Consider the following 111917-nt stretch of genomic DNA (forward strand, 5'->3'; position numbering starts at 1 on the left):
CTGATCAGCGACAATCTGGCTCCGCTTGTCTCGGGCAAGGTGGCCGAGACGCTGCCCATTCCGCGCGGCAAGGCCGATCACCTGGCCATGCATGGCGGCACGATCGTTCTCCTCGAGGCGATGATCATCGGGCTGGCGAAGCGGGCCAGCGAAGCCGCCTTTGACAGCCTCGAACGGTTGAGCTCGCTGCGCGGCTCGATCGACAAGGCGTGGATCAAACGAGGCGTCAAAAAGAATAAATCAAAAAACTCCGGGAAATGACATAAAATGTTCAAGTAACATTCGTATGATATGATGGGTGTTACTTTGCCAATGGCAATTTACTGGAGATAACCATGAAAACCGGCACAATATTCTGCTTTGCAATTGGCTTGAGCACGCTCGCCTTGACGATGCCTGTTTCGGCATCCGACCTGGTGCTTTACGACGCACTCGATTTCGCCGGCCCGGTGGCCAAGGCCTTCCAGGCCAAGACCGGCCTTACGGTCGACGTCGTCGAGCCCGGCAGCACCGGCGAGACGCTGGGCAAGATCGCCGCGGAAGGCAACAACCCGCAGTTCGACATCGTCTGGCTCGACGGCTCGGCGGTGATGGAGCGCATGGCGGCCGACCACGTGCTGCAGGCCATTCCCGCCGCCGCCTACGACAAGGTGGCGTTCACCGATCTCGGCAAGTCGCTGATCCCGCAAAGCCGCGCTTTCCTGCCGACCGGCACCAGCACCACCGCCATCGAGGTCAACACCAAGAAGGTGCCGGCCGACAAGATGCCCAAATCCTGGGCCGACCTTCAGTCCTTCGCAGGCGGCGTCGCGGCCAAGGATCCGAACCTGTCGGGACCGGCCTATCAATGGCTGGCCGGCTTCTTCCAGACCAACGGCCTCGATGCCGGCAAGGCGCTGCTGGCCAAGACGCTGACCAACAAGGCGCTGTCGGGCCTGTCGAGCGGCGGCAAGGTGAACAAGGCCGTGCTGACCGGCGATGCCTCGGTCGGCATCAACCAGGACAGCGCCATCTTTTCGAAGATCGCGGCCGGCGAGCCCGTCGTCGCGGTCTATCCGAGCGAGGGTTCGGTGTCGCTGCCGCAAGGCCTCGGCATCAGCGCCAAGACCCAGCATATGGACGCGGCCGAGAAATTCATCGACTTCGTCACCAGCGCCGAGGGCCAGGCCGCCATGCAGAACGGCGATGACACGGACTTCTTCTTCATTCCGGTCATCAAGGGCGTCAACGCCAAGCCCGGCCGCGAAACCAACATCACCTACACGCATCTCGACGACGCCATGGCCTCTGCCCATGAGGCCGAATGGAAGCAGTGGTACAAGGATAATTTCGTCCAGTGATCCGGCTGTCTGAGCCCAACTTGTTCTGGCAATGACAATGATCCAGCATACAGGCGCCGCGGTATCAGCCCGTCGCGCCGGCACCAGCAGCCTGCCGCGAGGCGGGCTGACGGTGCTTGTTCGCGGCGGCGGGTCATTTGCCGTCTACGCCGTGTTTGCCCTGCTGATCGGATTGCCGCTTGCCCTGGTGCTGGTCCAGGCGGTCATGCCGGACCTGTTCGCCGCGCAGAATCCCGACAACAGCTTGAGCCTCGAGCCCTTGTCCCGCGTGTTCAATTCGCCTTATCTCGCCAGGTCGGTCCTGCACTCGCTCGAACTCGGCATGCTGGTCGCTTGCACCACGACGGTCCTGGGCGGAGCCTTCGCCGTCCTTGTCCAGCGCTGCGACATCCCGTTGCGTGCCGCGATTTCGGCGGTGCCGTGGCTGGTTTTCCTGACGCCATCCTATCTCAAGGCGCTCGCCTGGGTGCTGCTGATGTCGCCTGGCGGCTATCTGGCGCAATTCGGTTTGCTGCCGTCCTGGCTGGGCGCTTCGTTTTTCGGGCTGACCGGGCTGGTGTTCGTCCACACGCTCAGCCTGTTCCCGCTGGCGGCCTTCATCATCGGCAGCGCGCTTGCCGGACTGGGCAGCGAGTTGGAGGATGCAGCCCGGCTCTCCGGCGCCGCACCGCTGCGGATCTGGCTGCGCATCAACGGCCCCTTGCTGGCGCCGGCCATCGCCCTGAGCTTCATCGCCACCTTCGCCGAGGTGCTGTCCGATTTCGGCCTCGCCTCGACCATCGCCAGAATGTCCGATTTCGGTGTCCTGACCTACGGCATCTACGCCGCTGCCAGCGATTATCCCGTCGACTTTCCCGCCGCCGGCGCCCAGGCTCTCGTGCTGCTCAGCCTTGTCCTGCTGGTCGTTGTGGGAGACCGGCTGCTGCGCCGCCGCGCCGACCCGCGCCTGATTTCCGGCCGCGCCAGGCCGGCCCGGCTCTACACTCTCGGCCCATGGCGATGGCCCGCCATCGCGGCGGCCCTTGCCATTGCCTTCCTGGCGCTCGCCTTGCCGCTTGCTGCGATCGCGGCGCGCGCGCTGACGCAGACGCTTGGCCATGGGCTGATCTGGAGCAACTTCACCACGGTCAATGTGGCGGCAGCACTCAGTCCGGACACCGCGGCCAATGACGGGCTGTTGCGCAGCCTCTTCTATGCCGGACTGACGGCGGTCATCGCCAGCGCGCTCGCCTTGCTTTTGTCGGCACAACTCGACCGCGCGAGCCCTGTGCTCCGCACAGCCGTCATCGGCCTGTCCCTGGGCGCGGTGGCGATACCGGGCATCGTGCTTGGCTTCGGCTATATCCTGGTCTGGAATCGCCTGCCGGGATTCCGCGACTGGCCATTCCCCCATTATGGCGATGGGTCGCTGCTGGTCATGGGCTATGTCGCCGCCGCCCTTCCCTATTGCCTGGTGGTGATCCTTTCGGCGATCGGCCAGCTGGCGCCGAGCCTGACGGACGCGGCGCGCCTGCATGGCGTCGGGACAATCCGAAGACTGCTTTCGATCACCTTGCCGCTGGTCCTGCTCAGCGTGGTAACGGCCTTCCTGCTGACGTTCATCCGCACCGTCTTCGAACTGCCGATCTCGCAGATGCTCATTCCCCAGAGCGGGCCGCCGGCGCCGACGCTGATCCTGAAACTGTTCAGCCATGACCGTGATGGGCTGGCATCGGCCATCGCGTTGGTCGCCATGGCGGCCGCCGGCATCGGCGCGGCGCTGGTCTGGTACCCGCTTCGGCGATTCGTCAAACCGCGTCGCGGCGCAGGGGCTGCCGATGCGGGCAGCAATCACATCGCCAGCGCGGAAACCCTGTCATGACTGCTTCCCTGCATTGTGCCGGCATCTGCAAGTCGCTCGGCGGACGTCCCATCCTGACCGACCTCGACCTCAGGATCGATGCCGGCGAGGTGGTGTCGCTTCTCGGCGCCAGCGGGTCGGGCAAGACAACGCTCCTGCGTATCATTGCCGGACTGGTCGAGCCCGAAAGAGGGCTGATCACATTGGACGGGCGTGTGGTGTGGAGCGAGACCTCGGTCATCCCGGCCGAAAGGCGGCGGATCGGCATGGTCTTCCAGGACTATGCGCTGTGGCCGCACATGACGGTCGCCAACAATCTGGCCTTCGGGCTCAAGGCACAACGGCTTTCGGATCGCGACATCGCCCAGCGGCTCGCCCACGCGCTCGACGTCACCCGCCTTGCCCCCTACCGCGATCGCTATCCCACAGAACTCTCTGGCGGCCAGCAGCAGCGCGTCGCCATCGCGCGCTGCCTCGCCGCGCGTCCCGCGCTGATGCTGTTCGACGAGCCGCTGAGCAACCTCGACGCGGCCCTCAGGGAGGACATGCGCATCGAAATGATGGAGCTGGTGCGCCGCGAGGCCATCACCGTCGTCTATGTGACGCATGACCAGGCGGAGGCGATGGCGGTCTCCGACCGCATCGCCATCATGCGGGCAGGCGAGATCGTCCAGTTCGACACGCCGCGCGCGATCTACGAAGCACCCGCCGACTCCTTCGTGGCCAGCTTCATCGGCGGCTTTTCGGTCGTTCACGGTCAGGTCCGCGACGAACGCTTCAAGATCGCCGAGACCGATGCCGAAGCCGTGCGTACGCCTGGCGCCCGCTCCGGCGCCGGAATGCTGGTCATCCGCCCCGAAGACGCGCGGCCGGCCGACGCCTATCCCGACAGCCGGCTGCAGGGCAAGGTTCTGTCGAGCGCCTTCCAGGGCCGATGCTGGCGGCTGGCGGTTGACCTCGGCCCGCAGCGCGTGCGGCTCGACTGGCCCGAAGCGCCGCCGATTGGCGCTTCGCTCATCTTTTCACTGCCACCGGAGCGCTGTGTGGTGCTGACCGCATAAGTGATCTGGATACGATCCCGAAGCTAGAAATGACCGGCCAAAAAGATCATGGTCGAGCAAGACAACGCAGGAAGCCTTGATGCAGACGCTGACACCCATACTCTCGACAGTCACGGCGGCATTTCTCGCCTCCTTCGTCGAGGTCGTCGAAGCCTTCACCATCGTGCTTGCGGTCGGCGTGACGCGCAGCTGGCGCCCGGCATTGACCGGTGCCGCCCTGGCGCTGGCTGTGCTGGCGGCCCTGGTGCTGACGTTCGGACCGCTGCTGGCGCTGGTGCCCATCACCACACTGCAGTTCGTCGTCGGCGTCCTGCTCATCCTGTTCGGCATGCGCTGGCTGCGAAAGGCCATCCTGCGCAGCGTCGGCGTCATCGCCCTGCATGACGAGGCGGCGGCCTTCTCCAAGGAGACCGCCGTCCTGCACCAGCAGGCCAACGACCGCCGTGCCGACTACCTCGCCGGACTGGCCTCGTTCAAGGCGGTGCTGCTCGAGGGTGTCGAGGTGGTGTTCATCGTCATTGCCGTCGGCGCGGCTCACGGGCAAACGCTTTACGCCAGCCTGGGCGCGCTGGCGGCCTTCGTCCTGGTGATGCTTGTCGGCCTGGCGGTCCACAGGCCGCTGGCGCGTGTGCCGGAGAATGCGCTGAAATTCGTGGTCGGGCTGATGCTGACCAGCTTCGGCATCTTCTGGACCGGCGAGGGCATCGGTGCCGACTGGCCGGGCGCCGATCTCGCCCTGCTCGCCATCTTCGCCATCGTCGCGCTGGCGTCCTTTGCCATGGTGCGCTGGCTGCGCAGCACCTATCCCGCGGCCGCTGGAGGGCTCGCCCGATGAATGCCATTCGTCTTGTCGCCAGGGAATTCTTCGGCATGTTCGTCGATGACGGCAATCTGGCGCTGCTGGCGCTGGTGCTGGTGGCCGCCGTCGTGGCGGCGGTGAAGCTGCTGGCATTGCCGCCGCTCATCGGCGGCGCGCTGCTGCTGGTCGGCTGTCTCGCCATCCTGTTGCAAAGCGTTCGCCGCGCGGCACGCCAGACCGGTCGATAACGGCGGCGACCATGCGGCTCGATGCCTTGCAGGCATCAGCCGCTCACGTGATCAAGATGATCGGCAGCCGTGCCCAACAGGCGCGCCGCGAGAGGCTCGTCTCCGCAGGCACGGGCATTGAGGCGATGGAAAAGGTCGCCTGAACGCTCATGGACAGACCAATAACATTATAATAGCATACCATTATAACTCGCAGAGGAACGCTGCGTCCCCGGTTTGCAAGGGATGTCGGCGGGCGAGATCGATCTGTTTCAAATCCTTGGGCGGCGAGTGCGCCCCGCTCGAACGATATCTACGCAAGGCGCCAGAAAAATGCATGGGAGGAAAACATGCGGACTTTCCTGAGAGGGGCCGGTGCCTTGCTGGCCGGCATCGTGCTGGCGATTGCGGCGCTGTTGCCGTCGATCGCTTCGGCGCAGTCGGTCGAGGATATTATCGCGCGCGGCAAACTGGTCGTCGCCATCGACACCACGACACCGCCCTACGGCTTTCTCGACGCCAATCTGAAGCCAACCGGCTTCGACGTCGAGGTCGCCAACAAGATGGGCGAGGCGCTCGGCGTGCCGGTTGAATTCGTCACCGTCACCTCACCCGGCCGCATCCCGGCCTTGCTGACCAAGCAGGTCGACGCGGTGATCTCGATCTTCTCGATCACCCCGGCGCGCGCCATACAGATCGACTATTCGATCCCCTATGCCGGCCAGTCGGCGGTGGTGATCGCCCCGAAAAGCACCAGCATCAAGGGTGTCGCCGATCTGGTCGGCAAAAAGGTCGGCCTGACGCGCGGCACCGGCGAGGACGGATTGCTGACCAAGGCCGCCGAAGCCAATCCCGGCATCGAGATCCTGCGCTTCGACGACTATTCCTCGCTGCTGCAAGCGATGGTGTCGGGCCAGATCGATGCCATGGGCGGTGGCGACTATGGCGAAATCTATCTGAAGAAGGCGCAGAATGGTGACGCCTTCGAGCAGAAATACGTGCTGAAGACCTTCTATTTCGGCATCGGGGTCGCCAAGGGCAACGACAATCTGCGGCAGTGGATCAACACCTGGCTGTTCACCATGAAGACGGACGGCACGCTCGACGCGCTATCCATGAAATACCGCAACCAGCCGCTGCCGATCTTGCCGGTTTTCTGATTTACACATCCGCAGTCGGGCGGGGCCAAGTCGGCCCCGCTTCCTTGACCTCGTGACGGGATGCTCATGCAAACCGCCCTGCAATTCGGCCCGATCCTTGTCCATCTCGACCTGCTGCTGCGCGGCCTGGAAAAAACCATCCAGCTGGCGGCGCTGTCGATCCTGTTCGGCACCGCCATCGGCGTGCTCGGTGCCGTCGGCCGCAGCTTCGGGCCGCGCTTTGTGTCGTGGCTCATCGCTGCCTATGTCGAGCTGATCCGCAACACGCCGCTTCTGATCCAACTCTATTTCGTCTTCTTCTCGCTGCCGCTGTTCGGCTTCAAGCTGTCGAGCAACACGGCCGCCGTCGTGGCGCTGTCGATCCATCTCGGCGCCTATGCGACCGAAATATTGCGCGCCGGCATCGAGGCCATCCCCGAGGGGCAGATCGAGGCGGCCAAGTCGCTCGGCCTCAGCCGCTACCGCATCATCCGCCATGTCGTGCTGGTGCCGGCGGCGCGCGCGGTCTACCCGTCGTTGTCGGCGCAGTTCATCCTGCAGATCATGGGGACGTCGATTGTCGGTGCGATCGCGGCGGAAGAGCTGACGGCGGTCGCCAACAATCTGGTCATGCAGACTTTTCGCAGCTTCGAGGTCTACATCATCATCGCCATCATCTATTTCGTGCTGGTGCAGGCCGCCAGCCTGCTCTTCGCCGGCATCGGCAAGCTCATGTTCCGCTGGAAGGTCTGAATCATGAGCCTGCGTGACTTCGGCCCCAATGAACTGATGTTCCTTCTGCTCGCGACGCGCTGGACGATCCTTCTGGCGCTGATCGCCTTTGCCGGCGGCGGCCTGATCGGCCTCGTGGTCGCCGCGATCCGGGTGGCGCCGGCGCGGCCGCTGCGCTGGCTGGCTGCCGGCTACATCCAGTTCTTCATGGGCACGCCGATCCTGATCCAGCTGTTCATGGCCTATTACGGGTCTTCGTTCCTCGGCTACAGGCCGGACCCGTGGGCAGCCGCGGCGGTGACGTTCTCGCTCAATGGCGGCGCCTTCTTCGGCGAGATCTTTCGCGGCGCCATCGAGGCCATCCCCAAGGGGCAATGGGAAGCGGCGACGGCGCTCGGCTTCCGCTTTGTCAGGACATTGCGGCTGGTGATCATTCCCCAGGCAATACGGCTGATGTTGCCGCCGACGGTCGGCTTCATGGTGCAGATCGTCAAGACGACGTCGATCGCCTCGCTGATCGGGCTGACCGAGCTCGCCCGCGCCGCCACGCAGGTCAACACCGTGACTTTCCAGCCGGTATTGGTGTTCGGCACGGTGTCGATCATCTACTTCGCGCTGTGCTGGCCGCTATCGCTCTATGCGAGCTATCTCGAGCGTCGTTTCGCTACCGGAATGACAAGGAAGGCCGAGACACCGCTGGTGATGTCGGCAGCTTGAATGTGGACGTCAGCCCTTGAAGGCCGGCAGTGTCAGGCCCTTGACGCCGACATCGAGCGCGAACAATCCGCCCGGGTTCTTCTGGCCTATGAAGTGGCTGTCGGGGCGTTTCAGCACGGCTGAGGTGACATAGAGGATGTCGAGGTCCTTGCCGCCGAACTCGCAGCAGGTCGGCAGGTCGGTCGGCAGCAGCACCGTCTGCATCAGCCGGCCGTCGGGGTCGTAGCGGCAGATCTTGCTGGTCACCGGAATGGTCACCCAGTAGCAGCCTTCGGCGTCGACCGTGGCGCCGTCGGCGACGCCACCGGTCACCGTCATGTCGATGAAGGTGCGGCGGTTCTCGATGTCGCCGGTGGCGGGATCGAAATCATAGGCCCACACCGCGCCGGCATGGCTGTCGGAGAAATACATGGTCTTCGAATCCGGGCTCCAGGCAAGCCCGTTGGAGCAGCCGATGCCGTCGATCATCTTGTGCACGGAGAGGTCTGGATCGAGCCTGTAGAGCGCGCCGATGAATTCGATCGGCTGGCCCGGCACCTCGAACATCGAGCCCGACCAGAAGCGGCCCTGGCGGTCCGGCTTGCCGTCATTGAAGCGGGTCTTCGGCATATGGGATTCCGGATCGACGATCGCTTCGAACGTGCCGGCCACCGGGTCGAAGAAATGAAAACCGTCGGTCATGGTCAGCACTAGGCCGCCCTTCTCGCGCAGGCCGAGGCAGCCGAGATATTCCGGAGTCTCGAAGGTCTCGTCCTTGCCGGTCGATGGATCGTAGCGATGGATCAGCTTCTTCCAGATGTCGATCCACCACAGCACGCCCGCCTGGGGGTCCCAGAGCGTCCCTTCGCCGAGCTCGGCCCTGGCGTCGACGACACAAGAAATTTCGACCATGGTCAGCCCTCTTTTCTGCGCAGCCGGCCGCCGAGACCGGAGAAGGTTTCGCTGCCGATCGACACGGTGAGCAGGATCACCGCGCCGTATACGATGAGCAGCGCGCCGCTCGACAGGTTCAGCGCCGGCAGCAGCCCGGTGAGGATGGTGAGCACCATGGCGCCGGCGACGGTGCCGAGATAGTGACCGCTGCCACCGAGGATCGAGGCGCCGCCGATGGCGACCGCGGCTATGGACGTGAACAGATAGGCGTCACCCATGCCGAGATAGGCCTGGCCGGAATAACCGGTCAAAAGCATGCCGGCGAAGGCGGCGGTGAGGCCTGAGATGACATAGGTGAGGATGGTGGTGCGCGCCGTCGGCACGCCGGAGAATTCCGCGACCGTGGCGCTGGTGCCCAAGGCATAGAGATGGCGGCCGAACGCCGCCTTGGAGAGCAGCAGCGTCGCAACCAGCGTCAATGCCAGCCAGATCAATGCAATGACCGGAAAGCCGCCGATGCGGCCGACCGAGAGGAACTGGATCAGGGCTGGCGCCGAGGGTGTTGGCGAACCGCCGGTCAGCACCAGGATCAGGCCTTGCAGGATGACGTTGGTGGCCAGCGTCATGATGATCGGCGGCACGCCGAACTGGGCGACGCCGAGGCCGTTTATCAAGCCGATGAACGCGCCGCCGCCAAGCAGCAGCGGCATCACCCAGACCAGCGGCAGGTCCTGGCCGCCGCATAGCAGCGCCATGATGATGGCGGCCGAGTTGAGCACCCAGGGTACCGACAGGTCGATGCCGCCGCCGATGATGACGAAGGTCTGGCCGAGCGCGACGATGCCGACGAAGGCGGCAAGCACGACAGTCGAGCGCATGTTGGAGATCGACAGGAAGCCCGGCGAAAACAGCGCCGTGACCAGGAGCAGCACGACCATGCCGGCATAAGCGAGCACGATCAGGCGGTTACGGGCAAGGAAAGCGCTCATTGGACGCGGCTCCTCGCGGCTTTTTCGGCGACGGAACTGGCGAGCACCGAGAGCAGCAGGATGACGCCCGACGCGACCGGTTGCCAGTAGCTCGACACATGCAGGACGAAGACCAGATTGCCGATCAGGGTCAGCACGAAGGCGCCGATCAGCGTGCCGGCGAGATGCCCCCGGCCGCCGAACAGGCTGACGCCGCCGATGACCGCCGCCGCCACCGACGGCAGGATGTAGTCCTTGCCGATGGTCGGCGAGCCGGCACCGGTCTGCGTCACCAGGAACAGCGCCGCGCCGGCCGCGAACAGGCCCGACAGGCCATAGGTGACGAGGTTGACCCTTGTGATCGAGACGCCTGACAAGAAGGCCGATTTCTCGTTGGATCCGGTCGCCTGGATGGCGATGCCGACGCGCGTCGCGCGAAACCACCACCAGAACACGAGCAGCGCCAATAGCATCCAGACAGGGCTTGTCAGGCCGATGAGCTGTGCGGACGCGAAGCCGACCCACCACGAGGGAATGCTGCCGCCATCGGTCGGCAGTACGATCATGGCGACGCCGTTGAGGATCGACCAGGTGGCGAGTGTCACCAGGAAGGGCTGCAGCCTGAGCAGCGAGATCAGCAGGCCGTTGAGCGCGCCGATGACGAAGCCGAGCGCCAGGATGATCAGCGCCCAAAGTGCCGTGGTCGACGGATCGTCGGTGAAGCGCGTTGCCGCGATCACCGTGCCGAGGCTGATCATGCCGCCGATCGACAGATCGATGCCACCACGCACCAGCACGATGGTCTGGCCGGTGGCCGCGAGCATCAGCGTCATTGCCGCCGCCGTGTCGAGGTTGAGCTCATCTAGCGAAAAGACACCCGACTGCAGGCTGCCGTAAATGCCGACAATCAAGGCCAGCATCAGGCAGGCGACCAGGAACGGCGCGCGGTCGAGCAACCGGCCGCGCCAGTCGATGCCGGGCCTGGCAGGTTTGATCTCAGCTGGCCTTTGCGCCATCTCCATAGGGTGCTCCGCGGACATCACCATGCCTCAGGCCGCCCTGGTTTCAAGCATGGCGGCGCGCAAAATCTGCTCTTCCGAGATCTGGTCCCCCTCCAGCGTCGCGGCGATGCGACCGTTGCGCATGACTAGCACGCGGTCGGCGACATGGACGAGTTCCGGCATGTCGCTGGAATGGAACAGGATCGCGTAGCCCTTGGCCGCGAGGTCGCGCATCAGCTGGAAGATCTCGCCCTTGGTGCCGACATCGACGCCGCGCGTCGGATCGTAAAGCAACAGCACGCGCGCCTGCGTGAGCAGCATCTTGCCGAAGATCACCTTCTGCTGGTTGCCGCCGGACAAGGTGCCGGCAAGCTGCTCCGGCGTGCCAGCCTTGATGCGCAGGAAATCGACCATTTCCTTGACCAGGGCGGCTTCCTTTTGCCGGCTGAGCAAGCCGTTCTCGGTAAAGCGCCTGATCACAGACAGTGTCAGATTTTCGCGAACGCTCTTGGTCAGGAGCAGGCCCTGCCCGCGCCGGTCCTCCGGCACCAGCGCGATGCCGTCCTTGCCGGTCAGCGCCTGGCGTGGATTGCCAATCGAGGCGGGCTTGCCCCAAAGCTCGACCGTGCCGCTCGCTCTTGAGGCTCCGAACAGTGCCTGGAACAGCTCGCGTTGCCCGTGGCCCTGCAAGCCACCCACGCCGAGGACTTCGCCCTCACGCAATGCGAAATCGACTCCGGAAAGCCGCCCGCCACTGGAGAAATTCCCGACCTTCAGCGCAATACGGTCGGTGGCGGTGGCAATGCGCTCGGGATAGAGCCGGTCGAGATGCCGGCCGATCATCTGGGTGACGATCTCGTTGTCGGAGACGGCATTGGCCTCATGCGCGGCCACGGTGCTGCCATTGCGGAAGATGGTCAGCCGGTCGGCGATGGCGCGCACCTCGGCCATGCGATGCGAAATGAAGATGACCAGCCGGCCTTCGGCGGCCAGTTGCCGGGTGAGCTTCAGCAGCCATTCGGCTTCACGAGCCGGCAAGGCCGAGGTCGCCTCGTCGAGGATCAGGATGCGCGGGGCCTTGGCCAGGCCCTTGGCGATCTCGACGATCTGCCGTTCGGCCAGCGTCAGCCGCCGCAATTCCTGGTCGGGGCGGAGCGCCGGGAAGTTGTATTTTTCCAGCAGTGCCAGCGTCTTGCGGCGCATCTCCGCGCGGTTGACCGTGCGGAGCAGCGTCCTTGGCTCGTGGCGGAACCAGATGTTCTGTTCCACGCTGAGATCGGGGATCAGCGACAATTCCTGGAAGACGGCGGCAATGCCAAGCGCCTGCGCGGCATCCGGATCGGCGGGACGATAATCCTGGCCATCGACCAGGATCGAGCCGCCATCGTGCCGTACGGCGCCCGACAGGATCTGGATGAAGGTGCTTTTGCCCGCGCCATTCTCGCCGAGCAGCGCGTGCACCTCGCCCGCGCGGGCGCTGAATGTCGCCTCGCTCAGCGCGACGATGCCGCCATAGCGTTTGGACAGGCCGTTGACGGTGACGAGGTCCATGAATGCGCCTTCGAAAAGCTCTCCCGACATCTTGCGATGCCGGGAGACAGGGTCGTGGTCACGGGATGTTACTTGGTGCCGGCAGCTTCCGCAGCGGTGATCTCGACCCAGTCGGGCGTGATCGGCAACGTCAGGCCGGGCGCCTGGTCGGGGAACGCATTTTCGCCAATCGCGATCTTGATCATCTTGGTGCCCGGATAGAGCTTGGACTCGAAGGGATCGGTGGTGACGAAGTCGCCCTTGACCGAGACGGAGCGCTCGGCCGGCTTCTTGCCGGTGTCGAGAATATCGACCGCCAGTTTGATCGCTTCCGACGATAGATAGGCCGGGTTGGAGCCGAGGATGCACTTGGCGCCTTGCGTCTGCGCGCAGGTGACGGCGGCGACATTGTAGGAGAAGCCGACGACCGGGACGATCGGCCGCCCCGCATCCTTCAACGCCTGGATGGCGCCGGAGCCATAGCCTTGCGTCATGATGCCGTCGATCTTCGGATTGGCGGCAAGCAGGGCCGCGACACCGGACTGTTCCGGCCCAAGCGCATAATTGCCGTTGTAATAGCCGACGACCTTGATATCGGGATATTTGGCCAGAACCTTCTCATAGCCCTGCTGCAGCTGCGCCGAGATAGGCGCACCGGCGAGACCGCGGTCGAGGATGATGTTGCCCTTGCCGCCAAGCTGCGTTGCCATCCACTCGGCCATGACCGAAGGGATGCGGTCCCAGTCGGAAGCGACCGCGAGCGCGCAGGGCTCGGTGACCACCTGGTCGAAGGAGATGACGACGATGCCGGCGTCGCAGGCCTTCTTGATGGTCGGGTTCAAGGCCGAGTCCGAACCTGCGTCTACGAGGATAGCATCCGGCTTCTGGCGGATGATGTTGTTCAGCGAATTGATCTGCGCCTGAACGGTGTTCTCGACATTCTCGATCTTGAGGTCGACGCGACCCTTGAGCGGCCCCTTGTTGACCGACACGGTGGCGACACGCTCCATCTGCTGGCGCCAATCATTGCCGACGAAATTGTTCGAGAGATAGATGGTGTAGGGCTTCTTGTCCTCGGCGTGGCCGGCCTGTGTGCCCGCAGCCATCATGGTGACGGCAAGCGCTGCAAGGCCGATGTTACGGCTTGGTGATTTCATGATTTTCTCCTCCCATTTTTCGTTGCGAAATCGCGACGCCTGAAGTGGCGCCTTGCATCCACCAAATCAGGTTCCCGAAGCCTCCTTGGGCGTGATCTCGACCCAGCTCGGCGACACCGGCAGGGAAAGTCCCGGCGCCAGATCCGGAAATACGGTCTTGCCTAGCTCGATCTTCACCGCCGAGGAATTCGGGGCGTATTTGGCATCGACCATATCCGTGGTCAGGCCGGGTGAGTTGAACAGTACGGTGGTGTCGGCCGGCTTCTTGCCGGTGTCGAGAATGTCGACCGCGAGCTTGATCGCCTCGGCCGACAGCGAGGGCGGATTGGCACCCAGCCAGCATTTGGCGCCCTTGGTCTGCGCGCACGTCACGCCGGTACCGTTGAAGGCGGCGGCGACGATCGGCACCATCGGCCGGTCGGCATTCTGCAGCGCCTTGATCGCACCGGTGCCGTAGCCCTGCGAGAAGATGCCGTCGACTTCCGGATGGGCGGCGAGCAGGCTGGCGACGCCCTCCTGTTCGGGCCCCGCGGCATAATTGCCGTTGAAATAGCCGACGATCTCGATGCCGGGATACTTCTTCAGCACCGCACCAAAATTCTTCTCGAACTGTTCCGAGATCGGCGCGCCGGCGAGGCCGCGATCCATGAGAACCTTGCCCTTGCCGCCGAGGATGGAGGCCATCCATTCGGCCTGGTTGTTGGCCATGATATCGAAATCGGAATGCAGCTTGTAAGCGCATTCGGCCGAAACGGTCTGGTCGAAGCTGACGACGATGATGCCGGCGTCGCAGGCCTTCTTGATGGTCGGATTGAGCGCCTCGGCCGAGGACGCATCGATGAGGATGGCGGCTGGTTTCTGGCGGATAATGTTGTTCAGCGAATTGATCTGCGCCTGAACGGTGTTCTCGGCGTTTTCGATCTTGAGGTCGACGCGGCCCTTCAACGGCCCCTTGTCGACGGCGACATTGGCGACGCGCTCCATCTGCTGGCGCCAGTCATTGCCAACGAAATTGTTCGAGAGATAGATGACGTAAGGCTTTTGGGTTGCGGTATGGCCGGGCATAGCGCCCATCGAGACTGCGAACCCGGCCAGCGCCACGAAGCAGGCGCTCAAGCTCCTCAATTTCATGGTCTTCCTCCCAGTGTTTCCTGTCCAGCCGGTGATGGACTGCGCCATCTTGATCGGATGAAGATGAAAAATTGATACCGGTACCAATTGCGAATGTCAATTTGACCGGACTTCCCCGAGGCTGCGTCCGCGAGCCGAATTCGCCAGATTTCCTCCCTTGCGACTTCTCCCGTGGCCGGCACTTCAGCCTAGCTATCATGCTATTATAATTTTATGAGCCTGTCTATGCGACCTCGGCAGAAAATACGGCCTCCGGCGCGCTTCAGGACAGGTCGTTGGGCGCGTCGTAGGTGATGCTGAAAATGTCGGCGGGATGGCGGGCAACGGAGAATTCGATGCTGCGCTGGTCCGCCGACTGGTAGAGCATCTCCACCGTCAGCACCGGGCTGCCGAGCGTGATGCCGAGGTCGGCGGCAACCACCTCGTCGGCGATCTCGGCGCGCACCGTGACATGCGCCACGTCGAGCCGCAGGCCGAGATGTTTCTGCACCGAACGGAAGATCAGCACGTCGGAAAAGTCTTCCCGCTTCAGGCGCGCGCCGATGTCGGGCGGGAAATAGGTGGTGATCTGCGCCTTGCGCTGTTCGCCGATCGACAGCACGCTGCGCAGGCAGTAGCCCGCCTCGTCCTTGCCCATGCCGAAATGGCGCTGGAGCACGGGGGAAACCTCCTTGCGATAGGATTTCACCGTCAGTTGAGCATCCTTGGTGAAGGCCGCCATGTCGGCAAAGTTCTTGAACTTCCAGCTCAGATTGACCGACGGATTGCGGGCCGCGACCACGGCTGGCTTGGCTGAGCGTTTCCGGATCAGTCCGTCGGCCTCGAGATCGCGCAGCGCCTGGCGAACCGTGATCAGGCTGACGCCGAAATGCTCGGCAATGGTCGCTTCCTTCGGCAGTTCGCCACCGACCGGGAAGGTGCCGTTGCCGATCGGTTCGCGCAATATGTCGGCAAGCTGGCGGTAAAGCGGCCCATTGGCGCGGCCGAGTGTCCGCCTGGGAAGACTGTCGATGGTGGGAGCGGAATGATCCATGAGCCTCGTCGCGCCTAGAGCGTTTCACCGTTTCACGGAAACGGCGAACCGCTCTATCTCTTGTTTGACGCAATTCCGGACGGAAAACCGCTTCGCACTTTTCCTGGAATTGCTCTAATGTCGAAGCTTTTATAATAGCTTCCTCACCCGGAGGCTAGGCAAGGCTGTTGACGATCAACCGTCTCAGACGAAGAGCCGAAGCGGCTGTTCGATCGCCGATTTCAAGGTCGCGAGCCACGTGGATGCAGTGGCCTCATCAACGCTTGCCGCATCCACCGTCAGCAGGCATTCGGCATGATCGCTCGCCGCCGTGCTGAGCGAGACGGTGAGGCGCATGGCGCGGCCGGCCAGGAGCGGTATCATCACCGGCCGGACGTCGCTCGCCGGGAGCAACCGCAAGGACAGAGCCGCCGCTTTGTCCGCGTCGTCACGGCTGCCGGCCAAGGCGGCGAGCCGCGTCGCGCGCAGCGATGACAGCGGCATCTCGGGGGCCACGGGGAATACCGCCTGCCGGCCAGCCAACTCCAGCGCCACGGCCGTATCGCCGACACCGCGGGCGTCCGGTATTTCAAGAAATGCTCGACCGGCGGCGCGCAGCAGCACGTCGTCGACATCGAATGCCCGTCCCGAATTCCCAAGTGCCGCCAGCAGGTCTTGCAGGGCGCCGAGTGCAATGGAGGTTGCGAAAGCGGCGATGCGGAGCGCGGCGATTGGAGGCGCTGCCACGGGCGCGGCGACCTCGGGCGAAGCGGCCTGTGCGTCAGCCGAAACAAAGCGCAAAACGTCGGCGGCCAGGATGCGCCCGCCCGGGCCGCTGCCGCGGAGCGTTTCCAGCGACAGGCTTCGCTCGCGCGCCAGCCGGCGGGCATAGGGCGAAACAGCCAGACGTCCGGATTGCGCCACCGCGATGTTCATTTCAGATACTCTGAATTCACGCAGTTGGTCAGCCGTCCCTCGCCGAGATAGGCGTGCACCACCTCGATCGATTTCAGCCGAAGGTCGCGCATCGATGCCGGACTGTAGAAGGCGGCATGCGGAGTGACGACGAGGCGATTGGCGATCCACGCTTCGCGGCGACGCCAGGCCGCCAGCAGCGGATGGTCGAGATCGCCGGGTTCGTTCGGCAAGACGTCCAGTCCCGCGCCGGCGACGGCGCCCTTGCGCATGGCGGCTTCCAGCGCGTCGAGATCGACGATCGGGCCGCGCGCCGTGTTGACCAGGACAAGACCGGGCTTGGCGGCGGCGAAGGCGGCCGCGCCGAGCAGCTTGCGGGTTTCCTCGCTCAGCGGCGCGTGGACGCTCACCACATCCGCGCGCGCCATCAGTTCGGCCAGCGAATGGACCCGCTCGTAACCGGTCGAGAGGTCCACGCCGGACAGAAGATGCGGATCGTAGAACACAACCTTCATGTCGAAGGCCGCGGCGCGGCGCGCGGTGGCGAGCCCGATGCGGCCGAGACCGGCGATGCCGAAGGTGGCAGCCTTGTGCCGGCGCACCAGCGGCGCCTTGGAGAAATGCCAGCCTTCGGCGCCATTGCCGGCAAGCTCGGCGCCATAGGCAGAGGTACCGCGCGTCAGCGCCAGCATCAGGCCAATGGCGTGGTCGGCGACTTCGGTCGTGCCATAGTCCGGCACATTGCAGGCCGGAATCTTGCGCGCGCCCCAACCCACCGTGTCGATGTTGTCGAAGCCGACGCCGGATCGCACCGCGATGCGCGCCCTGGGAAAGGCCGATGGCGCGGCGGCGACATTGTGGATCGGCGAATAGTTGATGACCGCGTCGACCGTCTGGCAGACGGCCGGATCCAGCGTGGCCGCCTTGTCGTTGGTCGAGCGGGCGAGGATGAACTCGATGTCGGGATAATGCTCGCGCTCGAGTTCGGCTTCGTCGGCGGCTTGCCAGTTGGCGCACAGGATCTTCATGCTTGCCCTTCGGATTTCATGTCTGGGTAGAGGTTTATTTCTTGATGCCACCGATGCGGCCGCCCATCGGCACCACGGCGCCGACCGGCTGATCGATCGCGGCAAGCGTTCCGCTAATCGGCGCCTCGATCTCGACCACGGCCTTGTCCGTCTCGATCTCGGCGATCAGTTCGCCCTCCTTGACCGTTTCGCCAACCGCCTTCAGCCATTTGATGACCGTGCCCTCGCTGACGGTGAGGTCGCCGAACGGCATCGTTATCGGTTCATCGCCGCCGGGGGCAGCGGGCGTCGGGGTCGGTAGCGCGGGCGATGCGGCCTTGACCGGGGCAGGCGCGGATCTGGCCGGCGCAGTGCTCTTCAAGCCGACAGTGTACCAATGATCGGGCACCGGCGGATTGCCTGCGATGACATCACGTGCGCCCTGGACGATGCGGGCGCTGTCGACCAGCATGGCGCGCTCCAGCACCGGGGCGAAGGGGTGCGAGGTCGGCGCGGTGTGCAGCCGTCCCGGCGGGGCGTCGAGTTCGTCGAAGGCCAATTCGTTGATCGCCTGGGCGATCTCGCCGCCAAGGCCGCACATGGCCCAGGCTTCGTCGACGATGAGCAGGCGATGGGTCTTCCTGACGCTGGCGACGATCGCGTCGATATCGAGCGGCATGATGGTGCGCGGGTCGATCACTTCGGCCTCTATGCCTTCGGCGGCCAGCGCTTCCGCCGCCTCGAGCGCGCGCTGCACCATCTGGCCGGCGGCAACGATGGTGATGTCGGTGCCGGCCCGGGCGATGCGCGCGACGCCGAACGGGACAAAGTGCTCGCCGACCGGCACCTCGCCCTTTGAGGCGAACAGCGCCTTGGGCTCCAGCATGATGACCGGGTCGCCGGCCCTGAGCGCCGTCTTCATCAGACCCTTGGCGTCGGCCGGTGTCGAGGGCACGCAGACGATGAGGCCCGGCATATGGGCGAAGACCGGATGGTAGATGCCGCTGTGATGCGGGCCGGAACTGCGTAGCGCGCCCGCGCCGACGCGCACCACCATCGGCGCGCTCATCACGCCGCTGGTCATGTAGCGCAGCTTCGCCGCCTGCAGGAAAATCTGGCCGGCGGTCTCGAAAGCGAAGTCGGCGAACATCAGGTCCGACACGGTACGCGCGCCGGTGGCCGAGGCGCCGACGGCGGCGGCGGTGAAACCCTGTTCGGAGATCGGCGTGTCGACCATGCGATCGGCGCCGAATTCCTGCCAGAGGTTTTTGGTGTGGGCAAAACTGCCGCCACGCTCGCCGGTGCCTTCGCCGAAATAGAGGATCGCCGGATCGGCGCGCATTTCCTCGGCGATGCCGTCGCGCACCGCTTCCAGCCAGCCTTGCGTGCGGGTCTCGCCGACGGCGCGCCAGGCCAAGGCGGCGGGCGGGTTGATCGGATCGGCAAAGACATGCAGGCGCACCGTCGCCGGATCGGGCTCGGGCGAATTGCGGGCGAAGTTCAGCGCCTCTTCGACCACCTTCTCGATCCGCGCTTCGATGGCCGCGAGCGCCTCGGCATCGGCGATGCCGTAGTCCTCAACCAGTTTCTTGCGGAACATGTCGATCGGATCGCGCTTGATCCAGGCGTCGAGTTCCTCCTGCGTGCGATAAGTGCCGATGACCGGATCGCCTTCGTGATGACCGACCGTGCGGTAGGTCTTGGCCTCGATCAGCGTCGGGCCCTTGCCGGAACGGGCGCGCTCGGTGGCCTCCTTCATCGCCAGCCAGACGGCGAAGACATCATTGCCGTCGACAGCCACACCGGGCATGCCATAGGAAGCGGCCTTGGTGGCGATCTCGGGATTGAGCGTGATCGAGTTGAGCGGCGTCGCCGTGGCGTAGAGATTGTTCTCGCAGATGAAGACAGCCGGCGCCCGCTGCACGGCAGCAAAATTGAGCGCCTCGTGGAAACCGCCATGGTTGGCGGCGCCGTCGCCGAAGAAGGCGACGCCGATATCGTCGCGGCCCTGCTGGCGGGCGCTCATGCCGATGCCGACGGCATGGCCGATGCCGGCGGCGACGATGCCGTTGGTGCCGAACAGGCCGACCGAACGGTCGTAGAGATGCATTGTGCCGCCGCGGCCACCGCAAATGCCGTCGGCTTTGCCGAACAGTTCGGCCATGACGCGGCCGGGATCGGCGCCCTTGGCCAGGGCATGACCATGGCCGCGATGGGTCGATGTGACCCAGTCGGTTGGCCTGAGATGGGCGCAGACGCCGACGCCGGTCGCCTCCTCGCCGATGTAGAGATGCAGGAAGCCAGGTGTTTCGCCCTTGCGGCAAGCGATCTGGGCGATGCTTTCGAAACGGCGCAACAGCACCATGCGTTCGAACAGATCGAGCAGGATCTTCCGGTCGGGGAGGTTTGGCGCACCTCTCGACTCCTCGCGTGCGCGCGCCGCAGACATTGCCACCAAAGCCTCCCTGAATCCATCTGACGCCGGGCGGCAGAGCGCCGGCAGCGGGCTTGTTTGCCGCCCGCTTCTGCGCATCATAGATTATAATAGCATAATGTCTACTGGCTCCAGGCAGAGTCGTGCGGAGCGCTAGATTCTCGTCATGCGCACCGTGGCGTCCGGACGCTGGAACAGCTCCGGGCGCAGGCTGAGACCGAGCCCAGGCCCATCGAGCGGCGCGACATGGCCGTCCTTGACCGGCGGAATGTCGGCGACGATTTCGGTGTACCAGCCGGTGAAATAGGCGCGCACCGCCTCCTGGTAGTTGACGTTCGGCAAGGTGGCCGACAGCGCGCAGCTGGCGGCATAGACGATCGGCCCGGTGCAATCGTGCAAGGTGACGGGCAGTTCACTGGCTTCGGCCATGTTGGCGATCTTGCGCGCTTCGGAGAGGCCGCCGCACCAGGCGAGGTCGATCATGATCACGCTGGCCGCGCGCTTGTCGATCAGCTGCTTGAACACCTGCCGCGAGGCGAGCCGCTCGCTGGCGGCAATGGGAATTGAGGTGTGGCGGGCAAGCTCGGCCATGGCGTCGAGTTCGTTGTAGCGGATCGGTTCCTCCAGCCAGGCGACATCATACGCTTTCAGCGCCTCCGCGATGCGCAGCACGGGCGGCAGGGTCCACAGCCCGTGCAGCTCGACCATGATTTCCATGTCGCGGCCGACAGCGTCGCGGATCTTCTGGAACGGCTCCAGCGCCTTGTCGAGATCGGCAAGCGAAATGCGGGTGCCGTTCGATGCCTCCGCCGCGATGTCGAACGGCCATATCTTCATCGCGCCAATGCCTTCGGATTTCAGGCTCCTGGCGAGATCGCCGGCATTGTAGCGCCAGGCGAGCAGGTCCTCGTACGGGCCCTCGTTCGAATCGCCTGATTTGAGCGACCAGTCCTCGCCGCGCTCGAACAGGGCGTTCTTCTTCGTGGCGCGGACATGTTTGTAGCCGGCGCAAGTGTTGTAGATGGGCACGCTTCTGTGGGTGCGGCCGCCAAGCAGCCGCCAGACCGGTTCGCCGAGCGCCTGGCCATAAATGTCCCAGAGCGCTATGTTGACGGCGGAATTGCCGCGCACCTCGGCCCCGGAATCCCGCGCGCCGACATAGACGCTGCCAAGCGTGCGGTCATGCAACTCGATGTCGCGCGGGTCCTTGCCCAGCAGATAGGCGGCGACATTGTCGTGGATGTAGGACGCGACCGGTCCCGGCGCCCAGAAGGTTTCTCCGGTGCCGATGAGACCGGCATCGGTGTGGACGCGCAGCCAGAACAGGAATGGAAACTCGGCCAGCTGCAGCGTTTCGAGCGCGACGACTTTCATGTTTTCCTCCCATTGCAGCGGACCATGCGGTTGACGGGACAATAGCACATCGCCGTTGACAGCCATTTATGGTACCGGTATCAATTCCGTCAAGATGGCCACCGGGAGGGCGTTCGCTTGCCTGCCAAAGATCAAGACACGACGCGGCGGAGAGCACTGGTCACCGGTGCCGCGGGCGGCCTGGGCCGGGAGGTGGCGATCCAGTTGGCCCGGCGAAACTGTGTCGTCGCGGTCACCGACATCAATGGCGAGGGACTGGCCGAGACCATCAGGCGGATCGGCGACACAGGCTCTGAAAGCGAAAGCATCGTCAGCGATTTCACCAGGGAAGGCGCACCGGAGGCCGCGGTCGAAAAGGTGGTCGCGCGCTGGGGCGGCATCGACATCCTCGTCAACAATGCCGGCTATGGCGTGATCGAGCCATTCCTCGATGCCACCTTCAAGGCCTGGACGCGCACGCTGGCGCTCAACGTCACGGCACTTGCCATGGCCTGCAAGGCGGCGGGGCGGGTGATGCGCGAGCAGCGCTCGGGGCGCATCATCAACATCACCTCGCCAGGCTCGCGCATGGCGCTGCCCGATTACACGGCCTACACGGCGAGCAAGGCCGGCGTCGATTCCATCACCCGGGCCGCGGCCGTAGCGCTGGCCCCCTATGGCGTGCTGGTCAACAGCCTGGCGCCGGGCATGATGGACACCGAGATGCAGCGCTCGACCGAGGTCGATCTCGCCCGCGCCAATGGCCGCAACGATCTGCAGGCCTTCCTCGACGAGCGCACCCGCCGCATCCCGCTCGGCCGCCGCGCCGAAATCTCCGAGGTCGCTGAAGCCGTCGTCTGGCTCTGCCTCGATTCGCCCCGATACATGACCGCCGAGCGGCTCAACATGTCGGGCGGGCTCGACAAGGACTGATCCCATGCTGCGAAACTCCCCTCCCGGCAGCGCCGATATCGGCGCGCTCGAACGCAAGGCGACACGGCTGCGCCGCCACATGCTGGCCATGGCGCGCGGCCAGGGCCAGGGCTATATCGGACAAGGCCTCGGCATCGCCGATGTGCTGGCCGCGCTGTATTTCCACGAACTGCGCTACGATCCGCACAATCTGGCGTGGCCCGACCGCGATCGCTTCCTGCTCTCGACCGGGCATTATTCCATCGCGCTGTGGGCAGCACTGGCCGAGGCCGGCATCATTCCGGTCGACGAATTGACCACCTATGGCGCCGACAACAGCCGGCTGGAAATGTCGACGCTCGACACCACGCCCGGTGTCGAAGTGATCGGCGGCTCGCTCGGCCACGGCCTGGGGCAGGGCGTAGGCCAGGCGCTGGGCCTGCGCGTGGACCGTTCCGACGCACGCGTCTTCGTCGAACTGTCCGATGGCGAGATGCAAGAAGGCTCGACCTGGGAAGCGGCGATGTCGGCCAGCCATTTCAGGCTCGACGGGCTGGTGGCGCTGGTCGACTGCAACGGCATCCAGGCCGACGGCCCGGTGGTGCTCGACATGGAGCCGGTGGCCGACAAATGGCGCGCCTTCGGCTGGCAGACATCGGAGATCGACGGCAACGACATGAGGATGATAGTCGGTGCGCTGGCGGATGCGAGGAACCGCAACGGCAAGCCGAAGGCGATCGTGCTGCGCACGCTTCCGGGCAAGGGCGTGCCGCGCATCGAAACCTCCGAGAAATCGCACTTGTTCCGCATCGACGTGGCGCAATGGGACGGCATCATCGCCGAGTTCGAAAAGACCGTGGGGGCGGCCCAATGAGCGGCGCGGCGACGGAGGCCGGACGTACGCTGGCCATGGGCCAGGATGAAGCGGTCGGCGGTGGCCGGCAGAGTGTCGAGGCACCGTTCGGCAAGGCGTTGGCGCGGCTTGGCCAGAGCCGTCCAGACATTGTCGGACTGACCGCCGATCTCGGCAAATACACGGATATCTTGCCGTTTCGCGACGCCTTCCCGGATCGCTTCTTCAATGTCGGCATGGCCGAGCAGAACCTGGTCGCGGTGGCTGCAGGACTGGCGCGCACCGGCAAGGTGCCGTTCGCCACCACCTATGGCGTCTTCGCGACGCGGCGCGCCTATGATTTCGTCGCCATCGCGCTCGCCCACTCCAACCTCGACGTCAAGATCGTCGCCGGCCTGCCGGGACTGACCACCGGCTATGGCGGCACGCATCAGGCGATCGAGGACCTGGCCTTGATGCGTATGATCCCCGGCCTGACCATCATCGACCCCTGCGACGCGACCGAGATCGAAGCAGCGACCGAGGCGATCGCGGAGCATAGGGGTCCGGTTTACATGCGGCTGTTGCGTGGCAGCGTGCCGGTAGTGTTCGAGCCCGGCTACATCTTCGAGATCGGCAAGGCGCGCCGCCTTCGCCAAGGTTCCGATGTCGGCATCATCTCGACCGGCTTCATGACCGAGCGGGCGCTGGATGCGGCGGATGCGTTGGGTAAACAAGGCATCACGGCCGGCGTGCTGCACGTGCCGACGATCAAGCCGTTCGACGCCGGGGCGGTGGCCGAATTTGCCGCTGGTTTCAACCATATCGTCACGGCGGAAAACCATGTCGTGGTCGGCGGGCTGGCGAGCCTTGTCGTCGAGACCTTGTTCGATGCCGGCATTGCGAAGAAAGTGACGCGCATCGGCCTGCCCGACCGCTATATCGAATGCGGCGCGGTGCCGACCTTGCAGGCGAAATACGGGCTGACGACCGAGGCCATCGTCACAACAATTGCCGTGTTGAACTAGGACTGCCGCATGAAGATCACCGACATCGAGACCTTTGCCGTCGGCGCCGGCTGGAAGAACTGGCTCTTCGTCAAGGTGCACACGGACAAGGGCATCCATGGCATCGGCGAAGGCACGTTGAACGGCTTCATCAAGACCACCGAAGCCGGTGTGCACGAACTCAAGCACCTCGCCATCGGCCAGGATCCGCGCCGCATCAACGCGCTGGCCAAGCGCATGCTGGACAGCGTCTCGCTAGACGGCGGCCATATCCACCGCACGGTGATCGCGGCGGTCGAGGTCGCCTGCTGGGACATTCTGGGCAAGAGCCTCGGCGTGCCGATCCACCAGTTGCTCGGCGGCCAGGTGCGCGACAGCGTGCTCGGCTACGCCAATGGCTGGTACCGCACCGAGCGCACGCCGGAGGCCTTTCTGGAAGCCGCCAAGGCGGTTCTGGCCAAGGGCTTCAAAGCGTTCAAGCTCGACCCGTTCGGCACCGCGCAGGGCTTTATCTCGCGTGAGGAACTGGATCTCTCCTACGCGATCTGCCGAACCTTGCGTGACAAGCTACCGAAGGACACGCTGATACTGATCGACGTGCATGCCCGCTTCACCGAGATCGCGGCGCTGCAGGCGGCACAGAAGTTCGCTGACCTCGACATCTACTGGTGGGAGGAGCCGACCTCGCGCGACCGGCAGGAGACCGTGCACGAAGTGGCGCATCGCTCGCCGATCCCGGTTGCGACCGGCGAGATGTACGACACGGTCGGGCAGTTCTACACGCTGGCCGCCGGCGGCGGCGTCAACATCTTCCAGCCCGAACCGATGTCGCTCGGCGGCATCGCGCCGTCCATGCAGGTGGCCAATCTGGCGCTCGCGCATGGTAGCCACATCGCGCCGCACCAGAGCGGCGGACCGGTGGCGACGGCGGTGTGCCTGCAGCTGGCGGCGGCGGTGCCGAACTTCCTCATCCAGGAGCATTTCGACGCCTTCAACGACCCGTGGACGCGCGACCTCGTGACCTGGCATCCGACCGTCAAACCGGACAATGGCCATCTGTCGCTGCCGGACGCGCCGGGGCTCGGCATCGATCTCAACATCGAGGCGATCAAGGATCACCCCTACGATCCCAACGCCTATCTCAACGTCCATGCGGAAGGCTGGGAAAAGCGCCTCGGGCGGCGTGAAGAGGCGGGCAAGCGTGGCCGTTAGGTTGGCAAAGCCCTCCGTCCATTCGTCATTCTAGGGCGGAGCAAGGAGCGAAGCGACGCGGCGCAGACCCTAGAATCCATGCCGGGACTCCCGAGCGTCACAGCGGTCCAGAATTCTGCTCCGCTGCACCCGTCAGGAAGGTCGCGGCATGGATCCTAGGGTCTCCACGACGCCGCTGTGCGGCTGCTCCGCCCTAGTATGACGAAGCTGGGGCCTCGGTCGCCAAGGATAGAACCTCAAGCACTCTCGCGGTCGACGATCTCGAAGCCGAGGCTGGTGATGGTCGGCACCTTGGTGTCGCCGCCGAGCCTCGCCAGCAATTGCCGCACCGCGCGGCGGCCCATCTCGTAGCGGTTGACCTTCACCGTGGTCAGCGGCGGATAAAGCTGCGCGGCCAGATCCATGTCGCCATAGCCGGCGATCGCGATCCTGCCCGGCACCGCCCAGCGGCGGCGGTGGCATTCCTGGACGGCGCCGACGGCCAGCGTGTCGCTGGAAAAGAAGATGGCATCGATATCCTTGTGCCTGGAGGTCAGCGTCACCAGCGCCTCGGCACCGCCCTGAGCGGTGATCGGCACTTCGACCTCCATGTCGCCATGGTTCTTGAAACCCAGTTCGGTGAGTGCGGCGTGATAGCCGGTGCGGCGCTGCTGCAAACGGTCATTGCCATGGATCGGCGTCGAGACGAAGCCGATGCGCTTGTAGCCCTTGGCCGCCAGATGCATGGTCATGGCATAGGCGGTCTCGAAGTTGGAGACGCCGACCACCATGTCTATCGGCTTGCGGCCCTTGATCTCGGATATTTCGACCACCGGTGCGCCGCTGCTCTTCAGAAGCGCCCGTGCCGCCTCGCTTTGCACGAAGCTCTGCAGGATCATGCCGACCGGTCGCCAGCCGAGCAGATTGCGGATCGATTTTTCCTCCGCCTCCTGCGTGAATTCACCCTGCACCAGAAGCATCGAATAGCCGCTCTCATGGCATTCGTCGGACATGCCTTGCACCTGTTCGGCGATGCCCGAATTGATCAGCGGCGGCACCACCGTGCCGATCATGCGGCCATTGCCGCGCATGCTTGAGGCCAGCCGGTTGGGCACGAAGCCGGCCTGCTCGATCGCTTCGAGCACTCTGATGCGCGTCTCCGGCGACACCATGTCGGGATTGGACAGCGCGCGCGACACCGTCATCGGCGCGACGCCGACACGCTTGGCGATCTCGCGGACGCCAAGGCGTTGCGGCTTCTTCTCGCCCGCCGGCGGCTTGTCGACCATCACCATGCTCCAAAAGAGCGCGACCCACCAAGGCAATGTCCTATGGATCACACCGTAAGCGCCTTTCATAGCGGGTGTGGTGGACGGTTTCCAGCGGCGGGTCCGGCGGGGATGGCAAGCATCGACGGTTCAGAAATTGCGCCCATAGCCAGCCGTCCACCCACCGTCGACGCCCAGCATCTGGCCCGTCGTGTAGGTGTTGAGCGGATCGCAGAAGAACAACACGGCCGCGACCGCTTCCTCGATGCGGCCGGCGCGGCCGACCGGTGTGTGGCTGAGCATCGCCTTGTCGCCCGAGACCATGGTTTCACCCTCGACCGCGCCGAAGCCGACGGCATTGACCAGCACCTTCGGCCCGAATTCCATGGCCAGCGTACGCATGCCGGCCAGAATCGAGGCATTCTCCATGGAGAAGCGCGGATGGCGACGCATCGGCATGCCGGCGGTGGCCGAGATCAGGAAGACAATGCGCCCGCGGCCGTGCTCGGTCATGGCCACGGCCGCCTTGCGGGCATCGGCATACAAGGTGGGGGGATCTTCGGCCGTCGTTCCCGGACGCAGCGGGCATGAAACAAGAAGGATGTCGGGGGGCAGCATGCCAGCGGGCCGTGCCCGCACCCCTTCGACAATGCGGCCGCCATTGGCACGCAAGGCGGCAAGTGCGGCTTCGACGAGCGGATTGCCTGGGCCTTCCAGCGCTATCGTCGCGCCGGCGAGATCGATTTCCATCGCGTCCCTCACATCATGTATCCCGCCGTCCAGCCGCCATCGACGGCCAGGACCTGGCCGTTGATGTAGCTGGCGGCAGGCGAGGCCAGGAACAGCACCGCCTCGGCGATCTCTTGCGGTTCAGCCGGACGGCCGAGCGGGACATGGGCGAGGAATTCCTGCGTGCGGCCGGCGAACTTGCCGTCGTCGCCGTAAAACAGCTTGGCCGTCAGCGCCGTCATCACCGACCCCGGGGCGATGGCGTTGGTCAGGATGCCCCTGGCACCAAGTTCGATCGCCATAGAACGTGTCAGATGGATGATGCCGGCCTTGGCGGCGACGAACGGGCTCTGCAGGCGCATGGCGGCAAGGCCGACGACCGAGGCGATATTGACGATGCGCCCGCCGTTGCCGGCGGCGAGCATGGGCGCGAGTGCCGCCCGGCTCATGATATAGAGGCCGTCAAGGTCGATGCCAGTGATGCGGTCCCATTCCTCGGGCGGGAATTCGTCCAGGGTGACGCGGTGCGCCAGCGTGTTGACGCCGGCATTGTTGATGAGGATGTCGAGGCGGCCGTAGCGCTGCATGATCGCGGCGATCGCACTGTCGACCGAGGCGGCATCACGGATGTCGGTGGCGCAGGCCATGGCGTTGCTCAGACCGGCCGCGACCTGGCTTGCGCCTTCGCCGTTGATGTCGGCGACGACGACGGCGGCGCCATTGTCGGACAGGCGTCCGGCGATGGAACTGCCGATGGCCCCCGCGGCCCCGGTGACCAGCGCTACCTTGCCTCGCAAATCGCAGCGCATGTCCCGTCCACCCCCGAGCAATATCGGGTTATGCTATTATAATATTCGCAGGGTGTGGACAAGCAGTTGAGTCATGGCAAGTGCTTATTCCGCCGGCGCACCGGCGACATTCTTGCGAGCGGCATCCACCATCAGCCGCCGGGCGCGGAACACGCCCCATTGCTGGTCGACCAGCACGCCGATGAGGATGACCCCGCCCATCACCGCGAAGTTGAGGGAAGACGGGATGCCGAGCAGATTGACAAGGTTCTGCAGCTCCTGCAGCAGCACAGTGCCCAGCACGACGCCGATCAGCGAGCCTTCGCCGCCGCGCAACGAGAAACCGCCAAGCACAGCCGCGGCAATGGCGTAGAGTTCGTAGAACTGGCCATGGCTGGCGGGTGAAATCGAGCGCGTGTACATGGCGAAGTAGATCGCCGACAAGGCGGTCAGCACGCCACAGATGACATAGGCGGCCATGACGATCCGGCCGGTGCGGATGCCTGAGTATTTCGCCGCCTCCTCGTTCTTGCCGATGGCATAGAGATAGCGGCCGAACACCGAGCGGTGCAGCACCACCCACATGACGATGGCGATGATAATCAGGGCGAAGAAGGAGTTCGGCACGCCCCAGGAGCGGCCGGCGGTGAGAAATTCGAGGTCAGGAAAATTCTGGCCGAAGGCGAAGCCGGCCGTGCCGTCGGCGGTGTAGAAGCGCGCGACGCCGCGATAGATCAGCAGGCCGCACAGCGTCACGACAAAGGGTTGCAATTTCAGCCGCGTGATCAGCCAGCCATGCGCCAGTCCGATGATCGCGCCAAGCACGAGGATGAGCACGAAGGCAACAGGCCATCCCATGCCGCGCACGGCGATGAAGTCGATGAACAGCGTGCCCAGCAGCGCGACCAGCGAGCCGACCGACAGTTCGATGCCGCCGGTGATGATGACGAAGGCCTGGCCGATCGAGAGGATACCGAACAGGCCGATCAGGTTCGAGGTGTTGGCAAGGTTGATCGGCAACAGGAAGCGCGGATTGATGATGGCGACGATCGCCCCGACCACCAGGATCAGGATCAGCAGGCCGAGATCTTTCTTGCTCATCGTCGTCTCCGCTTACGGCCAAAGCGCGTCGTGCGCTCCGGCTCCTTGGTCTATGCATGTCGTTGTCGCGAACCCGAGGTCACTTCTGCGCGACAGCATTAGTTTGCCGGCTTGCCCACAGCCAGCAGCAGCACGTTTTCCTGGCTGAACCGGTCCTTGTCGAGAATGCCCGAGATCTGGCCCTCATGCATGACGGCGATGCGGTCGGACACGCCGATCACCTCTTCCATGTCGCTGGAGATCATCAGCACGGCGACGCCGGCGTCGGCGAGCGCTCGCATCAGCCCGTAGATTTCCGCCTTCGCGCCGATGTCGATGCCGCGCGTCGGCTCATCGAGGATCATCACCTTCGGGTTCATGGCCAGCCACTTGCCGAGCACGACCTTCTGCTGGTTGCCGCCCGACAGCGTGCCGGTGCGTGTCTGCACCGACGGCGCCTTGATGCCGAGATCCTTCTTCTGCTTCTCGGCGGTAGCGTTCTCCGCACTGGCCGACACCAGCGAGCGCCGGGCATGCGCCGGCAGATTGGGCAGTGAGATGTTCTGCGCGATCGACAGGTCGAGCAGGATGCCGGTCAGCTTGCGGTCTTCCGGCACCAGGAAGATGCCGTGCGCGACGGCGTCGGCCGCGGAGCCGAGCACAAGCGGCTTTCCGTCGAGCTCCAACGCGCCGCCAAGGCTGCCGTCAATGCCGAAGAACACGCGTGCCAGCTCGGTGCGGCCGGAGCCGACCAGGCCGGCAAGGCCGAGGATCTCGCCGCGCCTGACATCGAGGTCGACCGGCCGGCCGGGATAGGTGGGCGTGCGGACGGCTTTGGCAGCAAGGGCGACGGCGCCGGGGGCACGCGCGGCCTCGGAGGCTTTCTCGCGCTCCTTCAGCATGCGCCCGATCATCAGCTTGACCATCTGGTCGTGGTTGATGTCGCGCTTGCCCAGAGTGCCGGCCAGCATGCCGTCGCGCAGCACGACGACGCGGTCGGCGACGCGCTCGACCTCGTGCAGGCGGTGCGAGATGAAGATGACGCTGATGCCATCGGCCTTCAGCGCCTTGATGACGTCGAGCAATTTGTCGGTTTCGGCTATCGGCAGGCTCGATGTCGGCTCGTCGAGGATGACCAGCCTTGCCTTGATCGAGAGCGCCTTGGCGATCTCGACCATCTGCTGTTGCGCAAGCGACAGGTCGGCGACCTGCGTGTCGGCGGAAAAATTGGCGCCGACGCGCTTCAGCAGCGGCGCCACCATTTCCCGCAGCTTGGAGCGGTCGACAAGCTTGAGCGGTCCGGCGCGTAGCGGTTCGCGGCCAAAGAAGATGTTGGCGGCGACATCGAGGTTTTCGAACAGGTTGAGTTCCTGGTGGACGAAGGCGATGCCCGAGTCAAGGCTGCCTTCGACGCTGAGCCCCTTGTGGGCGGTGCCATCGACCGTGATGGTGCCGGTGTCCGGCGTGGTGACGCCGCCGAGGATCTTCATCAGGGTCGACTTGCCGGCGCCGTTCTCGCCGACGAGGCCGATAACCTCGCCCGGCCTGACCTCCATCGAGAAGCCATCGAGCGCGACGACGCCCGGATAGGTCTTGCGCACGTTCTCGAGACTGAGGAACGGGGTGATTGCCGCGATGGATGTGTCGGAATAATTCATCATGCCTGACAGCGATTGGCGGGCCGACCTCTCAGCAGACTGACGATCCCGGCCGGGTTCGTCAATGCGGACAGCCGGCTCAAGCGAAGTTGAGCCGGCCGAACTGCTTTTTGGTCTTAGTTTCCAGCCATCGCCTTGAGATTGGCGGCATAGGCGTCGACATCATCCTTGCCGATGATCTTGGTCGGGATGATGATCAGCGCATTGGCCGGGATGCCCGACTTGTCGCCCTTGAGATAGGCCGCCATCAGCTTCATGCCCTGATAGGCCCATTCGAAGGGCTGCTGCACGACGGTGGCGGCAATGGTGCCTTCCTTGACGCCGCCCAGCGTGATCGGATCATCATCGAAACCGACGACCGTGATCTGGCCGAGCTTGCCGGCGTCGCGCAGCGCTTCGTAGATGCGCGGCGTGTTGTAGGAATAGAAGCCGACCATGCAGGTGACGTCGGGGCTGGCAACCAGCGCGTCCTCGACATTCTTCTTGGCGCGGGCCTGGTCGATATCGTCGCCACGCACGTCGTCAAGCGTGATCTTGGTGCCGGCCAGCCCATCCTTGAAGCCCTGGATGCGCTCCTTGGCATTGTCGGCGCCGAGCAGGCCGACGAAGCCGAGGCATTTGCCGCCATTGGGCATCGCCTTCTTGGCGATATCGGCGGCCTGCTTGCCGGCGTCGACGTTGGACGAGCCGATATAGGCGACACGCTTGGTCTGCGGAGCGTCGCTGTCGGTGGTGAACAGCGCTGTTTGCGAGGCGATCTTGTTCAAGCCATCGGTCGAGGTCTTGGGGTCAACCGCCGAAACCATGATGCCCTTGACGCCGGCCGTCACCAGATCGTCCATCAGGCGCTGCTGGATGGCGACCGAGGACTGCTCGGGATATTTGAGCTCAAGCGTGTAGTCGGGCAGTTCGCCTTGCGCCTTCTTGACGCCGGCTTCGGCCGCTTTCCAGAAATCGGAAGCGCCGTTGACGACGAAGGCCAGCGTCGGCTTGTCGTCGGCGCGCGCGATGGCTGTCGCCGTCAGGCCGACAACCAGGGCCGCGGCGGCCACGGATGCATTGCGTATCAAGGATTTCATGTTCAACCTCCCGTTTTGGTCCAGCCATCCGGCTGACCGGTCTTGCTCACTAGAATTGCCTTGCTCACCTGAATTTGCCGTTTGCGGCTCGGACGCCCCTCCTCCTCAGGGGTTCCCGGCACTGAAAGAATGGCGTCGTTCCAGCCACGGCCACGGACTTTAGAGACTCATCCATCATTCGTAAATAGTCCGATTTGTCTGACATATCACATGTCCGAGACAGAGCTTGCGGAGGCAATATCAGCTCGCCATCGGGCCAGTCACGCACGCTTTCCCGCCGCGCCGGAACCCAACGGGGCCGGACGCGACGGATTGACGTTACAGCGCATTTTTGTATTAGTAAACACTATTAGTTTCGGGCCAACATTCGGACATGCCGAGGCGACATCGCAGACGACGCGCCGCGAACCGATGTCTGGGCGACATGACGGCAAAAGCCTTGCAACCTTTGCCTTCCCTGATAGCCGAAACCTGATGACCGATGGACCACGAGGCTACTAATAGATATAAACAACGCAACGATTTCTATAAATCGGCGCCGCAGCGCCATCTTGTCGGCCCGGCAGGCTGCCGCTAGACAGGACGGGGGATCGGGGACACCAATGCAATGAGCGAGACGACGGATCCGGCCGGCGAGACGGCGAGACGCCGCAAGGCGCCGGCAAAGCCCAAGGGGCGGGTCACCATGACCGACATCGCCAGGGCCGCAGGCTGTTCGCAGGCGACCGTTTCCTTCGTGCTCAACAATTCACCCGGCATCAGGCTGTCGCAGCAGACCCGCGAGCGGGTGATCGAGGCCGCCCGGGCGCTGGGCTACAGCGCTCCCGCTTTCTCGGCGCTGCGCAAGCCTGTTGCCGCCTTCGATGGGCTTGACGGGGTGATCGGCTTTGCCGTCGACCAGCTCGCCACCAGCCCGGAGGCGGTGGTCGCCATCGAGGGCGCGCGCCAGGCCTCGTGGAATGCCGGCAACGTGCTCTTGGTGGCGCAGACCATGGGCGACGCCGTGATGGAGCCGCGCGCCATACAGGCGCTGACCAGACGGGGCATTTCGGCGCTGATCTACATGACCATCTTCACCCGCGAGATCACGGCGCCCGACTTCCTCTACAGCCTCGACATTCCTGTGATCCTGCTGAATTGCTACACGTCGGACTATGCCTTCCCCGCCGTGGTGCCTTCCGAGATCGCCGGCGGCCAGAGCTCGACCCGGCATCTGATCAGCCACGGCCACCGCCGCATCGCCACCATCACCGGTGAGCCGTGGATGCAGGCCGCACAGGACCGGCTGAAGGGCTACCGCCGCGCGCTCGCCACCGCCGACATCCCGTTCGACCCGGAGTTGGTGGTCGAGGGCGACTGGTCGGCAAGCGCCGGTTATGCCGCGACGGTGAAGCTTTTGGCGCTGAAGGAGCGTCCAACCGCCATCTTCTGCCAGAACGACCGCACCGCGATCGGCTGCTACGAGGCACTCAAGGAAGCCGGCCTGCACATTCCGCAGGACATCTCCGTTGTCGGTTACGACGACGAGGAAATCGCCCGGCACCTCTTTCCGCCGCTGACCACCTCGATCCTGCCGCACATGGCGATGGGCCAATGGGCGATCGAACAGCTCGAGGCACCCTTGCCGCCCGGGCAGGGGCGCTATCCCATCACCAAGCTGGAGTGTCCGCTAGTGGAACGGGAGAGCGTACGGGCCGTCGCGAGTAGTTAACGCCAGGCAACCGGCTCAGTGGCGCTGCGACCGGCGCAGATATCTCTCCAGCCACAGGCTGTAGCGTGAGCCGCCGAAGCACAGCACGAAGTAGATCAGCGCGGCGAACAGATACGCCTCGTCATAATAGCCCAGCCATTGCGGGTCGGTGGCCGAGGCGCGCGCGGCGTTGAGCAAATCGAAGATGCCGATGACGGCGAGCAGCGATGTTGCCAGCAGGAAGCCGATCGCCAGGTTGACCATGCCGGGAATGACCAGGCGCAGCGCCTGCGGCAGCACCACGAGCTGCATCGTGCGCCAGTAGCCGAGGCCAAGCGCGGTCGCCGCTTCGTACTGGCCTGGCGGAATCGCCTGCAGGCCGCCGCGAATGACTTCGGCGATATAGGCCGACCAGAACAGCGTGATCATGATCATGGCGCGCACGTTCTTGTCGATCAGTTGCCCATTGGGAATGGCCATCGGCAGGATGAGCATCGCCACGTAGAGGATGGCCACCATCGGCGTGCCGCGCATCACTTCGATGAAGACGATCGCCAGCATGCGCAGGCCACCCATCCCGGAACGCCGAGCCAGCGCCAGCAGGATGGCGAGCGGCGTCGCCAGGCCGAAACAGACCGACCACACGAACAGCGTCACCGCCAATCCGCCCCACTGGTTCGATGGGACAGCGGGTGGAACCAGAGAGCCGGACATCAGCATCCAACTGGCGGCAATCACGACGAACCAGGCGGCGAGCAATCCCTTGCGCCAGAAGCGCGGCTGCGCGGTGACGACCAGCAGCCCCAGCAGCAGCACCATGACGATCAGCGGGCGCCATTGCAGCGCCGGCGGGTAGAAGGCGAACAGGATGAAGCGGAATTTTGCCTCGACGAACGCCCAGCAGGCGCCAGACGCCGCCGCGCAATCGGCCGATGTTCCCGTCCATGTCGCGTCAAATATGCCCCAGCGCAGCAGCGGCGGTATGATCCAGGCCAGCAGTGCGACCGTGACCACGGTGATCAGCGAATTCAGCGGCGTGCCGAAAAGCCCGACCTTCAATGTCCGCAGCGTCGCCGACGATCGCCATGTTCTCAGGTCAAGAGCGTCGGAGAGGCTCATATCCTTGCTCCCCTGAGCGCGACACGCTTGTTGTAGAGGTTCATGGCCGCCGAGACGGAGAGGTTGATCGCCAGATAGATGACGATCAGCAGGGTCAGCGCTTCCAGCGACTGTCCGGTCGTGTTGGCGGTGGTGTTGATGATGCTGACCAGATCAGGGTAGCCGATGGCGACGGCAAGGCTGGAATCCTTGGTCAGGTCGAGGTAGCTGGATGTGGTCAGCGGCGTGATGACGCGCAAAGCCTGCGGCAACACGACAAGGCGCATGATCTGACTGTTGTGCAGGCCAAGCGCCCTCGAGGCCTCCCACTGGCCGCGATCGACGGACTGGATGCCGGCGCGCACGATCTCGGCGATGGCGGCTGAGAATTTCACCACCAGGCCGGTCAGCAGTGCGGCGAATTCGGGTGTCAGATCGTAACCGCCACGGATGTTGAAGCCGGCCAGCGCCGGTATCTCCCAGGCCGCGCCGGCGCCGGTCAGCGGGAAGGCAAGCACAACGGCGCCCAACAGCAGCGCCGTTGCAAGGCCCCACCGCCTGGCGGACAGCCTGCCGCCGCGCCATGCCCATAGAATGAAGATCAGATAGGCAGCCGCGAGGGCCCCAAGCAGCCAGAGCGTCGGTGCCGACACATTGTGGAAGCCGAGCGCCGGCACGAAGACGCCGCGGTTGGTGAGAAAGAAGCTGCCGAACGCCGAAAGCGCCTGCCGTGGCGAGGGAAAGGATTTTGCCAGCGAAATCCAGAAGAACAGCTGCAGTAGAAGCGGCGTGTTGCGGACGATCTCGACATACCAGCGCACCAGCCCCGCCAGCAGAAGATTGCCGGAGAGACCGGCAACGCCGAGGGCGACGCCGAGGATCGTGGCCAGGACGCAGCCAAGCGCCGCCGCTTTGATCGTGTTCAAAAGCCCGGCCAGGATAGCGCGCGCATAGGGATCGCCAGCCTTGAAGGCAATCGGCGCCTCGCCGATCTCGAAACTCGCCGGCCGGCTGAGGAAGTCGAAGCCCGGCGTGATGCCGATGCGCGCCATCGTCTCGGCGGCGTTGTGGCCAAGCAGCCAGAACAGCGCGACGACCGCGGTGATGACGGCGACCTGCGTCAGCGGATAGCTGCCCCACCACAGGGATATCCTGCGCAAAATGCCGGGTCCGCCAAGACCCGGCACGGTTTCGTCAATCAAGGACATTGGTTGGCGAAGGTCTTAGCGGAACGGCGGCGAGTAGAGCAGGCCACCATTGGTCCACAGGCTGTTGTAACCACGCTCCCAGCCGAGCGGCTTCAGATTGCGGTCGTAGATTTCGCCGTAATTGCCGACGGTCTTGATGATGTTGTAGGCCCATTTCGGATCGAGGCCGATCGCTTGCGCGAGTGACGGATCGACGCCGAGGAAGCGCTGGATGGCCGGATCCGGCGACTTGAGGAAGTCGTCGATGTTCTTGCTGGTGATGCCCCATTCCTCGGCCTGGATGGTGGCGTTGACCGTCCAGTTGACGATTTCCAGCCAGCGGTCGTCGCCGCTGGCGATCGCCGGTGCGAGCGGCTCCTTCGACAGACGCTCGGGCAGGATGATGTAGTCGTCAGGTTTCTTCAGCTGCGTGCGCTTGCCGACGAGGTCGGACGAGTCCTGCGTGATGGCGTCGACACGGCCCGACTCCAGCGCGTTGATGAACTCGCTGGTGTCCTCGATCGTCACCGGCGTGAACTTCTTGCCGGTCTTGCGGAAGAAATCGGCGATGTTCAACTCGCCGGTCGTGCCGCTCTGGACGCCGATCGTGGCGCCGTCGAGGTCGGCGGCCTTGGTCACGCCAAGGTCCTTGCGCACCAGGATGCCTTGCCCGTCATAGAAGACGGTCGGGCCGAAATGGAAGCCGAGCTGGAAGGCGCGCGTGATCGTCACCGTCACGCCCGACAGCAGGATGTCGAATTCGCCGGACTGAAGCGCCGGCAGGCGCTGCTGCGGCGAGGAGTTGGTGAACTCCACCTTCTCCGGATCGCCGAAGACGGTGATCGCCAGGGCGCGGCCGTAGTCGGCGAAGAATCCCTGCCAACGGCCATTGCTGTCCGGCGAGAAGAAGCCGGGTGTGGTGCCGACGCCGACCTTGATGGAGCCCCGCGCCTTGATCTTGTCGAGGGTCGGGCCGGCATAGGTGGATGTCGAGAACAGTCCCACCGCCACCATGAGCGTTGTTGCCAGTGCCGTCCTCCAACGGGCACCGGACCGCGTTGTTGTCGTCATGTATGTCACTCCTGCGATTTTGTTGCCATCAGCCGCTGGCGGAACGTCCCCCGCCTTGTTCGACTGGCTCGAAGTTAACTCTATAATTTTTGTAGACTAAGGAACGGCAATCCAATTTTTTGCCTGCCGGGAAAGCAGTTTGCTTCGAAAATAGACATTGGCGGCGAATGCGAACCGGCTGCCTGCGAATGGATCATCGCGGGAAAGACTCGTTCCGGCGGCACGGAGTCCCGGCCTCGAACCGCTTATTTTCCCTGTCCCGGATTCTGCATGAAGCTGCCCAGCAGAAGCGCGAGACTGGAGACGATTGCTCCGGCCCACAGCAGTTCCGGCGAGTAGCGCTTGATGCCGAGGAAGTGCCAGCTCTTGCACAGCGACATGGCGAGCGAACAGCGGTCCGACGTCTGCAGCAGGCATGGCAGCGTGCGTTCGACCGGAAAGCCGGTGTTCGACATGACCTGCGCATAGACGATCGCCCACCAGACAAGGGCGACGAGCGTCAGCGCAATCCCCACCGCCTCCAGCCAGCGCAGCGGAAACAGTTTTCGGACCGAAGCATTCTCGCTCATGCGGAGAACCCGAGTATCTCGAGGATGTGCTGGCGCTGGGCGACGATGCGCGGATCGTCGCGCCGCCGCGGATAGGGCAGGTCGACCACAACCTCTGCCTTGATGCGCGCCGGGCGCTCGGTCAGCACAATGACGCGCTCGCAGAGCAGCAACGCCTCCTCGACATCGTGGGTGACGAGAATGACCGTGTAGCCGGCTTCGCGCCAGAGCGACAAAAGCTCTTCCTGCATGGTCAGCCGGGTGAGCGAATCCAGCCGTCCCAACGGCTCGTCGAGCAGCAGCAGGCGCGGGTCGTTGACCAGGGCACGCGCCAGTGCGGCGCGTTGCGCCATGCCGCCGGACAGTTGATGCGGAAAGGCCGATGCGAAGGCGTCCAGCTTGACCAGGCGAAGCGCGTCGTCGATCCGCTTCTGGCTGTCGGCCAGCGCGCCGCGCGCTTCCGGCCCGATGGCGACATTGTCGCGGACAGTCCGCCACGGAAACAAGGTCGGATCCTGGAACACGAGCACGCGCGACGGGTCCGGCCGGGCGACGATTGTCGCGTCTGCCAGCACGTCGCCGCTTGTCGGTTTTTCCAGCCCTGCCGCCAGCCGCAGCAAGGTCGACTTGCCGCAGCCGGATGGGCCCAGAAGCGCCACGAATTCACCCGGCGCCACGGCCAGGTCGATCTGCCGCAGCACCGGCAAGGGCTGTCCGTCGAGATCGTATTGATGCGAGACGCCCCGAAAATCGACGGCGAGACCGGCGGCGTTTTCGGATGCGGCGCGAAGTCCTGCGGCGGCTACCATTGCACCACCCCCTTCTGCCAGCCGAGCAGCCGGTCGCGGACGACGAACAGCAGCTTGACCAGGCCCGAGCAGAGCAACGCCATGATGATCAGCATGGCATAGACATTGGCATAGGCCGAATAGGCGGTCTGGAACTGCAGGTACCAGCCCAGGCCGTATTTGGCGCCGAGCATTTCGGCCACCACCAGAACGGCGAACGAATAATAGAGCCCCATGAACAGGCCGACAAAGACATGCGGCAAAGCGGCGGGTATCGCCACGCGCAGCACGAGATAGCGGGTGCTGGCGCCCAGCGTGCGCGCCACGTCGTAGAAGGAACGGCTGACCGAGTTGACACCGGAGGCGGTCAGGATCGCGACCGGTATTCCGGATGCAAGGGCGACCAGGAACAGGCTGGCCTGGAACGTCGTCGGGAACAGGAAGAACGTCGCCGGGATCCAGGCGCTTGCCGGCACCGGACCGATCAGCTTCAGGATGGGCATGCCCCAGTAGGCAAAGCGCTTCGACCAGCCGAGCGCCACGCCGCCGATGAAACCGAGGACGATGCCGCTGAAGAAGCCGATCGTCCACAGCCGCGCGGTATAGGCGATGCAGATGAGGATGCGCTGCCAGTCGACGATATAGACATGCAGCAGACCATGCGGCGGCGAGAAGAACGGCTTCGGCAGCCAGCCGAGCTTGGCCGTGATCAGCTCCCAGACCGCGAACCATAGGCCGAGCGCGATCAGCCAGGGGCCATAGTGGATCAATCCCCGACCGAAGCCGCCGAGCTTTTCGACGCCGAAGGCGAGGCCAGCCAGCACGACCGCCCCCGCGGCCAGCAGCCCGACAAAGACGTCGCGGCTGCCCCACGGCACGACGTCAGGGAATGCCACCGTCACAATGGCGGCGAGCAGCCAGGCCGCGGCCGCGTAGAGCCCATGTTTCCACACGGGACCGGCAAAGGCGGACGAAACGCCTTTGCCGGTTGCGTCCTTGTCGGCCGCTGCACTCATCACCCAGGTTCCGTCAGGCGAGAATGTCGACCGTCACCCGCTGGGCGAGTTCCGCCGGATCGGTGGTTGGATCGAGCACCTTGATCAGCGCCAGATCGGCGGCGGCATTCTTGACCTGACCCTGCAGGTCCTTGCCGACCGGGTGGTTGTGCAGCACCCAGGAGGCAATCTCGTCGCGGATATCCTCGAAGGGGAAACCGGGGTTGAGATTGTCGACGAACCACTTGGCGACTTCGTCCGGATGCGCCGCGGCGTATTCGTGGATCTCGATATCGGCCTCGGCCAGCCGCCGGATGGCGTCCTTGTTGGCATCGAGGAAGGCCGAATTGACACCGAGCACGCAACAGACCGCGCCCTCGAAGGCTCCGGTTTGCGTGTTGGCGACCTCCACCAGATCGAACTTCTTCTTGTGGGCATAGGCCCATGGATCGAGATGCGCCAGCGCGTCGGCCTGGCCCTTGCCCACCGTCTCGCCGACGAGGTCGAACGGCACGTTGGTCCAGTTGACGTCGTTGTTGGGGTCGAGGCCGGCCTTGGCGAGCGCGACCTGGAAGGAATGCTTCGGCGGGCTGGCGACATCATAGGAGACGATGGTCTTGCCCTTAAGGCCTTCGAGCGTGGTGACGCCCGAAGCCTTCGATGCCAGCAGCCTGGTGCAGCCGCCATGCGAGCCGACGAAGAGCTTGACGTCCAGCCCCTGCTCCAGCGGCTTGACCCAGTCATAGAGCAGGCCAGCGCCGGCATCGGTCTTGTTGGTGGCGATCGACTGGATCAGCGTCTGGCCACTGGCGCCCTGGTAGTAAAGATCGATATCGAGATCATGCTTGGCGTAGATGCCCTTCGACAGAGCAAACGCGATCGGCGAATGACAGGCCGCGAATTCGGTCCATGACAGCCGCACCTTGGTTGGATTGCCGGCGATGGCGTAGCTCGTCGGCCTGGCGAGCAAGCCGACAGCGGCGGCGCCGACGCCAAGCGCGCCAGCGGCGCGCAGCACGCCGCGCCGCGAAATCCTTGATGTGGTTTTCCTGTCTGTGGTCATAGTCCCCTCCTGTGATCGGATGAATGTGAAGCCGGCAAAATTCCTAGGCAGCCTTCAACTCGCGATCGCCGGCGACCTGGTCGAGCGCCTGTTCGAGGTCGCGGATGATGTCGTCGGGATGTTCGATGCCGATGGAGAGCCTGACGTAGCCGGGGGTCACGCCGGTCGCGAGCTGCTCTTCCGGCGACAGCTGCGAGTGGGTGGTGGTCGACGGATGGATGGCCAGGGAGCGCGCGTCGCCGATGTTGGCGACGTGGTAGAGCAGCTTCAATCCGTTGATGAAGGAGCGTCCCGCCTCGCGGCCGTCCTTCAGTTCGAAGCCGACCAACGCGCCGTAGCTGCCTTGCCGGAAATAGGCATCGGCGCGCCGCTTGCTCTCGCCTGTCTGGTAGCGCGGGAAGATGACATTGCCGACTTTCGGATGTCCGCGCAGATATTCGGCCACCTTTATGGCGTTCTCATTGTGCTGGCGGATGCGCAGCGGCAGAGTCTCCAGGCCCTGCAATAGCTGGAAGGCATTGAACGGGCTGATCGCGGCGCCGACGTCGCGCAGGAGAACGGTGCGGATGCGCAGCACATATGCCACCGGACCGAGCGGCTTGGCCGCCTCGACCCAGACCTTGCCGTGATAGCTCGGATCGGGCTGGTTCAGAGTCGGGAAGCGCTCGGCATGGTCTTCCCAGGGGAAGTTGCCGCCATCGATGACGATGCCGCCGATCGAGGTGCCATGGCCGCCAATGTATTTCGTCGCCGAATAGACGACGACCGCGGCGCCATGATCGAATGGCCGGATGCTGAGGGGTGCCGCGGTGTTGTCGACGATCAGCGGCACGCCGAGCGAGCGGCCGATGTCGGCCACTTCCTTGATCGGGAAGACCTGCAGCTTCGGGTTGGGCAGCGACTCCGCATAGTAGGCGCGGGTGCGTCCGTCGGTGGCGCGGCGGAAGTTCTCGGGATCGGACGGATCGACGAAGCGGACCTCGACGCCCAGATGCTTCAGCGTGGCCGCAAACAGCGCCCAGGTGCCGCCATAGAGATCGGTGGCCGAGACGATGTTGTCACCCGCGCCGGCAAGGTTCAGAACCGAATAGGCCGAGGCCGCCTGGCCGGAGGAGAGCAGCAGGGCCGCAGCACCGCCTTCCAGCGCCGCGATGCGGGTCTCCAAAGCGTCCTGCGTCGGGTTCGAAACCCGCGTGTAGATGTGGCCGATCTCGTCGAGCGCGAACAGCCGGTCGGCATGGCTGGTGTCCTGGAACTGATAGGACGTGGTCTGGTAGATGGGCACCGCAACCGCACCGTTGGTGGGATCGGCGCGCCATGAACCGCCGTGGAGGGCGAGGGTCTCGGGAGAGAGATTTTCGAGCGTCATGGGCGTTCCTCCTGTGTTGTTGGCGCCGTCAGGCAAAGGGCGCGACTTCGGCGCGAGCCTGGATGGCAATGAGATCGGCATGGTGGCGGCGTGCGACATCGGGATGCGAGCGCAGCCGGCTTTTCAGCGCGTTCTGCCCGGAGTTGCGGTAGAGCGGATTCTGGGGGTCACGGGTAACGCCGCTCGCCTGCGCCTTGAGGTGCGGCGCCAGGTCAAGCAGCGGGATCTCGGCATCGAAGGGAGCACCAAGGAAGAAGGCGACCGACAGCCGGTCGGTGCCAGCCGGCGGCGTCACGACCCGGTGAACGGTGGCCTTCAGATAGCCATCCGTCGCCATTTCCAGCAACTCGCCAATGTTGACGACAAAGGTGCCGGCGCGCGGCTCGGCGTCGATCCAGCCGCCTTCGGCGGCTTCGACTTGCAGGCCTTTCTGCTTTTCCTGCAGCAGAAGCGTCAGGAAGCCGCTGTCCTTGTGGGCGCCGACGCCCTGCTCGCTTTCGGTCGAGTCCCGGCCGGGATAGCGGATGATCTTGATGAGGTGGTTCGGCGTGCCGGCGTAGATGGTTTCGAACGCGTTCTCGTCCTGCTCCAGGACAATGGCGAATGCCTTCAGCAGGCGCGTCGACAGGTCGGTGAGGCGGTCCTGCCACTCGATCAGCAGCGGCTTGAGCTCCGGCAAGGCGCTTGGCCATTGGTTCGGCCCCTGCAGGCGCGTCCAGGCCGGCAGGTTGCCATCGCGCTCCAGCGCCGGCGCTTCCGAGCCGATGTCGACCTGTTCGCGCCAGTCCCTCTGGCCCTTGGTCAGTTCCTGGCCGACGCGGTTGTAGCCGCGGAAATGCGGCGAGTTCACCATTTCGATCTGGAGCTTGTCTTCGTCCGGCAAGGCAAAGAAACGCCTGGACGCACCAAGTACATCGTCGATCAGCGATTGCGCGATGCCATGTCCAGTCAGGTAGAAGAAGCCGACATCGCGTGCCGCGCGCCGCAGCCCCTCGATGAATTCCTTTCGGGAAGCCGGGTCGGCTTCGTATCGAGAAAAATCCAGCACCGGGATAGTTCTCTTGTCGGCAGTACTGCTCATTTCGACCCTCTCATTTGGTGATCGAAGCGTCGCACCGCGGACCGCCGAAACAAAGAAAACGCCATCCCTTTCCGAGACAGGTGGGGAAATTGACGTATCGTTCCCGTGGGGCCGGCGGCCAATTTTTGTTAATTCTATAAAAATAGTAGATTTTGATTTGCGGCCGGTGTGGGGCCTATTCCTCTCAGATCCACACAGTCGAGTGCCCTGGTCAGGGCTATCTGCCGCCGCCAGGGCGCGCAGAGATCGCGATACGTGTTGGCCAGCCTACGAACCACGAGAAACAGATCGCGTGCCTTCTGCTTGTCCGTTGCATCGGCACGCAGAACCGGGACAGCCTCGATCAGGCGACGCGCGTACGGGGCACCATCATTCCAGCACATGGCCGGGGCAGTATGCGGCTGGCCAATTGTCGTCCATACTCCAGCCATGACGCGTCCAGGCTTGCGCTGTGTGCGGGTGTGTGCGGCTTTGCTGGCCGCGACCTGCCCGCGCGCCATGGCCGATGGCACAAAAATCTTCGAAGCCGGCGCCTACTCATTCTCGGATGAACTGGGCGGTTTCAGGATCCTCTCGGCCACGGGCGCCGGAACGCGCACCGATCCGATCGTGGTGACCGAGGAACTGGAGACCGCCGACCCGGTGACGCTGACCATCCGCGCCGTAAGGCCGATCCAACCGTTCGGAACGACGGGCAACTACGCCACCGGCTATCTGCCGCTGAAGATCGTCACCCGCAACAACAGCGGCGATGCCTGGATCGAATTCGGCTTCGAGCTGCAATCGATCATGAACAGGCCGAGCGACTATGGCGACGGGTTGTCCTTCGACCAGGCGCAGCGCGAGGACAAGGTGATCAAGTCCGACAGCTTCGCCGAATTCAAACGCGACTTCGAACCCTATGACCGGCTGCTGTTCCGCAAAGGCAAGGTCGACCCGCTCGAAACCGCCTCGTTCTCGTTCTTGGTGACGGATTTCTCGCCGAAGGACCGGTTTTATCTGGTGGAGGAGCCGCGTGTGCCTTCGTCCTGAGGCGATGGGCCATATCGGCCGCTCGGAAGCGCTTGGACGCAATTCCCTGGGGAAAGCGTTACGCGCTTTTCCCGCAATTGCTCAAGCCTAGCCTGTGAGCCGGGAGTTCGCGCATTCAGGCAAGCTCGCCAAGATGCCGACGAACCCATTTGACCTCTTCCGATGCCGTGCGCCGGAAGTGGCGTTTGAAGTCCCGACTGAACTGGGCGGGACTGGTGTAGCCAACCGATGCCGCGACCTCCGCGATCGTCTTGTCCTTGCGCGCGATCATCCGCCGCGCCTCGTGGAGACGCATTGCCTTCACGTACTGTATCGGACTGCTGCCCGTCAGGGCCTTGAAGTGGACGTGGTAGGAGGGGACGCTCATGCCTGCTTCATGTGCCAGCCCGGCGACCGAAATCCGCGAACTGTAGGTTTCGCGTAACCGGGCGAGGCTTTGCACGATCCGCCCGGAGGTGCCTGCCTGCTGCAAGGCCGCGATCATCGCACCGCCTTGTGAGCCGACGAGTACCCGGTAGTGCAGCTCGCGCATGACGCCTGGCCCCAGAACGGCAAGCTCGACAGGATCGCGCAACACCCGCAGCAGGCGCAGCACCACATCCTCGATACTCGGCTCCATTCTGCTCGATACCAGACCTCTCACCTTGCAGGCTGCCGGTTCGGAACGCCTCCCCCCTACTTCCGAGGCGATCTCGGCAGCCAGGCGCATGTTGAACTCGACATAGACCGCGAGCAGGGGTCGTTCGGCGCTGGCCACCGATTCCATCCGAAACGGAACGGGCACCGACACGGCCAGATAGTGCTCCTCGTCGTAGAGATAGACCTCGCCCTCCAGCATGCCCCGCTTGCGGCCCTGCAACACGAATACGGCTCCTGGCTTGTAGAGCACGGGGATGTCGTGAAGGACCGCCTCGGTCCTGAGGACGCGGACACCGTCAAGCCCTGTCGGATTGTACCCGGGGCGGGGGGCAAGAAGTCCGGCCAGTTCGACCAGCTCGCGGCGTACCGACCTCACGCTCTTCAATCTGATAGGAACTGGCAAGGTATTCATAGGTATCGCAATCGATTCCCGCCTTTCAGGAGATTATCCGTCAAAAGATCGATCAATCAAGACGAGAAAGCCAGATTATGTCTCAAAAGACCTTCTTCATCACCGGCGCGAACTCCGGCTTCGGCTTGGCGATCGCGGCGGCCGCGAGCAGCAAGGGCCACAGGGTCATCGGCACCGTTCGCTCGGAACGGTCGCGTGCAGCTCTTGCGGAACGCTTGCCAGCGGTGGAATCCATCCTGTGCGACGTGACGGAGTTCGACCGGATAGCCGAGGTCGTGCGACAGGCCGAAGAGGATCATGGGCCGGTCGACGTCCTGATCAACAATGCCGGCTACGGCCACGAGGGCATCCTCGAGGAGTCGCCTCTCGAAGAGATGCGGCGTCAGTTCGACGTGAACGTCTTCGGCGCCGTCGCGGTCGCCAAAGCCTTCCTGCCGCGGTTTCGCGAAAGGCGCAGCGGCTTCATCGTGAACGTGACCTCGATGGGCGGCATGATCACCATGCCCGGCATCGCCTATTACTGCGGAAGCAAGTTTGCCCTCCAGGGCATTTCGGAAGTCATGCGCGCGGAGATGGCGCCGTTCGGCGTCCACGTGACGGCCCTGTGCCCCGGCTCCTTCCGGACGGACTGGGCCGGACGCTCGATGGTCAGGACCGGGCGATCGATAGCCGACTACGACGCGCTGTTCGATCCGATCCGCCAGGCAAGGCAGGCCAAAAGCGGCAGGCAACCTGGCGATCCCGACAAGCTTGCGGCGGCCGTGCTGGATCTGGTCGGGTCCGACAGCCCTCCACCACAACTCCTGCTCGGCAGCGATGCCCTTGGACTTGTGTCAGAGAGGGTGGAGCGCCTTAAGCTTGAGATCGAAGCATGGAAATCCGCCAGCATCTCGACCGATGGCTGATAGCGTCGGCGTAGGGAACAATTCGCGCTTGCTTATAGCAATGATGTCGCGTTCCACGCCCAGGACGCGGCGTGCCCCGGGATCGGCCACCACATTCGTGAACGCTTGCAGTTGCCTTTCTCTACCGCCCGGCCAACACGCGCCATCAAACGCGTGGCGTGAAGCAACGGGCGCCCGGCGCTGACCGCGCCCGACCTCCCGACCCGAGCGGCGGATCGATGCGACAACGTGTTCCGCCGCTTCGGCCATGCCGCCCGGCCGCGGCGATACCCGGGCACGATCCCCCCTCGTCTCACAGCACGGATGAATACCGAAATGCTCCCGCCTGTCCGCCGGTTGGCTGACGAACGGCGGGACGCATCGTACGGTCAGATGTAATTATCAAACGTTGACATGCTAATTACGTTACAATAACGATTGCCATGGCCAGACCGCTGAAGCTTTGGCCGCAGCATTCAACAGAAGCTAAAAAATGGGGACGTTGAAAATGACCAGTATGAGGCTATTTGGACTCGCGATCGGCGCGATCCTGATTGGATGCGCCGGCCAGGCATCGGCTCAAGGCAGTGACCTGGAGCTGAACAGTCCGGGCGCGCTTAGCGTTTGCGTGACCGACGCCAACGCTCCGATGTCTTCGGTGATCGACGGGAAGATGCAGGGTTACGAAGTGTCCTTCACAACGGACATCGCGCGGCGCCTGAACCTGACGCCCGACTATCGCATCACCGTTTTCGAAGGCATCTTTGCCGCCGTCGCCAACCATGTCTGCGACATCTCGGCCGGCTCCCATTCCATCACGCTTCCGCGCCTGAAGATCGTCAATTTCAGCAGCCCGCATTTCGTCGGCTCCTACACCATCCTGACGTCGCAGGATTCCGGCATCAAGGACGAGGCGGGACTGGCCGGGAAGCGGCTCGGCGTCGTCGCCGCGAGTATCCAGGAAACCTACGCCAACGAGACCTACAAGAGCACGCAGATCGTGCCGTTCCCGGACTCCGCCGCGTTGCAGATATCGCTGCAGTCCGGTCAGATCGACGCCGCGTTCTTCGACGGCGGGCTGGCAGCCATCTACGTCAAGACATCGCCGCGCCCGCTTTCCGTCGTCGTATCCATCCCCAACACCGATCAGCCCGCCGGTATCGGCGTTGCTAAGGACCGGCCGAATCTTCTCGCGGCAGTCAACAAGGCCGTCGCCGACATGATCGCCGACGGCACCTATGGCAAGATCTACCAGGAGTGGATCGGCGCCGATGTGCCGAAATTGCCCGGCCCGGATTTCGTCCCTACCCGCTGACCTGATGGACGACGCGGCCGCGGCACGCAAAGCCGGGCCGCGCCGACCACGAAAATCGACCGTAGAGGCGGAACAATGTCGGGAATCTTCGATACATTCTTCAACCTGTCCTACATGCTGCAGGTGGTTCCAGACATCATCCGCGTCGGCTACTACAACACCATCACCATAGCGATCTATTCGACGATCCTCGGCATCGTCATCGGTGCCCCGCTGTCGCTCATGGCGATCTCGAAGGTCACGGCCGTGCGTATCGCTGCCAAGGCCTATATCGACATTTTTCGCGGCCTGCCGGCTATCGTCACCATCTTCCTGGTCGGACAGGGGGTCCCCTTCGCGGGTTTCCGGCCGTTCGGACAGAACCCCTATCCCTACGGCATCATCGCCATCAGCATTGTCGCCAGCGCATACATTGCCGAGATCCTGCGTTCCGGCATCCAGAGCGTCGACAAGGGCCAGACCGAAGCGGCCCGTTCGCTCGGGCTCGACAAGCACCGGACGATGTACCGGGTGGTCTTTCCGCAAGGCATCCGGCGGGTCATCCCGGCGCTGACCAACCAGTTCATCAACATCATCAAGGATTCGAGCCTGATCTTCGTGCTCGGGCTGACGGTGGGCGAGCGGGAGCTCTACCGAATCGGGCAGGACATCGCGCAGCGTACGGGGAACCTGTCGCCGCTGGTGGCTGTCGGCATCGCCTATCTGGTCATCACCGTGCCGATGACCCACCTCGTCAACTATCTCGACAGGCGACTGCGAAACGGCGAGCCTATGCTTCCGCCGGCACTGACATCGAGGTTTGCCAGGATGCGCACGGCGCCGGCCGCCGCTCCCGCCGAGGAGCGGGTCGAGAGGCAGCAACCCGGCCGGACGGGAATCTCGGCTAACGCACCAACGCCGATAGCTGGAGAGACGGTGGTCGACGCGAAGGGACTGACGCTGAATTTCGGTCATTTCCGCGCGCTAGACGAGGTCAGTTTCGAAGTCAGGGCCGGCGAGGTGATCTGCGTGATCGGACCATCGGGGTCCGGCAAATCCACGCTTCTGCGCTGCATCAACGGCCTGCAATCCGTCGACCGGGGCAGTCTCAAAATGTTCGGCCAGCCGTTCCCAACCAGGGAAGGCCCGTTGAACGCCCTGCGCGCCGACGTCGGCATGGTCTTCCAGAACTTCAACCTGTTCCCGCACATGACGGCGCTGCGCAATGTGACGTTCGCGCTGGAATCGGTCCGTCACCTGGATCGAAATGAAGCCAGGCGCGTGGCGATCGCATCGCTGCGCGGCGTCGGCCTTGGTGACAAGCTCAACTCGCTGCCGTCCAGGCTATCCGGCGGCCAGCAGCAACGCGTTGCCATCGCCCGCTCGCTGGCAATGAACCCGAAGATCATGCTGTTCGACGAGGCGACTTCGGCGCTGGATCCGGAACTGGTCAAGGGCGTGCTCGAAATCATGGAGGGTCTCGCGCGGCGTTCAGCTTCCGATGGCTGCCCCATGACCATGGTGGCGGTCACACATGAAATGGGCTTTGCCCGCCGGGTCGCGGACAGGGTCGTGTTCATGGACCAGGGTCGGATTGTCGAGCAAGGCACGCCAGCAGAGCTTTTCGACAAGCCAAAATCCGATCGGCTGAAACTGTTCCTGGACCAGATCCTGTGACTTTGCCGTTCGCGGCCGCGCGTCGCGTTGTGGGGCAGTGGGTCCTGAATAGCGGCGCAAATCGTCCAACTTCCCTTATCAGCGGCACCTGCCGCGCATTCAGAAACGGCAACGGCAATGACATCAACGCAATCCAAACAGGTCGACGTCGCGATTGTCGGAGGCGGCATCATCGGCTGTGCCATCGCCTGGTATCTGAACCGCAGGGGATTGAGCGTCGGGGTCTATGAGAAAGGCCGGATCGCCGGCGAGCAATCGGGGAAGAATTCCGGTTTCGTACGCAAACAAGGCCGTGACCGGCGCGAGATGCTGCTGATCAAACGCAGCCTTGACCTGTGGGGGCGCATCGACGCTGAGATCGGCGATGTTACCGGCTTCAAGGCAAGCGGAAACCTTGCCCTGGCGTCCGACGAGGCGAAACTCGAGGGCATGAACGCCTGGCTCGCCATCGCACGCGAATTCGACGTCGACAGCAAGGTGGCGTCACCTTCGCAACTGAAGGACATCAGCCCCACCTTGCGGGGAAGTTTCCTCGGCGGCCTGCACACGCCGAGCGACGGCCGGGCCGAACCGAACCTGGCCGCGCCGGCAATCGCCCGTGCGTTGGCTCGCGAGGGTGCGGACGTGAGGCAGAACTGCATGGTCGAAGGTCTCCTCATGAAGGGAGGAAAGGTCACCGGGATCGTGACCGAACATGGCGAGGTCCACGCCAAGACCGTCGTCGTCGCGGCTGGATTGTGGAGCGGCGTCTTCCTGCGCCGGTACGGCGTTTCCCTGCCGCAGGTCGATCTGCGCGTCTCGGTCGGCCGGACTGCGCCGTTCGCGCACGGCGTAGCCTTGCCGACCATCTTCGATCAGGCTCTCGTGCGGCCCCGATACGACGGCGGGCTGACCATCGCGCCCGGCCTGCAAGGCCCACTCGACTATGACACCGCGTTTCGCAGCCTGCGTCACGCGCCGCGCTATATCCGAACGCTTTTCGCGAGCCGGGAAGGAACACGCGTCAACTTCGGGAGGCACCTGCGTGATGATCACCGGCTGGTAAGCGCGTATCTGTCCGGGACCAGCAATCGCTACGCGGATCTGCGCGTGCCGAATGTGCCCGCGAACGACGCGGTGCTGGCGAAGAGCCGCGCGGCCGCGCGCGCCGCCTTCGGCATTGGCGACGAGATGAAACTCATCGAAACGTGGGCCTGCCGGATCGACATCACGCCCGACGGCGTGCCTGTCCTCGATCGCCTGGACGCACTGGGCAACCTGGTGGTTGCCACCGGAATGAGCGGCCATGGCTTCGGCATATCCCTTGGCGTCGGCGATACGCTCGCCGAATTGATCGACACCGGCAGCACGACGATACCGCTGGAGCCGTTCCGGCTCGCACGGTTCCGCGAGCGCTATTTCGCTGCCCCGCAGAACGTCCTGTGAGCCGCCATTACCTCTGGAGAACGACATGATCCTGGATCACTTCGCCTGGTCTTCGCCTTCGCTGGACAAGGCGATCGCCGATGTGGAGGAATGGAGCGGCATACGCGCCGCGCCCGGCGGCTCGCACCCCGGAATGGGCACACGCAATGCTCTCCTGTCCCTGCGTGACGGCCTGTATCTTGCCATCGATGCGCCCGATCCAGGACAGCAACTCGTGGCCAACAATGGCGCGAGAATGGCTGCTCAGCCCGGCTACAACATGGATCTGTTCGCGGTCGCCACCGACGACATCCAGGCAGCGCAAAGTATCCTCGAGCGGTTCGGCCTCGCGGCGGAGCTTCGGACGGGCAGCCGCAAAACCCTGCGCGGCGAAATCCTGAAATGGCGTCACCTTGCCGTCGAGCCGTCCCGCTTCGGCAATGCGCTGCCCCACATCTCGCAATGGGAGACCGCCAACCATCCATCGCTCGAGGCGCCGATCGGCTGTACCCTCGAACGTTTCGAGGTTGCCCATCCCCTGACGGAATCCGTTCGCGAACTCTATGCCGCGCTCGATCTGACGATCGATGTTGTGCGGGCGGAGCGTCCGTCGCTGCGTGTTTCCTTGCGTGGACGGCACGGCGCGTTCGATCTGCCGTCATATTCCGCCTGACACGCCAGGCTCGCTCGCCCTGTCGGGAAACGCAGGATGGCCTGCGCATAGGCCGCGAGCGAGGCCATATCGCCGGATTGCGTCGTCGCGTATATCGCGGATCATGGCGAGGTCGCGATTCGTCGGATCGCCGCATGAATGGTGTATGCCGGCTTATCCTGGCATTTCGAAAGAATGGACAATGATTCCCTCCGAAGTTATCCGTGATCTATCGGTGGTGGCGGAGATTGCGAACAGTGCCGGCAAGACGCCGGAAGGTTTGAGCGTTTCCTGGATCAACGATTTGATCGATCGCTACGGGATGACCTATCCGCGCGCCATCACCGAGCGCGACCGGGACAGGCTGCATGAGATCGCCAAGGAATTCCGCGTCATCTTCTCGATGCCGCAGGACGAGCTTGCCAACTTCTCCAACGCCGTGCTCGAGAAGACACGATTTTCGCCCCGCATCATGAACCATGGCGGGTTTGGGTGGCACATCCACTATTACGACGACGATTTCTCCTTCGATGAGCGCATCCGCTCCAACACCGCCATGTCGATCATGTCGCTGATCATCCATGGCGAAGCTGGACGGCTGAAGACCTGCAAGGCCGAGACCTGCGGCAACGTCTTTGTCGACACGACACGCAATGCCTCGAAGGTCTATTGCGACGTCAAGACCTGCGGCAACCGCGCCCATGTCGCCAATTTTCGTGCCAAGGCGCAAAATTCGACGCCCTTCTAGTTCCTTGGGAAACGGGCGCGGCGCCGGTCGTCAAAGCGCAGCGCATGGTTTTCGAAATCCTGTCATCGCGCGCGTTCCCTGTAGCGCATACGCACCCTGGGAACCTCGCCAAGGTTCAGTCGAGCCGAAAGCCGAAATGCCTCGAATACGAGATAGCGGCTGGGTAATGAGCGGGGCTTTTAGGGCGGGCATCACTCCAGACCTGCATCGGCAACCCTGCAACGTACGAATGCGTCTCCGCTCGCCTACGCCTTTTTCAGGAACTCTGTCCGCAGAACCAGGTTCTTGACCTTCTCGGCCCGACACTCGACCTCGTCCTCGTTGCCCGTGAGATGGATGTTCTTGATCAGCGTTCCGCGTTTCAGGGTGACCGACGTTCCCTTGACCTTGAGATCCTTGATGAGCGTGACGGAATCTCCTTCGCTCAGCGGAGTGCCGTTGCTGTCCTTGACGTTCATGATTTCGCTTCCTGCCTTTGTGCATTCAATCCGTTGAGGAGATCGGCGAGTTCCTCGGCGTCGTGCTGGTTCATTCCAACGATGGTTCGGCTGCCCATCTCGGCGGGCCGTCCGGTCCAAGCATCGTTGACGGTCCAGGTGCCGGTCGGCTCCTGAAAAGGTTCGTAGCGTTGAGTCATGCGGATACGATAATTGCCGAGCTCCGCCGTGCCAAGGGCCGATTAATATTTTTTCGCTTTGTATTGATGTTTAATACGTCAATGATAACATTATGAGTGTCATTTCTCATATTCAGACGCTGATGCCCCAATGATCACTGCCTCCCAGCTTCGTGCTGCCCGCGCCCTTCTCAACATCGACCAGAAAACCCTGGCGGAAATGGCGAGCGTCTCGCTGCCGACGATCCAGCGAATGGAAGCCAGCCAGGGCAATGTGCGAGGCGTTGTCGATAGCTTGATGAAAGTGATCAACGCGCTGAACCGCGCCGGCGTCGAGCTTCTTAGCGAACATGTGCGTAGCGACGATGGCGGCCGTGGTGTCAGGTTCCGCCATCCGGACACGCTGCCGGGCAAGCCAAACTAGACCCTGCAGAGCACAGCGTCGAGGCCACGCATTCACCCCTTTTGTCTTCCCTTCTCCAGAAACACTCAATGAGCCTTTCCCGGCACATCAGCTTGCGGTCCTGCTTTTGCGCATGGAAAGACAAGGTTCGCTCATGATCCTGTATCTGCGTCGGTTGACCGGAAAGGAACGAAGCGAAAGAACCGATCGGCATCTCGCCCGTTTCCTGACGTTCATCGCGGGAGCCGCCAACGCTGGCGGCTTCCTGGCGGTTCAGCAGTACACGTCCCACATGTCCGGCATCGTTTCGTCGATGGCGGACCATCTGGCGCTCGGCGATGTCGGACTGGCGCTTTCCGGCTTGGGCGCCTTGCTGTCGTTTGTCACAGGCGCGGCCTGTTCGGCAATCCTGGTCAACTGGGGAAGGCGGCAGGGCCTACAGGGCGAGTACGCATTCCCGCTTGTCCTGGAAGCGATCCTGCTGATCTGTTTCGGTCTGCTCGGCGGCCATCTTGCGCGTCATGAAGCGCTGTTTGTGCCAATGACGGTGATGCTGCTTTGTTTCATCATGGGATTGCAGAACGCCATCATCACCAAGCTATCGGAAGCCAGAATCCGGACTACGCATGTCACGGGCCTGGTGACGGATATGGGCATCGAACTCGGCAAGCTGCTTTACTGGAACATCTCAGGCAATGACTCGGACAGACTGTTCGTGAAAGCAGACCGGAGAAAGCTGAGACTGCTTGCGTCGCTCGTGGCATTGTTCTTCATCGGCGGCGTCATCGGCGCTGTGGGTTTCAAACATATCGGCTTTGCGGCGACATTGTTTCTCGCCGCCATTCTCCTTGTGCTGGCTTCCATGCCGGTCCTTGAAGATGTGTCCATCCGCATGAAGCGGCTCTGGCAGTAGCTCGACAGGGCTTCGCCGCAATTCCATGGGGAGAGCGCTACGCGCCTCCCCGGGAAACCGTTCACACTTTTCCTGGAATTGCTCTAGGCAGATCGTCGCGGCACATGCCAAGGCCTGAACGCCAGGAGACCAAGCTCCTGTTCGATCTCCTCGGCTCCCACTGACGGCGGCATCATCAGCACCGGCTGGACGAGATCCCGCACCTTGCCTGCCATGACGAGTGCGTTGCGATCCTGAGCGCCGCGGATATCGAGCAGTCTCACATCCGCCCAGATATTGGCGAGCTTTGCAGCAACGCGATCCGGCATGATGTCGAGGTCATGACAGGCATGAACGTTGCCGATCAGAATACCGGAAGAATTCTTGAGACGCGTCTGCGCCAAGCCGAAGAAAGTCTCGGCGCACAAGTGATCCGGGATGCGCCGCCCGGAATATGCGTCCAGAACGATAGCGTCGTAGCGGTGACGGCCGGCGCGCAAAAAATCCCGCCCGTCGGAGATGCAGCAGTGAACTCCAGGAGGTAACCCAAAGTATTTCCGGGCGATCTGGAAAGCCTTTGGATTGATGTCGACGACCGTAACACGCACACCAACCCTGTCCAGCATCGTACCCAGGCTGCCACCGCCACAACCGATCATCAGGACATCGGACACCCGCGCCTGCGCGAGGAGACCAAAGATGGCGTGTATATAGGGCACGACGCTGACGCCATTCGGATCGCACTCGCTTTGATAGCAGCCACCTTGGCGATAAATGAACGAACCGGAGTCCTTGGCCCGCAGAACCTCGATGTTGCCGAAATCGGTATGATATTTCGCAACCCGGATCATGACCTTGTCATCACAGCCAATTCCTAAATCCGCCGCTCGGCTGGTTTTCCGTCCGTTGGCCCCTTCATGCGGAGCCTAGAGGTTCACCCGTAGGCTCAGCGCCTCCCAACTCATGTCTCCCGGTTTTCTACAACCTCAAGACAGATGCGTCACGCATCATTATTTGAATACGCTGCATTTTAATATATGCTGCAGCGGTTAGAGATAATACGTCAAAGCTGATCGAAAAAGGGGATGCGACCGTGATAACTGCTCCACAGTTGCGTGCCGCGAGGGCGCTCCTTGGCATCGACCAGCGCAGGCTTGCCGAATTGTCCGGCCTTTCGGTGCCGACAATTCAACGTATGGAAGCCAGCGAGTCGATCATCCGGGGCAATGTGGATTCCCTGATGAAGCTGATCGGCGCGCTTGACCTCGCCGGCGTCGAGTTGATTTCTGAAGGCGCCTCCAGCCAAATCGGCGGGCGCGGCGTGCGGCTGAAGGCAGATTTTGATCCCGCCAGAATTCTGGGCGGGGTCGATACGGACGCCAAGGTCTTTGTGAGGAGTGTGGCGTGATTTCGGGGGCCGCGGTCCTCCTGTGGGGCGTTGCCGCGCTCCTGGGAACCGCGGTGCTTGCGATTGCGTCAAGCCGCGCATCGGGCTCGGGAACCCGCCTGGTCTACAGCCTGACGCTAGGCATATCGGCGGCCGTGCTCCTGGTTCTCGCGAGCCGTATCGCCGATGATCCCGTAACCCCGTCGACTGCCGCGCTGCCGCTTGGGCTGCCATGGATTGGCGCTCATTTCCGTCTGGACGCGCTCTCGACCTTTTTCCTCGTCGTCGTCAATTTCGGCGGCGCCATGGCCAGTCTTTACGGCCTCGGCTACGGCAGGCATGAGTCCGCGCCGCATCGGGTGCTGCCGTTCTTCCCCGCCTTCCTCGCCGGGATGAATATGGTCGTGCTGGCGGACGACGCCTTCACCTTCCTGCTTTCCTGGGAATTCATGTCGCTCGCTTCCTGGGCGCTCGTGATGGCGCACCATCGCGAGCAGGACAATGCGAGAGCGGGCTACATCTATCTCGTAATGGCGAGCTTCGGCACGCTCGCGCTGTTGCTCGCGTTCGGCCTGCTGGCCGGGCCGAGCGGAAACTACACGTTCGAAGCGATGCGTGCGGCTACCTCCACCCCGCTCGTCGCCGCTTTGGTCCTAGCCCTGATGCTGCTGGGCGCCGGCTCCAAGGCTGGCCTGGTGCCGCTGCACGTATGGCTGCCACTCGCTCACCCGGCCGCGCCAAGCCACGTCTCGGCTCTGATGAGCGGCGTCATGACCAAGGTCGCCATCTACGGCTTCATACGTGTCATTTTCGACCTGCTCGGCGAGCCGGCATGGTGGTCGGGCGTCGTGGTGCTTTTCCTGGGCGGCCTGACGGCCGTTCTCGGCATTCTTTACGCCTTGATGGAGAAGGACCTGAAGCGGCTTCTTGCCTATAGCACCATCGAAAACGTCGGCGTCATCTTCGTCAGCCTTGGCCTTGCCCTGGCCTTCGAGGCGAACGCCATGCCGTCGGCCGCGGCGCTGGCGCTCACCGCCGCGCTGTTTCACGTCCTCAACCATTCCTTTTTCAAGAGCCTGCTGTTTTTCGGCGCGGGCGCCGTGCTGACGGCAACCGGAGAGCGGGACATGGAGAAACTGGGCGGTCTTATCCACCGTATGCCGTTGACCAGTTTTGCCTTTCTCGTCGGCTGCGTGGCGATCTCGGCGCTTCCGCCCCTCAACGGCTTCGTCTCCGAATGGCTGGCCTTCCAGGCCATATTGCAAAGTCCCGATCTCCCACAATGGGGACTGAAGGTCATGGTGCCCGCCGTTGGCGGTTTACTGGCGCTGTCGGCGGCCTTGGCCGCTGCCTGCTTCGTGAAGGCGTTCGGGATTACATTCCTCGGCCGGCCACGCTCGGCCGCGGTGGAACCGGCGCACGAGGTCGACCGCTATTCGCTAGCGGCAATGTTCACCCTGGCGGCTCTTTGTCTCCTGGCCGGCATTGTGCCGGGCCTTGTCATCGACGGCCTCTCATCGGTGACACTTCCGCTACTTGGCAGCCGGATGCCTGTGCAGATGGCTGAGCCATGGCTGTCGATCGTGCCGATCGCGGCGAGCCGCAGTTCCTACAACGGCCTGCTGGTGTTCCTGTTCATCGCGGTCTCCGCATCGTTCGCGGCATTCGTCATTCACCGCTTCGCCTCGCATGCGCTCCGCCGCGGCCCGGCCTGGGGTTGCGGCTTCCCTGACGTAACGCCTGCCGCGCAGTACACATCGGTAAGCTTTGCACAGCCCATTCGACGCGTCTTCGGCACGTTCGCATTCCGCGCGCGGGAAAAAGTCGAAGTGCCGGCGCCTGGCGAAACCGGCCCGGCTCGTTTGACCGTCGAAATCCACGATGTGATCTGGGAAACGTTCTACCTGCGCATCGGCAGGGCCATCGACTTTGCGACCGACCACCTGAACCATCTGCAGTTCCTGACGATCAGGCGCTACCTGACCCTTGTATTTCTCTTTCTCATCGTCCTGCTTCTGGTGCTCGCACTATGGCCCTGATCCTTGAGTTGGCCGTTCAGGGCGCGCAGATGATGCTGGTGCTGTTGCTGGCGCCGCTCCTGACCGGGTTCGTGCGCAAGGTGAAGGCACGACTCTTGCGCCGCCAGGGTCCATCGCTGATCCAGCCCTACCGCGATCTCCTGCGGCTGATGCGAAAGGAAGTCGTTCTGGCGGACAACGCATCCTGGCTGTTTCGCGTGACACCCTATCTGATCTTTGCCGCCACCTGGGTCGCGGCCGCGCTTATCCCGACATTCGCAACCGGGCTCACTTTCAGTTGGACCGCGGATCTCATAGCTATCGTCGCGCTGCTGGGAAGCGCCCGCTTCTTCCTGGCGCTGGCAGGGATGGATGTCGGCACGAGCTTCGGCGGCATAGGCTCGAGCCGCGAGGTGATGATCGCTTCGCTGGCCGAGCCCGCCATGCTGCTCATCGTGTTCAGCCTGGCGCTGGTCGCCGGAGCGACACAGTTGTCCACGGTCGCCGCTTTCATGGGCTCGCCGCAGGTCGGCCTGCGGGTATCGCTCGGAATGTCGCTCATCGCTCTCGTGATGGTGGCGGTCGCCGAAAACGCCCGCATACCAGTGGACAATCCATCGACCCACCTGGAGCTCACCATGGTCCACGAGGCGATGGTCCTGGAGTATTCCGGCCGTCATCTGGCGATGATCGAGTTCGCGGCCTTCCTCAAACTCCTGCTCTATGTATCGCTGATCTCCTGCGTCTTCCTCCCCTGGGGGCTGGCTGGTGTCGGGGCCGGGCCGAAATCACTTGCCCTGGGTGCCGTGACCTATCTTGGCAAACTTGCCTTGTGCGGCATTCTCCTCGCCGTGTTTGAGACCGCGATCGCCAAGATGCGCGTTTTCCGCGTCCCGGATTTTCTGGGCGCGGCACTCATGCTGGCGTTGCTCGGCACGCTCTTGCTGTTCGTCTCGCGGAGCCTCTGATGAACGGCCTCACCTTCGACATCGCCCATCTGCTTGCCGGCGGCCTGGTGCTGGTCAGCTTCATGATGCTGTACCAGGATCGCCTCTTCGCCCTGATCAACGTTTTTGCACTTCATGCGATCGTGCTCGCCCTGTCCGTGGCCTGGCAGGCCTACATTCAGGACGCCCATCACCTCTATGTCACGGCGGCGATCGCCCTGATCTTCAAGGCGATCATCATTCCTGTCGGCCTGCACCGCATCATCCAGCGGCTCGGCATCCATCGCGACATCGAGACCGCCGTCGGGATCGGTCCAACCATGCTTGCCGGGATAGGCCTGGTGACCCTTTCCATGGTGCTGATGCTGCGGGTCACTCCCGACGCCGACCCCCTCGCCCGCGAGGATCTTGCCTTCGCGCTGTCCATCATACTGCTTGGGCTCCTGGTGATGGTCACCCGCCGGAACGCGGTCAGCCAGGTTGTCGGATTCATGTCGCTCGAGAATGGCCTGGTGCTGGCCGCCACGGGCGCCAAGGGCATGCCGCTGGTTGTCGAAATCAGTGTCGCCTTCTCGATTCTGATCGCCTTCATCGTCATCGGCGTCTTCCTGTTCCGCATACGCGAGAGATTCGACTCGGTCGATGTCGGCGCGCTCGACGACTACAGGGGGGAACACCGTTGACCGCGTTTTCCCTCGATGCAGTGGCCGCCGTCTTGCTGATACCGGTCGGCGCGGCCGCGCTCCTGGCGACCCTGCCGAACTATCGGATAACGGCTGGCCTCAATGTCGCCGCGAGCCTGCTTACCTTGATCGCCGCGGCGTCGCTTCTCTTCACGGATCGGCCGCAGCCCGGTCAGTATCTGCTCGTCGACGATCTCAATATCGTTTTCATCGTGCTCAACACGTTCGTCGGCTTCACGACCAGTGTGTTCAGCGCCTCCTACATCGCGCACGAACTGGATACGGGGCGGCTGACGGCGACGAATTTGCGATTTTATCACGCAATGTACCAGATCATGATGTTCGGCATGAATCTGGCATTCGTGTCGAACAATATCGGCTTGATGTGGGTGGCGGTGGAACTTGCCACGCTGACCACTGTGCTCATGGTCGGCATCTACCGCACGCACGAGGCGCTGGAGGCGGCCTGGAAGTATTTCATACTCGGCAGCGTCGGCATCGCGCTTGCCCTCTTCGGCACCATCCTCGTCTACATGGCCGCGCAGCCGATTGTCGGCGAAGGCACGAACGCCATGGTCTGGACAGTGCTTATCGAGCACGCGGCGCGCTTCGACCCGGCGTTGCTGAACGTCGCCTTCGTCTTCCTGCTGCTCGGCTATGGGACGAAGGTTGGCCTTGCGCCTTTGCATGCCTGGCTGCCCGACGCGCACGCGGAAGGCCCGACGCCGATTTCAGCGGTGTTGTCGGGGCTGCTCCTCAACGTCGCGCTCTATGCGGTGCTGCGCTTCAAGCTGCTGCTCGCGGCCAGCCCGGACGCGATCGCGCCTGGGCCATTGATGATCACGATGGGGCTCACCTCCCTCATCTTCGCGGCCTTCATGCTCTACCGCCGCCGCGACATCAAACGTCTGTTCGCGTACTCCTCCATCGAGCACATGGGCATCATCGTGTTCGCTTTCGGCATGGGTGGCCCGCTCGCCAATTTTGCCGGGCTGCTGCACATGGTCATGCACAGCCTGACGAAGTCGGCGATCTTCTTCACGGTCGGCCACATCGCCCAGGTCAAGGGAACACAGAACATCGCCGAGATCCGGGGGCTGACGGAAACGCATCCGGGGCTTGGCTGGGCGCTCGTCATCGGCGTCGTTGCCATTGCCGGCCTGCCTCCGCTCGGCATCTTCATGAGCGAATTCCTGGTCGTGAGTTCGACATTTGCAAGGCACCCCCTTTTGGCGATTCCTCTGGTATTCGGGATTCTGCTCGCTTTCGGCGCCCTGCTGCTTCGGTTGACCGGCGTCGCTTTCGGCGAACCGCGAGGCAGCACCGCGCCCGCCGAGGCGTCCTACGTTCCGATGTATTCCCACCTGGCGCTTGTGTTTGCCGCCGGCATCTATCTGCCACCACCGCTGGTCATATGGTTCCAGCATGTCGCCAACCTTCTGGGATGAAGCGGACGGGAGAAAGAACATGCCCGCACTGACCGAGCTCATCCTTGCCGGCAAGGGCGTCGACAACCATCTCCCGTGGTCGCGCGCGGTGGTGACTTCGAAAGAATGGAGCTTTGCCGCCGAGCAACTGGCCGAAGGGCACTGGAGCCTGCTCGGTCTTTGGGGCGAGCCAGGCGCCGTCCACATGGCACTGCTCGACGAGGCCGGCGGGGACATCGGCGTTGTCAGCCTGCCGTGTCCGGATGGCCGCTACCCGTCGGTCGGCCTGCTGCATCCGCCAGCACTGCGCCTTGAACGTGCGGCCGCGGACCTGTTCGGTCTCTTGCCGCAGGACGCGCCCGATACGCGACGGTGGCTTGATCATGGCCACTGGGGCATCAGCTTTCCGCTGAGTGCCCGCGTTCGGACCTCTGTTGCGGCGGCGCTCCCCTACCAATTCCTGCCTGCCGAGGGGGAAAGCCTGCATCAGATCCCGGTCGGGCCCGTGCATGCCGGCATCATCGAGCCAGGGCATTTTCGATTTACAGCGAGCGGCGAAACGGTCGTCCGGCTGGAGGAACGCCTGGGGTACACGCACAAGGGCATGGAAGGCTTGATGGCCGGGTCCGATATCGACCATGCCGCCAAGCTGGCGGGCAGGACCTCTGGCGACAGTACCGTGGCATACGCCCTTGCTTTTTCCCGCGCGGTGGAAGCGGCCCTGGGCATCGAGGTTCCTGCGCGCGCGGTCTGGCTGCGAGCGCTCATGGCCGAGTTGGAGCGTCTGGCCAACCATCTTGGCGACATCGGCGCCATCTGCAACGACGCCGCCTTCGCACTCATGCACGCCCACTGCGGCGTCCTGCGCGAGCGCGTATTGCGGGCAAGCGACGCCGCCTTCGGCCATCGTTTGATGCGCGACCGCGTCGTGCCCGGAGGAGTGGCGACCTACCTGAACGACGAGGGGACAACAGCGATCTGGTCCCTGATCGCGGAGATCAGGCAGCGGTTCCCGGCGCTTGTGGAACTCTACGACAACACCGCGTCGCTGCAGGATCGGACAGTCGCAACTGGGCGGCTGAAGGTGGAACTCGCTCGACAATATCGTGCCGGGGGGTATGTCGGCCGGGCCTCCGGCCGGGACTTCGATGCGCGACGCAGTCCGGCCTATCCTCCCTATGACGCGCTCAACTTCAATGTGCCTCTCCTCCAGGAAGGCGACGTGAACGCCCGTGTCTGGATTCGCATTCACGAGGTCGAACAGAGCTTGTCCCTGGTCGAGCAAATCCTGAGACAGTTGCCGGGCGGACCGATCCGTGTCGACTTTGCACGGACAGGCGGACCGGACGAAGGCATGGCGCTCGTCGAGGGTTTCCGGGGCGACATTCTGGCCTGGCTGCGCATTGGTGAAAGCGGCCTGGTCGAGCGCTGTCACCTGCGTGATCCGTCATGGTTTCAATGGCCGCTGCTGGAAGCGGCCATCGAAGGCAATATCGTTGCCGACTTCCCGCTATGCAACAAATCGTTCAACTGCTCGTATTCAGGACACGACCTCTAAGGGTTCAAGGCAAGCCATCATGCGCAAGCTCCTCTTCGAAAGCCTGATACGCCCGCCGCTGACCGAGCGTCCGCCGCGAGTAAGCGACGCGGCGGTTGACGAACTCGCACGCGCCCTCAATGGGGTTGCTCATAGAAGATTGGGGCGAAGCCTGTCGATCCGGGCAGTCGATGCCGGTTCCTGCAACGGTTGCGAACTCGAGATGCACGCGCTCAACAACGCTTTCTACGATATCGAGCGTTTTGGAATCCGGTTCGTCGCATCGCCGCGCCATGCCGATGTCCTGCTTGTCACCGGGCCGGTGACCAAAAACATGCGCGAGGCATTGAAGCGGACCTACGACGCAACTCCCAACCCCAAATGGGTGGTCGCGCTCGGCGATTGCGCCCTGAACGGCGGCTGTTTCGCCGGCAGCTACGCCGTGGTGGGCGGAGTGTCGGAGGCGTTGCCTGTCGATCTGCACATTCCAGGCTGCCCGCCACCGCCCCTCGAAATTCTGAAAGGCCTGCTCGCCTTGCTTGAGGGCGTGAATTCAAGGGCCGCTGTTGCCCGAAGTTGACGATCGATGTGGCGGGCTTTTCCGCCACCAGGCAGCAAAAGCCTCCATGCTGAAATGGCATCCCGGCTGCCCCGGTTTCGATGTGAAAGCGGAGCGTTGAACGATCGCGGCGTGAAGCTGAAGCAGGGCGGCCTGTCTAAAATGGCGCACCGTCGCAGGCGGCTGATCGTTGCGCTGATCTTCGCCGCGCCCGCTGTCGTCGCCGGATATGCGCTCGTCCACGGCGTCACCAAGGAATCGGTGCCGTCCGAAATCTGGCGGCATCTTCTGCATCATCGGCGCCGGATTCGTGGGCGTCTCTGCCGTTATACGATTGGCGATGCCAGCAGATACGGGATCCACGAAATCATAGGAACGGACGCCGTGCGACCGGTCGCTGGTTTTCAGGGCCGCCTTCGCGTTTCCCTGAGAAGATGCTCGCGCAACTGCGGCTTTTCCTGGATGGCGATGCCAGTCAAATCGGCAAGCCAGATGCCGTCTGCGGCAAGGCGAACAGCAGCGAGCCTGACGTCGCCATCGGTCGCTTGATGTTGCTCAAGTCGTACCCGCAACCATTGGGACCAAAGTGCCCTCAGGTTCGGATCCGTCAGCATCGAGACGGACAGCGCCGCCCATACTCCGCCATTCGCCTGCGCTGGGATGTCGAAGACGGCTTCGAGGTAGGCGCGCGTGAAAGAGCCGTGAGGCTCCGGATCAGTTGCAATCCGCCGATCCAGATCGTCCGCAAGCGCATCGAGGAGTTCGTGGAAGACGGCATCGACCAGCGCCTGCTTGCTCGGGAAATGGTGCATGAAGCCGCCCTTCGTCACGCCGGCGGCGTCGGACACGGCTTGCACCGTCACAGATGCAAGACCCTGCTCGACGGCGAGCCTCGCCGCATGGTCGAGCAAGGCACGCCGAACAAGCCCGGGCTGCTTCCTGCGCATGTAGGCGTTGCCCATGTCAGTGGGTGGCGCTGTGCGACAAGGTGTTCATCACGACGACGCCCGAGACGATGAGACCGATACCGACCAGTGCCCAGGCGTCCAGAGCGAAGCGGAAAACGAATACACTGATGAGCGCTGTCAGCACGATGCCGAGCCCGCCCCAGATTGCGTAAGCGACGCCGAGCGGGATGAATTTCAAGGCTTGCGACAGGAAGAAGAGCGAGGCGACGAAGCATAAGCCCATCGCGATCGTCGGGACGAGCTTAGAAAACTGCTCAGTCTTCTGTAGCAGGGATGAGCCCATCACCTCGGAGACGATGGCGAGAGCAAGCGAACCATAGGCGATCAGGAGGGGATTCATGAAAAGGACCTCGGAGCTTCGACTGAGTTAATCCATTTGAAAGATACCATATGTTTGGTATCTTTCAAATCTCGTGAACAACCTTTCGGCCGCGATGCGGAGATTTGGCCAGAAAGGAGTTGCGGGCGTTTCCCTCCAGGCTGAGGCTTGAAGGGGGCGGCTATCGGCGGGATCACCTGCGCGCGCTGGCGCAGCGCGTGGAGGTCGCGGATACCGAAGTTCGCATTATGGGATCGAAATCGGAACTCTCGCGAACGCTCGTGGCCGCTTCAAGCCTGAAATCGGCGGTTTCTGGCGTTCATAGTTCCGTACTGAAATGGCGCACCCGACAGGATTCGAACCTGTGACCTCTGCCTTCGGAGGGCAGCGCTCTATCCAGCTGAGCTACGGGTGCTTCCCGGGGAAACCGGAAAACGAACCAGCCGGTGAACCGGCAAGTCACGGCTTCTTAGCGGAAGCCGGCGCGAGCTTCAACGGGCAATCGGCAATTGGACGGCGCGCCGGAGATCGAGCGTTGGACATGCCGATCAGCCTCGCGCACTTGTCGGGTCCTTCGCAGGCTCGCTGCCCTTTGGGAGCTCATCCCCTCAAAAAGGTCCACTGGGCTCTAGAGCCGGGCCCATGGTTGGTCATTCGAGAGGCGAGGGCTTTTCGTCCGCTGCGGGACAATGCCTACTGCCCCGCCTCACCCTTCACCGTCCGCCGCCTCACCCCGCGCACGGCCCGTTTCGCCTTCTTCGCACCCGCCAGCTCGTTCATCGCATCCAGCTGCATCTGCTGCATTTCGGCGAGCCGCGTCCATTGGCGGGAGATGAGGTAGTCGAGTTTTTCGTGCAGGTGGCGCACTTCGAGCTCGGCCTTGAGGTTGACGCGGTATTCGTTGAAGGAGCGCAGGCGGTCTTTCACCTCCTGGCGCTTCTGGCTCATCATGATGACCGGCGCCTGGATGGCGGCGATGCAGGAGAGCAGGAGGTTGAGCAGGATGAAGGGGTAGGGGTCGAAGGCTCTATTCAAACCCTCGAACAGATTGATGCCGATCCAGACCAGCAGCACGCTGGCAAACGAGATCAGGAACCACCAGCTGCCGCCGAAGGCGGCCATGTTGTCGGAGACACGGTCGGGAAAGGTCCGGTGCTCCTCGAACTCCTCCTCACTGTTTTCGGAAATGGTGTCCTGTTTGGCGATCGATTCCACCACCTGGCGGTCGAGCTCCGAGAATTCGCCATGCTCCTGCTGCAGCAGCTCCTCCATATAGCGCATGCGGTAGCGGCCGAGCTCCTCGCGGCTGACGCGGGCGCCCTTGGGCAGGTCCGGGTGGTCCGATCGAATGCGGTCGGCGAGGCTCGGGCGCAGCGTGTCGATGCGCACGAGGTCGCGCTTGCGGAATTTGCGGCCCGAGATCGCCGACGGTTTTTTCCTGGGCTTTATCCGCGACGCGCCGGGACCGGCTGGTTCGGAGTCCGGCACTTCGGGCGTGTCGAAATGCTCGTCCGAAACCTCGTGCGGATCCTCCTGCGCAATCGGCGCCTCGAAATATTCGCCGCCGCTGTCGTTCTCATTGTCGGCCGCCTTCTGCTCGGATGCCTTGGGAACGGTGCTCATGATGCTGGCTCCTGCTGTGGCGCTGATAGGGAGGATACGCCGAGGTGGCGGGGCATATCCACTGTCGGATTGCGCTGCCTATGCCATGGCTTCCAGACGATTACATGACAGTGTGACAACAATAGCCGGCTGCGGTTTTTTTGGTTGCGGTTCGCGGGTTGGGCGAGGCCTTCCCAGCTTCGTCATCCTAGGGCGAAGCAGCCGCGAAGCGGCGTCGCGGAGACCCTGGGATCCATGCCGGGACGTTGCTGACGGTCGCAGCGGGGCAGAATTCTGGACCGTGGCAACGCTTCGGAGTCCCGGCATGGATCCTCGGGTCTGCGCGCGTCGCTGCGCTCCTTGCTACGCCCGTGGATGACGAAGTCGAGGGTGGAGGCTCCGCTAATCTGCTTTCGCTACTGCTGTTCGGCGAACATCAGCCTGGTCTTGGTGGAATCCATCGTTGGCGACAGGCTGCGCTGGATCAGCGCCTCGACATGGTCGTTGCGCTGGCGGGCACTGTCGGCGCCCATCACCACCACGATCAGCTGGCGGCCGTCGGCATTGTAGGAAGTGACGATGTTGAAGCCGGAGGCCCTGATATAGCCGGTCTTGATGCCGTCGACGCCGCGCACCCGGCCGAGCATGTCGTTGTGGCCGCGCACAAGCTTGCCGCGGAACATGAAATCGCTTTCGGAGAAATAGTGGAAATGCTGCGGGAAGCGCTGGCGCAGCGCCATGCCGAGCACCGCCATGTCGCGCGCCGTCGTCATCTGGCCGTCATCGGGCAGGCCCGACGCGTTGCGGAAGGTGGTACTGGACATGCCGAGCGAACGCGCCTTGGACGTCATCATGGCGGCGAACTGGTCCTCCGAGCCGCCAAGATATTCGCCGACCGCCACCGCCACGTCATTGGCGGATTTGACGACGATGGCGCGGATGGCGGAATCGACATCGATGCTCTCGCCGCGCCGGAAGCGCATCTTGGTCGGCGGCTGCGAGGCGGCATGATCGGAAACCGGGATCTGCGTCTCCTTGGTGACGCGGCCGGACTCCATTGCCTCGAAAAGGAGGTAGAGCGTCATCATCTTGGTCAGCGAAGCCGGATAGCGCTGCGCCGTCGAGTTGACCTCGAACATCTGCTTGCCGGTCTTTGCGTCGACGACGATCGCGGCATATTTCTGCGGCGGCGCGGGCACGGCCAGCACGGAATCCGGCGGTGTCGTGGTCGAGCAGCCGGCGACCATCAGCAACAGGCCAAGGGCGACGAAAAGTCTCTGGAGGAGCGGAAAGGGACGCGGTTTGGACAAGGGCAAGACGTTCTGGCGATGCGGTTGCTGAGATGAGGCGAAGCTAACGTAACGCGATTGGTGCGTCCATTTGGTTAATGGCTGATAGTCCCAGGATTGTCGAGTTCGGCCTGCCGCCCCGAAATCGCCGGTTTCCTGTCTTTCCTTGCCAACGCCGCGCTTCCCGTGGGAAGGGGCGTGGGCATCGGCTGGCTTGGGGGGTGGCATGACGAACATCGGGGCCGGGGGCGCAGCGCCCTCGCTTATCAAGGCATCGCTCAGCCGCACCGGCAAATGGGCCGGAAGCATCGCCTTTGTCGGCGGCGCGGTCTCCGACATCCTCAATCCGCTGGCGCCGTTCGCCGCCTATATCGCGCTGGTCGCCTCGATCGCGGCGGTCATCATCGCCATCGCCATTGTGCTCAGGCTGGTGCTGGCGGCCAGGGCGCTGCCGGCGCTGGTGTTCGCCACCAGTGCGGCGGCGGTCGCCGGCGGCGTCTATGCCGTGCAGCAGCAGACCAATTCGCAGAACGGTGTCATCGCCGGCCTGGTGCCGGCGATCGCGCAGCTGCAGCAGTCGATGGGCATCGTCTCCGAAAAGGTGGCGAAGATCGAGCAGACGGTCACGCAGACGCAGAAGACCGTCGAAGAGGTCAAGAAATCGACCGACACGGTTGCACAGAAGACCGACCAGATCGCGTCCGTCCAGCAGCAGCAGACCCAGCAGGGCGCCGAGACGCAAAAGACCGTCGAAGCGGTCAAGCAGACGACCGAGACGCTCGTCGCCGGCCAGCAACAGCAGCAGGCCCAGGCGGAAAAGCTGCAGGCCACGACCGAGCAGATCGCCGCTTCGATCGACACCATCGCCAAGGGGTTTGCCCAACTGGCGGCGCAGGGCGGGGCGATCGCCGAGCCAAAGCGGCCGGACGAATTCTACCACAATGCCCGCGTCTACGAATTGTCCGGCGACATGCTCAATGCCCGGCGCTCCTACCTCGCCTTTGCCGGCTTCGACGTCGACGCCATCGACCCCTATACGCGCTTTGCCACGCTGCTTCGGGTGCAGGACGGCAAGGCGGGTGCCCGTGAAGTGTTCGGGCAGCTTGCCGACAAGGGCAAGGCGCTGTCGATCAAGCTGGTGCATATATTGCAGTTCGATGATGCCCAGCGCCTCGACAAGCTCAACGCCTTCATCGCGGCCAATCCCGACTACGTGCCGGCCTATTACCTCCTGGCGCAGGAGTTCTCGGAAGACCGCCTCGGCAGCCAGACGCTGGCCGACAAGCGCAGCGAAGCCCAAGCGCTGACCAAATTCGTCTCCTACGAAAAGGATGGCGGGCTGCTCAAATATTTCGTCGACCAGACCCAGCTGGCCGACTGGCTGGACCGCAGCCACAGCCGGCTGGCGGCTTTAGGCGACGTGCTCGACCCCGCGCGCTTTGTGCCTTCGCTGACGCCGATGCGTTCGAACCAGGGCTGGTCGATGACCATTTCGCTGCCCGAGCCGGCAACCGCGATTTCCTGGCGGCTCGGCACTGGCGGCCCCTTCACCGACACCGGCTTCCTGGCGATGAACGACCAGACCACCGGCAAGCCGATGGCCAATCCGAGCTTTGAACTGCCTGACAGCACCGCGGCGACCACGATCGCGATAAAATATCTCGACATCAGGGGCCGCGAGACCGGTCCGTTCGACGTCCGCTTCGACCCCGACATAGCGCTGCAGCAAGGTGACAAGCAGATCCTCGACCAGTTCTGGACGTCGTGGATCGCCTTCGACTCCGGCGGCAATCACGGCCTGGTCTATTTCACCCAGATGCTGTCCTACCGCTGCGCCATCAAGGAGGTGCACTACAGCCTGAACGGTGCAGCGCTCGACAAGTCGCTCGAGATACCGCCTTGCGACAAGAAGGACCCCTACGCCATCCCCTACGACGCCAAGGGCTATTTCAAGGTCGCCGACAGCGTGAAATCGATGTCGGTGCAGGTGACCTATACCGACGGAACGAAATCGCCGGTGCGGGAGTACAAGCGGCAGTAGCTGATGCGAAATGCCGATTGCGGTGCTTGCGCAACCCCCGCTGAAAGGGTTCTGTTCGCGGCTTCGGATTCGGTGAGAGCGCAATGACCATCAGCACGATCAAGGCCACAGGTATTTCGGTTTCGCTCGATCTCACTGTCGGCCACATCGCCGACATGGTCGTCGAGAGCCCCGGAAGGCAGCTTCGGCCACTGCACCGCGCCCCTTGGGTCGACGCGGGCGAGACGCTGCCGAAGGACCTGCCGCAAGGCACGGTCCGGTTGTCCGGCGATTTCCTCTGCGCGCCGTTTTCGCGCAGCGATGTCGAAGAGGCGCCGCTACATGGCTGGACGGCCAACAGCGCCTGGGATGTCGTGGACAGCAACGCCACGCGGGATGGCTGGCGCGCGGTCTTCCGGCTGCGGCACAAGGTCATGGGCGCCAGCGTCGACAAGATTTTTACACTCATCGACGGCCATCCCTTCCTCTACCAGGAACATGTGTTTTCCGGCGGCTCCGGCGCGATTTCCGTCGCCCATCACCCGATGACGGTGATGAAAGGCGGCGGCCGGCTGGCCTTTTCGCCGAAGCGCTTTGCAGCGACATTAGCCGATCCGCTGGAGCCCGATCCCGCGCGCGGCCGCTACATGCTGGCCTATCCGGCGCGGTCGGCCGAGCTCGGCCGATTTCCCGCCGCCGACGGCGGCATGCTCGACCTGGCAGAATACCGCATGGATGACCGGCGCGAGGATTTCGTCACCCTGGTCGAGGCCGATCATGGCGGGCCGGGCTGGACGGCGCTGGCGCGCCAGGCCGAGGGCGACCTCGTGCTGGTGCTGAAGAACCCGGCCGAACTGCCGGTCACCATGCTGTGGCTCAGCAATGGCGGGCGCGACTACGCGCCCTGGAGCGGGCGTCATCTGGGCGTGCTCGGCATCGAGGACGGCCGCACGGCGGTCGGCCACGCCGCCTCGATTGGCGACAACTGGCTGAAGCGCGAGGGTGTGGCGACCGCCTTTGCGCTCGGCGAGGGTCGAAGCTTTTCGTTCCGCCATGTCACCGGCGCCATGCCCCTGTCCGGCGGCACCCCGCCAGGGGAGATCACCGCCGCCGAGGGTCGCATGCGGCTTGCCGTGGGTGAATCGAGCTTGGACGTGCCCTTTGACAGCGATTTCCTGCGCATCGGCCAGCCCGTCCCTGCCTGAGCAGGGATTGCGCGAGCGCGGGGTTTGAAATTTCCGTGAACTGCCGCCAAGATGCGGCGGAAACATCGTGCCGGTCATCCAGGCAAGTGAGGCTTCCCATGTCCGAAATCGCCCATCTCGCCGCCACCATCTTCAAGCGTGCCGGCAAGGCAAAGCGCTTCATCGTCGCCATCGCCGGGCCGCCGGGGGCTGGAAAGTCGACATTGTCGGCCGGCCTGCATGACCTGTTGCCGGAAGGGGCGGTGGAAGTCGTGCCTATGGACGGCTTCCATTATGACGACATCGTGCTCAATGCGCGCGGCCTGCGCGCCCGAAAAGGGGCGCCGGAAACCTTCGACTTTGCCGGCTTCGAGGCCCTGCTGAGGCGCATCCGGGCCGGCGAACCCGAGATCGCGATTCCCGTCTTTGACCGCGACATGGAATTGTCGCGCGCCGCGGCGGCGATCGTCGGCACCGAGACGAAATTCATCCTGGTCGAAGGCAATTATCTTCTGCTCGACGAAGAGCCGTGGTCACGGCTGGCGCCGCTGTTCGACTTCTCGATCTTCGTCGAGGTGCCGCGCAATGAACTCGAGCGACGCCTGGTGGAGCGCTGGCACGGCCATGGCCGCTCCGATGAGGATGCCCGCGCCTGGATCGCCTCAAACGACATGCCCAACATCGAACGCGTGTTGGGCCGGCGCCGGGCCGCCGATCTGGTCATTGGTTAACACGCTTAATTTTCGGTATTTCTGGACGGGAACCTTAAGGGTTTCGCGCCGTTATGTCCGGGAACCCATTTGTCGGGCGTAAGGGATTTTCCGATGGCAACCAAGGCAAGAAAACCCGCAGCCGCCAAGACCAGGACGGCAAAGGCCAGCCCAGCGACAGCCGGTGCCGGCGCGGCTATCGCCGAGCGCTCGAAAGACGCCAAACCCGCTTTCGGCAAGGCCGCGCCGAGGAAGGTCGTGCCTACCGCCAAGACGCCAAGCCCGCGCAAGGCGGCGAAGGGCAAACAAAGTGCCGTGCGCACGGTGGCAAGCGTAGCCGCCGGCGCGGTGGTCGCCACCGCGCGCGGTGCCGTCTCGCTAGCCGCCTCCGTGATCGGCAGGGGCGGTTCGAAGGCCAAGGCGAAGTAGCAGGTTCTGCATCGCCGGGTGGCCAGGGCAATCGCCCCGTAGGCCAGTTTCAGTCCCTTGCCGGAATGGTCAGGCCCTTCTGCACCGCCGGCCGGGCCAGGCCGCGCTCCAGCCAAGCCGCCACATTGGCGAAATCGTCGAAGCCGACGAGTTCGCGCGCGTCATAGAAGCCGATCAGATTGCGAACCCAGCCGAGCAGCGAAATGTCGGCGATGGTGTAGTCGTTGCCCATGATCCATTTGCGGCCCTTCAGCCTGCCGTCGAGCACACCGATCAGCCGCCGCGATTCGTCGCGGTAGCGCTCCAGCGGGCGCTTATCGGCGATCTCGCGGCCGGCGAATTTGTGGAAGAATCCGACCTGGCCGAACATCGGCCCGACAGAGGCCATCTGGAAGAAGACCCACTGGATCGTCTCGTAGCGCCGCGCCGCGTCCGCCGGTATGAGCAGGCCGGTCTTTTCGGCGAGATAGAGCAGGATGGCGCCGGATTCGAACAGACCGATCGGCTTGCCGTCCGGGCCGTCGGGATCGATGATCGCCGGAATCTTGCCATTGGGATTGAGCGACAGGAATTCCGGCGTCCAGCTTTCGTTCTTGCCGATGTTGATCAGATGCGGCTCGTAGGGCAGGCCGATCTCTTCCAAGGCGATCGAGACCTTCACCCCGTTCGGCGTTGTCGCCGAGTAAAGCTGGATCCGGTCCGGATGCTTGGCCGGCCAACGGGTTGCGATCGGAAAGGCGGACAGGTCGGCCATCGAGAGACTCCTGAGCGGGGATTTGCGCCAAAGGCGCACGGTGTTGGCGGGTGGCCAAGAATTAGGCGCACAGCCAGGCGGGATCAATATGGCGGCGACAGTTTCGCCATGCACGGGCAGTCAACCGAATCGGACGCGGCGGCATGGTGTGCGGCCGCCAAGGCGCTCACCCCCTGGCAGACATTGACCATCCGGAATCAGATGGCCTTGAACGCCAGCACCGCGTTGGTGCCGCCGAAAGCAAAGCCGTTGCTGATCGCGGCGCGCACCTTGCGCTCGCGCGCGACATTGGGCGTCACGTCGAGATCGCAATCGGGATCGGGTTCGCGGTAATTCGCGGTCGGCGGCACGACGCCCTCGCGGATAGCCATGACGCAGGCGATCATCTCCAGTCCGCCCGATGCGCCCAGGCAATGGGCATGCATCGACTTGGTCGATGAGACCGACAGCGAGCGTGCATGCTCGCCAAAGACGCGCTTGATCGCGTTGGTCTCGATCTGGTCGTTGGCCTTGGTGCCGGTGCCGTGCGCGTTGAGATAGTCGATGTCCTCGGGATTGAGCCCGGCATCGGCCAGGCAGAAGCGCATTGCCGCTTCCGGTCCCTCGATGGTTGGAGCAACGATGTCCGAGGCATCGGCGGAAAGACCGGCGCCGGCGATTTCGGCAAGGATGGTTGCGCCGCGCGCCATGGCGTGATCGTAGCTTTCCAGAACCGCCATGCCGGCGCCCTCACCGAGCACCAGGCCCTGGCGATCGGCCGAGAACGGCCGGCAAGTATCGGGAGACAGCACGCGCAAAGCCTCCCAGCCCTTGAGCACGCCCCAGACCAGCGGCGCGTCGGTGCCGCCGGCCACCATGACGTCGGCGCGGCCGAGCCTGATCTGGTCGACCGCCGAGGCGATGGCGTGATTGGCCGACGAACAGGCAGAAGTGACGCCGAAGACCGGCCCGCGCAGGCCAAGGTGCATGCTGACCTGGCCCGCGGCGGCTCCCGGCATGACCCTGGGCACGGTGAAGATGCCGGCGCGATTCTTGCCCTCGATCAGGATGGCGCGATAGTTTTCCTCAACCGTCTCGAAGCCACAGACGCCGACGCCGACAATGGTTCCCATGCGATAGGTGTTGTCGGCATGCGTAGCCAGTCCCGACTGTTGCAGGGCTTCGCGGGCGGCGAGCACCGCCAGAAGGCTGAAGCGGTCCATCGACACCAGCTGCTTGCGCTCGATGCCGTGATCGGGCAGCGCCTTGATCTCGCAGCCGGTCTTCACCTTCAGGTCGTGCAGGAAGGGATTGTCGATCGGACCTATCGCCGAGCGTCCGGCGCGCATCTCGCCCCAGATCGCCGGCACATCGGTGCCGAGCCCGCATAGCCCGCCAAGGCCGGTGATGACGACGCGTCTCAGCATTCGGTTAGGCTTTTTTCGCGATCAGCGCGCGAACGGCCTCGACCATGTCGCCAACATTCTTCAGATTGCTCCAGGCATCGACCGTGTTCATCTCGATCTCGATGCCATATTCCTCCTCAAGGTCGAAGATGATCTCGGTCAGTTCCAGCGAATGGATGCCGAGCGCCGTCAATTCGGTGTTGGTGGTGATTTCCTCGCCGCCAGGCTCGGCATGGGCCTTGATCTTCTCGATGATATCCGTTGCCAGTTGGTCAGCCATTCGGTTTCTTCCCCACTTTGTCGTTTCCCGACGCCAACTGAACAGCGCCTTCTTGTCCTCGATATCAGGCCGCGATCGTCGCCTCATACCCCCGCCAAGCATCGCTTGACCGTACCGAGGTGGCTCCCTCTATAGAAACGGAAACGCCATCAAGCAACAAGCTATATATCGACAAAACCGCCGCAGTGCTTAACCTGACGGCGTGGATACGATCGAATATACGAAGTTTTCGCCCCCTTTGGCCCAGCGCGCCGCCGGCCTGGCACAGCTGGGCTGCGCCAGCGCCGACGGCCGCACGCGGCTGCGGCGCCTCTATCAGGACGGCTCCGCCAAGATAAGGCTGCCGGCCGTTTCGGCCGATCCGCTGGAGGCGGTGCTGATCAACACCGCCGGCGGACTGACCGGCGGCGACCGCATCGGCTGGGATGTGGATGTCGGCGCGGATGCCTCGGCGTCGATAACGACCCAGGCCTGCGAGAAGGTCTATCGCGCCGCATCCGACCATGCAGAGGTACGGGTCAAGCTGACGGTCGGCGAAAACGGCCGCATCGCCTGGCTGCCGCAGGAAACCATCGTCTTCGACCGGGCAGCCTTCGCCCGCACGTTGGATGTCGAGCTTGCCGCCGGGGCGGAGGCACTGCTGCTGGAGGCCACCGTCTTCGGTCGCCTGGCCATGGGCGAACGCGCCGCGCAAGGTATTTTTCGTGACCGCTGGCGTGTTCGCCAGGATGGCTTTCTCATCCATGGCGAGGATTTCCGCGTCGGGCCTGACATCGCCGCCACGCTCGCCCGTCCGGCGGCTGCCGGCGGCGCGATCGCGGTGGCAACGCTGCTGCTGGTGTCGCCACGGGCGGAGGCCCTGCTCGACCCGGTCCGCGAGATCGTCGCAGACCAGGGCGGCGCCAGTGTCTGGAGCGTGAAGGCATCTGGCAAGCTTCTTGCGAGGCTTTACGCCGGGGACGGCTACCAACTGCGCCAGCGGCTGGTTCCACTTGTCGGATTGCTCAACGGACGGGCGGGGCTGCCCAAATTATGGTCACTGTGATTCGGAAAGCTGCATGAACCTGACGCCGAGGGAAAAGGACAAGCTGCTTATCGCCATGGCAGCGATCGTGGCACGCAAGCGGCTGGAGCGCGGCGTGAAGCTGAACCACCCGGAAGCGATCGCGTTGATCACCGACTTCGTCGTCGAAGGCGCCCGCGACGGCCGCCCGGTCGCCGAACTGATGGAGGCCGGCGCCCATATCGTCACCCGCGCGCAGGTGATGGAGGGCATCGCCGAGATGATCCACGACGTGCAGGTGGAAGCGACCTTTCCCGACGGCACCAAGCTGGTGACCGTGCACGAGCCCATCAGGTGAGGAGAGGAAACCGGGATGCTTGAACTGCGCCCAAACTGCGAGTGCTGCGACAAGGACCTGCCGCCCGAAGCCGAGGATGCGCTGATCTGCACCTTCGAATGCACCTTCTGTGCCGATTGCGTGGAAACCGTGCTGGGCGGCGTCTGCCCCAATTGCAGCGGCAATTTTTTGGCGCGGCCGATCCGACCGACGGCGATGCTGAAGAGATATCCGGCTTCCGCCAAACGCGTCCTCAAGGCCGAGGGCTGCGGTCCTCGCAAGGCAGCGTGAACACCGTGACACTGGAAACGGAAGGAAAATCGAAATGATCCCCGCAAAACGACTGTCCCTCTCGGCGACCCTGTTTCTGGCGGCGGCAATGCCCGCTTACGCCCATGTCGGCGTCGGTACGACGTCGTCCTTCACGGCCGGCTTCATGCATCCCTTGTCAGGTCTTGACCACATGACCGTGATGATCGCCGTTGGCCTGTGGGCGGCACTCAAGGGCGGCAGAGCGATCTGGGCATGGCCGGCCGCCTTCGTCGGCGTGATGCTGGGCGGCGCTGCCCTTGGCATGGCCCATGTACCGGTGCCCTTCGTCGAGCCGGGCATACTGGCCTCCGTGGTGGCGCTCGGACTGCTGGTGGCGCTGGCGGTCGATCTGCCCGTCTTGGCGGGCGTCGCCATTATCGGCCTGTTCGCGCTGTTCCACGGCCACGCCCATGGCACGGAAGTGCCTGAAAATGCCGGCGGGCTCGAGTACATGGCCGGCTTTGCCATCGCCACCGTGATGCTCCATGCCGTCGGCATCGCCGCCGGCCTGAGCCTTGGCATGAGGTTGCGCGGTCTGGCCAGCGTCGCGGGCGCTGCCTGCGCGGCGATCGGCGTCGGCCTCGCCTTCGGCGTCGTGTGAAGCCCAATGATCCCTGGCGAAATCATCCCCGTCCAAGGCGACATCGAGCTCAACAAGGGTCTGCCGACCGTCACCTTGAAAGTCGCCAACAGCGGCGACCGGCCGATCCAGGTCGGCAGCCACTATCATTTCTTCGAAACCAATGAAGGACTGAAATTCGACCGCGTACAGGCGCGCGGCATGCGCCTCGACATTGCCGCCGGCACCGCCATGCGCTTCGAGCCAGGCCAGGAGCGCGACGTCACGCTGGTGCCGCTCGGCGGCAAACGCGAGGTCTATGGATTCCAGCAGAAGGTGATGGGCAAGCTGTGAGTTTTGTGGCGTCTCATGCGCGGCGCGCACGGATTCCCAAGGGGAAGCTCTATGCGCATTTCCCGGGAAAACCGCTTCACACTTTTCCTGGAATTGCTCTAGTCCGACGGCTTGGCGGCCGCATAGATGACGATCTTTCCCGGATTGTCGAACTCGACGGCCAGAATGTCCTGCGCGAGCACGCGCCGCGAATCGATGGCGTTGTAGAGCAAAGCGTTGGCCTCGATCTCCTTGCGCAGTTCCGCGACATCGTCCCGATGCTGCCGGACCTTGTTCTCGATGACAGCCGGCGGGCCGCCTTCGCTGCGCGCCGCGTCGGTCAGGAACACGATATCGACCTTGTCGAGCTTGGAGGTCTTGCGCACCGTGCCGATGTTTTCGCGCGTGCGGTCGATCGCCGAGGTGACTTTGCCGATTTCAGCGATGGTCTTGGCCTCTTCCGCGCTGACTTGCGAGCCGACGATCCGATCGACGGTCTCCGGACTTTCAAGCCCCTGCGCGTTCAGCGCGACCTGAGGAAAGCTCGCTGCCAGAAACGCAGTCGCGGCAATGGCATAAAGCCATCGGCCATCGGGCAAAGTGGTGACGGTCATCGTTCGCTTTCGCAGTTTGTTCCAGCACTCAGGAAACGAAACGGCTCCAGCCCTGCCACGGTTCCCCTCATGATGCGGCCGGCGGACCGGATGTCGGCCCGCCGAGCCTTGCCGTCAGCTGGCCTTCTTGGTGATCAAGGTCAACGCGCCATTTGGCTCCATGCTGGCCGCGACCACCTGCGCCGAGGTCATTCCCTTTGCCTCGAGGGCGGACTTCACCTTGGGTGTGGCATCGATCGAGCTGCGCAGTTTCTGCAGGCCGGCATCGCCACGCTGGGCGATCACCTGATTGACCTGCGTCTGGGTGTCCTTCGGCAGTTCGGTAATGTCGACGATGTTGACGCTCTGGATCGCCGGCGCGGCCTGCTGACCGCCGGGGGCGGGAGTGGTCGCCTTGGGGGCAGGCGTGGCCGGAGCGAGCTGTTGCGCGGGCTGCTGCTGGGCACTGGCGGCACCGGCCAGCATCAGGCTGGCGGCGGCTGCAAGAATTATCGTTTTGCGCATGGATTTTCCTTCCATCGATTTGGCAATCGGTCGTTTTGGGGTGACCCGCTCACCTCAACCGCCAAATGGGATCAGAAGGTGTCGCCCGGCGGGTCATTGCGTGACCATTGGATGGCGCCAATGTGCGCCCCGCGCCCAACCACACCGCATTTCGGGAGCAATCTCTGATGGCTAGAATCTCGCGTTCCACCTATGCCCAGATGTATGGCCCGACTGTCGGCGACAGGGTCAGGCTGGCCGACACCGAACTCTTCATCGAGGTTGAAAAGGACCTCACCATTCACGGTGAAGAAGTAAAATTCGGCGGCGGCAAGGTCATTCGCGACGGCATGGGCCAGAGCCAGGTGTCGCGGGCGCAGGGCGCGGTCGACACCGTCATCACCAACGCCCTGGTGGTCGATGCCAGCGCCGGCATCCTCAAGGCCGATATCGGCCTGAAGGACGGCCGCATCGCCGCGATCGGCAAGGCCGGCAATCCGGACACGCAGGATGGCGTCACCATCATCATCGGCCCGGGCACGGAAATCATCGCCGGCGAAGGCAAGATCCTGACCCCGGGCGGCTTCGACGCGCATATCCACTTCATCTGTCCGCAGCAGATCGAGGAAGCGCTGATGAGCGGCATCACCACCATGCTCGGCGGCGGCACCGGCCCGGCGCATGGCACACTGGCCACCACCTGCACACCGGGGCCGTGGCACATGGCCCGCATGATCCAGTCCTTCGACGCCTTCCCGATGAATATCGGCCTGTCGGGCAAGGGCAATGCCTCCTTGCCCGCCGCGCTGGAAGAGATGGTGCTCGCCGGCGCCTGCTCGCTGAAACTGCATGAGGACTGGGGCACGACGCCGGCCGCCATCGATTGCTGCCTGTCGGTCGCCGACGATTACGACGTGCAGGTGATGATCCACACCGACACGCTCAACGAATCCGGCTTCGTCGAGAACACGGTGGCGGCGATCAAGGGACGCACCATCCACGCCTTCCACACCGAGGGCGCGGGCGGCGGCCATGCCCCCGACATCATCAAGGTCTGCGGCCTGCCCAACGTCATCCCGTCCTCGACCAACCCGACCAGGCCTTACACCGTCAACACGCTGGCCGAGCATCTCGACATGCTGATGGTCTGCCATCATCTGTCGCCGTCGATCCCCGAGGACATCGCCTTCGCCGAAAGCCGAATCCGCAAGGAGACGATCGCGGCCGAGGATATCCTGCACGATATCGGCGCCTTCTCCATCATCTCATCGGACAGTCAGGCCATGGGCCGCGTCGGCGAAGTCGCGATCCGAACCTGGCAGACCGCCGACAAGATGAAGCGCCAGCGTGGTTCGCTGCCGCAGGAGACAGGCAACAACGACAATTTCCGCGTCCGCCGCTACATCGCCAAATACACGATCAACCCGGCCATCGCGCATGGGTTGTCGAAAGAGATCGGCTCGATCGCTGTCGGCAAACGCGCCGACCTGGTGCTGTGGAACCCGGCCTTCTTCGGTGTGAAGCCGGACATGGTGCTGATCGGCGGCATGATCGCCGCCGCCCCGATGGGCGACCCCAACGCCTCGATCCCGACGCCGCAGCCGATGCATTACCGGCCGATGTTCGGCGCCTATGGCAAGGCCAGGACCAACTCGTCGGTGACCTTCGTTTCGAAAGCCGCACTCGAGTCCGGCCTGCATGGCCGGCTTGGCGTCGACAAGCAGTTCGTCGCCGTGGAAAACACCCGTGGCGGCATCGGCAAGCATTCGATGGTGCTCAACGACGCGACGCCACATGTCGAGGTCGACCCCGAAACCTACGAAGTCCGCGCCGACGGCGAATTGCTCACCTGCGAGCCGGCAACGGTGCTGCCGATGGCGCAACGGTATTTTCTGTTTTGATGCTGGATCGGCGACCGGGCCGACCGGCGCGAAACCCATTGCGGCATGTGCCGTGACACCGCAATATGCGGCTCAATGAAACCGCATGACTTGCCATGGCCACCGAAATAGCCTCCGCCCACGACATCTTCCCGCACATCCGCATCGTCATGGGCATGGTGATCGGACTTGGTGTCACCCGCCTGCTGTCGGGGGTGGCCCGTATTATCCAGCATCCCGGCCAGTACCGGCTCTATCCCGTGCATCTGGCTTGGGTCGCTTCGGTGCTTCTGATGCTGGTGCATTTCTGGTGGTGGGAGTTCGGCCTCTACGCCATCGAGGCATGGACCTTCGGCAAATACCTTTTCATCATCTTCTACGCGATCACGCTGTTCCTGCTCTGCGCGCTGCTGTTTCCGGATTCGATGCTGGACTACAAAAGCTACGAGGATTTCTTCTATTCGCGGCGCGCCTGGTTCTTCGGCCTGCTGGCCGCGACCTATCTGCTCGACGTGATCGACACGTTGCTGAAAGGGCCGGAGCATTTCGCCCATTTCGGCAATGAATATCTGTTCCGCACGCCGATCTTCGTCGCACTCTGCATTGCCGCGATCCTGGTGCGCGACCGCCGCTTTCACACCGCCTTTGTCGCGGCGGCGCTGATCTATCAGATATCGTTCATCCTGCGGCTCTTCGACACGATCGTATGACGACTGCGAATGCTCTAGGCTTCCTGGGAAAGGCAGGTTTCTCATGTACAAGGCCGTCGGATCACAGGGATCCCGGGTCAGCCGCGTCCTCTGGATGCTCGAGGAGCTCGGGCAGCCCTACGAATTCGTCGAAGTCAAACTGCGCTCGCCGGAAGCCTATGCGCTCAACCCTTCGGGCAAGGTGCCGATCCTCATCGACGGCGAGCTGACGGTGACGGATTCGGCGGCGATCTGCGTCTACCTGGCCGACAAGCACGCCGACAAGGGCATGGGTGCCAATCCAGGTATCGCCGGCCGTGCCGAGATGGATTCCTGGATGCATTTCGCCCAGAGCGAGTTCGAGGCGCCGCTGTGGAACAAATTGCGCCACCGCTTTCTGCTGCCGAAGGAGGTTCGGGTCGATGTCGGCCCGGCGGCGGCCTATGATTTCGCCTCGGAAACCAAAGCCCTGGATCGTCGTCTCGGCGAGAAGCCATTCGCGCTCGGCGACCGGTTTTCCGCTATCGACGTGCTGCTCGGCGACATGGGCGGCTGGGCCCGTGCTGGAAAATTCCCGATCGAGTCCGAACGCGTCAACGCCTATTTCAACCGGGTGCTTTCGCGCCCTGCCCGCGCACGGGCACAAGCTAGTGGCGGAGCCATGAAATGAAGCTCAACCTCAACACCGATTTCACCAAGTTCCCGCGCGCCGTTTCGGTGCTGCCTGCCGGTGAGGCGGGAGCCATCGTGCCGTCCGGGCGCGCCGTTCTGCCTCATGACGAGCGGCATCTGCGCCGTCGGGCCATTGAACTGTCCGACGGCAGCAAGGTGCTGGTCGACCTGCCCGAGCCGGTTGCCCTGAACGACGGCGATCGGCTGGTGTTGGAGGATGGCCGCCACATCGAGATCCTTGCCGCGCCGGAAGATGTCTATGACATCCGCGCCCGCGACGGTGTGCACCTGACCGAGCTTGCCTGGCACATCGGCAACCGCCATCTCGCGGCGGGCATCGAGGCGGATCGCATCGTCATCCTGCGCGACCATGTCATCAAGGCGATGCTTGAAGGGCTTGGCGCCACGGTGCGCGAGGTTTCCGAGCCGTTCAAGCCGGTGCGCGGCGCCTATTCCGGCCATGGCGGCGCGCACAGCCACGATCACGGCCATGCACATGCCCACAGCCATGCGGAAGCGCATTCCCATTCACATGGCGACACGCATTCCCATTCGCACAGCCATTCCCACGACGGTCATCACCACGACCATGACTGATCAACCGTCGAACATCGCCTTGCTGCGACTGATGGCGTGGCTGTCGCCGGCCTTTCCGGTCGGCAGCTTTGCCTACAGCCACGGTCTCGAGCGCGCGGTGCATGATGGCCTGGTTGCCGACGCCACCGGCCTTGCCGGCTGGCTGGGGACACTGATCGAGATGGGCTCGGGCTGGAACGATGCCGTGCTGTTTTCCGAGAGCTGGCGCCGCGCCCGCAACGCAGGCGATCTCGATGAAGTGGCTGCACTGGCCGAGGCGCTCGCCGGCTCGCGGGAACGCTACGCCGAGACCGCGCTGCAGGGTGCCGCCTTCCTCAAGGCCGCCGCCGCATGGCCCAATCCCGTGCTGGAGCGATTGCCGGCCGAATGCGCCTACTGCATCGCCGTCGGTGCTGTTGCCGGCGGCAATGGCATTGCGCTTGAGGATGCGCTGTCCGCCTTCCTGCAGGCCTTCTTCTCCAATCTCGTCCAAGCAGCGATCAGGCTCGGTGTCGTCGGACAGAGCGAGGCCACCACACTGCTGGCCGGCTTCGAGCCGCTGGCGCTCTCGACCGCTGGCCGCGCGTCGCGCTCGACATTGGATGATCTCGGCGGCTGCGCCTTCGTCTCCGATATCATGGCGATGAAGCACGAAACCCAGTATTCGCGGCTGTTCCGGTCATGATCGTGCTTGCCTTCACGCTGTCCTTCGTCCTGCTGCTCATTACGGCGCTGCATGTCTATTGGGGCATTGGCGGCATCTGGCCGGGCAGGGACGCAGCCACCTGCGCCCGCGCCGTCGTCGGCTTTCGCGGGGTCGACGAAATGCCGACGTCCTTCGCCAGTTTCGCCGTTGCCGCCTGTCTCGGCCTGGCGACGCTCTGGCCGCTGGCACTGATCGGCTTCTTTGCCTCGCCCTTCCCGAAAGAGGGCCTTGCCGCCACTTCGCTGCTCATTGGCCTGGTGTTCCTGGGTCGCGGCATTGCCGGCTTCACGCCGTGGTGGCGACGGCTGGCGCCCGAGCAGCCTTTCGCCCGGCTCGATGTCCGGTATTATTCGCCGCTTTGCCTGTTGATCGGGCTTGGCTTCGCCATCCTTGCCATCATGGAGTTCCCGACATGACTCAAGCCAACGGTCCTCTTCGTATCGGCATTGGCGGCCCCGTCGGCTCCGGCAAGACGACGCTCACCGAAAAACTCTGCAAGGCGCTGCGCGACGAGTTCTCCATCGCCGTGGTCACCAATGACATCTACACCAGGGAAGATGCCATGATGCTGGCCCGGCTGCAGGCCCTGCCCGAGGACCGCATCGTCGGCGTCGAGACCGGCGGCTGCCCGCATACCGCCATTCGCGAGGACGCGTCGATCAATTTGCAGGCCATCGCCGAGCTCAACCGGAAATTCCCCGATCTCGACATCATCTTCATCGAATCCGGCGGCGACAACCTTGCCGCCACCTTCTCGCCGGACCTTGCGGACCTGACGCTCTATGTCATCTCGGTCTGCCAGGGCGAGGAAATCCCGCGCAAGGGCGGGCCGGCGATCACCCGCTCGGACTTCCTGATCATCAACAAGAGCGATCTGGCCCCCTATGTGAACGTCAACCTCGACGTGATGGAGAGCGACGCCGGCCGCATGCGCGGCAAGCGCCCGTTCGGCTTCACCGACCTGTCGCGCGGCAAGGGACTGCAAGAGGTCATCGACTTCATCGTCGAGCATGGCGGGTTGAGGGCCACGGCTGCCGCCAGCACAGCGGCCTGACAGGTCGCCGCTTCTCCCTGCACCAACCAAAACCCGTTGCGAGCAGCCGCCGATCACGGCATTCTCGCCAAAACCGGAGGATTTTCGATGAGCATTGCCCGCCTGCAGAAGGAAACGCTGACCAACCTGCCCTTCTACGAAGAGCGCGTCGATCTCGCCTGTGCCTTTCGGTGGACGGCGCGGCTCAACATGCACGAGGCGGTGGCCAACCATTTCTCGCTGGCGGTCAACGAGAACGGCACGCAGTTCCTGATGAACCCCAACCAGGTGCATTTCTCGCGCATCAAGGCGAGCGACCTGTTGATGATCGACGCCAATGATCCGGACACGCTGTCAGGCCCCAACGCGCCGGATCCGACGGCCTGGGGCCTGCACGGCGCCATCCACCGCAATGTGCCGCATGCGCGCTGCGTCATGCATGTCCATTCGATCCATGCCACGGTGCTGGCCTCGCTGGCCGATTCGACATTGCCGCCGATCGACCAGAATTCGGCGATGTTCTTCAACCGCCACGTCGTCGACGCGCATTATGGCGGGCTGGCCTTCGAGGAAGAGGGCGAGCGCTGCTCGCAGCTTCTCACCGACCCCAAGGTCAAGGTGATGGTGATGGGCAATCACGGCGTGCTGGTGATCGGCGACACGGTTGCCGACGCCTTCAACCGCATGTTCTATTTCGAGCGTGCCGCCGAGACCTACATCAAGGCGCTGTGGACCGGCCGGCCGCTGCGCACGCTGTCCGACGCCATCGCCGAGAAGACGGCCAGCGAAATGGACGACTATCCCGGCCAGGCCGAGCGCCATCTCGCCGAGTTGAAGGCGATCCTCGACGAGGAAGAGCCGGTTTACCGGAATTAGAGCCCGAGCTGAGCCCGCAATTCCTCGGCGCTGTTGATGACGGTGGCGCCGGGCGGTCCTTCCATCGGCTTTTCCGGCCAGAAGATCGTCTTCATGCCCGCCGCCAGACCCGCCATGGCGCCCGGCCAGCTGTCGTCGACCGCGACCGCGTGCGCGGGATCGACATCGGCCAGATAGGCCGCGCGCAGGAAGGGTTCGGCATGCGGCTTGCCCTCGCGCACGTCGTTGCGGCTGATCGTCTTCATGCCGGGATAGAAGAGGCCGACGGCGCGCAGATTGGCGTCGACGATCAGCCGGTCGGAATTGGAGACCACCGCTTGCTGAACGCCAAGCGCCCGCAATTCATTGAAGACCTCGATCGCGCCGGGGCGGGGCCGCAAGCCCTCGACCAGCGGCAGGTAGTGCTCGTATTTGCGCACGATCCAGTCATCAAAAGGCAGGCCCAGGCCGAACTCGTCGCGCATCATTTCATAGACCGGCCAGGCGGCAACGCCGAGGACGCGCTCATGCAGGTCGGATGGCGGCGTGAGGCCGACATTGCGCATTGCCGCCACAAGGGCTGCCTCGTGCAGCGGCTCGCTGTCGACCAGCGTGCCATCCATGTCCCAGAAAACCGCCTTCGGTGTCATGCAGAGCTCCTTTTGCGATCCCCTTAAAGGGTTTGCGCCGGGAGATAAACCTTCGGGATCACAGAAGCTGGCCGCGACCGGACCCGACGCCACCCTGCTTTCCGCATCGCAACATTGCCTGCGGGAAAATCCGTGCCGCGCAGGGACAAGCAATTGCCCTTGAGATTGACAATTGCGCAGGAAGCCGTTCCCTGCGAAACTGAGAGCGGACCGCTCCTGTGAGCAGCGGGTCGCGGAGGCAGGACGTGAATACCCGGCAGGATGGTGGCAGCAACAGGCTGGACGACGCGGCGCGCGCCGGCTGGCTCTATTATGTCGCCGGCAACACACAGGACCAGATCGCCGCCACGCTCGGCATTTCGCGGCAGACAGCGCAGCGGCTGGTGTCGCTGGCGGTGTCGGAAGGCTTGATCAAGGTTCGCGTCGATCATCCGATCGCCAACTGCCTCGACCTCGCCGCCCGGCTGAGATCCCGCTTCGCGCTCGATCTGGTCGAGGTGGTGCCGAGCGACCCCAATTCGTCCTCCACCACCATCGGCATCGCCGAGGCGGCGGCCGCCGAGATCGAGCGGCGGCTGCGGTCGCCGACACCGATCGTCATGGGGATCGGCACCGGGCGTACGCTGAAGGCGGCGATCGAGCAATTGCCGCCCATGGAATGCCCGCAGCACAAGGTGGTGTCCTTGACCGGAAACATCTCGCCGGACGGTTCGGCGGCTTTCTACAACGTCATCTTCACCATGGCCGACAGGGTCAAGGCGCGCTCTTTCCCGATGCCGCTGCCGGTCATCGCCTCCTCGCCGCAGGAGCGCGAGATGCTGCTCAACCAGCCGATGATCCAGCCGACGCTGGCGCTTGCCGCCGAGGCCGACGTCACATTCATCGGCATCGGCGACCTCGGTCCGAAGGCACCCCTCTACGAGGACGGCTTCATCTCGGAAAGCGAGTTGAAGGCGCTGCAGAAAGCGGGCGGCATCGCCGAGATCGTCGGCTGGGTGTTCGACAGGGAAGGCCGCATGATCGAGGGCATCACCAACGACCGGGTGTCGTCGGCCTCGCTGCCGTCACGCGAAAAGTCGCTGGTCATTGCGCTCGCCATGGGCGAGCGCAAGCTGCCGGGGATCCTGGCGGCCGTGAACCGCCGGCTGGTCAATGGGCTCATTACCGATGAACGGACGGCGACCGCCCTGCTGGCCGGCATCTGACCCCTCGGGCACGCTGCCGCTTGCCGGGTGCGGCCGGGGGTGACTGCTTTGCGATAAAGCCAACAAGGCTATCTGTGCCGCCCGACAGGGTCGTTGCCATCGAGGAACCCGAGGTCGCGCTGCAGATGCGGCGACAGGTCCCTGATGTCGAGATGCGCCTTCTTCCTGACCGCGAACCAACCGAATCCGTCCGTGAGCCACGAAATCCAGCGATGATCTGGAGCGGGAGTGCATTTTTGTTGCGCCATGGTCATGATCGTCAACCTTCGCTATCCTCAACCCGAATGACCGGTTGACGCTGAATGTCGGTCTTGCCGGCCGCCTTTGCCAATCGAACGTCGATAAGAACCCATAAGGAGGCTTTATGCCTGACCTTGGCTCGCGACAGATTTCACAACTCCCGCCGCTGCAGGCGATCCGGGTGTTCGAAGCGGTGGCGCGGCATCTTTCCTTCACCAAGGCCGCCGTCGAACTCGCCATGACACAGGCAGCCGTCAGCTATCAGATCAAAGTGCTGGAAGAGCGCGTCGGCGCACCGCTGTTCCTGCGCCGGCCGCGACAGATCGAGTTGACAGAAGCCGGCCAGCGCCTGGCGCCTGCCGTCAGCGAGGCCTTCGCCATTCTTGGCCAGGCCTATGCCGCGGCACGTGGCGGCGCGGATGGGTTGCTGTGCGTCACCACCGTGCTGACCTTTGCCTCGAACTGGCTGGCGCACCATCTGGGCTCGTTCCAGATGGCCCATCCAGCCCTTGCCGTGCGGCTCGAGACGTCGAGCCGGCTGACGGATTTCGCCCGCGAGGATGTCGACCTCGCCATCCGTTCGGGCGGCGGCAAATGGCCGGGACTGGAGGCCCACAAGCTGCTCGATGCCGATTTCACGCCGATGCTAAGCCCGAAACTCGCGGCAAGCATCGGCGGCATCAAGGAGCCGGCGGACCTGCTGCGGCTGCCGATCCTTGATCCCGGCGACATCTGGTGGACACAATGGTTCGAGACGGCGGGCGTGCACTCCCACGATCTTGCCAAGCGGCCCGGCAGCAGCATGGGCGCCCAGGCCTATGAGGCCAACGCGGCCATCGCGGGCCATGGCGTGGCGATCCTGACCCGGGCGCTGTTCAAGGCCGAACTTGCCGACGGCCGCCTGATCCAGCCCTTCGACCTGGTCGGCGACGATGGCCACGCCTACTGGCTGGTCTATCCCGAAGCCCGCCGCAACGTGCCGAAGATCCGCGCGTTTCGCGACTGGCTGCTTGCCGAGATCGCCTGCTGACAGGCGTTTCGCACCCGCCCCGAGCCTCCAGACCTTCATGTCCCGTCGCCTGACATCCGGCCCAGGGCGCGGTTCGTCGTCTCAATTTCCATCCGTCCCTGGTGCATCCGGCCCGTCGAGTGCTGCGCTGCAGCATCGAATCCGGCTTGACATAATTAAGACTTAGTGAGTAATTGCTCACAGCCAAGGCAAATGCTCATCTTGGTTCATGGGAGGAATTTGATGAAACTTCGCACGCTCACCCTGGGCTTGTTGTCGGCCAGCGCCCTCGCCTTCGCCGCACACGCCGAATCCATCACCATCGCCACCGTCAACAATGGCGATATGGTCCGCATGCAGAAGCTGACCGACGACTTCACCAAGGCTAACCCCGACATCCAGCTCAACTGGGTCACGCTTGAAGAAAACGTGCTGCGCGAACGCGTCACCACCGACATCGCCACCAAGGGCGGCCAGTATGACGTGATGACCATCGGCACCTACGAGGTTCCGATCTGGGCCAAGCAGAGCTGGCTGCTGCCGCTCGACAAGCTCGGCGACGACTATGACGCCAAGGACATCATTCCGGCCATCGCCGGCGGTCTTTCGGTCGACGGCAAGCTCTATGCCGCGCCCTTCTACGGCGAAAGCTCCTTCGTCATGTACCGCAAGGACCTGATGGACAAGGCCGGGCTGAAGATGCCCGACGCACCGACCTGGGACTTCATCAAGCAGGCCGCCGACAAGATGACCGACCGCGCCAATGGCGTGAACGGCGTCTGCCTGCGCGGCAAGGCCGGCTGGGGCGAGAACATGGCCTTCCTGACCGCCATGTCGAACTCCTTCGGCGCCCGCTGGTTCGACGAGAACTGGAAGCCGCAATTCGACCAGCCCGAATGGAAGAACACGCTGCAGTTCTATGTCGACCTGATGAAGGCCGATGGCCCCGAGGGCGCGTCCTCCAACGGCTTCAACGAAAACCTGGCGCTCTTCCAGCAGGGCAAGTGCGGCATGTGGATCGACGCCACCGTCGCGGCGTCCTTCGTTTCCGACCCGAAGAACTCGACCGTCGCCGACAAGGTCGGCTATGCGCTGGCGCCGGACAATGGCCTGGGCAAGCGCGGCAACTGGCTGTGGGCATGGTCGCTGGCCATTCCAGCCGGCACCAAGAAGGCCGACGCCGCAGAGAAATTCGTGTCCTGGGCGACCAGCAAGCACTATGCCGAACTGGTCGCTTCGAAGGAAGGCTGGGCCAACGTTCCTCCGGGCACGCGCTCCTCGCTCTATGCCAATGCCGAGTACCAGAAGGCGGCTCCGTTCGCCAAGATGACGCTGGACTCCATCAATGCCGCCGACCCGACGCATCCGACCGTCAAGCCGGTGCCCTATGTCGGTGTCCAGTTCGTCGCCATCCCTGAGTTCCAGGGCCTTGGCACCACTGTAGGCCAGCTCTTCTCGGCGGCTCTTGCCGGCCAGTCGAGCGTCGACGATGCGCTGAAGCAGGCCCAGGACGCCGCCACCGCGGCGATGACCGAGGGCGGGTATATCAAGTAAGGCTCCTCCCGGTGCCGAATGCCGGTTGCCTCCTCGACCGGCAACGGCCGCCCGAGTTCCCAGCTCGGGCGGCCGCCTTCAACGCCTGTGAAAATTCAGTCTGACCATTGAAGGGTGACCGTCATGGCTACTCAGCAGACCCGTTCGCTTGCCCGTTTCATGATGGCGCCATCCGTTGTGCTGCTGTTCGTCTGGATGGTCGTGCCGCTGGCACTCACGCTCTGGTTCTCCTTCCAGCAGTACAATCCGCTCAACCCGATCCGCGACGGATTCGTCGGCTTCTCCAACTACGCGCTGTTCTATTCCAACCCCGCCTTCCTGCAGTCGATCCTCAACACCCTGATCCTGGTGGTCAGCGTTCTGTTGATCACGGTGATCGGCGGCATCCTGCTGGCGCTCTTGATCGACCAGCCGATGTGGGGACAGGGGATCGTGCGCATCCTCGTCATTTCGCCGTTCTTCGTCATGCCGCCGGTGGCCGCACTGGTCTGGAAGAACATGATCATGCACCCGCAATATGGCGTGTTCGCCGACATAGCGCGCTTCTTCGGGATGCAACCGATCGACTGGTTCGGGCAGCACCCGCTGACGGCGATCATCATCATCGTCGCCTGGCAGTGGCTGCCTTTCGCGACACTGATCCTGTTGACCGCGCTGCAGTCTCTCGACGGCGAGCAGAAGGAAGCCGCCGAAATGGACGGCGCCGGCTTCATCAGCCGCTTCATCTATCTGACGCTGCCGCATATGTCGCGCGCCATCACCGTGGTCATCCTGATCCAGACGATCTTCCTGCTCTCGGTCTATGCCGAGATCCTCGTCACCACCAATGGCGGCCCCGGCTACGCCTCCACCAACCTGCCCTTCCTCGTCTACCAGAAGGCGTTGCTGGAGTTCAAGATCGGCCAGGCATCCGCGGGCGGTGTGATCGCCGTCATTCTCGCCAACATCGTCGCCTTCTTCGCCATGCGCGCGGTCGGCAAGAACCTCGACAAGTAAGGGAGGACAAGATGGCACGTGCAGTCACCACCCAGCACAAGACGATCGCGACGGTTGCCGCCTGGATCGTGGCCCTGCTGATCTTCTTCCCGATCCTCTACACGATCATCACCTCGTTCAAGTCGGAACAGGAGGCGATCCAGGGCTTCAACCTGATCCCGTCGGGAACGTTCGAGAGCTATACCGAGGTTCAGGCGCAGAGCGGTTACTTCAAGTTCTTCTTCAATTCGGTGCTGCTCTCGGTCGGCTCGACGGTCCTGGCCCTTCTGGTCGCCATTCCGGCGGCATGGTCGATGGCTTTCTCGCCGACCAAGCGGACCAAGGACATCCTGATGTGGATGCTGTCCACCAAGATGATGCCCGCGGTCGCCGTGCTGTTCCCGATCTACCTGATCTTTCGCAACCTCGGACTGCTCGACAGCCGTATCGGCCTGATGGTCATGCTGATGCTGATCAACCTGCCGATCGTGGTGTGGATGCTCTACACCTACTTCCGCGAGATCCCCGGCGAAATCCTGGAAGCGGCCCGCATGGACGGCGCCTCGCTGTGGAACGAGATCATCTATGTGCTGACCCCGATGGCCGTGCCCGGCATTGCCTCGACCATGCTCCTGAACATCATCCTGGCCTGGAACGAGGCGTTCTGGACGATCCGCCTGACCACCACGGATGCTGCTCCGCTGACCGCCTTCATCAGTTCCTTCTCCAGCCCGCAAGGCCTGTTCTGGGCCAAGCTTTCGGCCGCCTCGACATTGGCGATCGCGCCGATCCTGATCATGGGCTGGTTCAGCCAGAAGCAGCTGGTGCGCGGCCTGACCTTCGGCGCCGTGAAGTAACACCGCCGCACGCAACGGACGACGGACAATAACCCCTCGGGGAGGAAACCATGGGAAACATCACGCTCAAGAACGTCTCCAAATCCTTCGGATCGACGTCCATCATCCCCGGCCTCGACCTGGTGATCGAGAATGGCGAGTTCGTCGTCTTCGTCGGCCCGTCGGGTTGCGGCAAGTCCACGCTGCTGCGGCTGATCGCCGGGCTGGAGGACACCAGCGGCGGCACCATCAACATCGACGGCCGTGACGTCACCGGCGAGGCGCCGGCCAAGCGCAAGCTGGCCATGGTGTTCCAGTCCTACGCGCTCTACCCGCATATGACGGTGGCCAAGAACATCGCCTTCCCGCTGAAGATGGCGGGCGAGGACCAGGCCACCATCGACAAGAAGGTGAAGGACGCGGCACGGGTCCTGAACCTCACCAACTACCTCGAACGCCGGCCGGGCCAGCTCTCCGGCGGCCAGCGCCAGCGCGTCGCCATCGGCCGCGCCATCGTGCGCCAGCCTTCGGCCTTCCTGTTCGACGAGCCGCTCTCCAACCTCGATGCCGCGTTGCGCGGCACCATGCGCCTGGAGATCAGCGAACTGCACCATCAGCTGAAGACCACCATGATCTATGTCACCCACGACCAGGTCGAAGCCATGACCATGGCCGACAAGATCGTCGTGCTGAACGCCGGCAACATCGAGCAGGTCGGCTCACCGATGGAGCTCTACAAGACTCCGAACAATCTGTTCGTCGCCGGCTTCATCGGCTCACCGAAGATGAACCTCATCGAGGGCGCGCCGGCGGCCAAATATGGCGCCAAGACCATCGGCATCAGGCCCGAGCATATGCAGATCTCGACCACGGCGGGCGAATGGAAGGCCACCGTCGGCGTTGCCGAACATCTGGGCTCCGACACTTTCCTGCATGTCCAGACCGAGGGCGTCGGTCCGCTGACGGTGCGCGCCGACGGCGAGCTGGCTGTCCATCACGGCGACACGATTTATCTCACCCCCGACAAGGCCAAGCTGCATCGCTTCGGCCCTGACGGCAAGGCGATGGCGAAGTGAGGCTGAAAGACAAATCGGCGCTGGTCACGGGATCGGCGCGGGGTATCGGCAGGGCCTTCGCCGAAGCCTATGTGCGCGAGGGCGCCACGGTAGCGATTGCCGACATCAACCTCGAGGCGGCGCGGAAAACCGCCGCCGAGATCGGCGACAAGGCCTATGCGGTCAAGCTCGACGTCACGGATCAGGCATCGATCGACGCTGCGGTGAAGGCGGTGGAGAGCCGGACCGGCGGCCTCGACATATTGATCAACAACGCCGCCTTGTTCGACCTGGCGCCGATCGTCGACATCTCCAGGGCGAGCTACGAGAAACTGTTCTCGGTCAATGTCGCCGGCACATTGTTCATGCTGCAGGCGGCTGCCCGCTCGATGATCGCGCGGGGCAAGGGCGGCAGGATCATCAACATGGCAAGCCAGGCCGGACGGCGCGGCGAGGCACTGGTCGGCGTTTACTGCGCCACCAAGGCCGCCGTCATCTCGCTGACCCAGTCGGCGGGGCTCGACCTGATCAAGCATCGCATCAACGTCAACGCGATCGCGCCTGGGGTGGTCGATGGCGAGCACTGGGATCATGTCGATTCGCTGTTCGCCAAATACGAGAACAGGCCCAGGGGCGAGAAGAAGAAACTGGTCGGCGAGGCGGTGCCATACGGCCGCATGGGCACGGCCCAGGACCTTACCGGCATGGCGGTCTTCCTCGCCAGCGCCGATGCCGAATACATCGTCGCACAGACCTACAACGTCGATGGCGGCCAGTGGATGAGTTGAGGGGGGCGGCCTCTGTTTCTCGTCCCTCCGCGAGGAGCAGAGGCCAACATCAGAGGCTGCATCGGCCTTCGCAGGCATGCCGCCCTTATCCTCTCCCGGCTGGACCGGGAGAGGCGGAGTAACGAGGCCGGAGCCGGCCAAAGGGTAAAACAGATGACCGTGAAACTCTCTTCCGCCAATCTCGCGAACCTTCCCGCCAAGGTCGCGGGTCCGAAATATGACCGTGCCAAGCTGAAGGCCGGCATCGTCCATTTCGGTGTCGGCAATTTTCACCGCTCGCACCAGGCCGTCTATCTCGACGATCTGTTCAATTCAGGTGTCGGCCATGACTGGGCTCTGGTCGGCGCCGGTGTGTTCGAGGGCGAGAAGATCGGTCGCGGCAAGCTCCAGGAGCAGGACTGGCTGACCACGGTCGTCGAGCAGGATGACGGCCATATGAGCGCCCGCGTCACCGGCGCCATGATCGACTTCCTGACGCCGGGCGATGCCGCCGGCATCATTGAACGGCTGGCCGATCCGGCGATCAAGATCGTGTCGCTGACCATCACCGAAGGCGGCTACTTCATCGACCCGGCGTCGGGCAAGTTCAACCCGGCACATGCGGACATCGTCGCGGACGCCCAACCGGGCGCGACCCCGAAAACCGTGTTCGGCATCATCCTTGCCGGACTGGTGCGGCGGCGCGCTGACGGCATCGTGCCGTTCACCGTCATGTCCTGCGACAACATTCCCCATAACGGCCACGTCACCTCGGACGGCGTCATTGGACTGGCGCGGCTGATCGACGAGGACCTAGCCAACTGGGTAAGCGGCCACGTCGCTTTCCCGAACGCCATGGTTGACCGAATTACGCCGGCGACCACCGACCGCGAGCGCAAGATTCTGGCCGACGATTTCGGCCTGGAAGACAATTGGCCGGTGTTCTGCGAGCCCTTCAAGCAATGGGTGTTGGAGGATCACTTCACGGCCGGCCGGCCGGCCCTGGAGAAGGTCGGCGTCCAGTTCGTCAAGGATGTGTCGCCCTACGAGCTGATGAAGATCCGTATCCTCAATGGCGGCCATGCCACCATTGCCTATCCCGCCGGGCTGATGGACATCCACTTCGTCCATGAAGCGATGCAGGAGCCGCTGGTGCGCGGCTTTCTCGACAAGCTCGAGCATGACGAGATCATTCCGACGGTGCCGCCGGTGCCGGACACTGTGCTGGAGGACTATTACCAGCTCATCGAGAAGCGCTTCTCCAATCCCAAGATCGGCGACACGGTGCGCCGGCTCTGCCTCGACGGCTCCAACCGCCAGCCGAAATTCATCATCCCGACCATAGCCGACCGACTCAAGGCCGGCAAAGGCGTTGCCGGGCTGGCGCTGGAATCGGCGCTGTGGTGCCGCTACTGCTTCGGCACGACCGACAGCGGCGCCGTCATCGAACCCAACGACCCGAGCTGGGACCGGCTGCAGGCGACGGCAAGGGCGGCAAAGGATGCGCCCGCCGCCTGGCTGGCGATGGAGGACATCTATGGCGATGTCGGCCGCGCCACGGCATTCGTCGAGGCCTTCGGCCACGCGCTTGGCGTCCTGTGGGCCAATGGCGCCCGCGGCACGCTGACGCGCTATCTCGCCGGCAAGCTCTGAAAGCCATTCGACATCATGACGCCTGAACTGGTCATCTTCGACTGCGACGGCGTGCTGGTCGACAGCGAGGCGCTTTCCGTCTCGGCGCTGCTTGGCATGATCGAACTTGCCGGCGGCAATATCGGCGTGGATGCCGCCTACGAACACTTCCTCGGCAAGAGCATGAAAAGCGTGCGCGAGATGCTTGGCCGTGACTTCGGCCTGGAGATCACCGACCAGCACCTCACCGCCATGCGCGTCGACCTGATGCGAAAGTTCCGTGAGGAGCTGCAGCCGATCCCGGGCATCAAGGAGATGTTGCCCAGGCTTGGCCTGCCGTTCTGCGTCGCCTCTTCCGGCACGCTGGAACGCATTCGCTACGCGCTCGACGTCACCGGCCTGCTCGGGCTGATGGAGCCGCATCTGTTCAGCGCCACCATGGTGGCCAAGGGAAAGCCGGCGCCCGATCTTTTCCTGCATGCCGCGGCCAGCATGCGAGCCCATCCGCGCAAATGCCTCGTCATCGAGGACAGTCCGGCCGGCGTCGGGGCGGCGCGCGCGGCCGGCATGCGCGTCTTTGCCTTCACCGGCGGCTCGCATGCCGGCAACCCCGCATTGAAAGCGCGGCTTGCGTCGAGTGAACCGGACTTTATATTCGCTGACATGCTGCAATTGCCCGATCTGATTGCAGGCCTGGGAGCGAGAGTTAGAGCATCTTGACGAAACAGTTTGTTTGCGCGGTCGATGTCGGCACCGGGAGCGCTCGCGCGGGCATTCTCGACGCCAGTGGTACCTTGCTCGGCCGTGCAGATCGGCCGATCGCCATGAACCAGCCAAAACCCGATCATGCCGAGCATGATTCACGCGATATCTGGTCGGCCGTCTGCGCCGCCGTGCGTGCGGCGCGCGAAAAAGCCGGTGTGGCGGCGCAAGACATTGTCGGCATCTCCTTCGATGCAACCTGTTCTCTTGTGGTTCGCGACCGGCAGGGCGATCAGCTCAGCGTTTCGACCACCGGCGACAAGCGCTGGGACACCATCGTCTGGCTCGACCACCGCGCCATTGCCGAAGCCGACGAATGCACGGCGAGCGGCCACGAGGTGCTCAACTATATCGGCGGCGTCATGTCGCCGGAGATGGCGACGCCGAAGCTGATGTGGCTGAAGCGCAACCTGCCAAAGACCTGGAATGAAGCCGGCTATCTATTCGACCTGGCCGACTTCCTTACCTGGCAGGCGACCGGCTCGCTGGCCCGCTCGCAATGCACGCTGACGGCGAAGTGGACCTATCTGGCGCATGAGGAAAGCGCGTGGCAGCGCGATTTCTTCGAAATCGTCGGCCTGGATGACCTTTTCGAGCACGGCAATCTGCCGGAGCGCGCCAGTCCGGTCGGCGCCGACATTGGTCCGCTGACGGCGCAAGCGGCGGCGGAGCTCGGCCTGACGGAAAGCTGCCGGGTCGGCGCCGGGGTCATCGATGCCTATGCCGGCGCGCTTGGCGTGCTTGGCGGCTTTGCCGGCGATGAGCAGGATATCGGCCGTCACCTGGCGCTGATCGCCGGCACGTCGAGCTGCGTCATGGCGATGTCGCCCGATCCGCAGCCTTTCGCGGGTGTCTGGGGCCCCTATTACGGCGCGGCGCTGCCGAAGCTGTGGCTGTCGGAAGGTGGCCAGTCGGCCACCGGCGCCCTGCTCGACCACATCATCCGCTGGCACGGCGCCGGCGGCGAGCCCGACGCCGCGATGCACGCCAAGATCGCCAGCCGTGTCGCCGAACTGCGCGCCGCCGAAGGGGAGAACCTTGCCGCGCGGCTGCATGTGCTGCCCGACTTCCACGGCAACCGCTCGCCGCTGGCCGATCCGCATGCAGTCGGCGTCGTCAGCGGCCTGACGCTGGATTCCTCCTTCGACAGCCTGTGCAAGCTCTACTGGCGCACCGCCGTCGGCATCGCGCTCGGCGTGCGTCATGTGCTGGAGGCGCTGAACGAGAACGGCTACCTGATCGACACGCTGCATGTCACCGGCGGCCATACCAAGAACCCGCTGCTGATGGAGCTCTACGCCGATGCCACCGGCTGCACGGTGGTCGAACCGCTGGCCGACGAGGCGGTGCTGCTCGGCACCGGCATGGTCGCCGCCACCGCCGCCGGGTTGTTTCCCGACCTCAATGCCGCCTGCCTTGCCATGCAGCAGGGCGGCAAGAGGCGTGCCGCAAACCCGGGCGCTGGCGCCCGCTTCGATCGCGACTACCGGATATTCCTGGAAATGCACCGGCAGCGGCAGGCGCTCGACGCGATACGGTAGGCTTTGCGCTATTGCTTGCGCAGCGATGCGCCCGACGTCGCGTCGAACAGATGGATGCTCTCTTCCTCGAACGTGTAGCGCACAGGGGCGTTCAGTACCGGGCATTCGCGCGCCGGAACCAGCGCGCTGATCTCCTTGCCGCCTGAACCGAATGTCACCAGCGCGTCATTGCCGTGGAATTCGATGAGATCGGCCGTGCCTTGCAATATGCCGGCGGCACCGGCACCGGCCGTCTTCAGGTCCGGAGGCCGGATGCCGAGCACGGCGCGGTCGCCATGCTGCAGATGAAAACCCCGGCCCTCGACCGAAAGAACCGTTCCGGCACCGGTCAATATCCAGCCACTACCCGAGCGGCCGACCGTCACCTCGATGAAATTCATGTTCGGCGTGCCGATGAAACCGGCGACGAACATGTTGCCCGGCCGCCGATAGATTTCCGCCGGAGAACCGATCTGCTCGATGACGCCGTCCTTGAGCAGCACGATGCGGTCGGCCAGCGTCATCGCCTCCAGCTGGTCATGGGTGACGTAGACGGTGGTGGTCTTCAGCGACTGGTGCAGGCGCGCGATCTCGACGCGCATATGGTTGCGCAATTTGGCATCGAGATTGGAAAGCGGCTCGTCGAACAGGAACACCTTTGGCGTCTTGATCATCGCACGGGCAATGGCGACGCGTTGCTGCTGACCGCCGGAAAGCTCGGCCGGCTTGCGGGCGAGATAGGGTTCGAGCCCGAGCGTCCTCGACACCGCTTCGACCCGCTTGCGGATATCAGCCGCCGGCACCTTCTGGCGCCGCAGCCCGAAGGCGATGTTGTCGAAGATAGTCATGTGCGGATAGAGCGCATAGTTCTGGAACACCATGGCGATGCCGCGGTCGCCCGGATCGAGATCGTTGACCACCTTGCCGCCGATCGAGACCTCGCCGCCGCTGATGTCCTCCAGCCCCGCCAGCATGCGCAGCAAGGTCGACTTGCCGCAGCCGGACGGGCCGAGGAACACGACGAATTCGTGTTCCTCTATCGAGAGGTTGAGGTCGCGGATGACCGTGGTGGCGCCATAGGCCTTGTCGACATGGGAGCAAACGATCGCGGACATGATCAGCCCTTCTCGCCGCTGAGCAGGATCTGCAGCTTGACGTCTTGCGGGTTGCCTTCGGCAGCCCGTTCGAATGCCTTGATGCTGTCGGAGAAATCATAGGTGCCGGTGATCAGCGGCTTGAGGTCGACCTTGCCGGAAGCGATCAGCTGCAAGGCGCGGTCGAAGATGTTGGCGTAGCGGAACACCGTCTCGATGCGCACCTCCTTGGAGATCGCAGCCGGCACGTTGAGGGCGACCGGCTCCACCGGCAGGCCGACCAGCACCACCGCGCCACCCGGCCGAACGACATTGAACAGGTCGGCAAAGGCCTTCGGGTTGCCGCTGGCCTCGAAGACGATATCGGCACCCCAATTGCCGGTCGCGGCGGCAACGGCATCGGCCAGCGACTGCTCGCCAATATTGACCGGCACGATGCCGGCATACTGCGCGGCGATCGCCAGCTTGGGCGCGGAGAAGTCGGAGATCAGCACTTTCGAACAGCCGCCGGCAAGGGCGGCAAGCGCGATCATGATGCCGATCGGGCCGCAGCCGACGACGGCGGCGACATCGCCGGGAACGATGCGGGCGCGGCTTGCCGCCTGCATGCCGATGGCGAAGGGTTCGACCATCGCGCCCTCGGCGAAGGAAACATTGTCGGGCAGTTTGTAGGTGAAGGCGGCCGGGTGCACGGCATAGGGCGCGAGCACGCCATGCACCGGCGGCGTCGCCCAGAAGCGTACGTCCGGGTCGACATTGTAGATGCCGAGCTTGGTCGCACGCGACGACAGGTTCGGCACGCCTGGTTCCATGCAGACGCGGTCGCCGACCTTGAACGTCTCGACATTGGCGCCGATCTCGACGACCGTCCCCGCGGCTTCGTGGCCGAGCACCATCGGCGCGCGTACGACATAGCTGCCGATGGCGCCGTGCGTGTAGTAGTGCACGTCGCTGCCGCAGACGCCGACCGTGTGGATGGCTATCCTGACGTCGTCCGGCCCGACATCGAGCGGCAACGCGATCTCGCGCAGCGACAGTTCGCCTTTTTTCTCAAGCACCAGTGCCCGCATCGGGGAAATCCTCACATCAAGTCTTTTTTTGCCGGAAAACGGAATTCAGGAAACCGCTGAGCACGCCGAGGAACAGCAGGGGCGGCAGCGACAGGAGCACGACCGAGGCGTTCAGAATGCCCCACGGCACATTCATGCCCTGCTGGGAGAGTTCCGAGGCGACGATCGGCAAGGTCTTGGCATTGGAACTCGACAGCATCAGCGCGATCAGGAATTCGTTCCAGACCAGCACGAAGCTGAAGGCGACCGCCCCTGCCAAGGAGCGCGCGGCGACGGGCAAGGCAATGCGCCAGAACACCGAATAGGCACCGTAGCCGTCGACGAAGGCTGCTTCCTCGATTTCCTTCGGCACGCTTTGGAAGGCGGGGATGGCGAGCCACATGATCACCGAGATGGTGAGCAGCGAGTAGGTGATGATCAGCGCCGGCAAAGTGTCGTAGAGGCCGACCTGCAGCCAGATCACCATCAGCGGAATGGCCACCGCGACCGGCGGCAGGAAGCGCAGCGACAGCACGAAGAACTGGATGTCGCCGGCCCATCGGTTGGGGTAGCGCGCCACCGCGTAGGCCGCCGGCAGGCCGAGCACGACGCCGATCAGCACGGCCGAGCCACAGGCGACGACCGAGTTGTAGAGCCCTGTGAGCACACTGTCGCGGCCAAGGATGTAGCCGATGTTGGCCCATGTCGGTGTGAACACCAGGCGCGGCACGCGGGTGATGATGTCGACATTGTTCTTGAGCGCATTGAGCGCCGTCCACAGCAGCGGAAACACGGCCAGGAATCCAGCCAGCCCCAATATCGCCTTGCCGATCAGTCTGCCGGGCTTCATGCCTGCACCCGCTTCCACAGCATGGTGAAGGTGATGACGGTGGCGATCATCATCAGCACGGCCATGGCCGAGGCGTAGGAGACCTTGCCGGACTCGATGAAGCCTTGCGAGAAGGCGTACATGTCGAGCGTTTCGGTGGCCACGCCCGGTCCACCGCGGGTCATCACATAGATCAGGTCGAAGGAGCGCAGCGATTCGATCATCTTGACGAACATCAGGCTGATCAAGGGAGCCTTAAGCATCGGCAAGGTGACATAGGCGTGGATCTGCCAGCGCCTGGCATGGTCGAGCCGTGCCGCCTCGATCGGCTGCGGCGGCAGGGTTTCGAGCAGCTTCAGCACGATGACGGCGAAGAACAGCCCCCACTGCCAGACATCGACCGAAGCGACTGCGAACAAGGCCGTCGCCGGCTTCGACAGCGGATCGAAGATCAGCCCGCCTGTGATGAGCCTGTAGGGGTAGGTGGCGATGCCGTAGAGCGGATGGTAGGCGAATTTCCAGACGAAGGCCGCCGAGACGCGCGGCAACAACACCGGGATGATGAACAGCAGGCAGTAGACATTGCGCAGGCGCGGGCTGGCGACCTCGAACATCAGCACGCCGAGCCCGATCGCCACCACCATCGTCGCGACAACGGTGACGATCTCCCATTTCACCGACACCCAGACCGCGTTGAGGAAGCGGCGGTCGAGAAACAAGTCATAGAAGTTCGAAAGCCAGACCCAGGAATAATCGGGCGTGCTCAACTCGCGGTTCTGCAAGGCGATGACAATGGCGTAGAGCGTCGGCACCATCGACAGCACCAGAAGGATGGCGATGGTCGGAACGACGAAGGTGACAGGGAGCGACGTGCGTCGGGCCATTGGCATCTATCCTCGCTTGCGTCTCGATGGTGTCGGCATGACTTGCTCGTTGGGCAAAGTTCCCGCGGCGCGCAGGTCCCGGCATTGCGGACAATGCCGGGACCGCGCGCCACGGGCGGGAGGATGGCTCTATTTCTTCTTCGCCAGATCGTTGGCATAGGCCTCGAGCTCGTTGAGGCCGCCCTTGATGTCGGTGCGGGTGCCGGTGACCAGTTCCTCGAGGATGATGCCCCAACGGTCGCCGAGATCGGGCCAGCGCGGATCCTGCCAGAAGTTGACCGCAGTGACCTTGCCGGTCGCCGCCAGCGCCTGGCCGAGATCGGCGCCGTAGATGTCGGCGAATTCCTTGCTGGACAGGATGCTGGTGCGGTTCAGCTCGCCGAACTGATGGGCGTCGAGCCGGCGCTTCTCGTTTTCCTTGGACGTTGCCCAGGCGATGAACAGACCGGCGCATTTCTTCGACGCGTCGTCGGCATTGGCCTTCGCCGCGATGGCAAGGCCATGACCGTAACCGCCGCCGGGCAGTGGCGAGGGCGGCGGCAGGAAGCCGATCTTGCCGACCACCTGCGAGGTCTTCGGATCGACCGCCATGCCCGACAGCGGCGTCGATTCGACGAGGATGGCGACCTGGCCGGAGAGGAAGGCGCCGGTCGATTCATCCCAGCTGCCGGTCTGCGTGCCGGGGGCCGAATCCTTGAAGAGTTTCAGATAGGTTTCGGTCGCCTTGACGGCGGCGTCCGAATTGAAGACCGGCTTGTCGCCGTCAAACCACTGACCGCCATAGGCCTTGAAGAAGGGCATCCAGCGCCAGACATTGGCGCCCGAACCGCGTGCGCCGCGCAGCGCGATGCCATACATGCCCTTGTCCGGATTGGTGAGCTTCGGCACATCGGCGATCAGTTCGTCGAGTGTCTTGGGCGGCTGGATGCCGGCGGCCTCGAGCACGTCCTTGCGGTAGACCATCAGGTCGCCGCCGCCGGTCAGCGGCGCGAACCAGACCTTGCCGTCATAGGTCGCGACCTTCTGACGGCCGGGATCGAAGTCGGCATAATCATAGTCAGCCGGATAATAATCGGTCAGCGGCACGATCCATTTCGACGAGGCGAACAGAGCGACATTGGCTTCGTCGACATAGTAGACGTTGTAGTTGCCGACGGTGGACGCATCGGCGCGCGATTTCGCGCGGCGGTCGTTTTCGTTCAGATAGTCGATCTGGAAGCCGGCGCCGGCAAGCTTCTCGAACTCGGCCTTGGAGTCCTCCAGAAGCGTCAGGCCGTCGCGTGGCTGCGCCAGCACCTTGACCGGTGCCGTGCAGACCGGCGCCTGCGCCAGCGCGATGGTTGATACGGTAGCGGAAAGCATGAAAGCTGCGCCCAAGCCCGCAGCGAGCCGAATTGGTTTCATTGATTTTTCTCCTCCAGGAACACTCGCGGGAAGCGGACGTCCTCGGGGTCTGCGATCCTCACCATCGCCCGAGCGACAAGCCACCCACCGCCAAAATGAGGAGTTCAACCGGACCAAGCTAGAAGCCCCGTTGCAACAAACATGTACTTTTATGCATTGTGCAGCGCAAAAAACGGCACACCGGAACAAAGTCCGTCACACGAGTATCGATCGCATCCAAGCCGTTGATTTAAGGCGTGCTTATGCGCGCATCGTCAGCCGTTGCCGCGACAGCTTGCGGTATGATGACGGCGTCATCTTGTGCTTGCGCAGGAAGGCGCGGTTGAAGTTCGAGATGTTCATGTAGCCGACCTGGAAACAGATGTCGGTGATGGCAACATCGGTATCCGCCAGCAGCTTGCAGGCCTGCCAGAGCCTGAGCTTGGCAAGGTGGTCGCTGAAGGAGTTGCCGGTGTTCTTCTGGAAGAAGCGCGAAAATGTGCTCTCCGTCATTCCCGCGAGTTCGGCCACGTCGGGCAGCTTCAGATCCTCGGCGAAATGCTGGAACAGATAGGTCAGCGTGCGCTGGATGATGTCGAGGGACGCGGCATCGAGAACCGGCGAGAAATCCGGCGAAGACAAGAGTTCGTACTCGTCGGTCCTGGCCAGGAGGTCGACCAGTTCGAGGAACAGGCAGAGGCGGGCGAGCCCATGCACCGTTCCCATCCGCTCCATCAGTTCGGCGCCCTCCAGCGCCGTGCGACCGTGAAAGACCATGCCGCGCAGCGACCGTTCGAGGAACGGCTCCAGTTCGCGCAGTTCGGGCAACAGGCCCGCCGAGCCGCGCAGCCTCTGCGCATCGAATTGCAGGACGATGTCGCGGCCTTCGATCAGTTCGCCCGGCTGCACCGCCGTCACCCAGTCATGCGGCAGGCCGCCACCGACGATGGTCAGGTAGCCAGGCCCGAATTCGCCAATGTGATCGCCAACCAGGACCACGCCGGAGGATTTCCTGAGCAGATGGATTTCGTATTCCGGATGAAAGTTCCAGACATTGCGCTCCCAGGGGTAGTCGTCGCGCCTCCACAGGAAACTGTCGCTCGCCTCGGTGACGATATGTTCGAAGGCCGGCGCAGTGCGCGGGATCGCGGTCGTGTTTTTTCGCTGTCTGAACGCCATCCGTATCTCCCGGGGGGTTCGCTGGCTGCCGATCTCCGAGGCAATCCGTAACAGCCCGCGCCCGGCAAGGGAACGACGCAACCGCACCAGGGGAATGGCGCTGGCTCAATCGGTACCCGCTCCTCCTCCCTTGCCTTCATGTCGCATTTCGTTCAATAGACGGCGCAAACGCCGCGAAACCGCAGGTTTTGCCGTTTGACATGCGGCTTCCGGCTTCTTTCTGCCGACGTGCCGCGCCTGGAAAGAGCGGAACAATGTCTGCGATCGAAGCCGGCGCTCGCGCGCCGGAAAATCTTTGGCGTCAGGAAATCAAGGCGACGCTGGCGCTGGCCTGGCCGATGGTGCTGACCAATCTCGGCCAAACGGCGATGACGGCCACCGACGTCATGATGATGGGACGGCTCGGGCCGGACACGCTGGCCAGCGGCGCGCTTGGCGCCAACCTCTATTTCATGCCGCTGATCTTCGGCCTCGGCCTGATGCTGGCAACCTCGCCTATGATCGCCACCGAACTTGGCCGTCGCCGCCATTCGGTGCGCGACCTGCGCCGCACCGTGCGCCAGGGCTTGTGGCTGGCGATCCTGATCTCGATCCCGATCTGGATCTTCCTGTGGCATGGCGAATCCATTCTGCTGGCGATGGGCCAGGAGCCTGCCTTGGCGCACCAGGCCGGCATCTACCTGCGCTGGCTGGAATGGGCGGTGCTGCCTTTCTACCTCTACATCGTACTGCGCTCGTTCATCTCAGCGCTGGAACGCCCTGGTTGGGCGCTGGTCATCGTTTTCGTCGCCGTCGCCTGCAACGCGCTCTTCAACTGGGTGTTCATGTTCGGCAATCTCGGCTTTCCGGCAATGGGCATCTCCGGTTCGGGCCTTGCCACCTCGCTGTCCAGCACGCTGATGTTCGCCGGCATGGCAGCGGTGGTGATGCTGGAGAAGAAGTTCCGGCGCTACCGCCTGTTCGGGCGCTTCTGGCGATCCGACTGGCCGCGTTTCAAGGGCTTGCTTCGGCTCGGCCTGCCGATCGCCGGCATCCTCGCCTTCGAGGTGACGATCTTCAACGCCGCGGCGCTGCTGATGGGCCTGATCGACGCGGATTCGCTGGCCGCGCATGCCATCGCCATCCAGATCGCCTCGATCTCCTTCATGGTGCCGCTTGGCCTCAACCAGGCGGTGACGGTGCGCGTCGGCCTCGCGCACGGCGCCGGCAATCCGGAAGGCGTCTCGCGCGCCGGCTGGACCGCCTTTGTCATCGGCGTCTCGTTCATGGCCCTGATGGGGCTGGTGATGATCCTGTGGCCGCATCCGCTGATCAGCGCCTTCATCGATCTCACCAACCCGGCCAATGCCAGGGTGATCACGCTTGCCGTCTCATTCCTGGCCTTCGCCGCCCTGTTCCAGGTCTTCGACGGCGCGCAAGCGGTCGCCGCCGGCATGCTGCGCGGCCTGCATGACACCAAGGTGCCGATGATCTACGCCGCGATCGGCTATTGGGGCGTGGGCCTGCCGCTTGGCGTGCTGCTCGCCTTCCATTTCGACTTGCACGGCGTCGGCATCTGGATGGGCCTCTCGACAGGGCTGGCCGTGGTGGCGGCGCTGCTCCTGGCGCGCTGGCTGCGCCGCGACCGGATCGCGCCGTCGCTTGCCTTCGGGCATTGAACCGGACGGTTGCCGGCTGCCCGGCAGCAGACATTGCGGCTCATTGAACGGAGCCTTCACGTCAGCCTACGAAACGCCTGCTTTGCGCCTCTTGTCAGTCGTTCGGGCATGCACCGCGTGTCCCAGAAGCAGACGTCGAAGCAAAGCGGCGAAGGCCGACGGCATATTGGCGAATCGTCGGGTTCGTCGGTGTGCCAACCTGGGGACGGGCTCAAACCATGCGCGCGACAGGTGAAATTAGAAGTTGTTTAAGTCCGCCTGAGCGAGGGCCCCCGTCTCATCGGTTATTTGCCGGGTTTGAGCGGGTCCGCTCAGCCATCGTAAGCCCATGCAATCAAAGAACTGTTTTAAAAGCACTCGATCAAAATGGCCGCTCCACGTCTCCATCATCTCCGCGGCAGCCTCTGGAGTGAAGCCTTTCTTGTATGGCCGAATGGACGTCAAGGCATCGAAAACATCGCAAATCGCGACAATCCGTGCCGCGGCACCGATCTGTCCGTCTTTCAGGCCATCCGGGTAGCCGGACCCGTCCAGCTTTTCGTGATGATGAAGGCAGATTTTTCCCACGATTTCCGGTAACCCCTTCGTCGTCGCCAGGATTGCATATCCCTCGCGCGGATGGGTCTGCATGATTGCCATCTCATCAGCCGTGAGCTTGTCGGCCTTGGTCAGAATGGCGGTCGGGATGCGAATCTTTCCGATGTCATGCAGAAGACTGCCAACTGACAGTATCCGGACCAAATTACTATCAAGCTTGAGATGTCGCGCGAATAAGCCGACAAGAGCACAGACTGCTACTGAATGTTGAAAGCTGATCTCATCTTTTGTCTTGAGCTTGGTGAGGTTCAAGACGCTTGCCGGGCGAGTGCATAGGAGCTGGTCGACGACATCGACAACCGCCTCCACTTGCTGATGGTCAATGCATGTAGATGAGGCCGCATTGCTGAAGATCGAGCGGACCATCCCGGTCGCTTTCATCAACGCGGCCTCAGTGTTGGCGGGCGTTGAGCTCTCAATGGGTTTTGGTAGCTCGACCGTCGAACTGGTCGGCCCGATACCCTTTGAAAGATCGATGACAAGCGTCGTTACCGAACTTTCGCGAAGCACCTTCAGCTCGGCCGGGCTGGATAGTTTGAACTGGCTGGCTGCAAACGGGCTGCGTAGCCATTGCTTGCCGAACCCATGAACAAACATCCCGACACGGGCCTCATTCTTGTCGATCTCAAGAAGCGTGGAATTGATCATGCAGTGTTCACTTGGTTAGCCTTTGACTCAAAACCGTCGGAGCGACCAGATGCTTGGCGGATACCAACGCCTAATATTGTCCGCGTCTCCGGTGCGCTTACTTCAAGTTATAGCGCATAGCTGCCCGGAAACTACTCTCGCGCGCCTCTCAACCCTCGTCCCCGTTCAATGTTACGGCATGTTCGTAAACTTTCCTTACCCTATCGAGCAGGAGACAAGTTCGTCCCGCAGTTAGCCCGGTACTATACTCGAAAATCCTCGGTTCGATTTTGGTCGCGGCTCTGCCGATTGGCGTAACAGCACAAATAACGAGTTTCGGGTGCTAGCCGCAGCGTGCAGAACGTCTGACAACGAGTCGGCTACAGAACGTCAGCTATTGGCTCAAGGGTAGCCAATAGCCGCCAGTCCGGAGGCGGCCCCAAAGGTGACGCACCCAACGTCATCCAATGACCCAAAGAGGCATTCGAGCGCCTCCTATAGTTTTTTAGTCTCCGTCGATGCTCGTCAACACAGCTCCACTCAATGGGCGGCGCGCCGTTCGAGCGACCGGGCATATTGCGTCAACGGAAAGCACATGACGAAGAAGATCAGCGCCACCAGCCCATAGACCTTGAACGGTTCGAAGGTCGCGTTGTTGATGGCGTTCGAGGTCCGCACTAGTTCCTCGAAGCCGATGATCGAGGTCAGCGCCGTCGACTTGATGAGCTGCACCAGGAAGCCGACCGTCGGCGCGCGGGTGATCGAGAAGGCTTGCGGCAGGATGATCAGCCTGAGTTCCTGCAGATAGTGCAGGCCGAGGCTGGCGCCGGCGTCCCATTGGCCCAACGGCAGCGCGTCTACCCCGGAGCGCCAGATCTCGGCCAGATAGGCGCTGGCGAAGAAGGTGAGGCCGAGTACCGCCGCGGTCCAGGGCTCGATGCGCAGGCCGAGCATCGGCAGGCCGAAGAACATCAGGAACAGCTGCATCAGGAGCGGCGTTCCCTGGAAAAGGGCGATGTAGCCGGAGGCGAGGCGCCGGCTCCATCTATTCTTGGAGATCCGGAAGAACAGCACGACCATTCCGACCAGCGCGCCGCCAACGAAGGCGGCCAGCGACAGCAGCACGGTCCAGCGTGCGGCCAGCAGAAGATTGCGCACGATGTCCCAGAAGGTGAACTCGATCATGACACGCCAGCTCCGAGAGCGCGACGCCCGCCGGTGACCAGGAGCCGGCGCAAGGCCATGGACAAAGCGAGATAGACAAGTGTCACGACGAAATAGGTCTCGAAGGACCGGAAGGTCCGCGCCTGCAGCATGTCGGCTTCATAGGTCAGCTCGCGCACCGCGATCTGCGACACCACGGCCGACTCCAGCATCATGATGACGATCTGGCTGGTGAGCGCCGGATAGATCACCTTGAGCGCCTGCGGCAGCACGATCTTGATGAACACCTGACGGGGCCTGAGCCCCAAAGCCAGCGCTGCTTCCGTCTGCCCGAGCGGCACGGCATCAAGCCCGGCGCCGACGATCTCGATCGTGTAGGCCGCCATGTTGAGCGTCATCGCCAGCATGGCGGCCAGGATCGGGTCGAGCCGGATCCCGAGACTCGGCAGCCCGAAGAAGATGAAGAACAGCTGCACCAGGAACGGCGTGTTGCGCATCACCTCGACGTACCAGGCGATGGCCCGGCGAAGCAGCGCGGGGCCGTTTCGCCGTCCCGCCGCGCCCAGGATGCTGAGCAGCGTTCCCGCCAGCGTGGTCACGGCGATCAGCAGGATCGTCGTGGCCGCGCCGTGCGCGATGTCGCCCACGGCACCTGGAAGCCAGCCGAAGGCCATGGGAACTCAATCCTTGAGGTTGTCGGGATTGAGCGGCGTCTTCAGCCAGGCTTTCGAGCTTTCGTCCAGCTTGCCGTCGGCAAGCATCTTGGCGATGGCGTCGTTGACCGCCTTCTTCAACCCGTCCTCATTCTTGTTGAGACCGATATGCGAGGGCGAGGTCAGAAGCTGGAACTTCTGCTCCGGCTTCAGCGCATCCTGCTTGGCCAGCACCTGCGCGCCGACATCGTTGCCGACGACCATCAGCTGGGTCTGGCCGGAGATGAAGGCCTGGATCACCGAATTGTAGTTGTCGAAGCGCTTGATGTCGGCCGAGGCAGGCGCGGCCTCGGTGAGCGAGGTGTCCTCGAGCGTGCCGCGATTGACGGCGATCGACTTGTCGGCAAGGTCTTCCTTGCCCTTGACCGTCATCGCCGCCGGACCGATCACCGCGATGTAATAGGGCGCGTAGGCGGCGGCGAAATCGATGACCTGCTCGCGCTCCTTCGAGTAGCCGACGCTCATCAGGATGTCGACGCGATGGTCGTTCAGGTAGGGGATGCGGTTCTGGCCGGTGACAGGGACCGGATTGAGCTTCACCTTGAGCGTGTCGGCGATGTACTGGGCCACGTCCATGTCATAGCCCTTGAGGCTCATATCGGCGCTGGCCGAGGAGAAGGGCGGGAAGTCCGCGAAGACGCCGACATTGATGGTGCCGGCCTTGGTGATGTCAGCCAGCGCGTCGGCCTTGGCCGCCTGCGTGGCAAAGCCAAGACCAGCAGCACCCAGCATCAGGGCGGCGGCGATGGATGATTTCAGTGTCGAGTGGATTGTCATTGTCATTCCCCTTCTGGAAGCTTTTTGATTGTTGGGTCAGCCGCCGGCTCCAGCGCGGCGGCCGCCTTTTCGTGACGTCCGTCAGGCCCCCTTGCCCGTGATGGCCGGGCTGAACACCATCAGGCTCAGTATCTCGAACAGCACCTGGGCGCCGGCATGCGCCGTGTTGGTGGTGGCGTCATATTGCGGCGCCACCTCGACGACGTCGCCACCGACGATGTTGAGGCCCTTGAGGCCGCGCAGCAGTTCAAGCACCTCGCGCGTCGTCAGCCCGCCGACTTCCGGCGTGCCGGTGCCGGGCGCGAAGGCCGGATCGACGCTGTCGATGTCGAAAGAGACATAGGTCGGGCCATCGCCAACGATCTTGCGGGCCTTTTCGATGATGGCGGGGATACCGAGCCCGGTCACCTCCTCGGCGTGCACCACGGTCATGCCGGACTCGTAGGTGAACTCCCACAGATATTCGGCCGAGCCGCGGATGCCGATCTGGATGGTGCGCGTCGGATCAAGCACGCCGTCGAGCACCGCGTTGCGGAACGGGCCGCCGTGGTGGAACTTGGTCATGTCGAACAGGCCACTGGTGTCGCAATGGGCGTCGATGTGGATCAGGCCGACCGGCGCCTTCTTGCCGACAGCCTTGAGGATCGGATGGCTGATCGAATGGTCGCCGCCGACAGAGAGGGGAAGCACGCCGGCATCGACGATCTGGTTGGTGCGGCGCTCGATGTCCTCATGGCTGATCTCCAGCCGGTAGCGGCTGCGGAACGGCGTGTCGCCGATGTCGGCCACCCGAAGCTCATGCGTAGGGGCGCATTCCAGCACGTGGTTGTAGGGGCCGATGCGCTCGATGGCGCGCAGCGCCCTCGGCCCGAAGCGCGAGCCCGGCCGGTTGGTGACACCGAGGTCCATCGGCACGCCGATCATGGCCACCTGCAGGTCGCCGAAATCCGGGTTCTCCGCGGCGATCTCGCGGTAGGGCGCGGCGAGGAAGGTCGGTATGCCGGAATAGGGCGCCAGCCTGGTGCCGCTCTTGGAGAAGATCTTGTCGGCGACCTTGCGGAACTTGGGGTCGAACATCTCGCCGCCATGGCTCTCGCCATATTTGCGACGCAGCGCGTCAAGCTTGCCGCGATCATAGCCCATATCGGTTCCTCCTCGATTGGTGCAGCTTGACCAATGGTGATCTCAGGCGAATTGACCGTCGTCCGGCCGGGTCGCTTGTCCCGCTGGCTGCCTGCAGATTTCACGTCTTGAAGTTGTTCAGGACTGAAGTGTCCGGCAGCCGCCTTGAAAAATCAATTGATATTGTTAGGGTGTTTTCTGTGAGAAAATCTCACAAACTGCCGAGTCCCCGATGGCCAAACGCCTGCCGCCCCTGAACCCGCTGCGCGCCTTCGAGGCGACGGCGCGCCATGGCTCGCTGACCAAGGCGGCAAGTGAGCTGAATGTCACGCATGGCGCCATCAGCCACCAGATCAAGGCGCTGGAGCAGTCGCTCGGGGTCAAGCTGTTCGAGCGTGTCGGCCAGCGGGTCAAGCTGACGCCGCATGGCGCCGAACTTTTGCCGGCTGTATCGACCGCCTTCGACGGCATCGCCGCCGCCACGCAGCGGCTGACGCGCCCGGCCAGCAGCGGCGCGCTTTCGGTGTCCTGCGTGCCGGCATTGCTGCTTTTGTGGATGACGCCGAGGCTTGGCAGCTTCACCGCGCAATATCCCGACATCCAGCTGACGCTCATTCCCTCCAACGACCCCAGGGATATAAGGGCACCGCATATCGATGTCTGCGTCCACTATGGCAATGGCAGCTGGGCCGATTGCTGGATGCGCAAATGGTCGGGGCTGGAACTGTTTCCCGTGGTGAGCCCGACCTTGATCAACAACCGCCCGATCCGCAGCGTCAGGGATCTCGCCGATCATGTCTTCCTGCATGGCGACGACGGCCGCGAATGGCACACCTGGCTGGCGGCCGCCGACGCGCTGGACCTCGAGCGCGGTCGACGCCATCATCTTGGCGATGCCCGCATGGCGACCGAGGCCGCGGTGCACGGCCATGGCGTGGCGCTGGGCGATTCCGTGACGGCAAGCGCGCTGCTGGCCAGGGGCATGCTGATCGCGCCGTTCAGCCTGTCGGTGCCGGCGGTCGATGAATTCTACATCGTCTGCCGCAACGAAATGCGCACGGCGCCGATCGTGCAGGTGTTCATCGACTGGCTGTTCGCCGAGAAGGCCGGGGATGACGGCCGCGCCGATGCTCCGGTCGCCGGCCGCCTCGTCACCCGCCGCAAACGTCCGGCACTCAAGGTGATCGGCGGCAAATCCGCAGGCTGACGGCAGACCGTGCACGGCCGCATGCAGGCCGTTCTTTTTGTCGGGCCAGCCTGAAAGCAAGCAGCGTTTTGGTCAATTCGATGCTATGAGGCCTGTCGCGGTTGGATTGCAGGCAGCGAAGGCGGCGTTGAAACATGGCTAAGACCGATATTGCGCGGCGCGTCTACAACCATACCTGGAAGCTCGATCCGATCGTGCGCAGTCTGCTCGACACGGATTTCTACAAGCTTCTGATGCTGCAGATGATCTGGGGCATGTACCCCAAGGTCGAGGCCACCTTCTCGCTGATCAATCGCACCACTTCGGTGCGGCTGGCCGACGATATCGATGAAGGCGAGTTGCGCGAACAACTCGACCATGCCCGCACCTTGCGTTTCTCCAAGAAGGAGATGATCTGGCTGGGCGGCAACAATTTCTATGGCCGCAAGCAGATCTTCGAGCCGGAATTCCTCGCCTGGCTGGAAGGGTTCCGGCTGCCCGACTACGAACTGTCCAGGCGCAATGGACAGTATGAGCTCTCCTTCAGCGGGCCATGGATGTATACCACGCTGTGGGAGATCCCGGCGCTCGCCATCATCAACGAGCTGCGGTCCCGCGCGGCGATGCGGGCCTTCGGACCCTTCGCCCTCGATGTGCTCTATGCCCGCGCCAAGGCCAAGATGTGGGCCAAGACCGAGCGCCTGAAGGCACTGCCCGGCATCCGCATTTCCGACTTCGGCACGCGCCGGCGGCATTCCTTCCTGTGGCAGCGCTGGTGTGTCGAGGCGCTCAAGGAAGGTATCGGCGAGGCCTTCACCGGCACCTCCAACGTGCTGCTTGCGATGGACAACGACCTCGAAGCGCTCGGCACCAACGCACACGAATTGCCGATGGTGTTCGCGGCGCTTGCCAATTCGGAGAAGGAGCTGAAACAGGCTCCCTACAAGGTGCTGCAGGACTGGCAGCGCTACTATGGCGGCAATCTGCTGATCGTGCTGCCCGACGCTTTCGGCACCGCCTCCTTCCTGCGCGACGCCCCGGACTGGGTGGCCGACTGGACCGGCTTTCGCCCCGACAGCGCCCCGCCGATCGAAGGCGGCGAAAAAATCCTGTCCTGGTGGCGCGAGAAGGGCAAGGATCCCAAGCAGAAACTGCTGATCTTCTCCGACGGCCTGGAGGTGGAAACCATCGAGGAGACCTACCGCCACTTCGAGGGCAAGGTGCGCATGTCCTTCGGCTGGGGCACCAACCTCACCAATGATTTCGAGGGCTGCGCGCCGACGGAGACCAACAGCCTGGACGCCATATCGCTGGTCTGCAAGGTCACCGAGGCCAATGGCCGGCCGGCGGTGAAGCTTTCCGACAACCCGGCCAAGGCGACTGGCGACGAGAAGGAGATCCAGCGGTATCTCAGGATTTTCGGCGAGAAGGACCGCGTGGAGCAACTGGTCAAGGTGTGAGGGGCGAGCGCTGCTTGAGGCATCGCCATACGAGGCCGCAAAGTTGGATAGGCTGAGTTCCTTCGCCGTGGAGCGCCGTCTTCAAGGATTGGCTTTCGCCATCGCCCTGCTAGCCCTCCTCCCCACTCCCGCCTTCGCCCATGCCTCCGACCGAGGCCACGTCCTGCTCCTGCCGACCGGCTATTACCTCGTCGGCGGCGCGTTCGCCGTGGCCGTCAGCTTCCTCGTGCTGGCGCTGCTGCCGGCGGCTTCCATCGATCGTTTCTGGCGCCGGCGGCTGCCGCTTTTCACCTTCGGCGATACCACCCGCGCTTCCCTCAGCCTGGTATCCTTTGCCGGCTTTGCAATCCTCGTCGCCGCCGGCCTTTTCGGCAGCCGCGACCCGCTCTCCAACCCACTGCCGCTGGTGATCTGGACGCTGTTGTGGGCAGGCCTCACGCTGCTGCAAGGCGCTTTCGGCGACCTCTGGTCATGGCTCAACCCTTGGTATGGACCGTGGCGCCTCGCCTCACGCCTGCGCGGCGCAAGCGATGAGGGGCTGTGGCGCCTTCCCCGATGGATCGGCTGCTGGCCGGCCGTCATCCTGTTCTTCGCCTTTGCCTGGTTCGAGCTCATCGATCCGGCGCCTGACGACCCTGCACGGCTTGCCCTTGTCGCCGGCTTTTATTGGCTGCTCACCTTCCTTGCCATGCTGATGTTCGGCTATCGCGGCTGGAGCCGCAGCGGTGAGTTCCTGACTATCTTCTTCTCCATGGTGGCGCGCTTCGCGCCTGTCGAACGCGACGAGAAGGGCCGGCTTGCGCTGTGCTGGCCAGGCGCCAAGCTGCTGACGGCGGAGCCGTTACCACCCAGCGGCATCGCCTTCCTGCTGCTGGCCCTGTCGTCCGTGTCCTTCGACGGCCTGTCAAAAACCTTCTTCTGGCTTGGCCTCTTCGGCATCAATCCGCTCGAATTCCCAGGCCGCACGGCGGTGATCGGCAGCGGCAGTCTCGGGCTCGTTCTGACATTCGTCCTGCTGGCGGCGGTGTTCCTTTTGGCCGTTGTGCTCGGCCAACGTCTTGCCGGCAGCGGACCGCCGCTCGCCCAGGCAGCCGGGCTGCTGGTCTGGTCGATCGTG

At 63.6% G+C, this 111917-nt stretch carries 113 protein-coding genes, 1 tRNA gene and 1 pseudogene (2 of these 115 only partly in view); 62 read left to right on the top strand and 53 right to left on the bottom strand.

Annotation, left to right across the window (positions count from 1 at the left end; all coding sequences use genetic code 11):
* From AC07UC_RS02620 to AC07UC_RS02665, 10 genes are all read left to right on the top strand, one after another.
* Positions 1 to 261, top strand: partial view of a MurR/RpiR family transcriptional regulator gene (locus tag AC07UC_RS02620; protein ID WP_494903848.1) — the 3' end only. Its footprint begins 663 nt before the window's first position; the window shows 261 of its 924 coding nt (coding positions 664–924); its start codon lies off the left edge, out of view; it ends in the stop codon at positions 259 to 261.
* 74 nt (positions 262 to 335) lie between these two features.
* Positions 336 to 1340, top strand: a complete 1005-nt coding sequence (locus AC07UC_RS02625; RefSeq protein WP_494903850.1) for an ABC transporter substrate-binding protein — start codon at positions 336 to 338, stop codon at positions 1338 to 1340.
* A 37-nt stretch (positions 1341 to 1377) separates the two neighbouring features.
* Complete coding sequence (locus tag AC07UC_RS02630; RefSeq protein WP_494903852.1) at positions 1378 to 3201, top strand: ABC transporter permease; 1824 nt, start codon at positions 1378 to 1380, stop codon at positions 3199 to 3201.
* Positions 3198 to 4241 carry an ABC transporter ATP-binding protein gene (locus tag AC07UC_RS02635; protein ID WP_140770443.1) on the top strand — a complete coding sequence of 348 codons (1044 nt, stop codon included), beginning with the start codon at positions 3198 to 3200 and terminating at the stop codon, positions 4239 to 4241. The genes AC07UC_RS02630 and AC07UC_RS02635 overlap by 4 nt, the downstream gene beginning before the upstream one ends.
* A 79-nt stretch (positions 4242 to 4320) precedes the next feature.
* Complete coding sequence (locus AC07UC_RS02640; RefSeq protein WP_140770446.1) at positions 4321 to 5076, top strand: COG4280 domain-containing protein; 756 nt, start codon at positions 4321 to 4323, stop codon at positions 5074 to 5076.
* On the top strand, positions 5073 to 5288 hold the full coding sequence (locus AC07UC_RS02645; protein ID WP_202324979.1) for a hypothetical protein: 216 nt from the start codon (positions 5073 to 5075) through the stop codon (positions 5286 to 5288). Before AC07UC_RS02640 ends, AC07UC_RS02645 begins: the two co-directional genes overlap by 4 nt.
* Positions 5289 to 5299: 11 nt before the next feature.
* Positions 5300 to 5431: a hypothetical protein gene (locus AC07UC_RS02650; RefSeq protein WP_494903855.1), complete on the top strand. Its 132-nt coding sequence runs from the start codon at positions 5300 to 5302 to the stop codon at positions 5429 to 5431.
* A gap of 186 nt (positions 5432 to 5617) precedes the next feature.
* Entirely contained in the window at positions 5618 to 6427 is an 810-nt protein-coding gene (locus AC07UC_RS02655) for a transporter substrate-binding domain-containing protein (protein ID WP_494903857.1), read from the top strand.
* Positions 6428 to 6493: 66 nt separating this feature from the next.
* The gene (locus AC07UC_RS02660; protein WP_202324980.1) at positions 6494 to 7159 is read left to right on the top strand and encodes an amino acid ABC transporter permease; all 666 of its coding nucleotides are present in this window, start codon (positions 6494 to 6496) and stop codon (positions 7157 to 7159) included.
* 3 nt (positions 7160 to 7162) lie between these two features.
* Positions 7163 to 7855: an amino acid ABC transporter permease gene (locus tag AC07UC_RS02665; protein ID WP_494903859.1), complete on the top strand. Its 693-nt coding sequence runs from the start codon at positions 7163 to 7165 to the stop codon at positions 7853 to 7855.
* Positions 7856 to 7864: 9 nt separating this feature from the next.
* Here AC07UC_RS02665 and AC07UC_RS02670 read toward each other — a convergent pair whose 3' ends face one another.
* From AC07UC_RS02670 to AC07UC_RS02720, 11 genes are all read right to left on the bottom strand, one after another.
* Positions 7865 to 8746: an SMP-30/gluconolactonase/LRE family protein gene (locus AC07UC_RS02670; protein WP_494903861.1), complete on the bottom strand. Its 882-nt coding sequence runs from the start codon at positions 8744 to 8746 to the stop codon at positions 7865 to 7867.
* 2 nt (positions 8747 to 8748) lie between these two features.
* Positions 8749 to 9717, bottom strand: coding sequence for an ABC transporter permease (locus AC07UC_RS02675; protein WP_494903863.1), 969 nt, complete (start codon positions 9715 to 9717; stop codon positions 8749 to 8751).
* On the bottom strand, positions 9714 to 10712 hold the full coding sequence (locus AC07UC_RS02680; RefSeq protein ID WP_494903865.1) for an ABC transporter permease: 999 nt from the start codon (positions 10710 to 10712) through the stop codon (positions 9714 to 9716). The genes AC07UC_RS02675 and AC07UC_RS02680 overlap by 4 nt, the downstream gene beginning before the upstream one ends.
* A gap of 33 nt (positions 10713 to 10745) precedes the next feature.
* Positions 10746 to 12248 carry a sugar ABC transporter ATP-binding protein gene (locus AC07UC_RS02685; RefSeq protein ID WP_494903867.1) on the bottom strand — a complete coding sequence of 501 codons (1503 nt, stop codon included), beginning with the start codon at positions 12246 to 12248 and terminating at the stop codon, positions 10746 to 10748.
* 68 nt (positions 12249 to 12316) lie between these two features.
* Positions 12317 to 13384, bottom strand: a complete 1068-nt coding sequence (locus AC07UC_RS02690; protein WP_140770469.1) for a substrate-binding domain-containing protein — start codon at positions 13382 to 13384, stop codon at positions 12317 to 12319.
* A gap of 66 nt (positions 13385 to 13450) precedes the next feature.
* The gene (locus tag AC07UC_RS02695; protein ID WP_244735276.1) at positions 13451 to 14515 is read right to left on the bottom strand and encodes a substrate-binding domain-containing protein; all 1065 of its coding nucleotides are present in this window, start codon (positions 14513 to 14515) and stop codon (positions 13451 to 13453) included.
* A 262-nt stretch (positions 14516 to 14777) separates the two neighbouring features.
* A complete protein-coding gene (locus AC07UC_RS02700; protein WP_056568764.1) occupies positions 14778 to 15548 on the bottom strand; it encodes a GntR family transcriptional regulator in 771 nt (256 codons plus the stop codon).
* Between the two features lie 183 nt (positions 15549 to 15731).
* On the bottom strand, positions 15732 to 16463 hold the full coding sequence (locus AC07UC_RS02705; RefSeq protein ID WP_494903870.1) for an E3 binding domain-containing protein: 732 nt from the start codon (positions 16461 to 16463) through the stop codon (positions 15732 to 15734).
* A complete protein-coding gene (locus AC07UC_RS02710; protein WP_494903872.1) occupies positions 16460 to 17470 on the bottom strand; it encodes a C-terminal binding protein in 1011 nt (336 codons plus the stop codon). Before AC07UC_RS02710 ends, AC07UC_RS02705 begins: the two co-directional genes overlap by 4 nt.
* A 34-nt stretch (positions 17471 to 17504) precedes the next feature.
* Complete coding sequence (locus AC07UC_RS02715; protein ID WP_494903874.1) at positions 17505 to 19898, bottom strand: thiamine pyrophosphate-dependent enzyme; 2394 nt, start codon at positions 19896 to 19898, stop codon at positions 17505 to 17507.
* A 138-nt stretch (positions 19899 to 20036) separates the two neighbouring features.
* Positions 20037 to 21257 (bottom strand): mandelate racemase/muconate lactonizing enzyme family protein, encoded by a 1221-nt coding sequence (locus AC07UC_RS02720; protein WP_494903876.1) that lies wholly within the window; start codon positions 21255 to 21257, stop codon positions 20037 to 20039.
* 117 nt (positions 21258 to 21374) lie between these two features.
* Here AC07UC_RS02720 and AC07UC_RS02725 point away from each other — a divergent pair, with 117 nt between their 5' ends.
* Genes AC07UC_RS02725 through AC07UC_RS02740 form a run of 4 tightly spaced genes read left to right on the top strand, consistent with a single transcriptional unit; the run spans position 21375 to position 25199 of the window.
* Positions 21375 to 22169: an SDR family NAD(P)-dependent oxidoreductase gene (locus tag AC07UC_RS02725; protein ID WP_202324988.1), complete on the top strand. Its 795-nt coding sequence runs from the start codon at positions 21375 to 21377 to the stop codon at positions 22167 to 22169.
* 4 nt (positions 22170 to 22173) lie between these two features.
* Positions 22174 to 23022 (top strand): transketolase, encoded by an 849-nt coding sequence (locus AC07UC_RS02730; protein ID WP_494903878.1) that lies wholly within the window; start codon positions 22174 to 22176, stop codon positions 23020 to 23022.
* Positions 23019 to 24008, top strand: a complete 990-nt coding sequence (locus tag AC07UC_RS02735; protein ID WP_494903880.1) for a transketolase family protein — start codon at positions 23019 to 23021, stop codon at positions 24006 to 24008. The genes AC07UC_RS02730 and AC07UC_RS02735 overlap by 4 nt, the downstream gene beginning before the upstream one ends.
* A gap of 9 nt (positions 24009 to 24017) precedes the next feature.
* Positions 24018 to 25199 carry a mandelate racemase/muconate lactonizing enzyme family protein gene (locus AC07UC_RS02740; protein ID WP_494903882.1) on the top strand — a complete coding sequence of 394 codons (1182 nt, stop codon included), beginning with the start codon at positions 24018 to 24020 and terminating at the stop codon, positions 25197 to 25199.
* 236 nt (positions 25200 to 25435) lie between these two features.
* Here the strand turns inward: AC07UC_RS02740 and AC07UC_RS02745 are convergent, their stop codons facing one another.
* The 6 genes from AC07UC_RS02745 to AC07UC_RS02770 all read right to left on the bottom strand — a co-directional run bounded on the left by AC07UC_RS02745 (position 25436) and on the right by AC07UC_RS02770 (position 31780).
* Complete coding sequence (locus AC07UC_RS02745; protein WP_244735278.1) at positions 25436 to 26467, bottom strand: LacI family DNA-binding transcriptional regulator; 1032 nt, start codon at positions 26465 to 26467, stop codon at positions 25436 to 25438.
* A gap of 129 nt (positions 26468 to 26596) precedes the next feature.
* Positions 26597 to 27196 (bottom strand): SDR family oxidoreductase, encoded by a 600-nt coding sequence (locus AC07UC_RS02750; RefSeq protein ID WP_494903884.1) that lies wholly within the window; start codon positions 27194 to 27196, stop codon positions 26597 to 26599.
* Between the two features lie 8 nt (positions 27197 to 27204).
* Positions 27205 to 27984 carry an SDR family NAD(P)-dependent oxidoreductase gene (locus AC07UC_RS02755; RefSeq protein WP_494903886.1) on the bottom strand — a complete coding sequence of 260 codons (780 nt, stop codon included), beginning with the start codon at positions 27982 to 27984 and terminating at the stop codon, positions 27205 to 27207.
* 84 nt (positions 27985 to 28068) lie between these two features.
* A complete protein-coding gene (locus AC07UC_RS02760; protein ID WP_140770499.1) occupies positions 28069 to 29064 on the bottom strand; it encodes an ABC transporter permease in 996 nt (331 codons plus the stop codon).
* Between the two features lie 98 nt (positions 29065 to 29162).
* A complete protein-coding gene (locus tag AC07UC_RS02765; RefSeq protein WP_494908884.1) occupies positions 29163 to 30701 on the bottom strand; it encodes a sugar ABC transporter ATP-binding protein in 1539 nt (512 codons plus the stop codon).
* 116 nt (positions 30702 to 30817) lie between these two features.
* The gene (locus AC07UC_RS02770) at positions 30818 to 31780 is read right to left on the bottom strand and encodes a sugar-binding protein (protein ID WP_140770502.1); all 963 of its coding nucleotides are present in this window, start codon (positions 31778 to 31780) and stop codon (positions 30818 to 30820) included.
* Positions 31781 to 32387: 607 nt separating this feature from the next.
* Between AC07UC_RS02770 and AC07UC_RS02775 the strand changes: the two genes are divergently transcribed.
* Positions 32388 to 33491 (top strand): LacI family DNA-binding transcriptional regulator, encoded by a 1104-nt coding sequence (locus tag AC07UC_RS02775; protein WP_494903889.1) that lies wholly within the window; start codon positions 32388 to 32390, stop codon positions 33489 to 33491.
* Positions 33492 to 33506: 15 nt separating this feature from the next.
* On the opposite strand, the gene AC07UC_RS02780 is transcribed toward AC07UC_RS02775, so the two are convergent.
* The 9 genes from AC07UC_RS02780 to AC07UC_RS02820 form a co-directional block, all read right to left on the bottom strand.
* Positions 33507 to 34589: an amino acid ABC transporter permease gene (locus tag AC07UC_RS02780; protein ID WP_494903891.1), complete on the bottom strand. Its 1083-nt coding sequence runs from the start codon at positions 34587 to 34589 to the stop codon at positions 33507 to 33509.
* Positions 34586 to 35776, bottom strand: a complete 1191-nt coding sequence (locus AC07UC_RS02785; RefSeq protein ID WP_494903893.1) for an amino acid ABC transporter permease — start codon at positions 35774 to 35776, stop codon at positions 34586 to 34588. Before AC07UC_RS02785 ends, AC07UC_RS02780 begins: the two co-directional genes overlap by 4 nt.
* A gap of 15 nt (positions 35777 to 35791) precedes the next feature.
* Positions 35792 to 36769 (bottom strand): amino acid ABC transporter substrate-binding protein, encoded by a 978-nt coding sequence (locus AC07UC_RS02790; protein WP_446720321.1) that lies wholly within the window; start codon positions 36767 to 36769, stop codon positions 35792 to 35794.
* A 302-nt stretch (positions 36770 to 37071) separates the two neighbouring features.
* Positions 37072 to 37395 (bottom strand): hypothetical protein, encoded by a 324-nt coding sequence (locus AC07UC_RS02795; protein ID WP_494903895.1) that lies wholly within the window; start codon positions 37393 to 37395, stop codon positions 37072 to 37074.
* On the bottom strand, positions 37392 to 38183 hold the full coding sequence (locus AC07UC_RS02800; RefSeq protein ID WP_494903897.1) for an ABC transporter ATP-binding protein: 792 nt from the start codon (positions 38181 to 38183) through the stop codon (positions 37392 to 37394). The genes AC07UC_RS02795 and AC07UC_RS02800 overlap by 4 nt, the downstream gene beginning before the upstream one ends.
* Complete coding sequence (locus AC07UC_RS02805; protein WP_494903899.1) at positions 38177 to 39178, bottom strand: ABC transporter permease; 1002 nt, start codon at positions 39176 to 39178, stop codon at positions 38177 to 38179. Before AC07UC_RS02805 ends, AC07UC_RS02800 begins: the two co-directional genes overlap by 7 nt.
* A gap of 13 nt (positions 39179 to 39191) precedes the next feature.
* The gene (locus tag AC07UC_RS02810) at positions 39192 to 40220 is read right to left on the bottom strand and encodes an ABC transporter substrate-binding protein (protein WP_202324999.1); all 1029 of its coding nucleotides are present in this window, start codon (positions 40218 to 40220) and stop codon (positions 39192 to 39194) included.
* 43 nt (positions 40221 to 40263) lie between these two features.
* On the bottom strand, positions 40264 to 41589 hold the full coding sequence (locus AC07UC_RS02815; protein ID WP_494903901.1) for an O-acetylhomoserine aminocarboxypropyltransferase/cysteine synthase family protein: 1326 nt from the start codon (positions 41587 to 41589) through the stop codon (positions 40264 to 40266).
* 28 nt (positions 41590 to 41617) lie between these two features.
* Entirely contained in the window at positions 41618 to 42670 is a 1053-nt protein-coding gene (locus tag AC07UC_RS02820) for an isopenicillin N synthase family dioxygenase (RefSeq protein WP_494903903.1), read from the bottom strand.
* Between the two features lie 471 nt (positions 42671 to 43141).
* Here AC07UC_RS02820 and AC07UC_RS02825 point away from each other — a divergent pair, with 471 nt between their 5' ends.
* Entirely contained in the window at positions 43142 to 43702 is a 561-nt protein-coding gene (locus tag AC07UC_RS02825) for a hypothetical protein (RefSeq protein WP_494903905.1), read from the top strand.
* Positions 43703 to 43817: 115 nt separating this feature from the next.
* On the opposite strand, the gene AC07UC_RS02830 is transcribed toward AC07UC_RS02825, so the two are convergent.
* Positions 43818 to 44753 (bottom strand): AraC family transcriptional regulator, encoded by a 936-nt coding sequence (locus AC07UC_RS02830; protein WP_494903907.1) that lies wholly within the window; start codon positions 44751 to 44753, stop codon positions 43818 to 43820.
* A 77-nt stretch (positions 44754 to 44830) separates the two neighbouring features.
* On the opposite strand from AC07UC_RS02830, the gene AC07UC_RS02835 reads away from it, so the two are divergent.
* The 6 genes from AC07UC_RS02835 (at position 44831) to AC07UC_RS02860 (ending at position 51412) form a co-directional block, all read left to right on the top strand.
* Positions 44831 to 45658: an oxidoreductase gene (locus AC07UC_RS02835; RefSeq protein ID WP_494903909.1), complete on the top strand. Its 828-nt coding sequence runs from the start codon at positions 44831 to 44833 to the stop codon at positions 45656 to 45658.
* A 487-nt stretch (positions 45659 to 46145) separates the two neighbouring features.
* Positions 46146 to 46952 (top strand): ABC transporter substrate-binding protein, encoded by an 807-nt coding sequence (locus AC07UC_RS02840; protein WP_494903911.1) that lies wholly within the window; start codon positions 46146 to 46148, stop codon positions 46950 to 46952.
* A gap of 75 nt (positions 46953 to 47027) precedes the next feature.
* Positions 47028 to 48608 carry an amino acid ABC transporter permease/ATP-binding protein gene (locus AC07UC_RS02845; RefSeq protein WP_494903913.1) on the top strand — a complete coding sequence of 527 codons (1581 nt, stop codon included), beginning with the start codon at positions 47028 to 47030 and terminating at the stop codon, positions 48606 to 48608.
* 117 nt (positions 48609 to 48725) lie between these two features.
* Positions 48726 to 50033, top strand: coding sequence for an NAD(P)/FAD-dependent oxidoreductase (locus AC07UC_RS02850; RefSeq protein ID WP_494903915.1), 1308 nt, complete (start codon positions 48726 to 48728; stop codon positions 50031 to 50033).
* A gap of 25 nt (positions 50034 to 50058) precedes the next feature.
* Positions 50059 to 50685, top strand: coding sequence for a VOC family protein (locus AC07UC_RS02855; RefSeq protein ID WP_494903917.1), 627 nt, complete (start codon positions 50059 to 50061; stop codon positions 50683 to 50685).
* Between the two features lie 181 nt (positions 50686 to 50866).
* Complete coding sequence (locus AC07UC_RS02860; RefSeq protein ID WP_494903919.1) at positions 50867 to 51412, top strand: CGNR zinc finger domain-containing protein; 546 nt, start codon at positions 50867 to 50869, stop codon at positions 51410 to 51412.
* Between the two features lie 245 nt (positions 51413 to 51657).
* Here the strand turns inward: AC07UC_RS02860 and AC07UC_RS02865 are convergent, their stop codons facing one another.
* Positions 51658 to 51870: an alkylphosphonate utilization protein gene (locus AC07UC_RS02865; protein WP_140770538.1), complete on the bottom strand. Its 213-nt coding sequence runs from the start codon at positions 51868 to 51870 to the stop codon at positions 51658 to 51660.
* Between the two features lie 309 nt (positions 51871 to 52179).
* Here AC07UC_RS02865 and AC07UC_RS02870 point away from each other — a divergent pair, with 309 nt between their 5' ends.
* Positions 52180 to 52452, top strand: coding sequence for a helix-turn-helix domain-containing protein (locus AC07UC_RS02870; protein WP_095773162.1), 273 nt, complete (start codon positions 52180 to 52182; stop codon positions 52450 to 52452).
* A gap of 112 nt (positions 52453 to 52564) precedes the next feature.
* A pseudogene (locus AC07UC_RS02875) lies at positions 52565 to 53332 on the top strand (YoaK family protein); the annotation flags it as partial.
* Positions 53333 to 53427: 95 nt separating this feature from the next.
* Here the strand turns inward: AC07UC_RS02875 and AC07UC_RS02880 are convergent.
* Entirely contained in the window at positions 53428 to 54174 is a 747-nt protein-coding gene (locus AC07UC_RS02880) for a spermidine synthase (protein ID WP_140770540.1), read from the bottom strand.
* 242 nt (positions 54175 to 54416) lie between these two features.
* Between AC07UC_RS02880 and AC07UC_RS02885 the strand changes: the two genes are divergently transcribed.
* From AC07UC_RS02885 to AC07UC_RS02915, 7 genes are read left to right on the top strand one after another with little or no spacing between them, the layout of a single operon-like run.
* Entirely contained in the window at positions 54417 to 54731 is a 315-nt protein-coding gene (locus AC07UC_RS02885) for a helix-turn-helix domain-containing protein (protein WP_140770541.1), read from the top strand.
* Positions 54728 to 56749 carry a hydrogenase 4 subunit B gene (gene hyfB / locus AC07UC_RS02890; protein ID WP_494903922.1) on the top strand — a complete coding sequence of 674 codons (2022 nt, stop codon included), beginning with the start codon at positions 54728 to 54730 and terminating at the stop codon, positions 56747 to 56749. Before AC07UC_RS02885 ends, hyfB begins: the two co-directional genes overlap by 4 nt.
* Positions 56740 to 57696, top strand: coding sequence for a respiratory chain complex I subunit 1 family protein (locus tag AC07UC_RS02895; RefSeq protein WP_494903924.1), 957 nt, complete (start codon positions 56740 to 56742; stop codon positions 57694 to 57696). Before hyfB ends, AC07UC_RS02895 begins: the two co-directional genes overlap by 10 nt.
* Positions 57696 to 58358, top strand: a complete 663-nt coding sequence (locus AC07UC_RS02900; protein WP_095773166.1) for a hydrogenase-4 component E — start codon at positions 57696 to 57698, stop codon at positions 58356 to 58358. The genes AC07UC_RS02895 and AC07UC_RS02900 overlap by 1 nt, the downstream gene beginning before the upstream one ends.
* On the top strand, positions 58355 to 59806 hold the full coding sequence (locus AC07UC_RS02905; RefSeq protein ID WP_494903927.1) for a hydrogenase 4 subunit F: 1452 nt from the start codon (positions 58355 to 58357) through the stop codon (positions 59804 to 59806). The genes AC07UC_RS02900 and AC07UC_RS02905 overlap by 4 nt, the downstream gene beginning before the upstream one ends.
* 19 nt (positions 59807 to 59825) lie before the next feature.
* Positions 59826 to 61343, top strand: coding sequence for a hydrogenase large subunit (locus AC07UC_RS02910; RefSeq protein WP_494903929.1), 1518 nt, complete (start codon positions 59826 to 59828; stop codon positions 61341 to 61343).
* Positions 61344 to 61362: 19 nt separating this feature from the next.
* On the top strand, positions 61363 to 61902 hold the full coding sequence (locus AC07UC_RS02915) for an NADH-quinone oxidoreductase subunit B family protein (RefSeq protein WP_494908885.1): 540 nt from the start codon (positions 61363 to 61365) through the stop codon (positions 61900 to 61902).
* Here the strand turns inward: AC07UC_RS02915 and AC07UC_RS02920 are convergent.
* From AC07UC_RS02920 to AC07UC_RS02945, 6 genes are all read right to left on the bottom strand, one after another.
* The gene (locus AC07UC_RS02920) at positions 61876 to 62178 is read right to left on the bottom strand and encodes a hypothetical protein (protein WP_494903930.1); all 303 of its coding nucleotides are present in this window, start codon (positions 62176 to 62178) and stop codon (positions 61876 to 61878) included. The two genes, AC07UC_RS02915 and AC07UC_RS02920, sit on opposite strands and share 27 nt — an antisense overlap.
* 107 nt (positions 62179 to 62285) lie before the next feature.
* Positions 62286 to 62828, bottom strand: a complete 543-nt coding sequence (locus AC07UC_RS02925) for a TetR/AcrR family transcriptional regulator (RefSeq protein WP_494903931.1) — start codon at positions 62826 to 62828, stop codon at positions 62286 to 62288.
* A 16-nt stretch (positions 62829 to 62844) separates the two neighbouring features.
* Positions 62845 to 63189, bottom strand: a complete 345-nt coding sequence (locus AC07UC_RS02930; protein ID WP_494903932.1) for a DMT family transporter — start codon at positions 63187 to 63189, stop codon at positions 62845 to 62847.
* A 317-nt stretch (positions 63190 to 63506) separates the two neighbouring features.
* Positions 63507 to 63583 (bottom strand) — tRNA-Arg (locus tag AC07UC_RS02935).
* A gap of 278 nt (positions 63584 to 63861) precedes the next feature.
* Positions 63862 to 64791 (bottom strand): DUF1003 domain-containing protein, encoded by a 930-nt coding sequence (locus AC07UC_RS02940; RefSeq protein WP_202325024.1) that lies wholly within the window; start codon positions 64789 to 64791, stop codon positions 63862 to 63864.
* Between the two features lie 395 nt (positions 64792 to 65186).
* Positions 65187 to 66080, bottom strand: coding sequence for a D-alanyl-D-alanine carboxypeptidase family protein (locus AC07UC_RS02945; RefSeq protein ID WP_494903933.1), 894 nt, complete (start codon positions 66078 to 66080; stop codon positions 65187 to 65189).
* 205 nt (positions 66081 to 66285) lie between these two features.
* Here AC07UC_RS02945 and AC07UC_RS02950 point away from each other — a divergent pair, with 205 nt between their 5' ends.
* The 4 genes from AC07UC_RS02950 (at position 66286) to AC07UC_RS02965 (ending at position 70402) form a co-directional block, all read left to right on the top strand.
* Positions 66286 to 68100 (top strand): methyl-accepting chemotaxis protein, encoded by a 1815-nt coding sequence (locus AC07UC_RS02950; protein ID WP_494903935.1) that lies wholly within the window; start codon positions 66286 to 66288, stop codon positions 68098 to 68100.
* A gap of 83 nt (positions 68101 to 68183) precedes the next feature.
* Complete coding sequence (locus AC07UC_RS02955; protein WP_494903936.1) at positions 68184 to 69284, top strand: hypothetical protein; 1101 nt, start codon at positions 68184 to 68186, stop codon at positions 69282 to 69284.
* A gap of 98 nt (positions 69285 to 69382) precedes the next feature.
* Positions 69383 to 69994, top strand: a complete 612-nt coding sequence (locus tag AC07UC_RS02960; protein ID WP_140770586.1) for a nucleoside triphosphate hydrolase — start codon at positions 69383 to 69385, stop codon at positions 69992 to 69994.
* Between the two features lie 93 nt (positions 69995 to 70087).
* On the top strand, positions 70088 to 70402 hold the full coding sequence (locus AC07UC_RS02965; RefSeq protein WP_494903937.1) for a hypothetical protein: 315 nt from the start codon (positions 70088 to 70090) through the stop codon (positions 70400 to 70402).
* 49 nt (positions 70403 to 70451) lie between these two features.
* Here the strand turns inward: AC07UC_RS02965 and AC07UC_RS02970 are convergent, their stop codons facing one another.
* The 3 genes from AC07UC_RS02970 to AC07UC_RS02980 form a co-directional block, all read right to left on the bottom strand.
* Positions 70452 to 71156 (bottom strand): glutathione S-transferase family protein, encoded by a 705-nt coding sequence (locus tag AC07UC_RS02970; protein WP_202325028.1) that lies wholly within the window; start codon positions 71154 to 71156, stop codon positions 70452 to 70454.
* Positions 71157 to 71353: 197 nt separating this feature from the next.
* The gene (locus AC07UC_RS02975) at positions 71354 to 72562 is read right to left on the bottom strand and encodes a beta-ketoacyl-[acyl-carrier-protein] synthase family protein (RefSeq protein WP_140770592.1); all 1209 of its coding nucleotides are present in this window, start codon (positions 72560 to 72562) and stop codon (positions 71354 to 71356) included.
* Positions 72563 to 72566: 4 nt separating this feature from the next.
* Positions 72567 to 72821, bottom strand: a complete 255-nt coding sequence (locus AC07UC_RS02980; protein ID WP_056568590.1) for an acyl carrier protein — start codon at positions 72819 to 72821, stop codon at positions 72567 to 72569.
* Positions 72822 to 73023: 202 nt separating this feature from the next.
* Between AC07UC_RS02980 and AC07UC_RS02985 the strand changes: the two genes are divergently transcribed.
* Genes AC07UC_RS02985 through AC07UC_RS03005 form a run of 5 tightly spaced genes read left to right on the top strand, consistent with a single transcriptional unit; the run spans position 73024 to position 75386 of the window.
* Positions 73024 to 73866 carry an urease accessory protein UreD gene (locus tag AC07UC_RS02985; RefSeq protein WP_494903940.1) on the top strand — a complete coding sequence of 281 codons (843 nt, stop codon included), beginning with the start codon at positions 73024 to 73026 and terminating at the stop codon, positions 73864 to 73866.
* A gap of 13 nt (positions 73867 to 73879) precedes the next feature.
* Complete coding sequence (locus AC07UC_RS02990; RefSeq protein WP_056568583.1) at positions 73880 to 74182, top strand: urease subunit gamma; 303 nt, start codon at positions 73880 to 73882, stop codon at positions 74180 to 74182.
* Positions 74183 to 74197: 15 nt separating this feature from the next.
* On the top strand, positions 74198 to 74452 hold the full coding sequence (locus AC07UC_RS02995) for a DUF1272 domain-containing protein (protein ID WP_494903943.1): 255 nt from the start codon (positions 74198 to 74200) through the stop codon (positions 74450 to 74452).
* 34 nt (positions 74453 to 74486) lie between these two features.
* Positions 74487 to 75074 (top strand): HupE/UreJ family protein, encoded by a 588-nt coding sequence (locus AC07UC_RS03000; RefSeq protein ID WP_494903945.1) that lies wholly within the window; start codon positions 74487 to 74489, stop codon positions 75072 to 75074.
* A 6-nt stretch (positions 75075 to 75080) separates the two neighbouring features.
* Complete coding sequence (locus AC07UC_RS03005) at positions 75081 to 75386, top strand: urease subunit beta (RefSeq protein ID WP_494903947.1); 306 nt, start codon at positions 75081 to 75083, stop codon at positions 75384 to 75386.
* Positions 75387 to 75484: 98 nt separating this feature from the next.
* Here AC07UC_RS03005 and AC07UC_RS03010 read toward each other — a convergent pair whose 3' ends face one another.
* Both AC07UC_RS03010 and AC07UC_RS03015 read right to left on the bottom strand, forming a co-directional pair.
* A complete protein-coding gene (locus AC07UC_RS03010) occupies positions 75485 to 75979 on the bottom strand; it encodes a hypothetical protein (RefSeq protein ID WP_494903949.1) in 495 nt (164 codons plus the stop codon).
* Between the two features lie 114 nt (positions 75980 to 76093).
* Positions 76094 to 76483, bottom strand: a complete 390-nt coding sequence (locus tag AC07UC_RS03015) for a hypothetical protein (protein ID WP_494903951.1) — start codon at positions 76481 to 76483, stop codon at positions 76094 to 76096.
* Positions 76484 to 76650: 167 nt separating this feature from the next.
* Between AC07UC_RS03015 and ureC the strand changes: the two genes are divergently transcribed.
* From ureC to AC07UC_RS03055, 8 genes are all read left to right on the top strand, one after another.
* Positions 76651 to 78363 carry an urease subunit alpha gene (gene ureC / locus AC07UC_RS03020; protein WP_140770606.1) on the top strand — a complete coding sequence of 571 codons (1713 nt, stop codon included), beginning with the start codon at positions 76651 to 76653 and terminating at the stop codon, positions 78361 to 78363.
* 95 nt (positions 78364 to 78458) lie between these two features.
* Positions 78459 to 79052, top strand: coding sequence for a hypothetical protein (locus tag AC07UC_RS03025; protein ID WP_202325034.1), 594 nt, complete (start codon positions 78459 to 78461; stop codon positions 79050 to 79052).
* A 43-nt stretch (positions 79053 to 79095) separates the two neighbouring features.
* Positions 79096 to 79701: a glutathione S-transferase family protein gene (locus AC07UC_RS03030; protein ID WP_494903954.1), complete on the top strand. Its 606-nt coding sequence runs from the start codon at positions 79096 to 79098 to the stop codon at positions 79699 to 79701.
* Positions 79698 to 80300, top strand: a complete 603-nt coding sequence (locus AC07UC_RS03035) for an urease accessory protein UreE (protein WP_494903956.1) — start codon at positions 79698 to 79700, stop codon at positions 80298 to 80300. Before AC07UC_RS03030 ends, AC07UC_RS03035 begins: the two co-directional genes overlap by 4 nt.
* Positions 80293 to 80964: an urease accessory protein UreF gene (locus AC07UC_RS03040; protein WP_494903958.1), complete on the top strand. Its 672-nt coding sequence runs from the start codon at positions 80293 to 80295 to the stop codon at positions 80962 to 80964. The genes AC07UC_RS03035 and AC07UC_RS03040 overlap by 8 nt, the downstream gene beginning before the upstream one ends.
* Positions 80961 to 81401, top strand: coding sequence for a DUF3995 domain-containing protein (locus AC07UC_RS03045; protein ID WP_494903960.1), 441 nt, complete (start codon positions 80961 to 80963; stop codon positions 81399 to 81401). The genes AC07UC_RS03040 and AC07UC_RS03045 overlap by 4 nt, the downstream gene beginning before the upstream one ends.
* On the top strand, positions 81398 to 82039 hold the full coding sequence (gene ureG, locus AC07UC_RS03050; RefSeq protein ID WP_202325039.1) for an urease accessory protein UreG: 642 nt from the start codon (positions 81398 to 81400) through the stop codon (positions 82037 to 82039). The genes AC07UC_RS03045 and ureG overlap by 4 nt, the downstream gene beginning before the upstream one ends.
* An 87-nt stretch (positions 82040 to 82126) precedes the next feature.
* On the top strand, positions 82127 to 82894 hold the full coding sequence (locus AC07UC_RS03055; protein ID WP_202325040.1) for a class II aldolase and adducin N-terminal domain-containing protein: 768 nt from the start codon (positions 82127 to 82129) through the stop codon (positions 82892 to 82894).
* On the opposite strand, the gene AC07UC_RS03060 is transcribed toward AC07UC_RS03055, so the two are convergent.
* Positions 82891 to 83523, bottom strand: coding sequence for an HAD family hydrolase (locus AC07UC_RS03060; protein WP_140770623.1), 633 nt, complete (start codon positions 83521 to 83523; stop codon positions 82891 to 82893). The genes AC07UC_RS03055 and AC07UC_RS03060 overlap by 4 nt on opposite strands.
* Positions 83524 to 83768: 245 nt before the next feature.
* Here AC07UC_RS03060 and AC07UC_RS03065 point away from each other — a divergent pair, with 245 nt between their 5' ends.
* A complete protein-coding gene (locus AC07UC_RS03065; protein WP_494903963.1) occupies positions 83769 to 84728 on the top strand; it encodes a sugar-binding transcriptional regulator in 960 nt (319 codons plus the stop codon).
* Positions 84729 to 84796: 68 nt separating this feature from the next.
* Here AC07UC_RS03065 and AC07UC_RS03070 read toward each other — a convergent pair whose 3' ends face one another.
* Entirely contained in the window at positions 84797 to 84982 is a 186-nt protein-coding gene (locus tag AC07UC_RS03070; protein ID WP_494908886.1) for a hypothetical protein, read from the bottom strand.
* A 110-nt stretch (positions 84983 to 85092) separates the two neighbouring features.
* Here AC07UC_RS03070 and gcvA (AC07UC_RS03075) point away from each other — a divergent pair, with 110 nt between their 5' ends.
* From gcvA (AC07UC_RS03075) to AC07UC_RS03115, 9 genes are all read left to right on the top strand, one after another.
* Positions 85093 to 85998 (top strand): transcriptional regulator GcvA, encoded by a 906-nt coding sequence (gene gcvA / locus AC07UC_RS03075; protein WP_140770627.1) that lies wholly within the window; start codon positions 85093 to 85095, stop codon positions 85996 to 85998.
* Positions 85999 to 86220: 222 nt separating this feature from the next.
* Positions 86221 to 87531, top strand: a complete 1311-nt coding sequence (locus AC07UC_RS03080; RefSeq protein WP_140770629.1) for an ABC transporter substrate-binding protein — start codon at positions 86221 to 86223, stop codon at positions 87529 to 87531.
* Between the two features lie 123 nt (positions 87532 to 87654).
* Positions 87655 to 88527, top strand: a complete 873-nt coding sequence (locus AC07UC_RS03085; RefSeq protein ID WP_140770631.1) for a carbohydrate ABC transporter permease — start codon at positions 87655 to 87657, stop codon at positions 88525 to 88527.
* Between the two features lie 11 nt (positions 88528 to 88538).
* On the top strand, positions 88539 to 89363 hold the full coding sequence (locus AC07UC_RS03090; RefSeq protein ID WP_140770633.1) for a carbohydrate ABC transporter permease: 825 nt from the start codon (positions 88539 to 88541) through the stop codon (positions 89361 to 89363).
* 50 nt (positions 89364 to 89413) lie between these two features.
* Complete coding sequence (locus AC07UC_RS03095; protein WP_140770635.1) at positions 89414 to 90418, top strand: ABC transporter ATP-binding protein; 1005 nt, start codon at positions 89414 to 89416, stop codon at positions 90416 to 90418.
* Positions 90415 to 91185, top strand: coding sequence for an L-iditol 2-dehydrogenase (locus tag AC07UC_RS03100; RefSeq protein WP_494903965.1), 771 nt, complete (start codon positions 90415 to 90417; stop codon positions 91183 to 91185). The genes AC07UC_RS03095 and AC07UC_RS03100 overlap by 4 nt, the downstream gene beginning before the upstream one ends.
* Positions 91186 to 91338: 153 nt before the next feature.
* Positions 91339 to 92817 carry a mannitol dehydrogenase family protein gene (locus AC07UC_RS03105; RefSeq protein ID WP_494903966.1) on the top strand — a complete coding sequence of 493 codons (1479 nt, stop codon included), beginning with the start codon at positions 91339 to 91341 and terminating at the stop codon, positions 92815 to 92817.
* 15 nt (positions 92818 to 92832) lie between these two features.
* Entirely contained in the window at positions 92833 to 93516 is a 684-nt protein-coding gene (locus AC07UC_RS03110) for an HAD family hydrolase (protein ID WP_494903968.1), read from the top strand.
* Positions 93513 to 95099 (top strand): FGGY-family carbohydrate kinase, encoded by a 1587-nt coding sequence (locus tag AC07UC_RS03115; RefSeq protein WP_202325047.1) that lies wholly within the window; start codon positions 93513 to 93515, stop codon positions 95097 to 95099. The genes AC07UC_RS03110 and AC07UC_RS03115 overlap by 4 nt, the downstream gene beginning before the upstream one ends.
* Before the next feature lie 8 nt (positions 95100 to 95107).
* Here the strand turns inward: AC07UC_RS03115 and AC07UC_RS03120 are convergent, their stop codons facing one another.
* The 6 genes from AC07UC_RS03120 to AC07UC_RS03145 form a co-directional block, all read right to left on the bottom strand.
* A complete protein-coding gene (locus AC07UC_RS03120) occupies positions 95108 to 96193 on the bottom strand; it encodes an ABC transporter ATP-binding protein (protein ID WP_494903969.1) in 1086 nt (361 codons plus the stop codon).
* Positions 96194 to 96195: 2 nt separating this feature from the next.
* Positions 96196 to 97242: an NAD(P)-dependent alcohol dehydrogenase gene (locus AC07UC_RS03125; RefSeq protein ID WP_494903971.1), complete on the bottom strand. Its 1047-nt coding sequence runs from the start codon at positions 97240 to 97242 to the stop codon at positions 96196 to 96198.
* 16 nt (positions 97243 to 97258) lie between these two features.
* On the bottom strand, positions 97259 to 98071 hold the full coding sequence (locus AC07UC_RS03130; RefSeq protein ID WP_494903972.1) for a carbohydrate ABC transporter permease: 813 nt from the start codon (positions 98069 to 98071) through the stop codon (positions 97259 to 97261).
* Positions 98068 to 98934, bottom strand: coding sequence for a carbohydrate ABC transporter permease (locus AC07UC_RS03135; RefSeq protein WP_202325050.1), 867 nt, complete (start codon positions 98932 to 98934; stop codon positions 98068 to 98070). The genes AC07UC_RS03130 and AC07UC_RS03135 overlap by 4 nt, the downstream gene beginning before the upstream one ends.
* A gap of 129 nt (positions 98935 to 99063) precedes the next feature.
* Positions 99064 to 100296, bottom strand: coding sequence for an ABC transporter substrate-binding protein (locus AC07UC_RS03140; RefSeq protein WP_246682883.1), 1233 nt, complete (start codon positions 100294 to 100296; stop codon positions 99064 to 99066).
* Between the two features lie 282 nt (positions 100297 to 100578).
* On the bottom strand, positions 100579 to 101496 hold the full coding sequence (locus AC07UC_RS03145) for an AraC family transcriptional regulator (protein WP_140770655.1): 918 nt from the start codon (positions 101494 to 101496) through the stop codon (positions 100579 to 100581).
* A gap of 254 nt (positions 101497 to 101750) precedes the next feature.
* Here AC07UC_RS03145 and AC07UC_RS03150 point away from each other — a divergent pair, with 254 nt between their 5' ends.
* On the top strand, positions 101751 to 103154 hold the full coding sequence (locus AC07UC_RS03150; protein ID WP_494903975.1) for an MATE family efflux transporter: 1404 nt from the start codon (positions 101751 to 101753) through the stop codon (positions 103152 to 103154).
* A 237-nt stretch (positions 103155 to 103391) separates the two neighbouring features.
* Here the strand turns inward: AC07UC_RS03150 and AC07UC_RS03155 are convergent, their stop codons facing one another.
* The 5 genes from AC07UC_RS03155 to speB all read right to left on the bottom strand — a co-directional run bounded on the left by AC07UC_RS03155 (position 103392) and on the right by speB (position 108175).
* A complete protein-coding gene (locus AC07UC_RS03155; protein ID WP_494903977.1) occupies positions 103392 to 104399 on the bottom strand; it encodes a cyclic di-GMP phosphodiesterase in 1008 nt (335 codons plus the stop codon).
* Positions 104400 to 104918: 519 nt separating this feature from the next.
* On the bottom strand, positions 104919 to 105563 hold the full coding sequence (locus AC07UC_RS03160) for an amino acid ABC transporter permease (protein ID WP_140770661.1): 645 nt from the start codon (positions 105561 to 105563) through the stop codon (positions 104919 to 104921).
* On the bottom strand, positions 105560 to 106216 hold the full coding sequence (locus tag AC07UC_RS03165) for an amino acid ABC transporter permease (RefSeq protein ID WP_056568479.1): 657 nt from the start codon (positions 106214 to 106216) through the stop codon (positions 105560 to 105562). The genes AC07UC_RS03160 and AC07UC_RS03165 overlap by 4 nt, the downstream gene beginning before the upstream one ends.
* A 6-nt stretch (positions 106217 to 106222) precedes the next feature.
* Positions 106223 to 107032 (bottom strand): transporter substrate-binding domain-containing protein, encoded by an 810-nt coding sequence (locus AC07UC_RS03170; protein WP_494903980.1) that lies wholly within the window; start codon positions 107030 to 107032, stop codon positions 106223 to 106225.
* An 81-nt stretch (positions 107033 to 107113) separates the two neighbouring features.
* Positions 107114 to 108175 (bottom strand): agmatinase, encoded by a 1062-nt coding sequence (speB, locus tag AC07UC_RS03175; RefSeq protein ID WP_140770664.1) that lies wholly within the window; start codon positions 108173 to 108175, stop codon positions 107114 to 107116.
* Positions 108176 to 108386: 211 nt separating this feature from the next.
* Between speB and gcvA (AC07UC_RS03180) the strand changes: the two genes are divergently transcribed.
* The 3 genes from gcvA (AC07UC_RS03180) to AC07UC_RS03190 all read left to right on the top strand — a co-directional run.
* A complete protein-coding gene (gcvA, locus tag AC07UC_RS03180; RefSeq protein WP_140770666.1) occupies positions 108387 to 109361 on the top strand; it encodes a transcriptional regulator GcvA in 975 nt (324 codons plus the stop codon).
* A 134-nt stretch (positions 109362 to 109495) separates the two neighbouring features.
* On the top strand, positions 109496 to 110800 hold the full coding sequence (gene pncB, locus AC07UC_RS03185) for a nicotinate phosphoribosyltransferase (RefSeq protein WP_202325055.1): 1305 nt from the start codon (positions 109496 to 109498) through the stop codon (positions 110798 to 110800).
* 43 nt (positions 110801 to 110843) lie between these two features.
* Positions 110844 to 111917 carry the 5' portion of a hypothetical protein gene (locus AC07UC_RS03190; RefSeq protein WP_494903983.1) on the top strand. The gene runs 360 nt beyond the window's last position, so the window shows 1074 of its 1434 coding nt (coding positions 1–1074); it begins with the start codon at positions 110844 to 110846; the stop codon falls past the right edge of the window.

The sequence above is a fragment of the Mesorhizobium sp. GW821-FHT04C10 genome (genome assembly GCF_059420305.1).

Coding starts and splice junctions, on each gene's coding strand:
- AC07UC_RS03095 (WP_140770635.1), top strand. CDS start 89,414: ATGGGAAACATCACGCTCAAGAACGTCTCCAAATCCTTCGGATCGACG.
- AC07UC_RS02660 (WP_202324980.1), top strand. CDS start 6,494: ATGCAAACCGCCCTGCAATTCGGCCCGATCCTTGTCCATCTCGACCTG.
- AC07UC_RS03030 (WP_494903954.1), top strand. CDS start 79,096: ATGTACAAGGCCGTCGGATCACAGGGATCCCGGGTCAGCCGCGTCCTC.
- gcvA (WP_140770627.1), top strand. CDS start 85,093: ATGCCTGACCTTGGCTCGCGACAGATTTCACAACTCCCGCCGCTGCAG.
- AC07UC_RS02785 (WP_494903893.1), bottom strand. CDS start 35,776: ATGTCCTTGATTGACGAAACCGTGCCGGGTCTTGGCGGACCCGGCATT.
- AC07UC_RS03125 (WP_494903971.1), bottom strand. CDS start 97,242: ATGCGGGCACTGGTGCTTGAGAAAAAAGGCGAACTGTCGCTGCGCGAG.
- AC07UC_RS03130 (WP_494903972.1), bottom strand. CDS start 98,071: ATGAAGCCCGGCAGACTGATCGGCAAGGCGATATTGGGGCTGGCTGGA.
- AC07UC_RS02840 (WP_494903911.1), top strand. CDS start 46,146: ATGACCAGTATGAGGCTATTTGGACTCGCGATCGGCGCGATCCTGATT.
- AC07UC_RS02750 (WP_494903884.1), bottom strand. CDS start 27,196: ATGGAAATCGATCTCGCCGGCGCGACGATAGCGCTGGAAGGCCCAGGC.
- AC07UC_RS02850 (WP_494903915.1), top strand. CDS start 48,726: ATGACATCAACGCAATCCAAACAGGTCGACGTCGCGATTGTCGGAGGC.
- AC07UC_RS02640 (WP_140770446.1), top strand. CDS start 4,321: ATGCAGACGCTGACACCCATACTCTCGACAGTCACGGCGGCATTTCTC.
- AC07UC_RS03155 (WP_494903977.1), bottom strand. CDS start 104,399: ATGATCAATTCCACGCTTCTTGAGATCGACAAGAATGAGGCCCGTGTC.
- AC07UC_RS02780 (WP_494903891.1), bottom strand. CDS start 34,589: ATGAGCCTCTCCGACGCTCTTGACCTGAGAACATGGCGATCGTCGGCG.
- AC07UC_RS02735 (WP_494903880.1), top strand. CDS start 23,019: ATGAGCGGCGCGGCGACGGAGGCCGGACGTACGCTGGCCATGGGCCAG.
- ureG (WP_202325039.1), top strand. CDS start 81,398: ATGACTCAAGCCAACGGTCCTCTTCGTATCGGCATTGGCGGCCCCGTC.
- AC07UC_RS03165 (WP_056568479.1), bottom strand. CDS start 106,216: ATGGCCTTCGGCTGGCTTCCAGGTGCCGTGGGCGACATCGCGCACGGC.
- AC07UC_RS02665 (WP_494903859.1), top strand. CDS start 7,163: ATGAGCCTGCGTGACTTCGGCCCCAATGAACTGATGTTCCTTCTGCTC.
- AC07UC_RS02695 (WP_244735276.1), bottom strand. CDS start 14,515: ATGAAATTGAGGAGCTTGAGCGCCTGCTTCGTGGCGCTGGCCGGGTTC.
- AC07UC_RS02805 (WP_494903899.1), bottom strand. CDS start 39,178: ATGAGTGCAGCGGCCGACAAGGACGCAACCGGCAAAGGCGTTTCGTCC.
- AC07UC_RS02960 (WP_140770586.1), top strand. CDS start 69,383: ATGTCCGAAATCGCCCATCTCGCCGCCACCATCTTCAAGCGTGCCGGC.
- AC07UC_RS02720 (WP_494903876.1), bottom strand. CDS start 21,257: ATGAAAGTCGTCGCGCTCGAAACGCTGCAGCTGGCCGAGTTTCCATTC.
- AC07UC_RS02790 (WP_446720321.1), bottom strand. CDS start 36,769: ATGGTGGCGGTGGGACTGTTCTCGACATCCACCTATGCCGGCCCGACC.
- AC07UC_RS03025 (WP_202325034.1), top strand. CDS start 78,459: ATGGCCACCGAAATAGCCTCCGCCCACGACATCTTCCCGCACATCCGC.
- AC07UC_RS03085 (WP_140770631.1), top strand. CDS start 87,655: ATGGCTACTCAGCAGACCCGTTCGCTTGCCCGTTTCATGATGGCGCCA.
- AC07UC_RS02870 (WP_095773162.1), top strand. CDS start 52,180: ATGATCACTGCCTCCCAGCTTCGTGCTGCCCGCGCCCTTCTCAACATC.
- AC07UC_RS03160 (WP_140770661.1), bottom strand. CDS start 105,563: ATGATCGAGTTCACCTTCTGGGACATCGTGCGCAATCTTCTGCTGGCC.
- AC07UC_RS02940 (WP_202325024.1), bottom strand. CDS start 64,791: ATGAGCACCGTTCCCAAGGCATCCGAGCAGAAGGCGGCCGACAATGAG.
- AC07UC_RS03005 (WP_494903947.1), top strand. CDS start 75,081: ATGATCCCTGGCGAAATCATCCCCGTCCAAGGCGACATCGAGCTCAAC.
- AC07UC_RS02715 (WP_494903874.1), bottom strand. CDS start 19,898: ATGTCTGCGGCGCGCGCACGCGAGGAGTCGAGAGGTGCGCCAAACCTC.
- AC07UC_RS02970 (WP_202325028.1), bottom strand. CDS start 71,156: ATGGCCGACCTGTCCGCCTTTCCGATCGCAACCCGTTGGCCGGCCAAG.
- AC07UC_RS03140 (WP_246682883.1), bottom strand. CDS start 100,296: ATGCTTTCCGCTACCGTATCAACCATCGCGCTGGCGCAGGCGCCGGTC.
- AC07UC_RS03035 (WP_494903956.1), top strand. CDS start 79,698: ATGAAGCTCAACCTCAACACCGATTTCACCAAGTTCCCGCGCGCCGTT.
- AC07UC_RS02745 (WP_244735278.1), bottom strand. CDS start 26,467: ATGGTCGACAAGCCGCCGGCGGGCGAGAAGAAGCCGCAACGCCTTGGC.
- AC07UC_RS02975 (WP_140770592.1), bottom strand. CDS start 72,562: ATGCTGAGACGCGTCGTCATCACCGGCCTTGGCGGGCTATGCGGGCTC.
- AC07UC_RS02675 (WP_494903863.1), bottom strand. CDS start 9,717: ATGAGCGCTTTCCTTGCCCGTAACCGCCTGATCGTGCTCGCTTATGCC.
- AC07UC_RS02835 (WP_494903909.1), top strand. CDS start 44,831: ATGTCTCAAAAGACCTTCTTCATCACCGGCGCGAACTCCGGCTTCGGC.
- AC07UC_RS02650 (WP_494903855.1), top strand. CDS start 5,300: ATGCGGCTCGATGCCTTGCAGGCATCAGCCGCTCACGTGATCAAGATG.
- AC07UC_RS02645 (WP_202324979.1), top strand. CDS start 5,073: ATGAATGCCATTCGTCTTGTCGCCAGGGAATTCTTCGGCATGTTCGTC.
- AC07UC_RS02910 (WP_494903929.1), top strand. CDS start 59,826: ATGCCCGCACTGACCGAGCTCATCCTTGCCGGCAAGGGCGTCGACAAC.
- AC07UC_RS02930 (WP_494903932.1), bottom strand. CDS start 63,189: ATGAATCCCCTCCTGATCGCCTATGGTTCGCTTGCTCTCGCCATCGTC.
- AC07UC_RS02730 (WP_494903878.1), top strand. CDS start 22,174: ATGCTGCGAAACTCCCCTCCCGGCAGCGCCGATATCGGCGCGCTCGAA.
- AC07UC_RS02690 (WP_140770469.1), bottom strand. CDS start 13,384: ATGAAATCACCAAGCCGTAACATCGGCCTTGCAGCGCTTGCCGTCACC.
- AC07UC_RS03040 (WP_494903958.1), top strand. CDS start 80,293: ATGACTGATCAACCGTCGAACATCGCCTTGCTGCGACTGATGGCGTGG.
- AC07UC_RS02955 (WP_494903936.1), top strand. CDS start 68,184: ATGACCATCAGCACGATCAAGGCCACAGGTATTTCGGTTTCGCTCGAT.
- AC07UC_RS02900 (WP_095773166.1), top strand. CDS start 57,696: ATGAACGGCCTCACCTTCGACATCGCCCATCTGCTTGCCGGCGGCCTG.
- ureC (WP_140770606.1), top strand. CDS start 76,651: ATGGCTAGAATCTCGCGTTCCACCTATGCCCAGATGTATGGCCCGACT.
- AC07UC_RS03120 (WP_494903969.1), bottom strand. CDS start 96,193: ATGTCCGCGATCGTTTGCTCCCATGTCGACAAGGCCTATGGCGCCACC.
- AC07UC_RS02860 (WP_494903919.1), top strand. CDS start 50,867: ATGATTCCCTCCGAAGTTATCCGTGATCTATCGGTGGTGGCGGAGATT.
- pncB (WP_202325055.1), top strand. CDS start 109,496: ATGGCTAAGACCGATATTGCGCGGCGCGTCTACAACCATACCTGGAAG.
- AC07UC_RS02950 (WP_494903935.1), top strand. CDS start 66,286: ATGACGAACATCGGGGCCGGGGGCGCAGCGCCCTCGCTTATCAAGGCA.
- speB (WP_140770664.1), bottom strand. CDS start 108,175: ATGGGCTATGATCGCGGCAAGCTTGACGCGCTGCGTCGCAAATATGGC.
- AC07UC_RS03015 (WP_494903951.1), bottom strand. CDS start 76,483: ATGCGCAAAACGATAATTCTTGCAGCCGCCGCCAGCCTGATGCTGGCC.
- AC07UC_RS03145 (WP_140770655.1), bottom strand. CDS start 101,496: ATGGCGTTCAGACAGCGAAAAAACACGACCGCGATCCCGCGCACTGCG.
- AC07UC_RS02625 (WP_494903850.1), top strand. CDS start 336: ATGAAAACCGGCACAATATTCTGCTTTGCAATTGGCTTGAGCACGCTC.
- gcvA (WP_140770666.1), top strand. CDS start 108,387: ATGGCCAAACGCCTGCCGCCCCTGAACCCGCTGCGCGCCTTCGAGGCG.
- AC07UC_RS02845 (WP_494903913.1), top strand. CDS start 47,028: ATGTCGGGAATCTTCGATACATTCTTCAACCTGTCCTACATGCTGCAG.
- AC07UC_RS02830 (WP_494903907.1), bottom strand. CDS start 44,753: ATGAATACCTTGCCAGTTCCTATCAGATTGAAGAGCGTGAGGTCGGTA.
- AC07UC_RS02755 (WP_494903886.1), bottom strand. CDS start 27,984: ATGCGCTGCGATTTGCGAGGCAAGGTAGCGCTGGTCACCGGGGCCGCG.
- AC07UC_RS02740 (WP_494903882.1), top strand. CDS start 24,018: ATGAAGATCACCGACATCGAGACCTTTGCCGTCGGCGCCGGCTGGAAG.
- AC07UC_RS03170 (WP_494903980.1), bottom strand. CDS start 107,032: ATGACAATCCACTCGACACTGAAATCATCCATCGCCGCCGCCCTGATG.
- AC07UC_RS02765 (WP_494908884.1), bottom strand. CDS start 30,701: ATGAATTATTCCGACACATCCATCGCGGCAATCACCCCGTTCCTCAGT.
- AC07UC_RS02895 (WP_494903924.1), top strand. CDS start 56,740: ATGGCCCTGATCCTTGAGTTGGCCGTTCAGGGCGCGCAGATGATGCTG.
- AC07UC_RS03105 (WP_494903966.1), top strand. CDS start 91,339: ATGACCGTGAAACTCTCTTCCGCCAATCTCGCGAACCTTCCCGCCAAG.
- AC07UC_RS02995 (WP_494903943.1), top strand. CDS start 74,198: ATGCTTGAACTGCGCCCAAACTGCGAGTGCTGCGACAAGGACCTGCCG.
- AC07UC_RS02655 (WP_494903857.1), top strand. CDS start 5,618: ATGCGGACTTTCCTGAGAGGGGCCGGTGCCTTGCTGGCCGGCATCGTG.
- AC07UC_RS02680 (WP_494903865.1), bottom strand. CDS start 10,712: ATGGCGCAAAGGCCAGCTGAGATCAAACCTGCCAGGCCCGGCATCGAC.
- AC07UC_RS03135 (WP_202325050.1), bottom strand. CDS start 98,934: ATGGCCCGACGCACGTCGCTCCCTGTCACCTTCGTCGTTCCGACCATC.
- AC07UC_RS02915 (WP_494908885.1), top strand. CDS start 61,363: ATGCGCAAGCTCCTCTTCGAAAGCCTGATACGCCCGCCGCTGACCGAG.
- AC07UC_RS02630 (WP_494903852.1), top strand. CDS start 1,378: ATGATCCAGCATACAGGCGCCGCGGTATCAGCCCGTCGCGCCGGCACC.
- AC07UC_RS02855 (WP_494903917.1), top strand. CDS start 50,059: ATGATCCTGGATCACTTCGCCTGGTCTTCGCCTTCGCTGGACAAGGCG.
- AC07UC_RS02710 (WP_494903872.1), bottom strand. CDS start 17,470: ATGAAGATCCTGTGCGCCAACTGGCAAGCCGCCGACGAAGCCGAACTC.
- AC07UC_RS02685 (WP_494903867.1), bottom strand. CDS start 12,248: ATGGACCTCGTCACCGTCAACGGCCTGTCCAAACGCTATGGCGGCATC.
- AC07UC_RS02775 (WP_494903889.1), top strand. CDS start 32,388: ATGAGCGAGACGACGGATCCGGCCGGCGAGACGGCGAGACGCCGCAAG.
- AC07UC_RS02700 (WP_056568764.1), bottom strand. CDS start 15,548: ATGGATCATTCCGCTCCCACCATCGACAGTCTTCCCAGGCGGACACTC.
- AC07UC_RS02865 (WP_140770538.1), bottom strand. CDS start 51,870: ATGAACGTCAAGGACAGCAACGGCACTCCGCTGAGCGAAGGAGATTCC.
- AC07UC_RS03150 (WP_494903975.1), top strand. CDS start 101,751: ATGTCTGCGATCGAAGCCGGCGCTCGCGCGCCGGAAAATCTTTGGCGT.
- AC07UC_RS02925 (WP_494903931.1), bottom strand. CDS start 62,828: ATGCGCAGGAAGCAGCCCGGGCTTGTTCGGCGTGCCTTGCTCGACCAT.
- AC07UC_RS03070 (WP_494908886.1), bottom strand. CDS start 84,982: ATGACCATGGCGCAACAAAAATGCACTCCCGCTCCAGATCATCGCTGG.
- AC07UC_RS02980 (WP_056568590.1), bottom strand. CDS start 72,821: ATGGCTGACCAACTGGCAACGGATATCATCGAGAAGATCAAGGCCCAT.
- AC07UC_RS02770 (WP_140770502.1), bottom strand. CDS start 31,780: ATGAAATCCTTGATACGCAATGCATCCGTGGCCGCCGCGGCCCTGGTT.
- AC07UC_RS02815 (WP_494903901.1), bottom strand. CDS start 41,589: ATGACGCTCGAAAATCTCTCTCCCGAGACCCTCGCCCTCCACGGCGGT.
- AC07UC_RS02990 (WP_056568583.1), top strand. CDS start 73,880: ATGAACCTGACGCCGAGGGAAAAGGACAAGCTGCTTATCGCCATGGCA.
- AC07UC_RS02920 (WP_494903930.1), bottom strand. CDS start 62,178: ATGATGCAGAAGATGCCGCCAGATTTCGGACGGCACCGATTCCTTGGT.
- AC07UC_RS03010 (WP_494903949.1), bottom strand. CDS start 75,979: ATGACCGTCACCACTTTGCCCGATGGCCGATGGCTTTATGCCATTGCC.
- AC07UC_RS02670 (WP_494903861.1), bottom strand. CDS start 8,746: ATGGTCGAAATTTCTTGTGTCGTCGACGCCAGGGCCGAGCTCGGCGAA.
- AC07UC_RS02880 (WP_140770540.1), bottom strand. CDS start 54,174: ATGATCCGGGTTGCGAAATATCATACCGATTTCGGCAACATCGAGGTT.
- AC07UC_RS02795 (WP_494903895.1), bottom strand. CDS start 37,395: ATGAGCGAGAATGCTTCGGTCCGAAAACTGTTTCCGCTGCGCTGGCTG.
- AC07UC_RS02635 (WP_140770443.1), top strand. CDS start 3,198: ATGACTGCTTCCCTGCATTGTGCCGGCATCTGCAAGTCGCTCGGCGGA.
- AC07UC_RS03110 (WP_494903968.1), top strand. CDS start 92,833: ATGACGCCTGAACTGGTCATCTTCGACTGCGACGGCGTGCTGGTCGAC.
- AC07UC_RS02965 (WP_494903937.1), top strand. CDS start 70,088: ATGGCAACCAAGGCAAGAAAACCCGCAGCCGCCAAGACCAGGACGGCA.
- AC07UC_RS03000 (WP_494903945.1), top strand. CDS start 74,487: ATGATCCCCGCAAAACGACTGTCCCTCTCGGCGACCCTGTTTCTGGCG.
- AC07UC_RS02810 (WP_202324999.1), bottom strand. CDS start 40,220: ATGACCACAGACAGGAAAACCACATCAAGGATTTCGCGGCGCGGCGTG.
- AC07UC_RS03055 (WP_202325040.1), top strand. CDS start 82,127: ATGAGCATTGCCCGCCTGCAGAAGGAAACGCTGACCAACCTGCCCTTC.
- AC07UC_RS03060 (WP_140770623.1), bottom strand. CDS start 83,523: ATGACACCGAAGGCGGTTTTCTGGGACATGGATGGCACGCTGGTCGAC.
- AC07UC_RS02800 (WP_494903897.1), bottom strand. CDS start 38,183: ATGGTAGCCGCCGCAGGACTTCGCGCCGCATCCGAAAACGCCGCCGGT.
- AC07UC_RS02820 (WP_494903903.1), bottom strand. CDS start 42,670: ATGAGCAGTACTGCCGACAAGAGAACTATCCCGGTGCTGGATTTTTCT.
- AC07UC_RS02760 (WP_140770499.1), bottom strand. CDS start 29,064: ATGAGCAAGAAAGATCTCGGCCTGCTGATCCTGATCCTGGTGGTCGGG.
- AC07UC_RS03080 (WP_140770629.1), top strand. CDS start 86,221: ATGAAACTTCGCACGCTCACCCTGGGCTTGTTGTCGGCCAGCGCCCTC.
- AC07UC_RS03090 (WP_140770633.1), top strand. CDS start 88,539: ATGGCACGTGCAGTCACCACCCAGCACAAGACGATCGCGACGGTTGCC.
- AC07UC_RS02705 (WP_494903870.1), bottom strand. CDS start 16,463: ATGAACATCGCGGTGGCGCAATCCGGACGTCTGGCTGTTTCGCCCTAT.
- AC07UC_RS03045 (WP_494903960.1), top strand. CDS start 80,961: ATGATCGTGCTTGCCTTCACGCTGTCCTTCGTCCTGCTGCTCATTACG.